The organism is Acidovorax sp. DMC1, from assembly GCF_056314325.1.
Genome location: NZ_JBQUYO010000002.1, coordinates 543,571 through 630,174, shown reverse-complemented (window position 1 = coordinate 630,174; position 86,604 = coordinate 543,571). Strand labels below are relative to the sequence as shown.

Genomic DNA, 86,604 nt, shown 5'->3' with positions numbered 1-86,604 from the left:
TCGGCTATCTCAGTCCCGTACAGTTCGAGAAAGCTCAAGAAGCTTAGGTCGGTGTCAACGGAACCGGCAGCAGCCCATACAGACAGAGCCTGCCGGAGCGCACAGCGACGAGGCCTGCTGCTACGGCGGCCAGATCCACATCGGCATGGATGAAGCGTGGGTCGTAAACCTCGGGCAGTCTGTTTGGATCGTGCGAGAGCAGCGGACCGTGTCCCTGGGCTTCCATGGTGCTGGAGATCAAGCGCTCCAAGGCAGCTGCCGTCTTTTGAGGGCCAAGGTCGGCCTGGATCAAGCGAACGACTGAACTCGCCTTTGCGACCACCGCAGGAGCAAGGGCTTCAGCCTCTGCGATGCGGGAAATTTGGTTGGCATCAAGCAACTCGCCGCAGCTACTTTGCAGAATACGTTCGCGCTGGGTCTTGGGTGGGATGGGCAATTCAAACACCATGTCAAAGCGGCGAATGAAGGCGGGATCAAGACCTCGCATGGAGTTGGACATCCACAGCGTGGGCACCGGGTTCTCCTCCAGCATCCGGTTGATCCACGCCTTGCGCAGCTGGGCGGTGCTCTTGCCCCCAAAGAAGCTGTTGCCGTCGTTGAAAACGTCTTCCACCTCGTCAAAAGCAATCAGTGACTGCTGTTGGGAGAAGAAGCTCTGGGCTGCACGAAAGGCTCGTAGGCGGTGTTCTCCATTGATCGGGTCACCGTCTGCATCTTCGCTGGCGACTTCGAACAGCTCGTACCCCATCTCCTTGGCCAAGGCCCGCGCCAGCTGGCTCTTGCCCGTTCCCGGTGCGCCGTGCAGGAAGATGTTCACTCCACGCCGACCAGTGGCCATGGCATTGCGCAGATAGGGACACAGAATCTCCAGCGAGGGCTGAATATGGCTGTAGTCGGCCAAGCTCAGTTGAGCGGGGCCGGCCGCAGACACGGTGCCCCGCAGCAGACTGATAGGGTCGGCTTTGGAGGCGGCCATCAGATCAGCAAACCCTTCAGAGAGCAGATCCAGCTTGTAGCGCAATGCACCACGGCCCCGCCGGTCCATCATGACCAGCCCCGACCTGGCAAGAATGCCTGTGGCACTCAGCGAGGCACGAATGTCTGCCTCGGGCAGATCAAGAATGATGGATAGCGCATGAATGATCTTGACGGAAGACAGATCACCCAGCCATTCAGATGCGTCATCGAGGAGACGCTCGTTATGAATGGACACCGTGAACTCCAACACCTTGCAATCGATCATGCTCAACCCCACCAGGTTGGACAACTGATCGATGTTTTGGCTCAGAAAGGTTGACTGGCGCTCCCCGTACCACTGCCCCTCAGCCTTCTGGTGCAACTGGCGCAGTTCGGATTGCACTTCTTTCTGATCAAACTCGCGTGTTTCGGGATCGATCCAGTGACCGAGCCCGATCACATCTGCCAAGGTATCGTTGTTGAACCCGTGTGGGTGCACAAACTGGCGGTACCCCCCCAGTGGAACCAGAACGCGAAGCAGCCAGAGGCGAATGATCGGTTCAATGCTGCCTGGGCTGTATGAGATTGCCGCTCTACGTTTTGCCATGATGGTGGTCTCTCCTTATCGATGAGATCCATCATCCGGGTGGCTGCGACGTAATGTGTCGCATGCGGTGTGGGTGGAGTGGCTAAGGGGTGCTTGAACAGACAGCCACCATACGAGCATGAGCCCACGTGGCAGTCAGCGCGCTGCTGGAGCCGTCAGCGCATTCCATAGCTCCGCCTCACTTGGATGGCGGGTTTCCACAGCCTCCATGAAATGAGGCGTGCACCTCAGCCAATCGCTGAGTTCACGTCCTCTGTTTGCGGGAAGCCGGGGGGGCTCCAAAATTCCCAGGACTTGCAGCCGATGAGGGGATTTGTGGCCCTGGACTTCGTTGGGAGATACGGCCAAGAGTTCAGCCAGGAACGACCAGGCGTGGTCTTCGGAGCGCAAGGGGATAGTTGGTGGGGTAAACCGGGTGAAGCAGTAGGACCAGAGCAGCCATTTGCTTTCAGCGGGCGTGAGGTTCAAGAGGCGCGCCGACGTCTGCAAATTGGACTCCAAGAGCGAGAGCCTTGGTGGCGCGGAAGGCGGCAACGCAGCAAGGCGTGCCGCTAACGCTGTGGGTGACATGGGGTCCCGAAGAGGCTCACCAGTGGGACGGCCGTTGTCATCATGAAGTAGGAATGGGGGGACATCGTCTGGAAACAGCGGGGCCTTCCCGTATCCGAGTTCACGCCAGCACATACGCTGGATATCCTTGGCCGCGAGGGCCAGTTCAGGGCCATCGAGCCACTGGGGCAGCATGCTCCCGATGCGGCCCAAGAGGCTCCCCATGTGATGATGGCGGAAGGCCTTGTTGTAGGAACTGTCAACAGTCACTGGGTTTCGTATAGATCAAGGGTGAAGCGCGTCAGTGAGCACAGATATTGCCAGAGCCGAAGGCGCAGGGTGGCCATCTGTACCTGAGCTTCAGGTCATTATTTTGGTCGCAGAGGCATGGGCTGCATTTCTGCAACAGTTGCCATCAGCTTGAGGTGCGGTGCACTTGATCTGAGCAGTTCAGATTTGTCTGGTGCATTGATGCTTTGCATGCTGAGGCGTTTTTTGAAGGTCCATACGAACGGTTACGATTGCATTGTGACTTGTCTTCTCCACCGCGCGCGGTACCCAACTGCGGAGGACACCGTAACGGGGACATTCCTCTTATTCGCTGGATCACATCCAAAAAAATGGCATCACCGAAACTTGATCTTGAGTTCCTGAGCGAGCTCGCAACGCAGTTCTTTAGGTCCAAGCACCTTCGTCAGACGCTCATGGCGATTCAGGAGGACTCCATAACCGGATGGGAGAAATGGTTGCAAATTGAGTTCGCAGCCTTTCTGCGGCAACATGATTCAGTTAAGGCATGGGGTCGAGAGTCTCAGTACAAATTAGATGGTCGTTTAGCAAAAGTTCGCCAAACCTGCGCCGTAGATTTCATCATTCACCAGAAGGCCAAACATTCGCACTTGGCACTTGAAATCAAGCAGATACGATCACCGGCGTCTTGTATCAATGGCATGCTCAAGGACATCAAAAAGTTAGCCAAGATTAGAAAGTCTGATTACGATATTCGTGGAGTTTGGTGTCTGGGGGTGCATAATGCTATACCCCCTGAAGATGCTTTGCGCGAAGTCGATTACTATGCTAAAAAACTCCATATAGATATCAAGCAGGCACACGTTTTTTCCGAACGAATAGGAAATACGGGCTTCTCTTACACACTACTTTAATAGAGTTGCTCATTTAGAGCGGTAAAATTCAAATCGATCACTCCTATGGCTTCCATTTCGCAGCCGGATGAATTTTGGTGATGCGAGGCCGTTCCTGGAAAGAGATGATTTTGCAATACGTTAAGGCTAATAGCACCCACGAGCTGTGGCTGCGTGCAACGCAACATGTTCTAGCCTCACGCGCTGGAATGCGCGTCCTCGTAGGTAAGACTATTGACAGGGGGCATGGGAGGCTCAGGTGAGGAGTTGCATTTAAATCCCCTTCAGTTCCACATATACCCATTGCCAACTAGGTAACTCCACCCTGACCAGCCCCCGTTGGTCTGATTTCATCTCCTCTATGCCCGGTGCACGTTCGCGTGCCCCGGGCTTTTTTGCGTTCATTGCAAGGAACTTTCTATGAGTGTTTGTCCTATCTGCGAATCTACTCCCGTGACCACCCGCAAAGTCGGCCGCGATGCCGGAAGTGAATCGCCCTGGGACGATTCAGGTTATGTGGCTTGCACAGCCTGAGTTAAACATCTTGAAAGCCGGTCGAAGTGCAACATGGCTTCCTGCGTCAGCTGAACCTGTTTCCGCCGGCTGTCCTCGGTGTCGGTCAGCACGATCCAGCCTTTCCCACGCATTGACTTCAGTCTCGTATGAATGGTCGCAGGTGCACCGAGCTCGGACTTTGCCATCAAGTCACGTACACACAGCCGTTCTCGCTTTTGGAACGCTGCCCCAACGACAGTCAAAATCCGCTCTTCCAGCGGGTCAAGCTGAGGAAGTGATGGCAAACCACGAATAGCCTCGGCGAGTTGCACGAAACGTAGATACACATCAGCGGGTCGTGTTGGAGTCTTCATCGGTCGAGTACTGTCAAAAGCTTCTATTTAAGGCTATCCTCAACTACGCAACAACATTTTACTCACCATATGAACTTGACTACGCTGTGGCTTCAAGGGGCGATGGTGCTGGCGACGATGGCACTTTTCACAGTGGGACTTGTCATCAACGAGCTTACATTGACCCATTTCGAGTTTGCTCGCGGAATCAATTGGATCTACTTGCCAGCTGGCGTGAGGTTGCTCGCAACGCTGCTTTTTGCGGAGGCCGGAGCGTTCGGGCTGCTTCTGATCTCATGGTTGGTGTGCTTTTTCTATTTCTTTCCAGATGACCATGCACGGTCGCTTGCAGGCGGAGTGTTGGCGTCTCTAGCACCGTACTTGGTCTATCGAATCGCAAAGCAGAAGTTTGGGTTGTGCGCGTCACTTGCGAACCTCAGTCCAAAGAGACTGCTGTTGTTGATCGTCGCTTATGCCTTCGCAAGTCCTCTTCTTCATCACGTTTGGTTTGCGTTGCAAGGCGAAAGGGACATCTTGCGCGGCTTTTTCGCGATGTTTGTGGGTGATTTGACCGGAACTTTGCTTGTTGTATACGGCGTAAAGGCTGGCTTGAATCTGCTCAACACGTCTCATCGAAGTATGCGCTAGCTGATTTAGGCCACGCTAGGCGCTGATGGCTGGTTGACAGGCGCGTGGAGGCAGCTTTACCATTCGTAACGCTCTAAAAATTAGAGCGATCTGATTGCTAACGATAGGCGAACTGTACACACGTTGTAAACAAAAGAACTTAAGAACGGATGGGCAGATGCGGCCAAGCTGGTGATGAGTCATACATCGTGCATTGTTCTAGAGCCATAAATCGAAATAGAAACGGAGGTAGATGCCAGGCGGACTGCCGTCCCTATTTTAACTGACAACCAAAAGACATCCGCTCATTAAAAGTATCGCGTTACCAATACAAGCTGGTAACGAAATATATAATTTTTTTACTGCAGTTGAAATGCCAATGCGGTAATTTACTCTTATCTATTGGAAAAATATGTCCACTCAAGACTTGCGCGATAGAAACGGGAACTTGCTTGGAAAAATCAACACGCTGTCAAATGGTAAATTTGAATTGCGAGACAGGGTCGGCAATTTGAAAGGTACATATGACCCCAAGCAAAATGAAACGAGAGATAAGGTGGGAAATTTGGTGGCAAAAGGGAACATGCTCACTACTTTATTATAAGCGGGTATTTTAAAAGGGGCATTTGCCCCTTTTTTGTTTTCGAGTCGAGATAGCTAATTGCAGAGCCAAAAATGGACGAAAAAGACCAATTATTTCTTGCTACGCTTAATACAAGCTCACTTGTAAGTTCACTTGCAGTATCAAGAATGCGCAAGTTAGAAAAAGATCTTGAGGAGCAAGGTCTGAAGTTGGAGGCTGTTGAAGAATCAAGAAGCGATCTTGAGAAAACAACTAATGAATGGATAGGTTTTGTTCCAAAAACGCCTTTGCCGGAAACTAAAGAAAATAATGCTATAAATTTAACCAGAAAGGCTATTTTTCTGCTCGGTATAATTAGCGAGTATGCGAGTGGTCCTGAAGATCTAATGAGGGATGCATTTAATGAACATGCAGTTGATTGGGAGATCTCATTGATTTGGATTCAAGACGAACTACCCCGGGAATGGGAGCGGATCGCGACTGGGGGTGAGATTTCTGTAAGAGATTTTCATCTTCTTGCCGCTCGAAGCAATACATTGATTTCAGAGCTCAAATTTCTATCAAAGATCGATGGAAAGACGTTCAGAAACTGGTTCGGTCACAATTTTAGCTACACCGCAAATAAATTGGAGAAATCCATGGGTCCAGTCTACCAAGATGCGAAAAATTATGAAGCCCCTGATGATGACTTGTATATCGATGAAATCACTGCGCCTCTGCTGAGGTACAAGCTACGTGACATGCTTCAACAGCAAGATGTTGCGAATCGATCAATCAAGGCACTTTGTGGCAATATTTTAAAAAACCCAATTATTGAATTTGAAAATGATATTATTGTCCAGTCTGGAAAAAACATCAGTTTCATGATGTTTTTGCAAAATTACTATCTAAATCTGACTGAGGAATCCATTGCCGCGAGGTCTAACTACAAATTGGAGTTGAGCTTGGTTCTTTTTTGGATTGAGCATAAGCTAATACCTGCGCTGCAGTCTCCAGAAGCTATAAATTTGAATTCTAAAAAATTAGACCTTCTTAAGCAACGAAGTAGACTGCTTCTATCGGAGTTGCAAGAGCTAGAATTTTCAGAAAATGCGAATCCAAAAAATCTGGACCTCCAGGCACTTGGCGATGCTCGACTAAGACTTCGAAGTGCTCTTTTGGATTGAAATATAATTTTGGTTATCAGTCATTACAAAACGACATTGAGTTGCTTCGATCAAGTTGGCGTATGGCTTAACTCAAATATACCCGCCCATTTGTAAGTCAAGGGCATGGCTTGTTAATAAGCAGCCTCGTTCACCATAGTGACCCGGGGCGTTAGCTCACCAGTGTACCGTCCAGTTGGGGAGTCCGTAGCAACGGACCAAGTACCGGCGGGTTCATTGCGATGACGGGCATAGGGCTCTAGTTGTTTTAGGAGCTCAAGACAATGGTATGTCGATTTGTCAACAGCAAGCCCATTAAAAGGACTGCTTTCATTTTCGGAGTAACCTAGGACAGTCTTGAATGAACACATTTCTTTCATGCATAAATAGAATGCTTTACGTCGGGATGTTGATGTGCTATTTTTCATTGCTATAAGCCCGTTGTCAACGTAATACGCAAGCATTTCAAGCTGTGCGAAACCGATGCGCGAGTAGGCTTCTAGCGCTTCTAATAATATTCTTAAATAAAAGCTGTCAACAAGAAGTTGTTGCGAATCCTCAAGAATTTCTCCCGTTCCCACGCCAAGCGGAAAAACTGATGGTATGGATAATCTCGGCTCCCGAGATTTCAGATGGTGAATAATGGCCTCGCTCCTCAAGACGCGATTTAAATCGTAACTAACTTCTTCTTTTTCGTCCCCTTGCAGCCTCTCAAGAGTATCTTTACTGGAATGGCCGAGCGCTTCCATGCAGTATGCCAAGGAATCTCGAAACCGAAGCACATGGACATCGGGCCAAGGAGTCATACGTTCATTGCGAGCATTACGTGTCGTATTTTTTGCTGGAATAATTGCCGCAGCTCCCATGCTGTGGAGTTCATCCAAATTGCCCAAAGCAAGTGAACGATAGAGCTTCAATGAGGATAGCAATGCACTTCGGTAAGAATTAGTCATATCAATAATGACAGTGAAATTTTTCTTGATAATCATATTTATTTTTCCTGTGATCGTTGGCACTCTATCGGAACCAAAGGCGTGAAGTTGCCAACCTGTCTCTACAAGCTGGTGTATGACGCCACCACGCAGAAGGACTGGGCACATCGGCAACAAAACCAGGAAGGTGAGACTGTGAGTCGGCCGATAAGCTATCAGGAGCTCGTGAACCGCACAGGCGTGGAGTTTCTGCCAAGAAACGCTTTCCAGCACTGATTGGCAGCACCGCAACGCAGCCCGCAAAGCATCAGACCGCATTTGAATCCCTTTCAGTTCCACATATACCCATTGCCATCCAGGTAACCCCACCCTGACCAGCCTCCCGTTGGTCTGACTTCACCCACAAGCCCGGTGCACGTTCGCGTGCCCCGGGCTTTTTTGCGTCCATCGCAAGGAGCTTTCCATGACTGTTTGTCCCATCTGCAAATCCAACCACGTGACCACCCGCCAAGTCGGCCGTGATACCGGAAGAACCCTCGGCGGTGTCGCCGGAGCGGCGAGCGGTGCTGCGAGTACCTGGTCCGGCGCACAGGTCGGCGCCTCTTTCGGTGCTGTTGGTGGCCCCATTGGTATCGCACTGGGCGGCATCGCCGGTGCCCTGCTGGGCGGCCTGCTCGGCGCCACTGCGGGCTCCGCCGCTGGCAGCCGCTTGGGCGATGTGGTTGACGAGCACTACCTCGGCAACTGCGAATGCCAAGACTGCGGGGCCGTGTTCACCAACCCCTCCCGTTCTTGACCCTGCGGCCGCTGCACTTTCCCAATCTCTCTCATCTTCACTTCGAAAGCCTTTCATGTCCCACCTCATCGAAACCATGGCCCATGTCGGCCAGACCCCTTGGCATCAACTGGGCAATGCCCTGCCCAAGAAGCAGCCCATCGACGTCTGGGCACAGGCCGCCGGAATGCAATGGCACATCCGGGAGACCCCCGTCCGCTACCTGGCCACCGACGACAGCTCCAACCTCTACGGCGAAGCCATGGAGTTTCCCGACCAGAAGGTGCTGTACCGCAGCGATACCAAAGCCCCTTTGTCCGTGGTGTCGGGTCGCTACCAGGTGGTCCAACCCAAGGAAGTGCTGGAGTTCTACCGGGATCTCACGGAGGTCTCGGGCTACGAATTGGAAACCGCCGGTGTCCTCAAGGCCGGACGCAAGTTCTGGGCACTGGCCCGTACCGGCAAGACCTCGGCCCTCAAGGGCAACGATGTGGTCAACGGTTACCTGTTGCTGGCTACTTCATGCGACGGTAGCCTGGCTACCACCGCCACACCCACCACGATCCGGGTGGTCTGCAACAACACCTTGTCCATTGCCCTCAGTGGTGCCACCAGTGCCATCAAGGTGCCCCACAGCACGACCTTCGATGCCCAGGCGGTGAAGAAGCAGTTGGGCATTGCAGTCTCCCAATGGGACAGCTTCATGTACCGCATGAAGACGCTCTCGGAACGCAAGGTCAAGAGCCACGAGTCCATGAACTACTTCCTCAAGGTGCTGTGCCAGACGGATGCCCATGCTGACCAGGCCATGGGGCTCACCAACGAGCGTGCCCTCAAGAAGGTGCAGGCGATGTACGAAGGCCAGGGCCGGGGTGCTGAACTGCAGGCAGCCAAAGGCACGGCCTGGGGCCTGCTGTGCGCCGTCACCGAGTTCGTGGACCACGAGCGGCGCGCTCGTAGCCAGGAATACCGCCTCGACAGCGCCTGGTTCGGCCAGGGCGCCGCCCTCAAGCAGCGGGCGCTGGAGCATGCGCTGCAGTTGGCATCGTGAATGCCAGGTTCAACGCTCCAAAGCGCCGAAGCCAGAGAGCCTTCCTTCCATTCTTTCCACCCCTTCCGCAGCAAAGCCCCGGCCCTTGAATGGGACCGGGGCTTTTTGTTGTGCGGGGTTTCCATACCTCCAGGAGTCACCATGTCTCAACCTTCTGTTCATACGGATTCCGTTTCTGCTTCGTCTTCCTCGGCAACCCCCAAGGCCCGACCTGCTTTGAAGCTGGTCAAGACCCACACCCTCAAGCGTGACGATTGGCTGGAAGTCCGCAAGGGCGGTATCGGCAGTTCCGATGCCGCCGCCGCTGTGGGCCTGCATCCCTACAAGTCCCAGCTCCAACTGTGGATGGAGAAGACCGGGCGAGATTCCGGTCTGCCGGTCGTCGATCCCAATGACGATCAGAGCCCCATGTACTGGGGCACGCTGCTCGAACCCATCGTGGCAGCGCACTACACCCGGCGCACGGGCAATCGGGTGCGGCGGGTCAATGCGGTGCTGCAACACCCTGAACGTCCCTGGATGCTGGCGAACCTGGATCGGGAGGTCATGGGGGCTGCTGATGTCCAAATTCTGGAATGCAAGACGGCGGGCATTAACGGAGCCAGACTCTGGCGCGATGGCGTGCCCGAGTATGTGCAACTGCAGGTAATGCACCAACTGGCCGTGACCGGCAAACAGGCTGCCGATGTGGCCGTGCTCATGGGCGGGCAGGAACTGCAGGTGTTCCGGATCGAACGGGACGCCGAGATGATCGCCCAGCTGATCCAGTTGGAGCAGCAATTCTGGGGTTATGTGGAGCGTGACCAGGAGCCCCCGGCCGATGGCTCCGACTCTGCCGACCTGGCCCTGCGTTGCCTCTATCCCCGTGACAGCGGCACCACGCTGGACCTCTCGACTGACCTGGAGATGTCGGGGGTGTTTTCTGACCTGCTGGCGGTGCGGGAGGTCATCACCACCCAGACAGCACTGGAAGCCCAGCTCAAGCAACGCATCCAGCAGCGCATGGGTGAGGCCACACGGGCGGTCTTTGAGACCGGGGAAGTGTCCTGGAAGCGCAGCAAGGACGGAACTGCCCTGGACACCTTGCAGTTGCTCAAGGACCGGCCCGAACTGGCGCAGGCCTACGCCCTGATCAAGCCAGGCAGTCGGCGGTTTCTGGTGCAGCAGTAGCTGGAGCTAAACAGACCGCAGAGCACCACATCGCATACCCATCAACCACTCACAGCGGACCTCCACCACATCGGTGCGGGTCCGCTTCTTTTTGTCTCGAAAGGAACCACCATGCTCAAAGGTTTGGCATTGACACCCCCGGTCATTGGCCGGATATCGATTGGCAAAGTCGTGGAGAAGAACGGCAAGCGCTTGCCGGAGAAGGATGACGAATTCACCATCACCAGCCAGGTGCAGAACCGCGAGGGCTGGGTGAACCACCCGCTCGATGAACAGTTGCGCAAGGACAAGAACACCAAGCTGCGCAGTATTCCCGTGCGTCTGCTGTTTGACGATCCTCATCTCAGCCTGCGGGCGAACTACACAATGTTCGACCGGTCCACCGGGCGCCCCCTGTGTGTGGGCAATGGGGAAACCTGCAAGCGGGCAACGCTGTCCGGGATGCAGAGCTTTGCATGCCCGTCACCACAGGCCTGCCCCTTGGCCGAAGGCGGCAACTGCAAGCCCTATGGACGCCTGAATGTACGCATCGACGTGGAGGGAGCGGGGAGTGATGAACTGGGCAGCTTTGTGCTGCGCACCACCGGGTTCAACAGCATCCGCACGCTCTCGGCACGGTTGCGCTACTTCCATGCGCTGTCGGGGGGCTTGCTGTCTACCTTGCCACTGGAGCTGCGCCTGCGCGGGAAGTCCACCACGCTGTCTCACCGCACGCCGATCTACTACGTGGACCTCACACTGAGGGCGGAGACCATGCTAGCGCAGGCCATCGCGAGTGCCAGGACCGAATGGGAAGCTCGCAAGGCGGCGGGGATGGACCAGGCGGCGCTGGATGAAGCGGCCAGGGCCGGGTTTGCGCTTGGGGAGTTTGAGGAGTCCGAGGAGGAGGGGGCTGCTGTTGTCGAGGAGTTTTACCCGATAGAACGGGAATATTTGGATGATCCCAGCGGTGAGCGGATTCCTCGGAGCAAGCTGGAGTTGGCGGACAAGCTTAGGCAGAAGGCTGATAAGAGTCCGTTGCCTGTCTCTGGAAACAAGGCATGAAGACGCACTACACCGGCCCAGCGATGGGCGGTGTAGGGTTGGTTGGGCTGGATTTTTTCTTCGGTGCTGATATGCCGGCATGAGGCTTAGCTCCCTTGACCGCAGAGGCGACAAGCTGCTTGAGGCAACATCGGTCTTTCGAGGAAGCAGGTTCGCATCAAATTGCCATCGATGTGACAAGGGTACGGGGAAAAGCTAGGTCACCTGCATGGCTCTGCAAGTCTGATCTCGCAAAGGAGTCCAAAAATCGAGAGTGACGAAAGGACGCACCGTGTCCAACGAATTTCGGAAGGTCCTGTGAGATTACGAAAACAATTTGGACCAGCGCGAAGTTTTCGCCGGTGCAATCTCGGCGTTAGACGACGCCGTAGGTGCGATTGCCTTGGTGCTCGGAGTGGTGTCGACTACGATGTCAGGCACGCGCTCCCAGGCAGCGTGATGATTTCCGCCATGAGTATTGATCTCCCGAAACTCGGCGTCGATTGCGGTGCCGTCTTCGTACCACTTCTTGAACTTCACTAGGCGTTCGTGTAGCGTGACCATCTCACCGTCAATGGAGCTGAGTTGCTGCTTGAGGGTCACGAAAGTTGGGAAGAACTGGTCGGCAAAGTCGGGTGCGTCGATCAGCTGTGCCACCTCCTTGGACTGGAGCTTGAATTCGGAAATCATGCTCTCGATCCCTTTAGCAAACTGTGTCTGACGCTCCTGCTCCTTGTAGCTGTCCCACACTTCCAGCGCGACACCCATGATGGCCACCGCACTGCCGAGGCTGCTCGCAAGCTTGGTGGCACCCCATGGTTTGAACTTGAGGTACTTGCTGATGTCCAATCCCACCATTTTCGTTGCGGCATTCAGTCCATCGCGTGCCAGCAGAACACTGTCTTTGGTGATGAAACCCGGTTGTGAAAGGAACTTGACTCCCTTTTTGCTCATGGCGTTCAACACATCGTCGTAGTGCTTCAACTCATTGTTGACATTCATCTGTATGCGGTACAGATCCGTGTTGATGCTGCCGATTTCTTCACTGAATATTTCCTGGATACGCTGCTGCACCAAGCAACCTTCATTTCCAATCTCTCGATGCATGAAGTCATTGAAGGTGGGTAGCCCGACTCTCCGGGTCTGCAGTTGCAGGTCCTCAAAGTAGCGCAACAGGCGACCACGAAGTCGAGTCTGAGCCTGAGCGATGTTGCTTCGGATTTTTGCCAGTTCTTGGGCCTGACTTTCCTTTATCTCTGTGATCCGCCGCGCTTCGTCCGCCAACAGGGCGTATGCCTCCTTGGCGGCCGGTAGTTGATGGGTAATGACGTCCGAGATAATGGATTTATGGACTTCGTTCGCCAGCGAGATCAGTCCGCCGCTTCGCTCGATCTTCTGCTGAGTCGCGCTCTGCAGCACGCCGATGCGCGAGAGGTCGCGGAACTCAGACAGGTTGCGCAACCAGTGGTCAACGCCCATATCGAAGGGATTGGCCGATACGGCGACGATGGATAGATCGCTCTGCTCCGCCGGAGTAAGCTCCAGCACATCGTTCAGTCGCTTTGTCACCGAATTTTTCTTCACAAGGAATTTGTCCTCAAAATCCGAATCCTCCGCGACGTCGGCAACTTCATCGAAACGGCTGAGTACGAAAACGGTGCGCGGCAGCAGGTTAAGGGTGCGGAAAAGCCATTTCAGGTCTTCCGTGTGACTTTCCTTGATCGGGTTGGCGGAATTCATCACATACAGCACGAGGTGGGCTTCGCTCACGTAGTGCTTGGTGATGTCTTTGTACTTCTCAATTTCCTGGCTCGTGGCGTTGATCTTTTCCTTGAAACCGAACAGCCCGGGTGTGTCGATGATCTGCAGTTGGTCCTTGTATTCATAGATCTGGACTTCGCTGGACGATTCCGCCTGGCTGATGTTCATGCTCTTGCGATCCAGCTCCTCCAGCCAGGCGGCGGCGATCGATGTCTTGCCTTCAGAGAAGCCACCGATCAAAGCGACTTTGAGCTTCTGTTCGGTCGCGTTCTGCACGGAATTCTGCAGCTTTGTTATCAGATCCTGATGGACTTGAATGCCCAGACTGCTTCCCTCGTGCACGAACGCGCTGAGGTTGGACAGGATAGCGAGGGCTTGTTGCTTCTGCTTTTCGAATGATTGAATTGCGCTGGTCATAGGGCGTTGCTCCGGCGTTTAGGCAGTGGCGGTTTCTACAGCCGACGTGGGCGCGGGGGCTGTGGAGACGGGTTTGGGGATGAGCTTGTCCTTCAGCGCGGCCATCTTGACAGCGATTTCCTCAAGTGCCTCCTTGGTGTGGAGGCACTGCTCGTAGGGAAGCCTCATCTGGTCCTTGGTGGAGATCAGCGCCTCCTTGATCTTGGCGCTCGCCGATTCCAGGTTGCCGTCCAGCATCTCCGTGAGCTTGTCGAATACGTTCTCGAGATTTTCGTCAGCGGACTTGCGCTGCTGCTCCTTCTTGTAGTCGCTGCTAAAGAAGCTGCGTACGGCCTTGTAGAAGCTGAATACGAGACCGACCGCGCCGATAACAGTCGCCGTAGTCCAACCCACTGGATTGGACGCCAGGAATGCAGCCCAGATCAGAGCTGTGGCACCGCCCAGAGTCGAGATAAGGCCAACGACGTTGATGCCATTGCTCATCTTGAAATCGGTGTTGAAGCGCAGTTGGAGCGATGAAAACGGATCATCGATCGTGTATTGCAGGATCTCGCTGACGTTCTTCTGATTCTTCTGAATGATGGCTTTGGCCTCATCGGTGAATGACTTGAACACTGTGGCGAAGCGTTCCTCCAGATCCCGGCCGACGCTGGTCTTGAGTGCGTCAATCTCGACGGTCAGGTATTCCTTGAAATTGTCGTTGCTTTGGTCGCTATCGATATAGTCATAAATGGCCGTGCGCATAGCCGACTTCTTACTGCTCAGCTCATCATGGCATTCGCTCCTGAGCTTCAGCGATGTCCCGGACAGCAGTTCATCAATTTGAAAGGAGGCTGCTCTCTGTTGCACATCCAGCTTCAATGCGGCATTGGCGAAGTTGTCTCGCGCCTGATTCAGGAGACTGATGCCGTCCTGCAGGCAACTGCGGATCTTCTTGAGATTGGCGTCGTGGATCTTGGCTTGAAAGTTCTGGCACAGATCCGAACGCAGGAACTGGATAAAGGCTTGCATGCCGCTGCGCTGCAAAATTTCATCTCGCCCCATGGACGAGACAAATTTTTCGCGGCTTCTGAGATGGGGATTATTGGGAACCAGGCAGGTGGCAGCCGCCAAAAATGCAGGCATGCCGCTGACGCAGATATGTCCTTTGTAGGTTTCGGGGCCCAGCGAAGCGGTCAGGGATTTGTCCATGTCAGCAAGACCAACCGCATCGTTCTGGTTAATCAAGGTCTGACCCTTCAGAACCTGAGGGTTGGTGGCGCTCTTGTTGAAGATCGCCCAGACTTCCGTCTGCTTGCCAAGTTGGCGTTTGATTTTGTCGATGGTGCCTTCCTGCCCTTCGCTGCCAGAGCCTGGCGGGGTGGCGCTGCGCGTAACGTAGAACACCGCGTGGGCTTTCTTGACTGATGATTCAATGGCGCTCATCACTTGCTTCTCGTCGCCCTCGATCCCGGGAACGTCGATCAACTGGAACTGCTGCTCTCCCGCCGCGAAACTGTAGGAATGCGACTGGAGCGTGAAGTCTGAGCGCCCATTGCCGATGATGTTTCCGTCCTGCAAAGGCACCAATCGCGCGAACGCACTTTCTACGTTGGCTTTTTCGTCTGTCGTGACAGCCAGCTCGGCCTGGATCTTGCGGGGCTCGGTGGAGATGGCCTCCAGTCTGGCCTGGTTTTGGGCCTTGAGCTGCACAAGTGCCAGTTCGCGCTTCGGCAGAGTCTTCTCCTCGTCCAGCTTCCTGAATATGTGCATCAGCTTTTGCCAAAAGTTCAGGTGCTTGCGCTTTTGCTCGATAGTGGCCTTCAGCATCTCGAGTTCGGTCGCTTGCTGCTGTTCCTCACCTGCTAACTGCCGTGTGAGTAAGTCCACTTCTTGCTGGCTGTCCGCCAATTGAGCCTGCAGCTTCTGAATCCTCCGCTCGATCGACGCGAGGCTTCCAGGATCCACGTCTAGGTCCTTGGCCAGATCCCTGAATTGCTGCTGTGTGGCAAGCTTTTCGCTGTCGCCCAGCAGAATGCGAAGTGTTTCGATCAGGGTGGATTTGCCTGCGTTCGTCTCACCGTAAAACGCGATGGTGAACGTGTCCCATTCGGACAGCTCGCGTAGCTCTCGGATGTCTTCGTTGGTTCGGTCGCGCATCTTTTCCAGTAAGGTCCTGGAGTTGACGATGGCACTTTCGAAATCCTGATTGCCGTTGGTGGTTGAGCCTTTCTTGAGCACCGCCGCAAGCGACTGGTCGACCAACGCAGTCAATTGGTCATAGATCTGATGGGTCTTGTCTGTGTTGAACATGCCTACCCGTTGTAAGTTGCTGATTGGTTGTTCGAGGTGGGCACTGGTCCGTTCCGAGAGCAGGCCGTCGGTGTGTCCCTGCATTCGATCTGCGATAGCGTCATGCGGTGACGTCACAAGTGAGCGGAATAGCAAAGGCGTATGTTGAAGGGGCAATGCACGGGGTACCTACGGCTTCGGTCGGGTAGTAGTAGATGCCGATCGGTCGGCACCACCGCGAGCGAGCGGTATTCCTTTGGGAGGCATGCGTTTGTTGTTGGGGCGGGGGAATTTTTTTGACTCGCCAAAGGTGTCTCCAATTTGCACGGCCACTATGTATCTTAATGTTCCGAATGTATTGTGGCTGCGAACACCCATTGAGCTGATGTCGCTGAGATCTGGGGTTCAAATTTTCGACAAACTCATTCGAAATTTCTCGAAATCGGACATGGTTTGTCCAAACGCTTGCTTACGATTCGTATCAGCAAACCGAAATCGAGCCAACGCCACCGACTGATGTCCACTTCCTCTTTCGACACCATTGCCTATCGCCTCAGCGAACTTCTTTTGCGTCTCAATGCGGGTGAGGCACTTGAGATAAAAAAACTTGCCGGTGAGTTTGACGTGAATGAGCGCACGATTCGGCGTGATCTGAACGAGCGATTCAGCTTTCTGGGGTTGGAGAAGAAAGGCAGCCGCTACACCCTGCCGCGCTACAAGCTCGGGACCTATAGCCAGCAGGATGTGCAGCGCATCGCCAATTTGGCCGGGCTACAGGGCATGTCCCCCCGACTGTCAAATGAGTTCCTCGGTGATCTACTGAACGATAGTCTCAGCGGTGCGCTGTTGGTGCATGGCGCGCGAACAGAGAACATCAAAGTCAAAGAGCATGAGGTCGCCCAACTGCGGGCGGCGATTAAGGATGCTTGCGTCGTGCAGTTTGAGTATTGCAAGCCGGACGAGTCGCGCAAGATGGTCAGTGTGCACCCCTACAAGCTGGCGGTCAACGACGGCACCTGGTATCTGCAGGCGACAGATCAGGGCAAGGTCAAGTCATACGCGGTCTCTCGCATCGACCGTCTGCTGGTGATGTCAGACCGTTTTGCTCCTGATACGTCGATCCATGAGTATCTCAAGCAGGAAGACACGATCTGGCTGAATCAGGAGAAGACCAAGGTGGTGCTCAAAGTGGCGCCGCCCGCAGCATCGTATTTTCTTCGGCGCCAGCTGATTGGCGGCCAGAACAAGGAGATGGATCTTGAGAATGGCGAGATTCTGGTCTCCGGAATGATCGCCCATCCCAATCAGATCCTACCCATCGTGCGCTATTGGATTCCTTACGTGCGAGTCATCAGCCCGGAAGGCTTACAGGCCGATCTGGATAGCCAGCTCAAGGGGTATTTGGGTTTGTCGGATTGATCCCTCTTTTTTCAAAATTCTAGATTTTGAATTGACTACCGGTGGTCGCAGATAGCGACTCACCTCGACCGCTGCTTCCAATGAACTGCCCATCGGGCGGGGGGGCGGAGCTTTGTCCGGATTCGGGCAACACAGACAACAGGGAGAGAAAACATGTCGTTTTGTAGAGGCTGTGGCCATCAGATTCATGAAACAGCGGAGAGCTGTCCGCAATGCGGAGCAGTGAGTGCGTCGCAGGCTACACGCAAGGCAATCAGTGCGGAAAAAGAGGGCACTTTGTGGTTGCCTATCCCGTCGCTGGTTTGCGGCTTGATTGTCGTGGTGGCGCTGTTCGATCCGGACGACTGGGAAATGGACCAAGTGATCGGCGGTATCGGCTTTGCCGTCACGTCCATCGTGCTGGGCGGAATCAGCCTCACCAAGCAGAAGCGCGGTTTGGGCATGGCCGTCGCCGGGTTGACTCTGGGAATCCTGGGTCTGCTGGGCGCGTTGGGTTCGCAGCTTTGAGTCTTCAAATTTTCAGTCAGTTAGTCGATCAGTCAACAACGGAGAGAACGATCGTGGAATATCAACCTACCGAGCGCCAAACCATGATGTTCTGTCATGGCTGTGCCAAGCAGCTACACGTTTCCGCCGTGGCATGCCCTAGCTGTGGCGCCACCCAGCGCAAGAGCGCCGCTGTCCTCAACGGCGAGTCCGAAAAAAGCAAGGTGACTGCCGGAGTTCTAGCGCTGCTGCTGGGCGGGCTTGGCATCCACAAGTTCTACACCGGCGCCTGGGGCTGGGGCATCGTCTACATCCTGTTTTGTTGGACCTACGTCCCCTCGATAGTGGCGCTGGTGGAGGGAGTCCGGTATCTGGTGCTTTCCAAGGACGAGTTCGCACGCAGGGCTGTCGACATGAGGGGCCCGTTCGCTTGGCTATGGTGATTGGAACAGAAGGAGAGAATGGACATGAAACCAGAACGTTTTTTGCCCTTGGCCCTGCTGCCCGGCACCGCCCACGCGGGTGGTGGTGGCGGTGCGATTCTCGGGGTGATCATTTTTCTACCGTTGATAGTCTGGATGTTTATCAAGATCTGGAGCTTCTGGTTCCGTCTGATCTTCGGTGGTCGCAAAGACCTCAATACGCATCAGGCACCGTCGCCTTATCCAGGTCGTACGGTCATGCAAGCTGACGTGGGATCGGAGTTGAAGATCTGTCCGTATTGCGCGGAGCCTATCCAGTCCAGGGCGATCAAATGCAAGCACTGCGGGAGTGACCTCAAGGACCAATGAGGAGAAGCAACTTGATGAATGCGAGAAATGAAATTTTTTGCGGCGAGTGGAAATTGACACTCTAGGACGTTGCAGCAGCCCTCTAGAGTAGTCGTCTGAGCCTTCGGGCTGTGAGCGACATATTCCGAGGATGTAGCGACCACTCGGTACGTCGGGTACTCGATGACAGGTGTTGGTGATGGCAGTCGTTCATGCCCCGGACTGTGGGTAACCCATATGAGCCTTGAGTCACCGATGACACGCGAGCAGTCCAAGACCAACTCAAGGGAACTCAGGTGCCACATTCAGAGTTCTGTGGGCTAGTTCCAAGACATCCTGTGTGCTTAGCCAGGCTGGGCGTGGGTGGCCCTTTGCAGTGTCACAACGGAGCAATGCATCGATCATCTGTCCGGGAATACCAGTGACGCCAACTCGTGCACCTACAAGTCCCCCGACTATGCAGGCATTCGTATCTGTGTCCCCTCCATACCCTAAGACACTTTGCAGTGCGTCGATATACGGAGTGCCGAGCAGCATGTGATGAAAAGCGTGGATAAAGGCGATACGCGCAAACCCCATGCTGGGTTGTCCGTCTGGCAATTTGCCAATGGCCGCATCTTCAAGCCATCCATGCACTTCCTCCGAGTCGTCTCTTGGGGCAAGTGCAAGCGCCCATCGCGCCTGCTCAAACGCACCCTCAGTGTCGTTGAGATGGAGTAGCAAATGCCGAATGGCAACAACGTAGGCAGCGCAGGCCCACAAACAGCTAGGATTTGGATGAGTGAGGCGTGCATCGTCGCAGGCGGCTTTCACCGCATCTTCCTGTGACACTCCTGTAGACCAGATGCCCAGCGCACTGGCTCTCATGAGGGCTCCATTCGCCTTGGAGCCCATGTTGTACATCGCCGCTCTTCTGCAAACGGCGTCGGCTACGGCCTCTCCGACCTCGATCGGTCCTCCGAGTGCTGCTGAGGTAGCTTGACCCATGTCGAAGGGCTTGCTAGCGACCCATGCACGATAGTTGGCCGCGACCTTCTCGCGTGGAAATTGCAAAGAACCTACGAGAGAACGGGCGAGCGCGAGAGTCATTTCTCCATCGTCTGTGATTTGGCCTGGAGCCAGCCCGAAGACTCCCCCGCCTTTCATCGCCAGCGCTTCTGCCACATCGGCCTGCGTCGGTTTTCTTCCGAGGAACTCCAAGCGAGATCCCGCTGCGTCGCCGACCAAAGCGCCGAGTAAGCATCCTTGAGCCAAGTTGTGAATGGAACTCATACTTTCCAGCCTAAGGAAAACTGCCCCAGCTGCGTACGGGCATCGACATCAAAAGGTGGCGTGTCTGGTGCATCTTCAGCCATCCACCGACGTAGTTCTTGAGTGACGAAGTCCGCAAACACTGCCATCGAGTCCCGATCGTTAGGAATGGATTCGCCTGTCAGCCCCAGAGCCCGAAAACTCCACACACAGCCCATCCAAGTGACTCGCAGCCACACCGCTCCATCCTTTCCACGCCAGAAGTCTGCGAGGGAAGAACTGGACCCAGATAAGCCGCCTGGAATCGTGAAGCCCACTCCAGGCACCGCGCAGCGTCTCATACCCTTTGCGGAAAACGCAGGCAGGCCTGTCACCCTGAAGGCGCTAGTTGGACTCAAGGCTAGTCCATTTCTTGCCAAAGAGTTCCTTGCTGTCCGTTACCAATGGGCCGAACTCGTGGGTCTCACGATTGAGAATGCGGTAGCCTGTCTCTGCCTTTTTCTTTGTATTCCATTGGTACAGCAGCACCTTGCCAATCTGATAGCGATCAGCCACTCGTTCCATGCGTGCGATGTCCTCAGCTGACGGTGTCTTTGCAGCGCCACCCTTGACCTGAATGAGCATGATGTCCAAGAGATCGAGATGCTTGAGATCGGCGTCCTCAGGTTCTTCTGAAAGATCCCAACGCTTTCTGATGGCCAGAATGTCCACGATGCCTGCTGATTCACGACCATTCGGCCCTGGAAAGTCGATCCATTGCCACCGGCCGCCATGCTTGCGTGATTCACGGATCAAGTGGGCTTTGGCCAATGCTGTAGCCTTCTTTGCCGTGTCGATGGCACCTGTTGCTGCTTCCTGCCATTTCTTGGCCGAATCAGTTCCATCGATTGAATTACCCTTTGGTAGCGCATCGACGTGAGGGGCAACCTCCGTTGGCATATTGATCTTTTTACTCATCTTGGCCTTCCGCAACGAAGAAATTCTTGGTGCTCAGTTCAGACTCTCCATCCCAACGGTAAGCGACTAGTGGACCACCTTTACCCGCGCTGTAATCCACACACGCGATCTTGCTGCCCTGAAGCACAGGCTTGCCCTGCAGCCAGTAGTGGCCAATGAAAACCGGTTTGTGCTGGTCATAGATGGGTCTGCTCTGCGGGGGTACGGTTACATCTGGTAGTGCCATGCGCGCCTCGTCCGGCATGAGCGCCAAATCCCGATAACTGTGGCGACTCTCGTCCCACCAGCGAATGCGAACATTGCGCCGTTCGTGTCCGTCCTTGTCCAGAAACGCGTGTCCGTTAGGGAGCGCGACTTCCAAACCCTTGGTCAAACCCTCAACTGCTTCAAATACCGCGTCGCCCTGACGGCTCGCCCGGACCATCAATTCCGTGGTCAGTGTTTGCGAGGGCCCCAGTAGGGGTTTGAGTTCCGAGATGTAGCCGTCGTGCCAACAAGCATGAATCACTCGCAATTCGGGCAGGTCCAGCCAGAGCGGCAAGGTGAGGAACCATTCGATGATTTCATCGTGTAGCCGCGTCCCTTCAACCTCCGCCAGGAAATGCTGGTGCTGTTGACGGTTCTTGGCCCCGGTTTCACCGTGGCGAGGACGCAGAAAGTACCCTTGTGCAGCACTTGCTGGGTCTGCGGTGTGCCACGCAATCGCATTGAACTCGTGATTCCCGAGGATCGCCAGAGCATTTTGAGACTCCACCATGGAGCGCACGATCCTGTAGGTGTCCACCTGCCGAGGACCTCTGTCGATGTAGTCGCCCACAAAGATGGCTTTGCGATGGGGGTGCTGAAATGCACCGGCTTTAAGCCGATACCCCATCCCCTCCAAGAGGGCCTCTAATTTGCTCGCCTGGCCATGTACGTCACCGATGATGTCGTAGCCCATAAGACCCCCTCTTAGTTGCATAATGCCACTATTTTGCATGTGTTAGTGGTGATTTGCAACTATGGTCAAGAATCGCGAACTGTTCCCACTCGTCAGCGTTGATATCGCGTTGTTTAGCGTGGTCGATGAGCGCCTCAAAGTGTTGCTGGTGAAACGGGCCCAAGAGCCCGAAGTAGGGCAGTGGGCGTTGCCTGGTGGCGTCCTCAAACCTCATCTGGACAACTCGCTGGAAGCGACAGCTCGCAGAGTGCTTGCTGACAAGGTCGCCATCGACTTGCAGCACCTGCAGGAGGTAAAGACCTACAGCGGTCCGGACCGAGACCCTCGAGGGTGGTCTATCGCCGTCTTGTTCTATGCCTTACTGCCATTGGACAAGACAGATGCCGTTGTCCGCAATAAAGTAGAAGCCGTGGATTGGGTGGATGTGGTGTCTCCCAGGCGCCGCCTGGCCTTTGACCATGCGGAACAACTGGAGGTAGCGGTTCAGAAGCTACGTGCCAAAGTGGCCGCCGATGTACTACCCCTGCACCTGCTGCCCGAACACTTCACGTTGTCGCAGTTGCAGAAGGTGGTCGAGATCATTGTGGGTCATCCCCTGGACAAGAGTTCCTTCCGACGACGCCTGAAGTCATCGGAGGACATCATTGAGACCGACGAGTTTGTGCGTGGCGCACAACGTCCTGCGCAAGCCTTCAGGGCCAGGCAGGATTTCTCTTTCGAATAAGGAGGGGTTGCTGCGCTGGTTCAATGGTCATACCTACGACAGCGTAAGCATTCGCCCAGAGCTGAGGCAAACACATTTGCGATTTTTTCTGCTTCTACATGACCCGTTCTTCATCAGCGGTAGGGCAGGGACTACGCACCACGCTCCCTCAACGCTTCATACAACCCCGCAGGCCCCAGCAAAACATCCCTGAGCCCCGTTCGCACACGGTCTGACCCCAGTGCCTGTTTGCTCATGCTTCCGTGGGCTGCCAGTGCATCCATGATGGCGTTCATGATCTCGCTGGCCAGGTCGGGTGAGTTCGCAAACTGTTCCTTGGTGTTGTTCATGGCCTGCTGGTGCAGCAGGTCAGATTCGAGCAACTTGCCCTTGAGGACGTTGTTCACATAGACGAGCTTGTCGTCGTCCGTGAGTTCACCCTCGAACAGATCATTCACCTTGGACAGGATTTCAGAGAGCTTCACCTTCAGGGGCTCCTGCACCTCCCCACCGCCTGTGTCCGTCAGCGGCTTGAGCTTCGTATCGGTATCGCTTTCCTCATCCAGCGGGAGATCGCGCTTGCCAAGCTCTTTGAGCTTGTGGTGGGTGAGGAGGACTTTGGAAAGGTCAACTCCTTCGCGCTCGCGGCCGAAGTCCAGCAGGGGCAGCAGGCGTTTGAAGAAGATGGCCCGCTTCTCTATGGCGGTGTTGCCATAGTCAAACATTTGGCTGAGGAACGCGTATACGCGCACGAAGGTTCCGAGGTCACGCTTGAACAGCGTCAGGGCGTTGAGCTCATCTTTGGCTGCCTTGGCCTCTACACTGCCGGGTTTCTTGGACTCTTCAGTGACGAAAGTCTGGTGTGCTGCCTTGTACCGCTTGAGCAGTCTGTCCGCCACAGGCTCGATGGCTGCGACCAACATCGATTGCGACGCGTTAGGGTTGAGCTCCACGACAGCCACGCGGTCCACCTCATATTCATCGTAGTGCCCACTGCCATCCAGTTTGGCGCGCAGGTCGTAGATCAAATGGGGGTCCGTGACGCCCGCCAATTCGGCTGTTTCGTAGTACGTCTGAAAAGCGGCAAGGACTTCATCGGGGTCGTTGACGAAGTCGAGGATGTAGGTCGTATCTTTGAGCCCATGGGGGCCGTTGTAGGCGCGATTCAACCTGCTCAACGTTTGTACGGCTTGGATACCCGCCAAACGCTTGTCCACGTACATGCCGCACAGCAGCGGCTGGTCGAACCCTGTCTGGAATTTGTTCGCGACAAGCAAGATCTGGTATTCGTCTGTGGCGAAGGCATCGCGGATATCCCGCCCCTTGAGATTGGGGTTGAGTTTGGCACTGATTTCGGTGACAGGATCGGGCGAGCACTCCGGGTCGTTGACCTCTCCAGAGAAGGCAACCAACGAGTCGAGTTTGTAGCCGTAGTCGTTGATGTACTTGTCTATCGCCAGCTTCCAGCGGACAGCTTCAACGCGGCTGCCTACCACCACCATCGCTTTGGCATTTCCATTCAGGAGTGGATGGACGTTTTCACGAAAATGCTCCACCACAACCGCCACCTTCTGGCTGACGTTGTAGGGGTGAAGCCGCACCCAGCGCATGAGGCCTTTCATGGCCTCATTGCGCTCTACGGATTTTTCATCCCACTCTTGACCATTGTGGGCAAGCTTGAAAGCCAGCTTGTAGGGGGTGTAGTTCTTGAGGACATCCAGGATGAAACCCTCTTCGATGGCCTGGCGCATCGAATAGACGTGAAACGCAGCAGGTAGATTCCCTGGGCCAGCGGGTTGGTCCGGATTCGGTCTGCGTCCAAACAACTCCAGGGTCTTCGCCTTGGGTGTTGCGGTGAAGGCCACATAGGTGATGCCTGCATCCTGCCCAGCTCGCGCCGCCATCTGGATCGCCAGCAGGTCTTCCGTACTGACTTCGCCACCATCAGCCAGCTCCTTGAGCTCCTCAGAGCTCAGGAGCTGTTTGAGCTTGGACGCCGCCTCGCCAGTCTGGCTGCTGTGCGCTTCATCGGCTATGACGGCAAAGCGCTTGCCCTGGGTCGCGGCCAGTTCCTGCACCGCCTTGAGGGCAAACGGGAAGGTCTGGATGGTGCAGACCACAATCTTCTTGCCACCAGACAGGGCGGCAGCCAGTTCGCCGCTTTTGCTGGCGCTCTCTCCCTTGATGGTGGCGACCACACCAGCCGTCCGCTCAAAATCAAAGATGGCCTCTTGCAACTGGGCGTCGAGTACGTTGCGGTCACTCACTACCAGTACCGTGCTGAACACCTTGTTGTTCTGGGCGTCGTGCAGATCCGCCAGGAAATGGGCTGTCCATGCGATGGAATTGGTCTTGCCCGAGCCCGCGCTATGCTGGATCAGGTACTTCTGGCCAGAACCTTCCGCGATCACGGCCCGAACCAATGCCCGTGTCGCATCGAGTTGGTGGAAGCGTGGGAACAGAATGGCTTTGATCTTTTTCTTGGTATCCCGTTGGGTCACAAGGTAGCGCCCCAGAATCTCCAGCCAACTGTCTCGCTGCCACACCTGCTCCCATAAGTACGCCGTGCGGTGACCCTGGGGGTTAGCCGGATTGCCCGCACCACCTCGGTCTCCCAGGTTGAAGGGCAGGAAATAGGTGGCAGGCCCTTGCAGCTTGGTTGTCATCATCACCGTGCGGTTGCTCACCGCAAAGTGCACCAATGCGCCACGAGGGAAGTCCAGCAAAGGTTCTGTGGTGTTCTTGCCTTTGGGCTTGGGAAGGCGGTCAAAGCGGTACTGATCTACTGCCGCATTGATGTCCTGCGTGAAATCGGTTTTAAGCTCCGCTGTGGCGACAGGAATACCGTTCAGGAACAGCACCAGGTCAATGATGTCGTCGTGGTTGGTGCGGCACTGCCGCACCACGCGAAGACGGTTGGCTGCGTAGCGGGACTGCAAATCAGGGTTCATCGCCAGCGCGGGCCTGAACTGGGCGAGCTTCAAGGGAACCTTGAGACCCAGCATATCGATACCCACCCGCAGCACTTCCAGGGTGCCGCGCTCGTCCAACGCCTTGCGCAGGCGGTCAAGCAGCATGGCCTCAGCAGAGCCGCCATGGGCGTTGAAAAGAGCATCCCAAGCAGCGGGCTGTGTGGCTTGAGTCCAAGACAGCAAGTCGGCTGGGAAGAGGGCGCGAGGGGTGTCGTAGCCATTGGCATCGCCTTCGCTGCCTGGTGCTCCATACAACCAGCCATTGGCGGCCAAGTGATTGCAAATGTCGAGCTCGAACTGAATTTCGTTGTGCAGTGCCATCCCTTACCCTCTGCCGCTTTCGTTGTTATCAGGTGCCTATTGCTTGGCGCTTCAGGGCGTCCAAGGTTTTTCCGTCTTTGTCCTTCCAGACGTTCCAGCCATTGGCCGTCGTACCGAGTAGGGCCACCGCCGCCATGCTGGGAGATCGAAACAGGTGGTTCTTCGTGAAGACCACCGCATCGCCGTTCACACTGAGCGTGCCGTTGGCCACCAGCTTGTCCCTAAAGCTCGCGTTGCTCGTGCCTGCGATGGACTGCATGTTCTCCTTGCGTCCCACCGATCCTGCCAAGACTACGAATCCCTCTTGCGTGTACAGGCCACGGCCATCCACTCCACTGACCGTACAAAAGAGATAGTCTTGCGGTGGCGTATCTTGAGGCGCCCCTGCGACAGGGTCAAACATTGGATGACCCAGGGTTGCCAACAGGGTCCGGGCCGTCTCAAAGACTTCAAGGCAATCGGCTTCCATGGGAGCGGGGGTGTGCGGGCGCGATCCCCCGTTTCCATTGAGATCCGTGTACCGCTTCACTTTCCGAATGGCCTGCAGGCTGCACCATTCCAGAAACAGGCCGTGTGTTTGGGTGAGGGATTTGGTGCGTGAGATGAGTACCAAAGCGCGTTCCCAGAACGGTTTGTCCAGATCGTGCTTGGCAAGGCGCTTGCGCAGATCGCCTGTCTGGCCCACGTACACATTCAACTCGGTCCCGTCGTCCGACTCGCCCACGAGGAAATAGACCGCGACTTCATCGCTCTCTGGCATCTCCAAGAAGTCCGAGAGCAGCTTTCGAGGTACGTCGATAACCTGGACGATGCGTGTGGTGATTTCTGCAACTCGGATGCCTGTGGGGCTGCCGCCTGGGAGGAAGATCTGGATGGTCTTGGGTGTGGTGCTCATGCGGCTTCTGGGGAGGTAATACCACGCACGTCGATCTGGCCGGTGACGGCCGCGGAGATCAGGGCGGTGCGGCGTTCCTGAAGAAGAGTGATAGCGGTGCGGGCTTCGGACAGCAACGAATCGAGTTTTTTCGATTCCATCTGGATATAGAAGCCTATGCTTGCCCGTTCCTCCTCGGTTGGCGGAGCTGCGATCACGAGATTCATCAACGCTTCGATGGTCAGTTTGGGCTGCGCCGAGCCAGTTATAACGGGGGCCAACTCGAGCGCTTCAATGCGCTCTGCCCAGAATCGCACGTTCGTATCAATGGGCTTCAGAACGTGCGCGTGGTTATTGACCCAGTACCTACCAGTCGCTATGAAGGCAATCGGGGTCGCACGACTCAGCAAATTTGCGCCGTCCTCAGAAACAAGTACGAGGTCTTCCTCGAATATGTAGGCGTCAATGCTGTCGATCACACCCGAAGCGCCATAGTACGGGAAGTCTCCTTGCCGAACGCTTCGTTCTTCAGCACTCAGCGGCACCCGCCGACCGTCAAGGCTGGAAAAAAACCGCTTTATTGCACCAACCTCCCAATGCTCCGGCACCTCCCTCAACCACTCCACGCCCGAGTCCTTCATCGGCACGTTCGGGTCCAGCCCCTTGGTCACGGCGTGGGAGATGACGGCCTGGCGCTTTTCCTGCAGCAGGGCGATCAGCTTTTCCTGCTCGGCCACCAGCGCGTCGATTTTGGAGGTTTCACGATCGAGGAAGGTGGCGATGGCGGTTTGTTCGCTATATGACGGTCGCGGAATGACGAAGCAGCGAAATTGATCCTGACCGAGGTTCTGCATGCTGGAGCTTGTCCCCGCACAAGCCATCTCCACTTGCGCACGATATGCCGGAGTGTGAGTCCAGTGATGCACGAAGTTGGGATCCGCGCCATCGAAGTGGACTTGCCAAAGTCGGTCCGGCAGGAAGAGATTTTCATGACTGACGTGGACAACCCCCGCAGCACCAACAAGGTCTGGAGTGTTCATCCGACTCACGACGAGTGTGCCCGCCGTGACGGGACACGCAACGCGGTCATATTCATCAGGAATGACAGCCTTGTTTTCGTCGGCGTCAAAGTGCCCGTGATAGACGCAACTGGTTTTGAGAACGCCAAGCTCGCCGTCACCTGCTGGCGTATCGATCGCGTTCACGCTGGTTCCTGATTCGATACGCGTGATCACCTGCTTCAAGGGAACCAAGTCCCAATGCACTGGCACCGTCCCCAGCCACTCCACCCCACTGTCCTTGTACTCCGGGTATCGAGGAAAGCTCATGCCGACAGCCCCTTGATCATGTCCAGGATGCGGTCGGTGGTCTGCTTCAGTTCTGCATCAATCTCGACCAGCGGGCGCGGCGGCTTGAAGACGTAGAAGTGCCGGTTGAACGGGATTTCGTAGCCCACCTTGGTCTTGTCGGGGTCGATCCAGGCGTCGGGCGCGTGGGGCAGCACCTCGCGCTTGAAGTATTCGCCCACGTCTTCGGTGTAGGGCACGTTTTCGGTGTCGCGCAGGCTGGCGTCGGGCTGGGGCTTGCCCTTTTGCTTGCCCTTCTGGCCCAGCACGATCTGGCCGTTTTCATCGCGCAGAGGGCGTTCGACGGTGATGCTGTGGTAGCCAAAGGCTTCGTTGTCGAAGATGCGGCTGATGGGGGTGCCGTCGTCGTCCTGCGCCTCGGCAAAGCCGCCAAACAGGCGGGTGATGCGCTCGATGTGGGCGTCGCTCAGTTCCTTGCGCTTGGAGCCCAGGCTTTTGCGCATCTTCTGCCACATGCCGCTGGCGTCAATCAGCTGCACCTTGCCCTTGCGCGCCTCGGGCTTGCGGTTGCTGATGATCCAGACATAGGTGCTGATGCCGGTGTTGTAGAACATGTCGGTGGGCAGGCCGACGATAGCCTCGCACAGGTCGTTTTCCAGCACGTAGCGGCGGATTTCGGATTCTCCCGAGCCCGCACCACCGGTGAAAAGCGGCGAGCCGTTGAGCACGATGCCAAAGCGGCTGCCGCCTTCTGCAGCCGGACGCATCTTGCTGAGTAGGTGCAGCAAAAACAGCATGGAGCCATCAGACACGCGGGGCAGGCCGGGGCCGAAGCGGCCGTTGTAGCCCTGTTGCTCGTGCTCTTTGCGCACTTCTTTTTCGACCTTCTTCCACTCCACGCCAAATGGCGGGTTGGAGAGCATGTAGTCGAACTTCTTGTGCGCGTGGCCGTCGTCGCTGAGGGTGTTGCCAAAGGCGATGTTGGCCACGTCCTGGCCCTTGATCAGCATGTCGGCCTTGCAGATGGCGTAGGACTCAGGGTTGAGCTCCTGGCCAAACACTGTCAGGCGTGCCTGCGGGTTGTGCTCGGCCAGGTATTCGCCCGCCACGCTGAGCATGCCGCCGGTACCAGCAGTAGGGTCGTAGATTGTGCGCACCACGCCGGGTTTGCTCAGGATGTCGTCGTCCTCTATGAAGATGAGGTTGACCATAAGCCGGATGACCTCGCGCGGGGTGAAGTGCTCCCCGGCGGTCTCGTTGCTGATTTCCGCAAACTTGCGGATCAGCTCTTCGAACACCAGGCCCATCTGCATGTTGCTGACGGCCTCGGGGTGTAGGTCGATCTGGGTGAACTTCTCGGTGACCTGGTAGAGCAGCCCGGCCTTGGCCAACCGCTCAACCTGAGCCTGAAATTCGAAGCGCTCGAACACATCACGCACAGCGGGCGAAAAGCCTTGCACGTACGTGAACAGGTTGTGGGCAATGTTGTCGGGATCCCCCAACAACTTGGGTAGGTCCAGCGGGCTCTGGTTATAGAAGCTCTGCTTTGACTTGCGCAACAGGAAGGGCTCGGGATTGAGGCCCTGTGCCTCCTTTTCTGCCAGCTCCGACAAGACGGCTGCCTTGGTGGGCTCCAGCACGCAGTCGAGGCGCCTCAAAACGGTGAACGGAAGGATGACTTTCCCGTAGTCGGACTGTTTGTAGTCTCCACGGAGGAGGTCGGCGACCGACCAGATGAAGGCGGAGAGGGATTGTTGGTTCATGCGCTCAGGAAACTGACATTTGCTTACTGGGTGCAGTATGCCAGCCACCGATGGGTTCCCTTGAGTGTGCAGACCTGATCAGGAGCAAAGGCGCTGGATTTTTAACTTCTATTTTTGCATAACTTCGTATATGTGAATAAATATAAATACGGATTTTCGCCTGTGTTGATTTGCGATGTGTTCTGATTTTACCCACTGCTGCGCCAGTGGTTGATATAGGTTATTAATACAATGGGATAATTAATTGATGATTGGTCTCTTTATGTGCGTGGTTATGATTTGTTTTATTTGGGGGTGGTATGCTGCGTGAGTCGGAATTGAATGGAAGAATCATGGGGAGTTTGATAAATTACTGCTACGGGCTCCATAAGGTTTATTCAAAGTTGTTGGTTGTCAGGGTGGATCTTGGCTATAGCAAGGAGTATGCTAGAACGTGTCCTTTAGCGGAAATAAAAAAAGATATTAAGCACATGCTGGATAACCGTAGAGGCAATCGTTCATTGTTCGAACATATGGTTGGTTACTTTATTAAATATGAGTTCGCCGAAGAGAAGGGGTCGCACGTTCATGCTCTGTTTTTTTATGATGGTCAAAAAGTGCGCAAAGATGAACATTATGGTGATCAAATTGGCCGTTACTGGAGGGAAAAAATAACTGCTGGAAATGGTGTTTTTCACAATTGCAACTATGACAAGGATCGCTATAAACAATGCGGAATTGGAATGATTGACCATTCCGACATTGCTAAGCGAAAAATCCTAATTGACAGAGTTATTTCATACATGCTCAAAGAAGAGCAAAGCATTGACAGTATCAAGCAATCGAGTCGAGATCGGGCGGTTACTAAAGCCGTTCTCCCTCGCCACAAGAGCAGTGCTGGGCGACCACGGAACTAGCCGTCTGAGTTTGAGCGCTTCGATGCGCTCCAAGAGCGTTTGGCATTCGCGTGGGCTCCAAGGTCACAAGGCGACTGAGTCCTGTAGGGAACGCCTGGAAGTTGCTTTTTTCGCTAGTTTCAGCGGAAATTAGCGGTGATAGCGAAGTTGAAGAGCGTAGTTTTGCGATGTCTCCGGTCTGGTCTACAAGCGTACGGGGAGACTGGAGATCATGAATCGGCTCTATTGAAAAGAGCAAACTGGGGCAACGGTCTGTTCCTTAACTACAAACCGTTGGAGCGGAGAGTGCTTTCAATGTGGTTGGAAGTCTTTTTTCCAAGAAGAAAAGGCAACCCCAGATGCTCTGAGGCTACCTCTTCAATTTCTAAAAAATCGCTTTAGTACCGGTTTGAATCGTAGTATTGTGGTACCGCAATGGTTGTATTTGCATAGACTACGGTCTTCTTGTTCATCTTCAAGATTGTGATTCGAAGGGATGAGGCTAAAATATCAAGTAGTAAGTCCAGCTTTGCCTTGTCGCGAAAGCGATTTGGTCCATATTGCAAGATATAAGCTTTCGGTATGCAACTCCATTGTTTGTTATTTTGAGTTGTTTGTATCCAATCTTCAAGATCGGTCAGATCTCGCTGCTGCTCTGTAACGGGATTGTATTTTCCGAAGATGTTTACATACTGCTCGCCATAGAAGCTGATTAAGTTGATGGCGCATTGTAAAGTTTCACTACAAATCTCGTCGCTATCCTCGATGAGAAACGCGTGAAAGATGGCCGCGATCCTTGCGATGTTTTCCGCAGCTTTGGATGCAAAATCTCTTGCTGCAAAGTACACACCGCCAGGTTGCATGCTGGCTTCATAGGAGTTCGCAATCCCATTCCAGTTGGCTTGGGCCTGTGGTGAAAACCTCAACAACCGCGACTCACTTCTCTCCAGCAGTGTTTTGCATCGGTCATAGAACCAATTGAGTTTGGTGTAATCGCCCTGGGATCCACTCTCGAATCTTTGGCCCTGAGTTGAGTATGGCCAGCACACCAGCACACGCGCAAAGAAACCGTTGCCGAGAGCTTGCTCGCCCTGTTTGGCTAGAAATCTCTGAAACACAACAGGCTGCGCTTGCAGTAGGCAGGTCAGGCTGGAGTCGTGTAGCACAAAGCTCCCGCTCGTCTTGCGATCTACCGACCAATCTGAGCCGCTCCACAGTGCATTCAAGGCCCCCAATTGCCTTGACATAGGGCCGTCGCAAAACTGAGCAAACTCGTCGTGCACCATTACTGCACTGTTTCCTCGCTCATGCAGCCCTTCCAGCAGTGCTTCGATAGTGGTGTCCGAGTAGATCAGTTTGAGCGCCAAACTAGGCTGAGGCTCAGCTTCGAGGGCCACCCGAAGCTGCTTTTCGATCTCATCGATCGACTCCTCTTTACGAACAGCCCGCTTCATGGCGTCACGCAGCGCGTCCACCTTTTCGCGCCAGAGCGCATGCTCAACCCTGTGTGCCGCGACGCTGTGCGTGGCCTCTTCACTCCAGAGGCGCTGGATCTCCGTGAGAGCTTTGAAAAGCAGCTTCTGTACCGCGCTTTTTCGCTCACCTGAGTCACAGATGGCAATCAGGTACACGCCCACAGGTCCATCCAGTCCTGACTTGCGTTGAACCCGACATCTGCGCTGAACAGTGGCGGCCAATGCGCATATCAATATGCTGATGATCAGCTCACGCGGAGCCTGTGTGATTCTTGCGATCTCATCGACAAGTTGCTCAAGTTCTGGCGGCAGAACATTCGGCCATGGTTGTGCTGGGACGTTCATTGTTCAGCCCTCCCGGTTGGTTGTGGACCGGCTTGACGGCTCTCCAGCCAAGCTTCAATTTCGTGCAAAAAATGTCCGACAGCTCTGCTAGAAAGCTGCACTTTTTTGGGGAATGTCGGATCGAAGCGGCGTGATCGCGGGTTCTGCAAATCTGACAGCGTTGCATTCCCGAGACCTGTGACCATCCTCAAATGTGGTCGGCGGATAATTTCCTTCTTGGACTGCATTTGGCAATCTCCCATTTGTTTCAGCGAAAAAAACCCTCACGCAATGTGTGGCGCATTACAGTGCGTAAACGAGGGGCTTTAGACCTACCAGCGTTGTGCGCAGTGACATCGTGCAGAGCGATGCCAAGGGAATTTCTTACGTTGATCAGGTGGGAGTACGCCGCCTGAAGAAGCCTGAAGGCTTTGAGGTACGCCGCCGAAGCGGGTTTGTAGATGTTGGCGGAACTAGGTCACGCCTGAGATGCTGACGACACGGACTTAAGACGTCTCGTGTGCTCCAGTGTAGCGCGGATTGACTCGGATGCGCAAATCAAAATTTTAGGCAGTCCATCGTGTTCGCCGTGCGGTGAGGGGCTGAAGGTCCCACGGACCGGGCCAAGCACCTCGTAGAAATTTGATGGATCGCGGCATTTGGAATGCCAAGGATGGCCGAAAGGTGCCTGTAGCATCCAAGACAAAAAGGTCTACCAAATGGCATACAAAACAAAAAAGCGCCCCGAGAGGCGCTTGTTTGCTTGCTTACTGGCGGAGAGGGCGGGATTCGAACCCGCGGTGGGGATTAGCCCACACACGCTTTCCAGGCGTGCGACTTAAACCGCTCATCCACCTCTCCGAAGCCCTCGATTATAGCCACAGGATTGAGGGCATTCCGGTCAGAGGTCGGTATCGCCTGAAAATTTCCGCTGACCGATGCGCCGTCAGCCTGCCTTTTGGGATGTCTGCACCATCTTCATGGCCGAGCCGATCAGCGCTGACACCTCGGTCATGTTGCTGGGTACGATGAGGGTGGTGGTGGCTTCCGACGCGACCTGGCTGTAGGCATCCACGGCTCTTTCGGCCACCTTGAGTTGCACGGCCTGTTCGCCGCCGGGCTGGCGGATGGCGGCTGCCACGCGTTCGATGGCCTGGGCGTTGGCTTCGGCCACGGCCTTGATGGATTCGGCCTCGCCCTGGGCCTTGTTGATGACCGCCTGTTTTTCGCCCTCGGAGCGGGCAATGAAGGCCTCACGCTCGCCCGTGGCGATGTTGATCTGCTCCTGGCGGCGGCCTTCAGATGCGGCGATCAGTGCGCGCTTTTCACGCTCCGCTGTGATCTGGGCCTGCATGGCGTGCAGGATTTCCTTGGGTGGGGTGAGGTCCTTGATCTCGTAGCGCAGCACCTTCACGCCCCAGTTCAGGGCAGCTTCGTCGATGGCCTGCACCACCTGCGCGTTGATGATGTCGCGCTCCTCAAAGGTTTTGTCCAGCTCCAGCTTGCCGATGACCGAGCGCAGCGAGGTCTGCGCCAGCTGGGTCACAGCCATGATGTAGTTGCTCGACCCGTAGCTGGCGCGCATCGGGTCGGTGACCTGAAAGTACAGGATGCCGTCCACCTGCAGCTGCGTGTTGTCGCGCGTGATGCAGACCTGGCTGGGCACATCGAGCGGGATTTCCTTCAGGCTGTGCTTGTAGGCGACCTTGTCCACGAAGGGGATCAGAAAGTTCAGGCCCGGGGTCAGTGTGCCCGCGTATTTGCCCAGGCGTTCCTTGACCCAGGCGTTTTGTTGGGGCACGACCTTGACCGAGCGGGCGATGAAGATCACGGCAATGATCAGGAGGACGATGGCAATTTCCATGAGAAGCCTTTCTTGGGGGTTCGGTGAAGGATCTGCGGTGCTTACAGCGGGTCCACCAGCAGGCGGTTGCCCACCAGTTCGGCGACCCGGTGCATGCCGGTCGAGGGTGTGACCCCGGGGCGGTGGATGGCCGTCCATTGGGCGCCCCGGTACTTCACGGTGGTGGTGCCGTCGGGGCTCCAGCTCTCGATGAGGATGGTTTCACCCACATCCATGTTCACACTGCGGTCCGCGCGTGCCGACGGGGCGCCAGGTCGCTTTTTGCGCACCAGGTAGCAGGCCACGACAGCCCCGCCGCCCACAATAGCGGCCGACACTATCTGCAGCGCGGATGCCAGGCCCAGATGGGCGGCCAGGGCGGCGGCGACCAGCCCCAGGGCCACCATCAGCAAATAGAACGTGCCGGTCAGCAGCTCTGCCACGACCACGGCCCCCGCTGCCAGCCACCAGATGGTGGATGCCTCCATGTCGAACCTCCTCGTGTGGTTGTGTTTGTTGCACCACATTCTGGGTCAAAAGAATGGCAGTTCAAAGGCACGTCAACGTTATTCCTTACACTTCGCGCCTATTTCGTTTTTTGGCCGGGCAGGCCACGGCTCCCTGGAGGCTGCGCATGAAGTTTCGCTTTCCTATCATCATCATCGATGAAGACTACCGTTCCGAGAACACTTCGGGGCTTGGCATTCGTGCGCTCGCGCAGGCCATCGAGGCCGAGGGCTTCGAAGTAGTTGGTGTCACCAGCTATGGCGATCTGTCGCAGTTTGCCCAGCAGCAAAGCCGGGCCAGCGCTTTCATTCTGTCCATCGACGATGAAGAGTTCACGGTGGGCGAGGGGCTGGACCCCATCGTGCTGAGCCTGCGCAACTTCATTGGGGAAGTGCGCCGCAAGAACGCCGATGTGCCTATTTACGTGCATGGTGAGACCAAGACCAGCCGCCACCTGCCCAATGACATCCTGCGCGAGCTGCATGGCTTCATTCACATGTTCGAGGACACCCCCGAATTTGTGGCGCGCCACATCATTCGCGAAGCCAAGAGCTACCTCGAAAGCGTGCAGCCGCCGTTCTTCAAGGCGCTGCTGGACTACGCCGAGGACGGCTCGTACAGCTGGCACTGCCCCGGCCACTCGGGCGGCGTAGCTTTCTTGAAAAGCCCTGTGGGTCAGATGTACCACCAGTTCTATGGCGAAAACATGCTGCGCGCCGACGTGTGCAACGCGGTGGAAGAACTGGGCCAGCTGCTGGACCACAACGGCGCGATTGGGGAATCGGAGCGCAATGCCGCGCGCATCTTCAATGCCGACCACTGCTTCTTCGTGACCAACGGCACGTCCACGTCCAACAAGATGGTGTGGCACCACACCGTGGCCCCCGGCGATGTGGTGGTGGTGGACCGCAACTGCCACAAGTCCATCCTGCACAGCATCATCATGACCGGCGCCATCCCGGTGTTCATGAAGCCCACGCGCAACCATTTCGGCATCATCGGGCCCATCCCCCAAAGCGAGTTCGAGCCCAAGGCCATTGAGGCCAAGATCAAGGCCAACCCCTTGCTCAAGGGCGTGGACGCCAAGAAGGTCAAGCCACGCGTGCTGACCCTCACGCAATCGACCTATGACGGTGTTCTGTACAACACCGAGACCATCAAGGGCATGCTCGACGGCTATGTGGACAACCTGCACTTCGACGAGGCCTGGCTGCCGCACGCGGCGTTCCACCCGTTCTATGGCAGCTACCACGCCATGGGCAAGAAGCGCACGCGGCCCAAGCATTCGGTGACGTACGCCACGCAGTCCATCCACAAGCTGCTGGCCGGCATCAGCCAGGCATCGCATGTGCTGGTGCAGGACTCGCAGACCACCAAGCTCGACCGCCACCTGTTCAACGAGGCGTACCTGATGCACACCAGCACCAGCCCTCAGTACAGCATCATCGCCAGCTGCGATGTGGCCGCCGCCATGATGGAGCCGCCCGGTGGCACCGCGCTGGTAGAAGAAAGCATCCTGGAGGCGCTGGACTTCCGCCGCGCCATGCGCCAGGTGGAGGAGGAGTTCGGCAAGAACGACTGGTGGTTCAAGGTCTGGGGTCCTGAAAAGCTCACCGACGAGGGCATCGGCCGTGCAGAAGACTGGATCATCCGCAGCGACAGCAAGAGCAAGAAGGGCAGCAAGTGGCACGGATTCGGCCAGCTCGCCGACGGCTTCAACATGCTGGACCCGATCAAGTCCACCATCGTCACGCCTGGCCTGAGTCTGGACGGCAAGTTCGACAAGACCGGTATCCCTGCGTCCATCGTGACCAAGTACCTCGCCGAGCACGGCGTGGTGGTGGAGAAGACGGGCCTGTACAGCTTCTTCATCATGTTCACCATCGGCATCACCAAGGGCCGCTGGAACACGCTGCTGACGGCGCTGCAGCAGTTCAAGGACGACTACGAGAAGAACCAGCCCATGTGGCGCATCCTTCCCGAGTTCTGCCAGCAGCACAAGCGCTACGAGCGCATGGGCCTCAAGGACCTGTGCCAGCACGTACATGAGATGTACGCCAAGTACGACATTGCACGCCTGACCACCGAGATGTACCTGTCGGACCTCACGCCCGCCATGAAGCCCTCGGATGCCTACGCGCACATCGCACACCGCACGACCGAGCGCGTGGAGATCGACCACCTGGAAGGCCGCATCACTGTGGGCCTGGTCACGCCGTACCCGCCGGGCATTCCGCTGCTGATTCCGGGCGAAGTGTTCAACAAGAAGATCGTGGATTACCTCAAGTTTGCGCGGGAATTCGCCAAGCTGTGCCCCGGCTTTGAGACCGACATCCACGGTCTGGTGGAAGTGGAAGACGAGAACGGCCAGGTGCGCTATTACGCCGACTGCGTGGCAGAACAAGGCAAGCCCGGCAAGAACCCCAAGCCTCTGGCAACTGCCAAGAACCTGGTGCAGGCGGGCGACGACGGCCCGTACGGACGCAACGTGTAAGCGCTCGTCTTCGCGCTGGTGCTTGGGTGCGCCAGCCCCTCAAAAATCGCTCCCCCGGCTTGGCTGGTGGAGCGATTTTTTTATGCGCTTGAATCCGTTGTGGTGTTGAGGTCGTATTGACTATCAGCCGCGTGATTCTCATGCGGTGACTGTCTTCACAAACCACTCAGGAGATCTTCATGACCCTTCGATTCAACGCCCGCCTTGCCACAATCGCTCTGACGGCTGCCATGGCAGCTGCCGCTGTGCCTGCCATGGCGCAGGTCATGGTGGGCGGCGCGCCCATGCTGGCCAGCAAGGACATCATCGACAACGCCGTGAACTCCAAGGACCACACCACCCTGGTGGCTGCGGTCAAGGCGGCTGGCCTGGTGGAGACGCTCAAGGGCCCTGGCCCGTTCACGGTGTTTGCGCCCACCAATGCGGCATTTGCCGCGCTGCCCGCCGGCACGGTGGACACGCTGCTCAAGCCCGAGAGCAAGCCCACATTGACCAAGGTGCTCACCTACCACGTGGTTGCAGGCAAGTACGACGCTGCAGCGCTATCGAAGATGATTGCCGATGGCAAAGGCATGGCCAGCCTCAAGACGGTGGCGGGCGGAACACTCACCGCCAAGGCCAGCGGCAATGCCGTCATGGTGACGGACGAAAAGGGCGGTACGGCGACGGTGACGATTGCCGACGTGTACCAGTCCAACGGTGTGATCCACGTGGTGGACAAGGTGTTGTTGCCCAACTGATTGCGCAACGGATGGGGGCGAGGCGGCATGCGCTGCCGCGCTAAGCTCGCGTATCGCCATCTCGTCGAAATCAGCTCGGGTTTGCGGTGGCCCCGTCAGCGGGTGGGCGGCATGTCGTCTCGCACCCGCACAAAACTCGCGAAGCGTGGCACGCCGCTGTCGTGGGTGCCTCTGAAGCGGTAGGTCACCCAGCTGCCCACGGGCGGCGGGTGGTCGCGCTCCGCGTCGGTCAACCCTGCGCCCAGCCGAAACCGCTGGCCCGAAGGCATCTCCACCACCAGGGCGCCCAGCCGCCCGGCGTGGCGGCCCTGGCCGGGCAGATGGGCGACCACTTTGGCCTCGGTGTCTTCGTGGGTCTTGACCTTGATGAGGTCGTCACTGCGCCCTGCGCGGTACATCGATGCGCCCCGGTGCAGCATCAGCCCCTCGCCACCCGCGCGCACGGTGCGCAGCAGCAGCTTTTGCAGTGCGGCGTCACTCGCCACACGCTGCTGGAGCACCGCCTGCACCCATGGCTGGTCCAGCGACTCTACGAGCTGGTTCAGCGCGGGCAGGCGCTGGTCAAACGTGCCGCCGTGCGCGGGCAGGTCAAACACCATGAAGCGCATCTCGCGCCAGGCGGCATCGTCCGGCTGCTGCTGGCGCACGGTGGACTGGGCGTGGCTGAACCGGCCGCGTCCTGCCCACAGCTCGCCGTCCATGGGCGTGTCGGGCCAGCCGGCGGTGAACCAAGATGGGACCGCCACGGTTTCACCACCCCGCGTGCGCAGCGTATGGCCGTCCCAGTAGCCACGCACGCCGTCGTATTTTTCGCTCACCCAGTAGTCCGCAAGGCGCATGCCGGGGCGGTACACATTGGCCAGCAACAGGGCGGGTGCTTCGGCGGCCCAGGCCTGGGGGGTGGTCAGTGCGGCCAAGGGTGCAAGGCCCAGCCAGGCCAGGCAATGTCTGCGGAGCATTTTGTAGGGTGCTATCAAAAAAATAGCTTCTAGCGCATGTTTTACTAGCGCTAGAAGCCTGTTTCGTGCAAAAAAGGCTGTTAGCCCGCTGCGTGGATTACACCTGGTCGGCGCTCAGGCCTGCGGTCTGGCTGAAGCCGCCGTCTACATAGGTGATCTCGGCCGTCATGCCCGATGCCAGGTCCGACAGCAGGAAGGCTGCCACATTGCCCACGTCTTCAATCGTCACGTTGCGGCGCAGGGGCGAGGCGTCGGCCACGCGGCTGAGCAGCTTGCCAAAGTCCTTGATGCCGCTGGCGGCCAGGGTCTTGATAGGGCCCGCGCTGATGCCGTTGGCACGGATGCTGCGGCCGTCTTCGGTGCGGCCCACGGCCTCTGCCAGGTAGCGCACGCTGGCCTCCAGGCTGGCCTTGGCCAGACCCATGGTGTTGTAGTTGGGGATGGAGCGCAGCGCGCCCAGGTAGCTCAGGGTCAGCAGCGACGACTTGTCGTTCAGGTAGGGCAGGGCCGCCTTGGCCATGGCCGGGAAGCTGTAGGCGCTGATGTCGTGCGCAATGCGGAAGCCTTCGCGGCTCAGGCCGTCCAGAAAGTTGCCCGCAATGGCCTCGCGCGGTGCAAAGCCGATGCTGTGCACAAAGCCGTCAAACTTCGGCCAGGTCTGCGACAGGTCCGCAAACATGCGCGCGATCTGCTCGTCGCTGGCCACGTCGCAGTCAAACACCAGCTGGGAGTTGAACTCTGCCGCAAAGTCGGTGATGCGGTCCTTGAAGCGCTCGCCCACGTAGCTGAACGCCAGCTCGGCGCCTTGTTCGTGGCATGCCTTGGCAATGCCGTAGGCAATGGAGCGGTTGGACAGCACGCCCGTGATGAGCAGCTTCTTGCCGGTCAGAAAACCCATGTGAAATCTCCTTGTGGAATAGCGGAATGCAGGCTTGGCGCCCGGTGCATGTGGATATGCGGCTTTGGCTGCAAGCCCCTGCGAACGTAGTGCAGAATTGTCGCATGCGGTTTTGGCTGGCTTTGTTGCTGATGGGGAGTGCTGTTCCAGCGTGGGCAGCGCATGCGTATGCCTTGTGGGGCGCGCCGCGCTATCCGGCGGGCTTTGCGCATTTCGACTATGTGAATCCCGAGGCCCCCAAGGGCGGTGAGTTGCGGCTGGTGAGCAACCTGCGCACGTCCACCTTTGACAAGTACAACCCGTTCACCATCAAGGGCAACGCACCGGCCTACCTGTCGTCGCTGATGTTCGACTCGCTGCTGGTGGGCTCCATGGACGAGACCGCGACCGGCTATGGCCTGTTGGCCGAGGATGTGGAAGTCGCCCCCGATGGACTGTCGGCCACCTTCCGGTTGCGGCCCGAGGCGCGCTTTCACAACGGTAAACCGGTGCTGGCCCAGGACGTGAAGCACAGCTACGAAACGCTGGTGGGCCCCTTCACCTCACCCTCTTACAAGACCTTGCTGATCGAAGTGGCGGGCGTGGATGTGATCAACGACCGCACCGTGCGCTACCGCTTCAAGCAACCCAACCGCGAGCTTCCCATCACCGTGGGTGGCTTGCCGGTGTTCAGCCGCGACTGGGGCGTGGAAAACGGCAAGGCCAAGCCCTTTGACCAGGTGGTGATGGACATCCCCATCGGCAGCGGCCCCTACAAGATCGGGCCCGTGCGCTTCGGCAAGGACATCACCTACGTGCGCGACCCCCAGTACTGGGCGCGCGACCTCAACGTGCGCAAGGGCACGGCCAACTTCGACCGCATCCTGGTCAAGATCTACAAGGACAACACCGCGCGGCTGGAGGCGCTGAAAGCGGGCGAGTTCGACCTGATGCGGTTCTTCAGCGCGGGCGACTGGGCCCGTCGCGTGACGGGCAAGAAGTTCGACACCGGCGAGCTGGTCAAGGGCGAGTTCAAGCACAAGCTGCCGTCGGGCTTTCAGAGCTACGTGCTCAACACCCGCCGCCCGCTGCTGCAGGACGCGCGGGTGCGGGAGGCCCTGGGCCTGGCGATGGACTACGAGTGGATGAACCGCCAGATGTTCTACGGCGCCTACCAGCGCGTGAGCGGCCTGTTTGGCAACACGGCCTGCGAAACCAAAGGCAGCCCGTCGCCCGAAGAGCTTGCGCTGATGGAGCCCTACCGCAAAGACATTCCTGCGGCCGCCTTCGGTCCCATGACCGTGCCCCCGCGCACCGACGGCGATTCGTCACTGCGGGCCAACCTGCGGCGCGCGCAGGCACTGCTCAAAGAGGCGGGCTGGGAGGTGCGCGATGGCGCTCTGCGCAATGCGAAGGGCGAGGCCATGGTGCTGGAGTACATGGACAGCAACGAAGGTGGCGTGCGCACCATCACTCCCTGGATCCGCAACCTGGAAAAGATCGGCGTCACGCTGCGCTTCCGCTCGGTGGACTTTGCGCTGTACCAGCAGCGCCTGCAGAAGTTCGACTTTGACATCACCACGATTGCCTTCCAAGGCACCAACAACCCCGGCCAGGAGTTTGCCGATATGTTCGGCAGCCAGGCCGCCGACACGGAAGACTCCGGCAACTTCGCGGGTGTCAAGAACCCGGCGGTGGACGCGATGATCAAGGCCATGACCTCTGCCAAAACCGAGGCGCAACTGCTGCCTGCCTGCCATGCGCTGGAGCGCATCATTGCGCACAGCCACTACCTGATTCCGCAGTGGACGGCCGGTACACATCGCATGGCGTACAACGCCTGGCGCCTGGCCAAGCCCGTCACGGTGCCACCGTACTCCAGCGGTGAAAGCTGGGTCATCGACACCTGGTGGGCACGCATTCCACCGCAGACCGCGCCCGACAAGAAATAACCACCCGCCAGCCCACCCATGTTTGCCTACATCCTCAAACGCGTGTTGCTGATGCTGCCCACCCTGCTGGGCGTGTTGCTGCTGACCTTTGTGGTGATTCAGTTCGTGCCGGGCGGCCCCGTGGAGCAGTACATGGCCGAGGCCAAAGCCGGCGTGGGCGGCGGCGGTGCCGAAGGCGGTGGCCTGAGCTACCGGGGCGCTCAGGGCGTGGACCCCAAGCGGCTGGAGCAGATCAAGGCCCTGTACGGCTTTGACAAACCAGCGCATGAACGCTTCATCCAGATGCTGGGCCAGTTCGCGCGTTTTGATCTGGGCAAGAGCTTTTTTCAGAACAAGGACGTGTGGCAACTGGTGGCAGAGAAGCTTCCGGTTTCCATCAGCCTGGGCCTCTGGACCTTCTTCATCAGCTACCTCGTCGCCGTGCCGCTGGGTGTGGCCAAGGCGGTGCGGGCCGGGTCGCGGTTTGACCTGGTGACCACGCTGCTCATCCTGCTGGGTTATGCCATCCCGGGCTTTGTGCTGGGCGTGGCGCTCTTGGTGATCTTTGGCGGGCAGCTGCAGTGGTTTCCGCTGCGGGGGCTCACGTCGGCCAACTGGGACGAACTGGGCTGGGGCGCGCGCATCGTGGACTATCTGTGGCACATCACGCTGCCCGTCACGGCCATGGTGCTGGGCAGTTTTGCCGTCACCGCGATGCTGACCAAGAACGCCTTCCTCGAAGAGATCCGCAAGCAGTACGTGCTCACGGCCCGTGCCAAGGGACTGAGCGAGCGGCAGGTGCTGTGGAAGCATGTGTTCCGCAATGCGCTCATCCCCATCATCACGGGGTTTCCCGCCGCCTTCATCGGCGCGTTCTTTGCGGGCTCGCTGCTCATCGAGACCCTGTTCTCGCTCGACGGCCTGGGCCTGCTCAGCTACGAGAGCGTGATCCGCCGCGACTACCCCGTGGTGCTGGGCACGCTGTATTTGTTCACGCTGATCGGGCTGGTCACCAAGCTCATCAGCGACCTTTGTTATGTGTGGGTGGACCCGCGCGTGAAGTTTGACTAGCCCGAACGCACCGATGGCCCCGATGAGTCCTGCTGCTACCCCGATTTCACTCTCCCCGTCCCGCCGTGCCTGGCTGCGCTTCAAGCGCAACCGCCTGGGGTACTGGAGCCTGCTGATCTTCAGCGCCCTGGTGCTGGTGAGCCTGTGCGCCGAGCTGGTCAGCAATGACAAGCCACTCATCGTGCGCTACGAGGGGCAGACCTACTTCCCCCTGTTCAAGGACTACCCCGAGAAGACTTTCGGGGGCGACTTCGAGACCCCCACCGACTACCTGGACCCCTTCATCCAGCAGCGGCTGAGCACGGGCAGCAACTGGGCGCTTTACACCCTCAACCGCTACGGCCCCAACACGCTCAACTACTTTGCCAAGGCTCCCAACCCCTCGGCCCCCACGGGCGACAACTGGCTGGGTACGGACGATCGGGGGCGCGATCTGCTGGCACAGCTGCTGTACGGCTTTCGGGTGAGCGTGCTGTTTGGCCTGGCGCTCACCACCACGGGTGTGTTGCTGGGCGTGATCACAGGGGCCATCCAGGGCTTCTTTGGCGGCAAGACCGACCTGGCGTTCCAGCGCTTCATTGAGATCTGGGGCTCCATGCCCGAGCTGTACCTGCTCATCATCTTCAGCGCGGTGTTTGCGCCCAGCATTGCGCTGCTGCTCATCTTGCTGAGTCTGTTTGGCTGGATGGGCCTGTCGGACTATGTGCGCGCCGAGTTCCTGCGCAACCGCCAGCTCGATTACGTGAAGGCTGCCCGTGCGCTGGGGGTGAGCAACAGCCAGATCATCTGGCGCCACATCCTGCCCAACAGCCTTACGCCGGTGGTGACGTTCCTGCCGTTCCGCATGAGCGGGGCCATCCTGGCGCTGACATCGCTAGATTTTCTGGGCCTGGGGGTACCGCCGGGAACGCCCTCGCTGGGCGAGCTGCTGAGCCAGGGCAAGAACAGCATTGATGCGTGGTGGATCTCGCTGTCCACTTTTGGCGTGCTGGTGGTCACCCTGTTGCTGCTGACCTTCATGGGGGATGCGCTGCGCGATGCGCTGGACCCGAGAAAGGCAGACTTGTGACCATGACTGCATCGGCCATGAAACCCGCGCTGCTCGAAGTCCACGACCTGCACGTGCGTTTTGGCGCCAAAGAGGTGGTGCGTGGCGTCAACTTCACGTTGGCCGCGGGCGAAAAGCTCGCGCTGGTGGGCGAGTCCGGGTCGGGCAAGACCATCACCGCGCTGAGCCTGCTGCGGTTGGCGGGCAATGCCGCCATCACCGGCCGGGCCCTGCTGCAGGGTCGGGGCGACCTGTTGGCGATGACTGAGCGCGAGATGCGCGGCGTGCGCGGGGGCGACATCGCCATGGTGTTCCAGGAGCCCATGACCGCGCTCAACCCGCTGATGACAATTGGCCAGCAGATCGCCGAGATCCTGCTGCTCAAGAAGGGCCTCACCGGTGCCCAGTGCGCGCAGGCCGCCATCGATCTGCTGGCGCAAACCGGTATCCCCGAGCCTGCGCGTCGCGCCAACAGCTTTCCGCACCAGCTCAGCGGCGGCCAGCGCCAGCGCGCCATGATCGCCATGGCCCTGGCCAGCAGTCCCAAGCTGCTGCTGGCCGACGAGCCCACCACCGCGCTCGACGTCACCTTGCGCGGCCAGATCCTGGACCTGCTGAGCGACCTGCAGCGCCAGACCGGCATGGCGGTGCTGCTGATCACGCACGACCTGAACCTGGTGCGCCGCTTTGCCGACCGCGTGGCGGTGATGGAGCAGGGTGTGCTGGTGGAGCAGGGGCCTGTGGCCGAGGTCTTCAGCGCGCCCCAGCATGCCTACACCCGCCGTCTGATCGCCAGCCAGCCACGCCGCGATGTGATCGAGGCCGACCCGCCCGCAGGCACCGCGCCCGTGGTGCGGGCGCAAGACCTGCGCGTGGTCTACCCCACGCCGCTGCCGGGCATCAAGGGCTGGTTCAAAAAAGGCGAGTTTGTGGCGGTGCAGGGTGCCACCTTGCAATTGCTGCCCGGTCAGACGCTGGGCGTGGTGGGCGAATCCGGCTCGGGCAAGTCCACGCTGGCCCAGGCCATCCTGGGGCTGTTGCCCTCGACGGGACAACTGCAGGTGGGTGGGCAGGCGTGGCAGCAGCCCGCCATGCGCAACACACCCACCAACCAGCAATTGCGCCGCCGGGTGCAGGTGGTGTTTCAGGACCCGTTCTCGTCCCTGTCCCCCCGCCTCACGGTCGAAGAAATCGTGGGCGAGGGCCTGAAGGTGCATGAGCCCGCACTCAGCGTGGCCGAACGCCGCGCGCGTGTGGAGGCGGTGTTGGCCGAAGTAGGCCTGGCCGAGGCCCAGTACCCGCGCCTGCTGGAGCGCTACCCGCATGAATTTTCGGGCGGCCAGCGCCAGCGCCTGGCCGTGGCGCGCGCCCTCATCGTGCAGCCGCAGGTGCTGGTGCTCGACGAGCCCACCAGCGCGCTCGATGTGACTATCCAGCAGCAGGTGCTGGGCCTGCTGCAGCGCCTGCAAAAAGAAAAGGGCCTGAGCTACCTGCTCATCACCCACGACGTGGACGTGATCCGCGCCATGGCGCACGATGTACTGGTGATGAAGGACGGCGCGGTGCTCGAAAGCGGCAGCGTGACAGAAGTGCTGGATGCACCCCAGCATCCCTACACCCAACGTCTGGTGGCCGCCGCCACAGTACCTGGCGGATAGTTTTTAGGGTTTTTGGGCTGCAGGCGCTAGTGGAATATGCGCGGCCTGCTATCAACTTTGAATGTTTTGCGTCCGCGTCCCGTGGCGCAGTTTGGTGGGTGAACCATGCTTGGGGCCATGCCCCTTATGCTGCGTACGGTGATCAGGTTCTGACCGCTGGGCGCCGCGCATGTTGCTCCACGCCGGGCTGGGCCCAAACGAGCTTGCGCACATCCACGCCCAGGGCCTGCGCCCGCTCCATCAGGTGCTCGCGCACATGCCAGGGCAGGGTGGGGGCGCGGGACAGCACCCACACATACTCGGTGCTGGAGCCCACCACCAGGGCCCACTGGTAGTTCTCATCCAGCGCCACCACGTTGTAGCCGCCGTAAAACGGCCCGAAGAACGACACTTTGAGCGCGGCACGGTCGGGGCTGTCCACAAACTCTGCACGGCCCTCTGCTTCCTTCCACTGCTTGCGCACCGGGTCATAGCCCCGGTTCACCACCTTGATGGTGTTGTCTGCATTGCGGCTGTAGGTGGCGGTGGCCTGCGTCAGGCCGCGTTCAAACGAGTTTTCGATGCGGGCCACCTCATGCCATTGCCCTGTATAACGGTTCACGTCAAAGCCCGTGACGGGCTGCACGCCTTCGGGTGTGCGCGGTGTGGAGCAGGCTGACAACATCATCACCCCCATCAACGCGGCTGCACCCACGATCCAGGGCCAGGGGGAACGGCGGGGCGTGATGCAGATGGCTGGCATGGCGGTTTCTCCTGAGGGCTGTTGTTGTGGGGAGGTGCGCTGGCTGTAGCGCTTGCCTGGCAACCGACTGTAGGTACGGCGCCTGATGCCCGGTGTAGGAAGGCGCTGGCGCGTGGTGTCGGCGGCGCGGTGAACCTCGCCCGGCAGGCACGTCCCTCTGTACCCTTTGAGCGGTCACGCGTGCTGTCTGAACCTTGCGGGGTTAGAGTGCAGCAGGGCAATTGCGGGGTGCCTCTGCACCCTGGCGCGTTTGGCTGTTCAGCCGTCAAGGAGTCCCGTGAACCATTCCAGCTCTCCACCCCCTTCTGCACCGGCCTCGGCCTCGGTGCAGGCGTCGCGACAAGACCTGCCCGGGGATGACCCGGCAACGCGCAGCTACCTGCAGGCGCGGCGCCAGGCAGCGCCCGGCGCATGGAGCAGCGGCTTGCATCTGGGGGCGCAACAGGTGCTCTGGGCGGCGGGTGCCGATGCGCCCGAACCTTCCGTGAAGCTGAGCCTGCCCTTGGGCGGCGCGCGCACAGCACGCCAGTTCTTCCGCCATGCCGTGCCCACCCCCCTGGAGCTGGAAAACGCCATTGCGGTCGTGGAGGATGAGGTCTACGTGGCCCATCGGCAGCTACAAGGCTTGTTGCCCGGCGGGCAGGGGTGGGCCCCATGGTCTGCAGATGCAGCCCTGCATGAGCTGGCCACCTTGGCGGGCGTGCCGCGCGGGGCTCAACGCGTGCTGACGCTGGAGGCCATGGAGCGCCTGTTCAATCGGCTCGCCGCTGTGGCCGAGGGTCGCCCCGCGGCGCACGAGGGTCTGCCGGAAGACCCCGTCTTTGCCGGCACGCTGCTGGTGCTGCGCGAGCTGATGCACCACCTGCCGTTCGCCACCATGACATTGGTGGAGACGCCGTAGTTGCCATTCTGAAATTCCCTTGATGTGCGAGGCGCTTGTGCATGGGCTTGCACGGTGCCAGGGCATACAGCGAAGGTATCGTCGGCTCCTTGCAGCTCGGGCTGGCACCGTGACTTGTCCACGCGATGATCGGCAAAGGCAGCCGGGCCTGCCGTCGGTCATGTGCGCGGCAGTGCGGCGAACCAGTCCCGCAGAAAGTCAGCCAGCGCCCGCGTCTTGGCCGACAGGTCGCTGCGCGTGGGGTAGACCAGCGTCACATCGGCGGCGGGCAGCGACCAAGCCGGCAGCACGCGCACCAGGCGGCCCGCAACCAGGTGGGCCGCCACGTCCCATTCGGAGCGCATCAGCACTCCGTGGCCTTCCAGCGCCCAGGTGGTGGCGGCCGCGCCGTCGTTGGTGCTGAGCATGCCGCGCACCTTCACGGTCTCCTGCCGCTCGCCCTGGTGCAGGTGCCAGGTGCCATAGGTTTCGTCGCTCTCGCGGATCACGATGCACTGGTGGGCCAGCAGGTCGGCCGGCTGCTCGGGCTCGCCGGCCTGGGCCAGGTAGGCGGGCGATGCGCACAGCACGCGCCGGTTGGCCAGCAGCCGCCGGGCAGTGAGGCGCGAGTCCGGCAGGTCGCCAAAGCGCACGGCGGCGTCAAAGCCTTGCTCCACCAGGTTCACGGGGCGGTCCGTCAGGTGCAGCTGCACTTCCACCTCGGGGTATGCGCGGGCAAAGGCCGACAGCGCGGGCGCGATGTGCACGCGGCCAAAGCCCAGCGTGGAGGCCAGCTTGATCAGCCCTCGGGGCAAGCTGCGTGCACCGGCCACCGTGCGTTCCAGCGCCTCCAGGTCGCCGAGGATGCGGGCTCCGTCCAGCAGATAGGTCTCTCCCTCGGGCGTGAGGCTGATGCGCCGGGTCGTGCGGTGCAGCAGGCGCACGCCCAGCCGGTGCTCCAGCTGCGCCAGGCGCCGGCTGACCGCGGGCGGGGTGATGCCCATCTGCTGCGCGGCTGCGGCCAGGCTGCCCTCCTTCATGAGCAGGGCGAAAAAGCGCAGGTCAGAAAAGCCGTCCATGAAGATGCCTGATTCGTGCTTTGAATTTATGAATGAAGTAATTTTGACGGTATTTATGGCGTTGAACATCACTCCTAAGATCGCATCCACAACAAATATCTGCCGGAGACAAACCCATGACCGCTACTTTCACCACCACCCACCCGGCCCATTCAAACCGCCCGTTCCGTCGCATGGCGGCTGCCGCCGCAGCACTGGCTGCTCTGGCCCTGCTGTCGCCGGCTGCAGCCCTGGCGCAACCGGCCGGTTATCCCAACAAGGCCATCAAGCTCGTGGTTCCATACGCGCCGGGCGGCAGCGCCGACATCGCGGCGCGCCTGGTGACGGACGAATGGGGCAAGGCCCTGGGTGGTTCGCTGTTCATCGAGAACAAGGGCGGCGCGGGCGGCAACATCGGCGTGGACATGGTCGCCAAGGCGCAGCCCGACGGCTACACCATCGGCCTGCAGACGGTGTCGCTGGCCATCAACCCGGCCCTCACCGCCAAGATGCCATATGACACCTTGAAGGACCTGGCGCCCATCGGCATGGTGGCCAGCTCGCAGCATGTGCTGGTGGTCAACAACGCGGTGCCGGCCAAGAACCTCAAGGAGCTGCTCGCACTGCTCAAGGCCAAGCCAGGGCAATACTCTTACGGCTCGGCGGGCCCGGGCAGCACCTTCCACATGTCGGCCGAGCTGTTCAAAGCTGTGGCTGGAACACCCATCGTGCACATCCCCTACCGTGGCGGCGGCCCGGCCATGATCGACACCATGTCGGGCCAGGTGGCCATGAGCTTCCCGGTGCTGTCGGCCGCGCAGCCGCACGTGCAGGCCGGTAAGCTGCGCGCCCTGGGCGTGACCGGCACGAAGCGCTCGGCGCTGATGCCCGATGTGCCCACCATTGCCGAGGCAGGCCTGCCGGGCTATGCGTTTGAAACCTGGTTCATCGTGTTCGCGCCGGCTGGCACGCCCAAGCCCATCATCGACAAGCTCAACGCCACGCTGAACCAGGCCCTCAATACTGCGGCGCTCAAGGAGCGCATGGCCAAGGACGGGTTCGACCCCATCCCCTCCACCCCCGAGCAGGCCCGTACACGGCTGGAGCAGGAAATGCCCCAGTGGGCCAAACTGATCAAAGAGCGCGGCATCACTGCAGAGTGAGCGGGCTCGCCTTCCACATCGCCCCACGGCCATGACCACCTCGCCCATGACCACTTCACTTTTTCCCGGCTTCACTCCTCACCGCGTGCCCACGCCCGACGGCCAGCACATCCACACGCTGGTCGGCGGCACAGGCACTGCCCTGTTGCTGCTGCATGGGCACCCGCAGACCTCGGCCATCTGGCACAAGGTGGCGCCCGTGCTGGCGCAGCACTTCACGCTGGTGCTGGCGGATCTGCGGGGCTACGGCGACTCGGCCAAGCCCGACGGCGATGCCGAACACCTGCGCTACAGCAAGCGCACCATGGCCGCCGACATGCTGGCCGTGATGGCGCACCTGGGCCATGCGCGCTTTGCCGTGCTGGCCCATGATCGGGGCGCCCGCGTGGCGCATCGCCTGGCGGCCGACCAACCCGAGGCGGTCTCGCGCATGGTGCTGCTGGACATCGCGCCCACCCTGGCCATGTACGAGCAGACCAGCAACGCGTTCGCCCGCGCCTACTGGCACTGGTTCTTCCTGATCCAGCCCGCGCCGCTGCCCGAGCGCCTGATCGAGGCCGACCCCGCTGCTTATGTGCGCGACGTGATGGGCCGGCGCAGTGCAGGCCTGGCCCCGTTCGACCCGCGTGCCCTGGCCGAGTACGTGCGCTGCCTGGCCCTGCCGGGCACGGCCCACGGCATCTGCGAGGACTACCGCGCCGCCGCTGGTATTGACCTGGTGCACGACCGCGCCGACCGCGATGCGGGTCGCCAACTCGCCATGCCTCTGCTGGCCCTGTGGGGTGAGCGGGGTGTGGTGCACCAGTGCTTTGAGCCGATCAAAGAGTGGCAACGCGTGGTGACTGACGTGCGCGGCCATGCGCTGCCCTGCGGCCACTACATCGCGGAAGAAGCGCCCGACGCGCTGCTGGAAGCTGCCCTGCCTTTCCTGTTGGCAGGCCAATAGGCCATTCCCCTCACCCCCCCCCACGATGACCACGACACGACCATGACCACGCCCGCAACGCTCTACCAGAAGCTGGTGGCATCGCACACCGTGGCCGTTCTGGACGAACAGAACGTGCTGCTGTTTTGCGACCTGCACCTGATGAACGAATACACCAGCCCCCAGGCCTTCGCCGGCTTGCACGAGGCCGGGCGCGGCGTGCCCGTGCCGGGGCAGAACGTGGCGGTGGTGAGCCACATCATCCCCACCCACCCCGTGCGCTGGCGCACCATCCAGGACCCGCCCTCGGCCCTGCAGGCCAGCAACCTCAAGGCCAATTGCGACCGCCATGGCATCCCGCTGTTCGATACCAACGACCCGCTGCAGGGCATCGAACACGTGATCGCGCCCGAGCACGGCATGGTGCGCCCGGGCATGGTCATCATCTGCGGCGACAGCCACACCACCACCTATGGCGCCCTGGGCGCGCTGGGCTTCGGCATCGGCACGTCCGAGGTGGAACATGTGCTGGCCACGCAGACCCTGGTCTACCGCCGTGCCCTGGACATGCGCATCCGAGTGGACGGCACGCTGCCCACCGGCACTACGGCCAAGGACCTGATCCTTCTCATCATCAGCCGCATCGGCGCACAGGGCGCGCGCGGCTATGTGGTCGAGTTCTGCGGCGGCGCCATCGAAGCCCTGTCGGTGGAGGCGCGCTTCACCCTGTGCAACATGGCGGTGGAGGCTGGCGCCCGGGGTGCGCTGATTGCTCCCGACGCCACGGCCATCGCCTATGTGCTGGACAAGGCGCCCGACATCGCAGGAGACGTACGCGCGCAGGCCCTGGCCCACTGGGCCACGCTGCGCAGCGACGAAGGCGCCGCGTTCGATGTGGAGCACGTGTTCGACGCGGCGGATGTGGCCCCCTTCGTCACCTGGGGCACCAGCCCCGACCAGGCCATGGCCATCAACGCCGCCGTGCCCCGGCCTGGGGACATCACCGACGCCGTGCAGCGCAGCAGCGCCGAACAGGCCCTGCGCTACACGGCCCTGTCCGCCGGCCAGCCGCTGGCGGGCGTGCCGGTGCAGCACGTGTTCATCGGCTCGTGCACCAACGCCCGCATTGAAGACCTTCGCGAGGTGGACCGCGTCGTCGGCAGCCGCCGCGTGGCCCCGGGCGTGCGCGCGATGGTCGTGCCCGGCTCGGGCGCGGTGAAGGCCCAGGCCGAGGCCGAAGGCATCGCCGCGCGACTTGTGGCCGCGGGCTTCGAATGGCGCCAGCCCGGCTGCTCCATGTGCCTGGCCATGAACGACGACGTGCTGGCCCCGGGCCAGCGCTGCGCATCCACCACCAACCGCAATTTCGAAGGCCGCCAGGGCAGGGGGGCGATCACGCACCTGATGAGCCCGGCCATGGCCGCCGCCGCGGCCGTCACGGGTTGCATCACTGACGTCAGAACCCTGGAGGGGACCGCATGAGTGCCGACAACAACACCACCGTGCGGGGCCACGCCGCACTCCTCGACATTGCCAACCTGGACACCGACCAGATCATGCCCAAGCAGTTCCTGCGCGGCATTGACAAGTCGGGCCTGGCGCCGGGCCTGCTGTACGACCTGCGCTTTGACGGCGCCGGACAGCCGCGCGAAGACTTCGTGCTCAACCAGCCAGCTTTTGCCGGCACCGATGTGCTGCTGGCTGGCAGCAACTATGGCTGCGGCTCCAGCCGTGAGCATGCGGTGTGGGGCATGCAGCAGTACGGTTTCAAGGCGGTGGTGGCGTCGAGCTTTGGTGAGATCTTCTACTCCAACGCCATGAACAACCGCCTGTTGCTGGCGATGGTGAGCGAGGACGATGCCCAGGCCTTCATGCGCGAGGCCCGTGCCCACCAAGGGCCGATGGCGATAGAGATCGATGTGGAGCAGCGCCAGGTGCGCACGGCAGGGCACAGCGCGCCCTTCACCGTCTCCGAGCGCCACAGGCGCATGTTCATCGACGGCCTGGATGTGATCGGTGCCTCGTTGACTTACCGGGACCAGATCACGGCGTTCGCCCAGCGCCACTGGGAGGCCCAGCCGTGGGTGAAGGATGTCGCGCGGCGCACGCGCGATCGGCTCAGCGCCGCATCCTCGCAGCCTTGACCGGTCGGCGCCTCGGCGCAGTGGGGGCGCCTACTTGGCGGCAGCCTTGGCCGCCTGCGCAGCCTTCTGCGTCTTGTTGTAGACCTCCATCACCGTCGCAAAGTCGCGCTCAAAGTTGATGGGCAAAAAGGTGTCGTTGCCCGGCAGCAGCTGCCGCAGCTTGGGCGAAAAGCTGTAGCTAAAGGAGCACTTCTTCACACGCGCCTGCAGCTCGGGCGAGACATCCTTGCCCATTGTCCAGGTCTCGGTCATGAAGGGTGGGCTCTCCCACAGCGTGCGGATGCTGGAGCCTTTCACGTCGCCCTTCACCACCATGCGCTGGTACAGGTCGCTGGCCACGGCCGCCGCGGGGTAGAAGCCATGCATCACGCCCGTGACCGAGCGCTCATGGCCGTTGGAGAACACCACTTCGTAGTTCTGGTCTGGCACCAGCCCGATGGCCGGGAAGAGTGCGCGCGGCGCCAGGTTGCCCGAGTTGGACGTGGGCGTGGTGTGCGCAATCTTCTTGCCCACCAGGTCCTGCGGCTTGGTGAAAGGGCTGTCCACGCGTGCGATGAGGATCAGCTTGTACGAATTGCGTTGCCCGCTGGCCTTGTTGCCCGGCACGCCGAACGGCGCGGGCTGGCCTGCAGCCACCAGTTGCGGCACCAGGCCGGGGTTGACCTGGGCCAGCTGGGCCTTGCCAGACACCAGGCTGTCGATGAGTTCCTTTTCGGCCAGCACGTCGATGTTGGTGCTTTTGTCCAGCGACTCGCCCTGCTGGTTCTGCAAGTCGATGTTGCCGCAGCGCGCCAGGTGGTTGAAGTAGTCGCCCCACAGCAGCATGGTCTCGGCCTTGGCATAGGTCTTGGGCATGGCCACCACCAGCTTTTCGCGCGGGCTGTTGGTGAACTGGTTGGCGGCTTGCGCAGCGGCAGCAGGCTTGGCGGCGGCGGCACGCTCCGTCTGTGCAGCCACTGGGCCCAGGGTCAGGGCAGCGCCAGACAGCAGTGCATACAAGCGGGTATCGAATCGCATGGTTAAGGTCCCTCCGGTGTGTTGCTTTGGATCGGGCCAAGCCCGAGGGCGGAGAGTATGCAGGCGCTTTGGGTGATGATCGGGCACCCATGCGACTGCGTGCGGGCTCTCGGCGCAGCCGCCAAGGCACTGGACGGTTTGTCAACCGACCGTCTGGTGCGCTGGACAAGGCCGCGAGGGACAGGCGTGGCAACGCCCGACACAATGCCTGCACGCCATCACGCAATACCCTTCATACGTTCACCACCGTTCCAGTCCCATGTCGCAAAACACCCTCACGCTGCAGCTGTTCTTTGAAGACCCGATCAAGCTCAAGACCTGCCAGCTGGTCTACCAGTACCTGTGCGCAGACAACACCGAGCAGGCCCAGCGCTGGGCCGGCAAGCTGGGCGCACCTAGCCTGGAGGCCTTGTGGGATGGGGAATGGTTCAACCAGTCGGTCACTGCAGCGCCATCGCACCTGGTGCTGCAATTTGATACCGGCACCAGTGGCGACCTGCCTTTGCTGCAGATCGAAACCCTGTTCCGCCACGGCCTGCGGGCGGCGGTGATGGAGGTCTTCTACGACCAGGTGGGCGAAACCGAACGCATGCACTTCGACCAGGGCCGCTGGGTGTCGCGCCAGGCATTCATGGACGCCAACCCGCAGTGGCGCGCGGTGGTCGAGCCTGTGCCACAGGTCGGTGAGGGCGGCGAAGACGGCGATGCCGATGACCGCTACGCCTGCTCCAAAGACCCGGCCAAGCCGCTGGCCGTGGCCAAGCTGCGCCAGCAGGAAGAAAAGCGCAAGCGTGAGGCCCGTGAGGCGGCCGAGGCGTTTGTCGAAATGGCGCGGGCCATGGGCAAAAGCGGCAAGTCATCCGTGCAGGGGCTGATGGCTGTGCTGCTGTTGCGGTCCGGGTTCAAAGGGCTGGTGCATGCGGTGGTCTTCACGATAGTCACCGTGCTGCTGTTCAAGGGCTTCTGGCTGTGGATGGGCCTGGGGCTGGTGCTGGCCGTGGCGCTGCCGCTGTACTACATGGCCACTGAACACAAAGCGCTGCGCGGGGAAGACGGCAGCGATGATGGAGACGGTGACGCCGACCAGCCTGGCGACGATGGCCCCGTCACGGTGATGGCAGTGCAGTAAAAGCATCTCAGGAGAAGAACAACATGCTGACGCAAATCGAATGGTGGGGCGGGGTGATTTTTGTGCTGGGGGCGCTGACTTACCGCATGGTCATGGGGGCGCTGGAGAGGCCGGTGGATGGCTTCCCCTGGTACCGGCTCATGATGCACGTGTTCTTTCTGGCCCCGGCCGCGCTGCTGGTGGGCTATTTCTATCCGCTCACGCAGCCCGCGCTGCAATACGGCTACCTGGCGCTATTGGCCGTGTCGCTGCTGGTGGTGGCCGTGATGCTGATGCAGGAGATGACTGGCGATTCGGGTGAGAGCGAAGAAATGCGCCGCAGCAAAGAGCCCTTGAAGGAGGACGCAAAAGCCGAGGCCGAAGACCACGAAGAGCCCGGCTGGCTGATGTCGGTGGTCGGCGCCGTCGTGTTGTACAGCCCGGTGCTCACGGCCTGTGGCCTGGCCTGCACCAAGGCCTGGCCCATGGTGCAGCCGTTGCTCTGACGCATCGGCAATGCCGACCCCTTGCGGCCGGATGGCTTGGCAGCAATGACAATGCCCGCCAGCCACCTGCCGTTTATTGGCAGCAGGGGCCCTCTTTAAGTTTCAGCGCGTTATCCCGCCACCGCCGCACCACACATGTCTGCCGATTCTTTTGCCGACCTCTTGTCGATCTACATGCGCCGCATTCGCGCCAGCGCCTCGGGCGTGGCCACCGAGATCGGCCTGAGCCGCGAGGCCGTCAACAACTGGCGCAACGGCATCTCGGTGCCCAACCCGCGCTCGCGCGACAAGCTGGTGGCCTGCACGCGCTATCTGCGCCTGACCGAGAGCGAGGCCAACCGGCTGCTCAGCGCCGCAGGGTTCGCGCCCGAGTTTCCGTTGCAAGCCGAGTCCACCGGCGCGCAGCCGTTTGCCGCGTTCCAGGACAAGGTGTTTGCGCAACTGGCCCAGGCGGTGCCATACCCCATCTCGCTGCTGCTGTCGCCCGCGCACTGGGGCCAGCCGCCGTTCCGGCACGAGCTGCTGCAGCGCGCCCGCGCGCAATACGGCGAAGGCTCGGTGCTGCACATCCAGCCGCCCTACAGCGTGAGCACCGTGCCCGCCGAATACTTCGCCGCCATCGGCCGCCAATGTGGCCTGGGCGATGTGGCGTCGGACTACGAGTTTGAATCCGCGCTGGAGCGCCGCCTGATGGCGGGTGAGCGCATCTTCTGCCTGGTCAGCCGCTTTGAGCAGGGAACACCCGCACTGCGCGAAACCCTGGCGGGCATCTTGCGCAGCCTGAGCGAGATGCACAGCGGCCGCCTGCACCTGCTGCTGTGCGGAGGGCAGGCGCTGGCCGACCTCAAGTACCGCAGTGGCGACCTGTCGCTGCTCAACATCGCCCAGGTCCACCACTGGCCCGACCCGTCGCTTGCCGACCTGCTGCAACTGGCCCGCCACCGCTGGCCCGAGCAGCCCTGGTCCGAGCCGGTGGTGGCTGCACTGCAGGCCCTGAGCGGCGGCCATCCCGCGCTGTTTGAAGAAGGCCTGCAATGGCTGGTGGACCACCCCGGCGCGGGTGCCAGCCTGCACGAAGGCCAGCCCGCCTTCAGCGCCCTGCGCACCCACCTGGCCAGCAGCCCGCGCCTGTGGCAAACGTTTCTGCCGCTGGCGCAGGTGCCAGCCAGCCGGGCGCGCCTGCAGCAGTTGCTGGGCGCGGACGACCTCGGCCGCGCACGACCCTACCTGCAGGACGACGACCTGCGCAGCCTCTTCTGGGGCAACCTCATCCTTGCGCGCGGCGTGGGGGACGCGGCGCGGCTGCACTGGCGCAGCCCCACGGTGCGCGAGGCCGGCTGGATGGTGCTGGATTCATGCTCGGCCGACTGACGCCCTGGCTGTCCCGGCCCGTGGTGCGCGCCGTGGTCATTGCGCTGGTCACGCTGTTTGTGGCCAGCGCCGTGTTCACGCCCCAGCACAACCCGGCCACGCGGGGCAGGTTCATGGCGGCAATGAACGTCGGGCCGCTGTGGGGAGAGCTGGTGCAGTGGCGTGTGGCGATGGTCAACGCCCGCAACGAGCTGGATGCCTGGCCCACGGACATTCAGAAGTACGCGCCGCCCATTGCCAACCCGCAGCTGCGCGTTACCTCCCCGCGCCCCAATGTGCTGCAGGCCGACATTGCCCACAACCCTGAATTTGGCAAGCTGGCGGGCACGCAGGTGGTGGTGGAGCTGCAGCCCGGCACCCACACCTGGACCTGCCGCCCCGGCAACCCGCCCATCCCGCAGGGCTACCTGCCCATCAACTGCCAGCAAGGCAGCACCGACGATTTCGAGCCCGCCAAGCCCGCGCCAGACGCCGACCCCTTTGGCTGGATGCGCTCGCTCATCACGTGGTGCGGGGTCATTTTTGGCGTGGGTGCAGTGCTGTGGGTGGTGCGCCACCCGCTCATCGGTGCGGGCCAGCTGCGCCCTGCGCGCCTGCGCCGCACACCGCTGGCCCGCCTGCCGCACATCGACCGGCTGCTGCGCTGGCTGCGGCGGCTGGAGCCCACGCTGCAGGCCGCCGACATTCGCCTGGTGGACTGGCGCCGCGCCGTGGCCTGCGCCCAGGCCACGGGCAGCGAGCGCGCCCCGGCCCTGGCCCGCGCGCTGGCCGAACGCGTGTCCGCCCGCTGCCAGCCCAGCACCGACTGGGCGCTGCCCGGTGCGGTGTTTGAATGGTCGTTCCCGCCCGACTTGCCTGTCTCGCTGGACCGCTGCCTCGTCTTTGTGCCCACGCACGGCATCGACGAAGCCACCGTGCTGCGCCAGCTGCGCGCCGTGCAGACCGGCAGCGATGTGCTGCTGATCCTGAGCGAGCACAGCGTGGACACCCCCTGGCCGCTGCTGCACGCCCACGCACAAGACCGCGCCAACCTGCATGTGATGGCCGACAGCGCCAGCCAGACCGAATGGCTGATTGGCGGTGACGCCCTGCAAGTGCTGCTGCGCCTGCTGGCTGCGCAGCTGCGCATCACCCGCATCTCGCCCTACCAGACGCGCGGCGGTGTCACGCGCGAAGGCGCCTTCTTCGGCCGCGCGCAACTGCTGGCCCGCGTCATCAACCGCGAGCCCGCCAACTACCTGGTGGTGGGTGGGCGCCAGTTGGGCAAAAGCAGCTTGCTCAAGGCCGTGCAGCGCCGCATGGCGGGCCATCCGCACACTGTGTGCCACTACGTCTCGCTGCGCGACCACCGCCTGGCGCCACGCATGGCGTTGCAGTTTGGCCTGCCCGCCGACACACCGCTCGAAGCCATCGTGGACCACCTGCAGGCGCAGTACCAGGGCAAGCGCCTGGTGCTGCTCATCGACGAGGCCGACCTGTTCTTCCGTGACGAATCGGCCAATGGCTACGTGCAGCTGTCCACCCTGCGCGCACTCAGCGAAGAGGGCCGCTGCTGGTTCATGCTCGCGGGCTTCTGGGACCTGTACGCCACCGCCGTGCTGGACTACCAAAGCCCGCTGCGCAACTTTGGCGAGGTGCTGACCATCGGCGGCCTGGAGCGCGATGCCTGCCGCGAACTGGCCACCGAGCCACTGCGCAAGCTGCGGCTGGGTTTTGACAACGAGCACCTGGTGAACCGCCTGGTAGATGCCAGCGGCCAGCGCGCCAACCTGGTCGCCATCCTGTGCCAGGAATGCCTGGAGGCCCTGTTGCCCGGCGAACGCGTGATCGAAAAGCGCCATCTCGACCAGGCCCTGGCATCGCAGGCCGTGCAAGACGCCTTGGCCGGCTGGGGCCGCCTGAGCCACGACGAAGCCGCCTGCCGCCTCGACCGCATCGTGGTCTACCACACGGCCCAGGCGGGCCAGTCCAGCCTGGCCACCCTGGCCCAGCTGCTGCAAAGCCACGGCATCGCAGGCGACGCGCAGGCCCTGCGCCAGTCACTGGCACGCCTGCAGCTGGCCTATGTGCTGCGCAAACACGAGGGCGGCGAATACCGCTTTGCCATCCCGCTGCTGCAGGACCAGTTTGAACCGGCGGAGGTGGAACTGCTGCTGCACCAGGAGCTGGCGGTGCTGGCGCGCGCTTAGTCCGTGCGGCCCGGCTCATGTCGTGAGCCGGCTGTGTTTACGGTAACTTGCGAGGTGGACTGCCCGCCAATCGCCTCAGCGCTTCAAGCTCCGTGGGCATGTGTAATACGCGGATGCCTGTCATGGCTTCGATGGCCTCTCGCTTTGACCAAATATCTGTTTTGTCACTGGTGATGAAGATGGAGCACCCGGCTTTGAGAGCGGAGTCGAGATGTTGCGCATCAACGCGTTTACCGATGAGTTTTCTCAGTGGCTCAAAGTTAGTTGTTGGTGCATCGTCATCCCAACTGCCCGTATCTTCAGCCCAGCTCAAATGGGCTTGTTCCCAAGTGGAAGCCGATCCTGGGACGAAATTTGTCACCTTCCGGCTGCGTTGTTCAAAAGGGAAGTAGTGAGTTGTGATCAGTCCGGAAGCCTCAAGCTCCGCGACCTCTTTCAACATGCCACCTGTATCAACATAAACTTTCATCGTCCCATCCTGGGTGTAATTGAACAAGTGGCGTTTGTTATGGGAGCTTGATGTTGGACGTCTTCCATTTACGCTCCGCCGTGGCTTGGTCCAACAACGAACTGTCTCTCTGAATACTTGCTCTCAGTCTCAGCTAACAGTGGCATTTTTCAGACTCAGTGCGGAGGTTACTCCCATGAATCCCACCCTGTACACCATTGCTTATCCCACCTGCGCGCCGCAAGACATGCAGGCCATCGAAACCTGGCGCGCCGCCAACGACCCCACCGGCCACGCGCTGGTGCGCCCGCATTTCACCCTGGTGTTTGCTAGCAACGCGGTGGACGAAGCCACCTACCTTGCCCATGTGGCGGCGGTGGCGACGCGAACGGCGCCCATCGCATTCCACTGCCGCTACGCCATGCTGGGGGCCGACGCCCACAGCCCGCGCGCCCATGCCTATCTGGTGCCGGAAGAAGGCTATGCCGCGTTGTCTCTGCTGCACGACGTGCTCTACACCGGCGCGCTGGCCGAAGCGCTGCGTCTGGACCTGCCTTACACCCCGCACATCACCGTAGGCACTTTCGAGTCAGCACCCATGGCGCGCGCGTGGTGCGCTGAGCGCAACCAGGCGGGCGTGTCTGTGCCCGGCCAGGTGGCTGCGCTGTGGGTGGGGCAAGTGGTGGATGGGCGGTTTGAACACCGGGGCCGGTTCGATCTGATGGGCTAGTTTTTTTTGACGCAAAAACGGCCTTCACCTCGCGTCTATTGAGCGCTTCAAGCTATCAAATATGTAGCTTTATCGCTACGCCCCTCAAGGCCGCTGCGCCATCACCAGCGCATACAGCGCCTGCGCCGCCACCGACAAGCTCTCGTCCCGCCGCCGTACCAGGTAGATCTGCCGCGTCAGCCCCGGCAGTGACAGCGGCCGTGTGACCAGCCCCGGCTGGTCAAAGTGGAACAGCGTGAGTGCCGGCACCACGCTGATGCCCAGCCCCGCGCGCACCATGCCCATCACGGTGGCGAGCTGCTCCACCTCCATCAGCGTGTGCATGGCCTGCGGGTGCAGGGCGGCCTCCAGGTACTGGCGCACGCTGCTGGTGCGCGCCAGGTGGATGAAGGGCCAGGCGGCCAGGTCCTGCGCGGTGATGGCCTTGCGCCTGCGCTCCAGCGGGTGGTCGGCTGGGCACACCAGATAGAAGTTGTCGCTGCAAAACGGCTCGGCTTGCAGCGCGGGCGTGTCGACGCGGATGGCGGCCAGTGCAAAGTCGGCATGGCCGCTGGCCACGCGGTCGATGCAGGGCTCGGACAGCACATCGGCAATGTCGATCTCGATGCCCGGGTGCGCCGTGCGGTACTGCGCCAGCACACCGGGCAGCCAGCCCGCCGCCAGTGACGGCAGCAGCGCCACGGCCACACGCCCGCGCTGCAGCGTGGCCGTGTCGCGCACTGCGGCCAGGGCGCTGGTGATTTCGGCGCGGATGCGGCGGGCCGACTCCATAAAGTTCTGTCCCTCGGGCGTGAGGTCCACATGCCGCGTGCTGCGGTCGAACAGGCGCAGGCCCAGGTCGTCCTCCAGCGCGCGGATGAGGGCGCTGAACGCGGGCTGCGACAAATGGCACAACGTGGCTGCGCGTGTGAAGCTGCGCTGCTCGGCCAGTGCGAGGAAGGCGTCGAGCTGGCGGCTGGACAGGTGGGGGGCGCTCATGCGGGGTGGGTGTGATTCATCTGCATTTCAGATGGATTGATCGTAACAATCGATTTCACAGAATGCAGCCATGTTCCTACAGTCACGCTCAGGAGACAACGGATTCATGCCGAACGACCAAAAAACAAAACTGCTGGTGGGCTGCGCCGCCGGCTTCTCGGGCGACCGCACCGATGCGGCCCTGCCTGTGGTGCAGGCGCTCATCGCCAGCGGCCAGCCTGCGGTGCTCATCTTCGAAACGCTGGCCGAGCGCACGCTGGCCCTGGCCCAGCTCGCCCGCCGCACCGACCCCGACGCTGGATATGAACCCTTGCTGGTAGACCTGCTGCGCCCCGTGCTGGCGCAGTGCCTGGCCCACGGCGTGCGCATCGTCAGCAACTTTGGCGCGGCCAACCCGCACGGTGCCGCGCGCCGCATCCACGCGCTGGCGGCCGAGCTGGGCCTGGACCGCCCGCGCATCGCCGTGCTGCAGGGCGATGACCTGAGCGGCCCCGAACACCGCGCGCTGCTGCAGGGTGCGCTGGGCAGCGCCATGCCCACCGAGCCCATCGTCAGCGCCAACGCCTACATCGGCGCGCAGGCCATTGCCGATGCGTTGCGCGCGGGCGCCGACATCGTGGTCTGCGGCCGCGTGGCCGACCCATCGCTGGTGCTGGGCCCCGCGCTGGCGCACTACGGGTGGGCGCTGGACGACTGGGACCGGCTGGCCCGCGCCACCATGGCTGGGCATCTGCTGGAATGCGGCGCACAGGTCACCGGCGGCTACTTTGCTGACCCTGGCTACAAGGACGTGGCGGGATTGGCGCAACTGGGCTACCCCATTGCCGAGATCGACGCCGACGGCCACTGCACCATCACCAAGCCCCCGGGCACGGGCGGCTGTATCACCGAACGCACGGTGAAGGAACAGCTGCTGTACGAGCTGCACGACCCGACGGCGTACCTCACGCCCGATGTGGTGGCCGACATCACCACCGCCCGCGTGACCACGGTGGGCGCCGACGCCGTGCGGCTGGAGGGCGTGCAGGGCCATGCACGGCCTGCCACGCTCAAGGTCAACGTGTGTTTTGAATCGGGCTGGTTTGCCGAGGGTGAAATCTCCTACGCCGGCCCGCGCGCCAAAGCCCGTGCGCGCCTGGCGGGCGAGGTGCTGCGCGAGCGCTTGCAAGGCCTGGGCCCGCTGCGCATCGACCTGATTGGCGTGACCAGCATCTTTGGCGACGACACCAGCCGCTGGCTGGATGCCTCCCACAACGATGGCAATGACGCTCGAGATGTGCGCCTGCGCGTGGCCCTGCAGCACCGCGACCACGCCAGCGCCCAGCGACTGGTGCGCGAGGTGACCGCGCTCTACACCTGTGGCCCCGCAGGCGGTGGCGGCGTGCGCACCGCCATGCGCCCACGCCTGGGCACTGTGTCGTGCCTGGTGCCGCGCGAGGCGGTGTCGGTGCATTTCGAGATGGTGGATTGAGGAGGACACACACCATGACAACCACCATCACCGTGCCCCTGTACCGCCTGGCCCACAGCCGCACCGGCGACAAAGGCAACCGCTCCAACATCAGCGTCATCGCCTGGCACCCCGCGCTGTGGGATGTGCTGGTCGAACAGGTCACCGAGGCCGCTGTGGCGCAGCAGTTTTCCCAGCGCCGCCCGCGCCAGGTCACGCGCTACCTGCTCCCCCAGCTGCAGGCCATGAACATCGTGCTGGACGACGTGCTCGACGGCGGCGTGAACGACTCGCTCAACCTCGACAGCCACGGCAAGGCACTCAGCTACCTGCTGCTCGATATGCCCGTCACCGTGCCCGCGCACCTGGCTCCGCACTTTGGCGGTCCCACGGCCTAGACCTCCCGTTTCGCTCTTTCATCCATACCAACACCAGGAGACAACATGACCCATTCATCCCCCCGCCGCGCTCTGCTCGCCACTGCCGCCGTGATGGCGCTCGGTGCACTGCACGCCCCCGCTGCACTTGCCCAGGCGGCCGGTAGCTACCCCGCCAAGGCCATCACCTTCGTCGTGCCCTTTGCCGCAGGCAGCGCCACCGACCAGCTGGCGCGCGCGCTGGGCCAGTCCATCACCAACGACACCAAGCAGCCCGTGGTCATCGACAACAAGGCGGGTGCAAGCGGCATGATCGCCGCGTCGGCCGTGGCCAAGTCGGCGGCCGATGGCTACAGCGTGCTCATCACCACCAACACCACCCACGCCGCCAACGAGCACCTGTACAAAAAGCTCTCGTACGACCCGGTGAAGGACTTTGCCCCCGTCACCGGCCTGGGCAAGGGAGGCCAGGTGCTGGTGGTCAATGCCAGCGCGCCGTACAAGAACGTGGGCGAGTTGCTGGCCTTCGCCAAGAAGAACCCCGGCAAGCTCAGCTTTGGCAGCGGCAGCTCTTCGAGCCGCATGGCGGGTGAAATGCTCAAGCAACTGGCGGCCGTGGATATCCTGCATGTGCCCTACAAGAGCAACCCGCTGGCCATCACCGACCTGCTGGGCGGGCAGATCGATTTGATGATCACCGACACCTCCACGGGCGTGCCGCAGGTCAAGGCGGGCAAGCTGCGTGCGCTGGGCTACTCCACGCAAAAGCGCAGCGCGCAATTGCCCGATGTGCCCACGCTGGATGAAGCGGGCGTGAAGGGCTACGACATGGGCTACTGGTTTGCGGCCTACGTGCCCGCCAACACACCCGCGCCCGTGGTGGCGCGCCTCAACGAGCTGCTGACGGCTGCTACCAAGAGCGCCGCAGCCAAGAGCTTCTACGACAACGCGGGCTCCGAAGCCTGGACCACCACGCCCGACGAACTCGCCAAGTTCCAGGCCGCCGAGACCCAGAAGTGGGGCAAGGTGATCAAGGCCGCTGGTATCGAGGCGGAGTGAGCTGCGGGCCCAGCATCAGTGGGGGCAACCCCTGTTGAACCGGGTCGTGTTCATCCTTTTGCCTGGGGTGGGGAAGATTTCTAGCCAAAGTGTCCGGATGCGCAAGAGGAACATGCCTGAGTAGCTATCAAAAGCGTAGTGACTGTGTGTGGCATGGCCAGCCACCCTCACCACGGCACCCCCGCAAACCGCGCCACCAAAAAATCCAGCAAGGCCCGCACCGCAGGCGACAAGTGCCTGCGCGACGGGTACAGCGCATAGATCGTCATCACCGGCAAGTCCCACTGTGGCAGCACGGCCTGCAGCTCGCCGCTGTTCAGGTAGGGGTTGACCAGATAGGTTGGCTGCATCGCAATGCCGCCGCCTGCCAGCGCTGCGCGCATCAGCGTGGTGGCCTCGTTGGCGCTGAAATGGCCGCTCACGCCCACGCGTTCCACCACCTCGCCCTGCGTCAGCTGCCACACGCTTTTGCCAAAGTTGGCATAGCTCAGGCACCGGTGCTGCGCCAGGTCGGCGGGTTGCTGCGGCACGCCGTGCGTGGCCAGGTAGGCGGGTGATGCCACCAGCGCCGAATCACACCGCGCCAGCGGCCGGCCAATCAGCAGCGGGTCGGGCTCGGCGCTGATGCGGATAGCCAGGTCGATGCGCTTTTCCACCAGGTTCAGCGACCCCTCGCTCGCGTCCAGGTCGATCTTGAGCTGCGGGTGCTGCGCCAGAAAGTCCGCAATCGCTGCGCCCATCTGCGCAAACGCAAACGACACGCTGCAGGTCAGCCGCAGCTGCCCGCGCAACGCGCCCTCGGTGGTGGTAGCGGTTTCTTCCTCCAGGTCTTGCGACAGAGCCAGCATCTGCTGGCAGCGGCGCAGCGCGTGCTCGCCCGCATCGGTCAGCGTCACGCTGCGGGTGGTGCGCTGCAGCAGGCGGGCCTGCAGCCACTGCTCCATCTCGCCCACGTAGCGCGTGACCATGGCCCGCGACATCTCCAGTTTGTCGGCCGTGGCGCTGAAGCTGCCGCTGGTGGCAACTTCGGCAAACACATGCATGGCGGTCAGGCGGTCCATAACGTGGAAGTTTTGGGGTTATTTGATCGATTGGCGAAACAAATATGCGCGAATTATCGGGTTTATTGGATCGATTGGCGCAAATAAACTTCATTCCGTCATCTGCACCACCGCTCAACACACCGGAGAAACCACCATGTTCCGCACCACCCTCATCGCCGCCACCCTCGCCGTTGCCTTCACCGGCGCCCAGGCCGCCCAGCCGCTGCAGGTCAAGGTCTACAACGCCGACGGCAACAGCTTCAACGTCAACTCCACGCTGGTCTATGGCGAGAAGGAAGCCATGGTCATCGACGCCGGCTTTACCCGTGCCGACGCGCTGCGCATTGCCGCCAACGTGCTCGACACCGGCAAAGAGCTGAAGACCATCTACGTGAGCCAGGCCGACCCCGACTACTACTTTGGCGTGGAGACGCTGAAAGAAATCTTCCCCCAAGCCGACGTGGTGACCACGCCCGCCGTGCTGGAGAAGATCAACGCCAAGCTGGCCGGCAAGATCGCCTTCTGGGGCCCCAAGATGGGCGCCAACGCACCGCGCACGCCCGTGCTGCCCAAGGCCCTCAGCGGCAACACGTTGAGCGTGGACGGCCAGGCGGTCGAGATCCGTGGCACCACCGGCCTGCTGGCGCACCGCCCGTATGCATGGATCCCGTCCATCAAGGCCATCGTGGGCAACATTGGCGTGGTGGGCACCAACACCCATGTGTGGACGGCCGACACCCAAACCGTGGCCGAGCGCAGCGCCTGGGTGGCCCAGCTCGACGAGATGGCAGCCCTGCAGCCCACCGTGGTGGTGCCCGGCCACATGCCCGCCGGCGGCGCGCTGGATGCCGCCAACATCAGCTACACCAAGGGCTACCTGCAAGCGTTTGAGAAGAACGCCGCCGCCACCAAGACCAGCGCCGAACTCATCGAGGCGATGAAAAAGGCCTACCCCGCAGCGCCCATGGGCCTGTCGCTGGACATCGGCGCCAAGGTCAACAAGGGCGAGATGAAGTGGTGAGATGACGTGCTGAAAGCTGTCAAAGCAAGTTGTTGAAAGGAACCAGATCGTGACCACGCACCCGCTCCAACAAGTCCTGCAGCACCTGCACGCCGGGCGATGGAACGCGGCGCACGATCTGGTGCAGCACGACGGCTCCATGCTCGCCGCCTGGCTGCACGGCATCCTGCACCTGCAAGAGGGCGACCTGGAAGACGCCGAGAACTGGTACGACCGCGCCGCCCGCCACTTCCGCAGCCGGGGCACGCTGGCCGAAGAAATTGCAGCGTTTGAAGCCGCGCTGGCCGCAGCACACCTTACCCAGCTTGCCCAGGCTGCACCCGCAGCGGCACCGGCCGCATCCACACCGCCTGATCCTGAAGATTCTGAAGAGAGACCCTGATCCATGCCCTCCACGCCCACCGTCACCGTGACGTACCTGTTCGACCCCCTGTGCGGCTGGTGCTACGCCGCCGCACCCGTGCTGGCCCGCTTGCAAGCCACGCCCGGCGTGCAGGTGGTGCTGGCACCCACGGGCTTGTTTGCAGGCGCAGGCGCCCGGCCCATGGACGCGCAATTTGCCGCCTACGCCTGGTCCAACGACCAGCGCATCGCGCAGCTCACCGGCCAGCCGTTCAGCCAGGCCTATCGCGAGCAGGTGCTGGGCCAGCCGGCCGGGCGTTTTGACTCGGGCCCTGCCACGCTGGCCCTCACCGCCGTGGCCCAGACCGAGCCCGCGCGTGAGCTGGAGGCACTGCACGCCTTGCAGCACGCACGGTATGTGGACGGGTGCGACACCACGGCGCCCACCGTGCTGGCCGATGTGCTGAGCGCCCTGGGCCTGCATGCCGCTGCAGCCCTGGTGCGCGAGCCTACCGATCCCCTGCGCGCCGCCATGCTGCAGCGCGTGGCCGCCGCCCGTGCCGACATGCAGGCCCTGAGTGCGCAAGGCGTGCCACAACTGGCAGTGGGCGACCCCGCCACCGGCCGCCGCCGTGTGCTGGGCAGCCAGGCCCTGCACGGCAACTTTGACGCATTGCTGCAGCAGGTGGCCCAGGCCTGAGCGGCGCGGTTGGCACGGCGCGGTTGGCACGGCGCGGCTCGGGCTGCACCGTTGCCCGCACTGCAAATTGCAGCCAGGCCCGCGCCGTGTCTTCAAGCCCCGTGGTCCGCCACGGGCACCCACACCACGGTGTGGTTCGCGCACTCCACTTCGTCCGGCGGCTGCCACAGGTCGCTGGCCAGCTCAAATATGTGCGGTGGCACCACCATCGAAAACGTGGCGCCCTGTTCAGCGTTGCGCCGCAACACACGCGCGCGCCGCACCTCGCGCGGGGCGTCCAGCACATACACCACCATGGCATCGGCCCATGGCCCCATGCGGGCGTAAAACGCATCGCGCTGGTGCTGCTGGATCAGGCCCACCTCCAGCACCACATCGCCACCCGCGTTCAGCACGGCCTCGGCCGTCTTCCAGATCTGCGCCAAGCAACGCAGCGTGCGTGGCACATACCAGGCCATGACGTCCGCCGCATCGGGCCGGTCGGCCGAAAACAGTGTGGCCATCCAATCGTCCAGGTTCAGCGGCACGGCGCGGTGCTGGTGCACCAATTGGCGGGCAAAGGTGGACTTGCCCGCACCCACGGGCCCGATGACCAGATGGATGCGCGGGGAGGGGGCGGCGGCGCCCGCGAGGGCCGTGTGTGTGGAAGTGGCGTGCATCAAAAAGTGCTCCAGAAATGCAAAAAGCCCTCTCTGCAAGCAGGGAGAGCCTTCAATGCGATGGACCAAAAAGAAAAGCCCTCAACGGTGGTGGAGGGCTTTGCGGTTCGCTCAGGCCCAAAGGGCCGGACGCGATAGGGCAGTGTAGGTGCCCGCTGCGGGCTGCGTCAACCGTTGGTCCGTGTGCCGTGTGTTGAGTCCCCCAGTCACACCCTGCGCGCACCCGGCAAGCTGGGTCACGCCCCAAACACCAGCGCCTGGTGCGCACCCACACCCGCCAGCACGCCTTCTGCAGACGCCAGCGTGGCGTTGTGCCGCATCAGCGTCAGGTCGCCCGCGGCATACACGCCGGGCACGGTGGTCATCTTGTTGGCATCGGTACGGATGTACGGGCCCATGGGCCCATCGTCGAACGCGCAGCCTAGTTGCTCGGCCAGCGGGCTGGCAGGGCGGGTGGTGGCGGCCACATACAGCGCATCCAGCGGCACCACGCGCGCATCACCGCCACCGATGGCATGCAGCCGCACGGCCTGCAGCGCCTGGCCCAGGCCCTCCAGCGCGGCGATGGTCGCGGGCTCGATGGCAATGCCCAGCGCCAGCAGCCGCTCGCGCTCGGCGCTCTCCAGCGTGGTGTCGCCGTTCAGGAAGAGGGTGGTCGGCCCCCAGTCGGCAATCAGCTGCGCGTGCATGGCCGAGCCTGCCGAGTGGTACAGCACGCCCAGCCTCTGGCCTGCAAACTCGTAGCCATGGCAATACGGGCAGTGCAAAACCGATGCGCCCCAGCGCTCGCGCAGGCCTGCAATGTCCGGCAAACCGTCTTGCACGCCAAACGCCAGAACCAGCTTGTGGGCCTCCAGGGTTGCGCCATCGTCCAGCACCACTTCAAACCCGTTCTCTGGTGACCCGGCGCGTTGCTGCGCCGTGGCCGACACAACCTTGCCCTGCACAAAAACCACCGTGGGGTAGGCCGCCAGCTTGCGCCGCGCCTGCTCGATCATCGCCAGCGGCGGCTCGCCGTCTTGCCCGAAGAAGCCGTGCGACGCGGCCGCAAACCGGTTGCGCGGCTGGCCTGCATCCACCACACACACCCGCCGCCGTGCACGCGCCAGCTGCATGGCGGCCGACAGGCCCGCAAAGCTGCCGCCTATCACGATCACCTCATACGCCTGGGTGGTTGCCATTGCTGCCGTCGCCATGTTCAATCTCCTTGTGACCGTGGCACCCGGCCACCATGCGTTCATGAAACTCGGCCGACAGCTGCGCCAGCGTTACCTCGCCCAGCCGCGCCAGCAGCGCTTCTTCGGCCGCTTGGTAGGCGTCGGTCAGCGCGCGGTTCACTGCCTGCTCCACGATGCAGCCGGGGCTCTCCACGCGGTTGCCCACCGCCAGCAGCGTGGGCGCGCCCAGCGCCTCGTAGATGTCGCGCAGCGTGATGTCGGTGAGCGGGCACGACAGCACCCACCCCCCGCCATGCCCCTTGGCCGACGAAACAAACCCCGCATACCGCAGCCCCGCCATCAGGCGGCGCACGACGACTGGGTTGGTCTGCATGGCCTGCGCCATCGCCTCAGACGTGGCGGGCCCCTCCATCTCTGCCATGTGCAGCAGCGCGTGGAGGACGTTGGAAAGTCGGCTATCTCGTTTCATGCAACATTAAAAGTTGCGTGATGCTAGCATGCAACCAGAAACAATGCTGGCGCACGAACAGACGACTACTGAATTGATAGCTGCTGGCGCTTGATAGATAAGCGCTAGAGGTCAATTTGGCTTGATTTTTTCAGACGTTGCCCACCCCTGACCGTTCGGGTTGAGCCTGCCGAAACCCTACGCTGACCTGGCAATGCCGTTGGACAAGCTCAACGCAAAAGCGCGTATCCACCACACGCAACACACCATGACCCAACCCACCACGTCCCCCTTCACCGACCCCGCCGCCGCCGCCCGCTACGCCGAAGGCCCCCGCCGCAACGTGCCCGGCTACGACAGCCTGCTGCGCATGTCCCGCATCCTGCTGGCCGAGCGCGTGCCCGCCCACGGCCGCGTGCTGGTGGTGGGTGCAGGCGGCGGGCTGGAGCTGGAAGACATGGCGCTGGCGCACCCCGGCTGGCGCTTCGACGGCGTGGACCCCAGCCAGCCCATGCTGGACCTGGCGGCGCAGCGGCTGCAGAGCGCGGGCGTGCCCGACGACCGCGTTGCGCTGCACCACGGCTATGTGCAAAGCGCACCAGCCGGGCCGTTCGACGGCGCTACGTGCCTGCTGACTTTTCACTTTGTGCCACGCGAGGAGCGTGCGGCCATGGCGGCGGAGATCCGGCGGCGGCTGAAGCCCGGGGCGCCGCTGGTGGCGGCGCATCTGAGCGTGGCGGGTGGCGCTGGCCCTGGAGGCGAGGGCGGGGCAGGGGAGCGCGATCTGTGGCTGTCACGCTACGCCGCGTTTCAGGTGGCGTCCGGTGTGCCGCCGGAGCACGCGGCCAGGGCGCGGGACAGGGTGGCGGCAGAGCTGGCGGTACTGACGCCGCAGGAAGACGAGGCGATTCTGCGCGAGGCCGGGTTCACCGATGTGCAGATGTTTTACATGGGCTTTGCGTTCCGGGGCTGGGTGGCATCGGCTTGATAGCAAGCAATGAAAGCGGGCCAACTCACTGACCCACATGCCCGCACCTTGCTCCTCCCAGGCTGTCTTGCAGCTGGGGTCAGCGGCCTCCGGCCAGCCAGCCGGTGGTGCATAAAAAATCTTCAACGCACAGGCGCTAGCGCCCACCGGTCCTTCGACGCCTTCACCAGAAAATCAATCACCGCCTTCACCCTGGCCGCGTTGCGCCGGCCCGGTGACGACACCGCGTACAGCGTGTGCACGGTGCGGGACGCAAAAGGCGCAAGCACCTCCACCAACCGGCCTTGCGCCACATCGGCCGCTGCGAGCGGGCTGGAAAGCATGCCGATCCCTGCGCCGCCCACCAGCGTGTGGTGTACCAGGGCCGAAGTGCTGGCGGCCAGGCGCGAGCGCACGGTTTCCTCCAGCGGCTTGCCTTGTGCATTGCGAAACGCCCAGGTCACCGTCGGCCCCTGCGCGGTGTGTGTGACGGTGTGGTGCTGCTGCAGATCGCTGGGGTCGGCGGGCGTGCCGTGCAGGCGCAAATACTCCGGGGCCGCGTACAGGCGCCGCTCAAACCGGCCCAGCGCGCGCGCCACCACCAGGTCGCTGTGGCCCACGGTGGTGCGCAGCGCCACGTCTATGCCTTCCGTCACCAAGTCGGCCACGCGGTCATCGGCCAGCAGTTCCACCCGCAGCGCTGGGTAGCGCGCCTGCAGGTCCGCCAGGTGGGGCAACACCAGCGCTTCGCAGATCTCCTGGCTTGAGGCCAGGCGCAAGGTGCCCGCCACGCGGCTGCGCTGGTCCGACAGCGAAGCCCCAATGTCCTCCAGCTGCGCCAGCAAGGCACGCGCTTCCTGCGCCAGTTCTGCGCCCTCGGGCGTGGCCGACAGGCCGTGCGTGGACCGGCGCAGCAAACGCACGCCGTAGCCGGCCTCCAGTCGGTCCACACCGCGCGCCACCACCGACACCGCCACATCCATCTCGCGCGCCGCTGCAGAAAACGAACGCAGGTCGAGCGACCGCACCAGCCACCGCAGGTCGGCCGGATCGGGGAGGAAGGAGCGGGGTTCTTTTTTCATCGAGCGCGCCTTTGCGTGCGGAGCAAAAGCCATTATCGCCACGGGCGGTTTCCGTGGCGGGGCGCAATTTCTACAGTGAAGGCTCGTTCAACCCCATGAGTTTTTACAGGAGCCCTCCATGCCCATCCTCAACGTCAGAGTGTCCGCCCAACGCACGCCCGAGCTGTCTGCCCGCATTGCAGAAACCCTGCTCGACCTGACCACCCGCGTGCTCGGCAAGCGGCGCGACCTCACCGCCGTGGTCATCACCTTTGTCGACCCGGCCGACTGGTACGTCGCCGGCCGGTCGCTGGCCGACCTGAAACAGTCGAGCTTCTACTTCGACGTCAAGGTGGTGGACGAGACCAACACCAAGGCCGAGAAGGCGCGCTACATCGCCGAGGCGTTCGCAGCCTTTGAAGGCCTGCTGGGCGCGCTGCACCCCGAAAGCTACGTCTACGTGCAGGACGTGCGCGCCACCGCGTACGGCTTTGGCGGCCGCACGCAGGAGTACCGCCACCAGCACCCCGAGCAATAAGCAATCAATCAAGCAAGCCATCAACCAATAGCTAACCAGGAGCACCGACATGACGACGATGACGACAACGAACAACCACCTTACCGACGTGATCGTGGCCCAGACGCTGGAGCGCGCGGGCCTGGTGGACTGGATACCCGAAGGCGAAGGCAAGTGGTCCCTGCCCATCCAGTTCCTGCCCGACGATGCCGGCTGGGTGGAACTGATGCGCCTGTCGCCCGGAACGCGGCTGGGCCTGCACCGGCACACGGGCGAAGTGCACGCCCTGACGCTGGCGGGCGAGCGCCGCCTGAACGATGGCCGCGTGGTGCGGCCGGGCGACTACATCCACGAGCCCGCCGGCAATGTGGACTGGTGGGAGGCGACGGGTACCGAAGAGCTGCTGGTGCATGTGGTGGTCAAGGGCAGCGTGGAATACCTGGGGCCGCACCACACGGTGTTGCAGCGGATTACCACAGCGGATCGGCGGGTGGACTACCGCCGGCGGTGCGAGGCGGCGGGAGTGGTGCCGCGTGGTCTTTGCTGAGAGTGTGCGGGAGCCTTGCCGGGCGGGTCACTCTAGATAGCGCAGACAAGCACATGCCCTCAAGAAATATGATTGAAAACAGGCTCTAGCGCCTATTGATAAAGCGCTGTTAGCTATTGAATGGATAGCGAGTCTTCCGCCCATGGTCGCTTGCTTGTGGGGGCTGGGCCGTGACCTCTGCCTATGGCGCTATTTGGCAGATGGTTCCTGGCCCGCCATCCGCGTCGGATGTGCCCAAAACAGGTCAACTCATGCCTTCTTGCCCTTCGGTTGAGCGGCCAAGACATGCGCGGGGATCTCATATGCCTCGCCATTCCTGACCTTCTTCAGTAGAGCTACGGCTGCGTCGGAGTACTTTCGAACCTTTGAACCTGCGGCTTGCCCGGTTTTGATCGCGACATGGTAGATATTGTCAAAAGATTGCATGTCGAAACCGCAGTCTTGCTTTATTTTTTTGATCAATTCGTTTGTGTGGTACCAGTGCGGAACGCCTACCTGCTCTGCGAAAGCCGTTGAGGTGTAGGGATGGTTCGCATTTGCCGCTCCCGGATCGCCAAGCCCGGTAACACCAAATAAATTGGCAAAAGTCCCCTGATTCGAAATAGCATGCTCCAGCGCTTCGTAGTTCACTTGTACGTTCTTGGAAGGAATGTCCGTTCTGATCAACGTGTGCATCCGATTGGCAAGTGATCTCAGTGCCTTCAGATCGACTTTTTCCATCACACCGTTAGCACCAAACGCTTCGTATACCCAGCCAAAATCATTGGCCGAGATGCTCTTTATCCGGACGTTGATGTCGTCTCCAACTTCTAATACGCGCTCGCGAGCAGGTTCACTGGCATCATTAATTTCCTTGTCCCACTGGAGGATGTAAATGTTGGGAATCAAGGCGGTTGTCGGTGTGAACATCCGGCTCATGTCATACAGAACGTTCTTGATGTTCTCGTCATTCGCGCCGTAGCCAATAAATAAAAGTGGGTGCTCGGCAAAGTAGGTGAGTAACTTTGCGCTTAGATATCTCTTAGTGCGGTCGAAAACCTCGTAGTCCTCTGCTGTGAGCAGTAATGACCGGGGATCTTTAATAGACCCGTGTATTTTGAAAATTTCGCCGACGACAAGTGCTGATTGCCGAAAGACGTTTTGACCTACAACGACTTCGTACTGCGGAAACAATGGTTCAAGCAACGTGTCGTAATTAGTCGTAATCACGGCATGTGGGCCAAGCTTCTTTAGTGCGGCAAGCTCCGCTTGAAGAGTCTTTTCACCGGCCTTTACCGATAGGTTGTTTAAGAGCGTTGCGACAGTGTGCTTTAGGTATGAGTCACGGGGTGTTTCGGCTGTAAATAGTTCGGGTGGAAAGTTTTTCTTCCCCTCTTTCGTTCAAGCCCATTCGAAGTACAAGTCCGCGAATACTGATCCGACCTTTGAAAGGTCGTTATTATATTTCTGCTTGTAATACGTGAAGTCTTTGTCAATTGCTGGACACGCCTCTGCTGCCTGAGTCAACAGCATTTCCCAATTTGGGCCATTAGCATATCTAAGCGAGAACCCGCTTCCTATGAAAAGAATTGGCTGACACTGAAAAAGTTTGAGTGTTTCCACTACGTCCGCTTTGATCTCTTCTTGATACTGCGCGTAACCAGCCATCAGGTTCTCCTTCTGAATTGCTTACTTCTCCGTCCCAGCCCATGGTATCGCGTTAGAAGCACATGCAAACCAGCACGAACGCGAAGATCGGTTCGCAAGCCGTTTGTCGCCTGCTCGTCAGAACGCTTTTGCCGTCGAGTGCTCCCTGGCAAATGGTCATCATTCACACTCACCAGGGACTTAGTTTGGCTAGATTTAGTCCAAAGTTCAGTCTTGCCCGGCCAAAGTAGACCGCATAGCATCCCTGTTAAGCACCACCCCATGAGGTGCTGCACAAAAACATGACAGGAGACAAGCCTTGCCATCCACCCGCTGGAGTCACTGCGGCACTGAAGACCTGAGCGTCTTGCAGACCATCTTCTGGTCCGCTGGCGCGTCGCGCAATGCGCTGGCGCAGCGCCTGGCCTATTCCAAGAGCAAGGCCAACGCCATGGTGGCGGCGCTGCTCGATGAAGGTCTGCTCGACGAGGTGGGCCTGCAGGAATCCTCTGGCGGCCGGCGGGCCGAAACCCTGCGTTTGAGCGAAACCCTGGGTGTGGTGATTGGTGCCGACCTGGGCGCCACCAGCATGCAAGTGGCGGTGATGCGGCCCGACATGACGGTGCTGGCGCGGCACCGCGAGCCCATGGATGTGCGCCAGGGGCCGGGCGTGATCCTGGCGCGGGTGCGGGGGCTGATGCGCGAGTTGCTGGCACGCTGCGGGCCACATCTGCGCGGACCCACATGGTCTGCACGACCACTGGGGCAAGCAAGGCTGCCCTAGGAAAACAGTCAGGGGTAGCCGTCGGCCAACTGAAACCGCTGGTCAAAATTCATCTTGCCCAGCACGCGCAGCGCCGCGTTACGGGTGGCGTTGTCCACCTTGCTGATGTCCAGGCTGTAGCGTTTGGCGGTGGACACCACGTCCACACATTTGTGGCCCCATTGCACCGCCACGAGCAAGGCGGGGCGCTGGCCTGCCTCGGCGCCGACGGATACGCCGCGTTGCTCGGGCCGCAGCATGAATTCGAGGTGGGGGGTGCGCACCAGGGTGAGGCGGTCGGCGCCCTGGGGGCCCAGTGCGAAGGAGACCACCCAGTCGTCTTCGTCTTCCACCATCACAAACGGTACATGCTGGGGTGCGGCCATGGTGCTGGGCGTTGGGGTTGTAAGGCGGGGCGGGTGGACCGCCGTGGTGCATCGCCCGGTGTGCGGGCGGGCGCCAGTATGCCGCTGCAAGTGCTGTGCCTGCTGCGGGAGAACCCGAGGTTGGGCCTTTCCAACGTGGTGGGTGAGGTGTCAGCGTGGTGCAAGGCTGGCGCGGTGTGGGCTGGCGGGGGTAACGCGGTCAAGTGGCGCCAGGGCCGCGCGCCGTGTGCGGATGCCAGGGTTTTGATGGAAATGGGCCTAAGCGCTACATCCGTATGCCTTGCATGCTATCGTTTTTGATAGTTATTTTGTCTTTGCTGCGCTCTACGGAACGGCTGTCGCCAAATCCGTGGCCAGTTGGCCCACGGTGGCCAGCGCGGCCTCCAGCCGCCCCTGCGCCGGATGCCCGTAGTTGATGCGCACGCAGTGCGCAAATCGCTGGTCGGCCGAGAAGATCTGCCCTGGCGCCAGGCTGATGCCCTGCTGCAGTGCCAGGCGGTGCAGCTCCAGCGCGTTCACCTGGGGTGGCAGTTCCACCCATAAAAAGTACCCGCCCTCGGGCCGTGACACGCGCGTGCCGGGCGGGAAGTGCTGGGCCACGGCCGCCAGCGCAATCGCCTGTTGTTGTTCCAGGCTGCGGCGCAGGGCGCGCAGGTGCCGGTCGTAGCCGCCCTGGGCCAGATATTCGGACAGCGCCTGCTGCGACGGCGTGGCGGCCGAGAGCGTGGTCATCAGCTTGAGCCGCTGCACCGCTGTGGCTTGGCGGCCAGCCGCCACCCAGCCCACGCGGTAGCCGGGTGCCAGGCTTTTGCTGAACGAGCTGCAGTGCATCACCAGCCCCTCGGTATCAAACGCCTTGGCCGGGGGCGGGCGCTGGGGGCCAAAGTGCAGTTCGCCATACACATCGTCTTCGATCAGCGGCACGCCATGACGGGCCAGCAGGGCGACCAGTTCGCGCTTTTTGCCCTCGGGCATCAGGCTGCCCAGCGGGTTCTGAAAGCTGGGCATGAGCCAGCAGGCCTTGATGGGCTGGTGGGGCTTGTGCGAAGACTGGCGCTCCAGCGCCTCGGCCAGCGCGGTCAGGTCAATGCCATCGCGCGGGTGGGTGGCGATTTCCAGCGCCTGCAGGTTCAGCCGCTCCAGTGCCTGCAGCGCGGCGTAGAAGGTGGGCGATTCGACCACCACCACGTCGCCGGGCTGGGTGACGGCCTCCAGGCAGAGGTTGAGGGCCTCCATGGCGCCGTTGGTGATGATGATTTCTTCCACGTCCACCGCCATGCCGTGTACGCCGTAGCGCAGCGCGATCTGCTGGCGCAGGCGTTCGTCGCCGGGTGGCAGGCTTTGCACGATGTTCCACGGGTCGAGCTTGCGCATGCCGCTGGCAAGGCACCGCGCCAGGCGCTCCAGCGGAAACAGCTCCAGCCCCGGGAATGCCGAGCCCAGGGGCACCAGGTCGCGGTCGCGCGCCAGACCCAGCACCTCGAACACCAGGTCGCTGATGGCCACCTCGGTGGAGGTGACTGCGGGCTGGGAGGGCTGGGGCTCGGCCGGGCGGGCCTCGGCGGCGCCGGGCAGCCGGGTGCTGACGTAGTAGCCCGAGCGCGGGCGGGCGTGGATCAGGCCCTGGGCCTCCAGCAGGTAGTACGCCTCGAACACGGTGGACGGGCTGATGCCCCGTGTGCGGCTGGCCTCGCGCACCGAGGGCACGCGGTCGCCGGGGCGCAGCGCGCCGCTGTGGATGAGCTGGGCGATGGCGTCAGCGTGGCGTTCGTAGCGCTTCATGGGCGGGGCGAGGTTGATACAGGGCAAACTGATACAGGGCAAACTGATCTGTATTTTTAACTCGAAACTGAATCTGTACTGTTTTTATGGTCGGGCGTAGAGTGACGGACTGTGTGGGCGCACGCCCACTGACAGTTTCTCCAGAGATAAAAAGCCATGATCGATTGCCTGCGCAGCCTGTTGCGCCCCGTTGTCTGCCTGCCTTCTGCCGCTGCCGTGCTGGCGCTGGCCTTGAGCGCTGGTGCTGTGGCCCAGACGGCGCCCGCCAGCACCACCCCTGTAGCGCCCGTGGCCACCGCATCCGCCGCGGCCACGGTGCCTGCGTCGTCCATGACATCGCGCGTGCTGGCCTGCACCGCCTGCCATGGCAAAGAGGGCCGCGCCACGCCCGATGGCTACTTTCCGCGCATAGCAGGCAAGCCAGCGGGCTACTTAACCAACCAGTTGCTCAACTTTCGCGATGGGCGGCGCAGCTACCCGCAGATGGGGTACCTGATCGAGCACCTGACAGACGACTACCTGCGCGAGATGGCCGAGTACTTTGCCGCGCAGGACCTGCCGTACCCGCCGCCGCTTGCGCCGCAAGTGCCACCCGCCGTGCTGGAGCGCGGGCGCGTGCTGGTGCAGCGGGGTGACGTTGCGCGCAACATCCCGGCCTGCGTGGCCTGCCACGGTGCGGCCATGACGGGTGTGGTGCCGTCCATCCCCGGCCTGCTGGGCCTGCCGCGTGACTACCTCAACAGCCAGCTGGGTGCCTGGAAGACCGGCCAGCGCCGCGCGCATCTGCCCGACTGCATGGCCGACATTGCGCGCCAGCTCACGCCTGACGATGTGAGCGCGGTCTCGGCCTGGCTGGCCGCGCAGCCGGTGGCGGCGGGGGGCAAGCCGGCCCGCACTTTGCCTGCCGCGATGCCCGCCCGTTGCGGTGGTGTGGCCGAAGTGCCCGTGGCCGCTGCGGCTGCACGTTGAGAAGGGATGTACCGATGAAACGCATCCTTTGGACGATTTCTTCCGTTCTGGCCGGCTTGGGCATTGCTGCTGCAGCGCTGATCTCCCTGAACCTGCGCGGCGAAGAGCCGCTGCCCGCCACCGAGACGCTGCAATCCACCCCCGCGCTGGTGCAGCGTGGCGAATACCTGGCCCGCGTGGGCAACTGCATGGCCTGCCACACCACGCAAGGCGGCGCGCCGTTTGCGGGCGGGCGCGGCATCGAGACGCCGTTTGGCGTGGTGCACAGCTCCAACCTCACGCCCGATAGGGCGCAAGGTATTGGCAGCTGGACCTCGGCCGAGTTCTGGCGCGCCATGCACCATGGCCGCAGCAAGGACGGGCGGCTGCTCTACCCGGCGTTTCCGTACCCCAACTACACCCAGGTGACGCGCGAGGATTCGGATGCCATCTTTGCCTATCTGCAAAGCGTGCCGGCTGCGCCCGACGCCAACCGCGCCCACGCGCTGCGTTTTCCGTACAACACGCAGGCGGCATTGGCGGTGTGGCGTGCGCTGTTTTTTGCACCCGGGGCGCCCGCCGCCGAACCCACGCAGACGGCCGAATACAACCGGGGCGCCTATCTGGTCAACGGCCTGGGCCACTGCACCGCCTGCCACACGCCGCGCAACGCACTGGGTGCTACGTCGGACGCCAAGGCTTTCACCGGCGGGTTGATCCCGGTGCAGAACTGGTATGCCCCCGCGCTCAACGCGGCGCATGAGGCGGGCGTGAAGGAGTGGCGCACCGACGACGTGGTGGCACTGCTCAAGACCGGCGTGGCCCCGCAGGGCTCCGTGCTGGGCCCCATGGCCGAGGTGGTGTTCCGCAGCACGCAGTACCTGAGCGACGCCGACGCGCGCGCCATGGCTGTGTACCTGCAAGGCCTGCCGCAGCAGGATCACAAGGCGCCCGCCACCGTGGCAGCCCCCACGGCCAGCGCGATGGCCCGGGGCGACAAGGTGTACGAGCAGCAATGCGCCCAGTGCCACGGCGACCGGGGGCAGGGCGAGCCCGGCGCGTTCCCGGCGCTGGCGGGCAACCGCGCCGTCACCTTGGCTGACCCGACTAACCTGGTGCGCGTGGTGCTGCAGGGCGGCTACCTGCCCGCCACCGCAGGCAACCCGCGTCCGCACGGCATGCCGCCGTTTCAGCAGACCTTGTCGGACGAGGAGGTGGCGGCGGTCACCACGTTTGTGCGCAACAGCTGGGGCAACCAGGCGCCAGGTGTGGGTACCATCGAGGTCTATCGCGCGCGTGAGCGCCGCGGCATGTAGCGCCAGGCCCGGGGCCAGCGCCCGCCGCCCCGCAGCGCGGCCCTCCAGGAGCCTTTTTGATGTCCAGTCCCGCCGCACTGCCCGAACCCACCCCCACGAGCCAGGGGGCTGCCACGCCCAGCGGCTGGTGGGCCGTGTGCCTGTGCGCAGCGTGGTGTGGCACCTGTGGCATTTACCGCCCCTTGTTCGACGAATTGGCCCGTGCCCACCCGGACGTGCGGTTTGAATGGGTAGACATTGAAGACGAGTCCGATCTGGTGGGGGACCTGGACGTGGAAACCTTTCCCACCCTGCTGATTGCCGACGGCGAGCGGGCCCTGTTCCTGGGGCCGCTGTTGCCGCAGGCGCCGGTGCTGACACGGTTGTTGACCAGCCTGCAGGGGGCGGCGCCCGGTGGTGCTGGCGTTGGGGGCGATGCCCAGGGCGTTTTTGACAGGGTGCGTACTGCACGCGGCGGCTAGTGGGCAGTCTTGCGGCCTGGTAGCGGTCGTTGCCGTAACTCCGCTCATTGCTTGGATGCTCTTTATTTGATAGCTGATAGCGCATGATCCACTAGCGCTACAGCCACTTTTTGCTCGAAATCCGTGTCCACACCCCGCCCACCCTGGTTCCCGCTCAACTCGCTGCAGGCCCAGTGCGACAAGGGCGCTTGGGAGCGGGGCATGGAGCTGTACCGCCAAGCAGATGTGGTGCGCGTGGGGCTCCAGCAACAGGCCGAGGGCCGCTGGGCCTTGGCGGGTGAAGTGCAGGGCAGCTCGCCCGATCCGTACGAAGTGTCCGTGCAACTGGTGCTTGCGCCCAATGGCCAGGTCAAGCAATGGTCGGGCGATTGCAGTTGCCCCGTGGGGGCAGATTGCAAACACGCCGTGGCCCTGACCCTGGAGGCCGCGCACCGCGACCTGGCGCAGGGCCCGTCGTCCACGCGGGCTGCCGATGCGCTCAAGGCCATGCAGGAGCGCAAAGAGGCCCTGGCGCGCGCCGAGGCCGAGGCCCGCTTGCTGCACTGGCTGCAAGAGTGGGACCGTGCCCTGGGCGTTGCGGTGCCGCAGGAGCCGGTTGCACGGCCAGGGCGGCCCGAGTGTTATCTCTATCTGGTCTCCACCGTAGGGCGGGCGCGCACCACAGTGCCGCAGTTGCAGCTGGAGGCCGTGGTGTCGTACCCCAAACTCACGGGCGGCTGGGCCAAGCCGCAGCAGATCCGCACCCAGCCGGCACCTGGCCAGGCCGTGTACGACCGCGCCAGCGACGCCGACCGCCAGGTGCTGCAGCTGCTGCGTGCCATGCCCCGCAGCGTGGGGTACTACTCGGCCTACAGCGTCGCGCCCATTGGGGTGCTGGAGGGCGCGGTGGGCCTGCTGGCGCTGGAGCAGGCAGCGGCCACGGGCCGCCTGTTTGTGGATGCGGGTGGGTCCACTGTGGGCGCGCCTTTGCGATGGGGCGACCCGTTGCCGATCACGTGGGCATGGCAGGCGCCCACGCCTGCGCAAGGCGGCGAGGCCGTCTGGGGGCTACAGGCACGGCTGCCGGGCGACACCGCCATGCTGTGCGACAACCACCCGCCGCTGTATCTGGACGCCGTCCAGGGCGTTTGTGGACCGGTGCACGCAGAGGGCCTGAGCCCTGCGCAGGTGGCCATGCTGCTCAAGGCGCCCGCGCTCAGTGCAGCGGCCCTGCAAAAGCACCATGCCGAGGTGGTGCGCCGCATTGGCGGCGTGTTGCCGTTGCCTCCTGCGCTGGGGCCGCTCACGCAGGTGCGGGGGGTAAAGCCCGTGGCGCGCTTGCATTTGGCACCGTCGCCTGCCGACAGGGTGGCCGAAATGGGGCTCATCACCGCGCAATTGCGGTTTGACTACCAGGGCCATGTGGGCTGGTGGGCAGGGCAGGATCTGGCGGTGCTGGTGCCCGGTGCCGACGGCAGTCAGGTGCTGCTGCAGCGCGATGCCGTGGCTGAACGCCACGTCGTCGAGCGCCTGGAGGGGCTGGGCCTCTTGGCCACCGACGACGGCCTGTTCGGCATCCCCGGCGAGCGCTCGCAGGACGACTGGATGCACTGGGCGGACGACGGCTTTGCAGCGCTGCGCGGCGCGGGGTTGGATGTCACGCTGGAACCTGCGCTGCAGGGCTGGGTGCAGCACGCCGACCGGCTGGATGTGGTGCTGCAGCCTGCGGGTGACGATGCGGCCACATCGCCCTGGTTTGCGCTGTCGCTGGGCATGGAGATCAATGGTGTGCGCCACAACATCCTGCGCTGGCTGCCCGATTTGATTGCCGCGGCGGCGGCCCGGCCGCTGGACCCTGCCACGGGCCTGCCCCAGCTGCCTGCGCATGTCTACATGGCCTCGTTGACCGGCCCTGGTTTTGTGCGCCTGCCCACCGACTCGCTGCGGCCCTGGATGGCCGCGCTGCTGGATCTGGCGGGCGACCGCGCGCGCGACTTCAACGCCGACAGCCTGAAGCTCTCGCGCCTGGACGCTCTGCGCACCAGTGCTGCGCTGGGCGAGGGCGCGGTCTGGCAGGGCGCCGCCGCCTTGCACGACATGGTGGCCCAGCTGCGCGGCGCCAGCGCCTTGCCCGAGGTGCCGCTGCCCACCAGCGTGCGGGCCACGCTGCGCCCGTACCAGCAGCAGGGCCTGAACTGGCTGCAGTTTTTGCGGGCCCACGGCCTGGCCGGTGTGCTGGCCGACGACATGGGCCTGGGCAAGACGCTGCAGACCCTGGCGCACATCCAGGTCGAAAAAGATGCCGGACGGCTGACTGCCCCCGCACTGGTCATCGCCCCCGTGAGCCTGATGGGCAACTGGCAGCGCGAGGCCGCGCGCTTTTGCCCGGGCCTGCGGTGCCTGGTGCTGCATGGCGCGGGTCGGCACGAAGTGGCCGACGAAGTCACCGCGCACGACCTGGTCATCGCGCCGTATTCGCTGCTGCATCGCGACCGAGACCGCTGGCTGGCGCACCCATGGCACCTGGTGGTGCTGGACGAAGCCCAGAACATCAAGAACGCCAGCAGCCAGGCCGCGCAGGTGGTGAGCGAGCTGCAGGCGCGCCACCGGCTGTGCCTGTCGGGCACGCCCATGGAAAACCACCTGGGTGAGATCTGGAGCCTGTTCCACTTCTTGATGCCGGGTTTTTTGGGCGGCGCGACGCGCTTCAAGGAAGTATTTCGCACACCCATCGAAAAGCAGGGCGACAGCGCGCGCATGGCGCAACTGCGGGCGCGCATCACGCCCTTCATGCTGCGGCGGACCAAGGCCCTGGTGGCGGGTGAGCTGCCGCCCAAGGTGGAATCGGTCATGCCCGTGGAGCTGACGGGCGCGCAGGCCGATCTGTACGAAACCATCCGCCTGGGCATGGAAAGGACCGTGCGCGAGGCGCTGCAGTCCAAGGGGCTGGCGCAATCGCAGATCGCGATCCTGGACGCACTGCTCAAGCTGCGGCAGGTGTGCTGCCACCCGCAGCTTGTGCCGCTAGAGGCTGCTGCCAAGGTCAAGACGTCGGCCAAGCTCGACCACTTGATGGCACTGCTGCCTGAAATGTTGGCCGAGGGGCGGCGCGTTTTGCTGTTCTCACAGTTCACCAGCATGCTCACCCTGATCGAGGCCGAGCTGAAGGCGCGCAACCTGCCTTGGGTCAAGCTCACGGGGCAGAGTGTCAAGCGCGACGCGATCATCGAACAGTTCACCAGCGGGCAGGTGCCCCTGTTTCTCATCAGCCTCAAGGCGGGCGGGGTGGGGCTGAACCTGCCGCAGGCCGACACCGTAATCCATTTCGATCCCTGGTGGAATCCGGCAGTAGAGGACCAGGCCACCGATCGCGCCCACCGCATCGGCCAGACGCAAAGCCTGTGGGTGATCAAGCTGGTGGCGCAGGGCACGATTGAAGAGAAAATCCTGGCGCTGCAGGAGCGCAAGGCCGAGCTGGCAGACAGCCTGTACAGCGGCGCGGCCGCCCGCAAGGAGCCGCTCTTCACCGAAACCGATCTGGCAGAGTTGTTGCAGCCGCTATCAGTGTCATAGCTGGTAGCGCATGTGGGACAAGCGCAAGACGCTGATTTGGTGCGCTGCGGCCCCGCAGGCCGCATGAACACTGGCTGGGGCCGGTTGACAACAGTTTTCCGAACCCGTGCCTTTGCAAATCAACAGTTTGCACGCTACAATACGACTCTCACGACCAAACGGGCGGGTACCAACCGCCCGTTTTTTTTGGTCGAACGCTTTTGGAGCTCGAAGCTGTCGGGGAAGAGTCTCCGGGGGTTATCGGGTTTTTTGTTTTTCCGGGATTGAACTGAGCACGTGGCACTACAGCAAGTCGTTGAACAAATTGTGACGGGACTGGGATATGACCTGGTGGAGATCGAGCGCTCTGCCGGCGGCCTGTTGCGCGTCACCATCGACTTGCCCTGGGAGCAGCCAGCCGCTGATGCCCCCCAGCCCGTGATCGAGCAGTTCGTGACGGTCGAGGATTGCGAGAAGGTCACCCGCCAGCTGCAGTTTGCGCTGGAGGTCGATGGCGTCGAGTACAAGCGCCTCGAAGTGTCATCCCCCGGTATCGACCGGCCCCTGCGCCACGAGCAAGACTTCGTGCGCTTCGAAGGTTCGGTCATCGACATCACTCTGAAGGCGCCCATTGGCGCCGCAGCAGCGGGAGGGCAAGTCAATGCCACCCGCAAGAAATTTCGCGGCACGCTGGAGCGGGCCGAGGCTGGTGGCTGGCAGATCGTCTGGAGCGACGAGCCGCCGGTCAAGCCAGGTCAAAGAGTCAGCAAGAAACGCGTGCCCGCCCCTTTGCAGGCCATGGGCTTCACCTTGGACGAGTGCCGGGATGTGCGTCTGGCGCCCATCGTGGACTTCAAGGGGCGTGCAGGCAAGGCCGGGGCAGCACCTGCCTGATTTGCTGCAGAAAATTGTGGGGTGGGTGGTCGCAGCGCGCAGCCCCCGCCCTCGGGTGATTGAAATAGGAGAGTCGTCGCATGAATCGCGAATTGTTGATGTTGGTTGAGGCCATTTCGCGCGAGAAGAACGTGGAGCGTGATGTGGTCTTGGGCGCCGTGGAGTCGGCCCTGGCCCAGGCTACCAAGAAGCTGTACCAGGGCGAGGTGGACATTCGCGTGTCGATTGATCGCGACAGCGGCAATTACGAGACTTTCCGCCGCTGGCTGGTGGTGCCCGACGACGCCGGTCTGCAGAACCCCGAAGCCGAAGAGCTGCTGATGGATGCCAAAGAGCGCATCCCGGACATCGAGGTGGGTGAATACATCGAAGAGGGCGTCGAGTCCGTGCCCATCGGCCGCATCGGTGCCATGGCTGCCAAGCAGGTCATCCTGCAGAAGATCCGCGACGCAGAGCGCGAGATGCTGCTGAACGACTTCATGTCGCGCGGCGAAAAGATCTTCACCGGCACCGTCAAGCGCATGGACAAGGGCGACATCATTGTCGAATCCGGCCGTGTGGAAGGCCGCCTGCGCCGCAGCGAAATGATCCCCAAGGAAAACCTGCGCAGTGGCGACCGCGTGCGGGCCATGATCATGGAAGTGGACCTGACCCTGCGTGGCGCGCCCATCATCCTGTCGCGCTCGGCACCTGAGTTCATGATCGAACTCTTCCGCAACGAAGTGCCCGAGATCGAGCAAGGTCTGCTGGAGATCAAGTCCTGCGCCCGTGACCCCGGCTCGCGCGCCAAGATCGCCGTTCTGAGCCACGACAAGCGTGTGGACCCCATCGGCACCTGCGTCGGCGTACGCGGCACCCGCGTGAACGCGGTGACCAACGAACTCGCTGGCGAGCGCGTGGACATCGTGCTGTGGTCTGAAGACCCGGCCCAGTTCGTGATTGGCGCACTGGCCCCGGCCAATGTGTCCTCCATCGTGGTCGATGAAGAAAAGCATGCCATGGACGTGGTCGTGGACGAGGAAAACCTCGCCATCGCCATCGGCCGTGGTGGTCAGAACGTGCGCTTGGCGTCCGACCTGACCGGCTGGAAGATCAACATCATGGACGCCGCCGAAAGCGCGCAAAAGCAGGCCAACGAGACCGATACGGCCCGCAAGCTGTTCATGGAAAAGCTGGATGTGGACGAGGAAATCGCCGACATCCTGATCTCCGAAGGCTTCAACAGCCTGGAAGAAGTGGCCTATGTGCCGCTGCAGGAAATGCTGGAGATCGAAAGCTTCGACGAAGACACCGTGACCGAGCTGCGCGCCCGCGCCAAGGATGCGCTGCTCACCATGGAAATCGCCCGTGAGGAAAGCGTGGAAGAGGTCTCCCAGGACCTGCGCGATCTCGAAGGCCTCACCCCCGAGCTGATTGCCAAGTTGGCTGAGGGCGGTGTGCACACACGTGACGACCTGGCCGACCTGGCCATTGATGAACTGACCGACCTGACCGGACAGTCTGCAGAAGAAGCCAAAGCCTTGATCATGAAGGCGCGCGAACACTGGTTCGCGGGGCAAGAGTAAAGGTCAGGGAGGCACGAACCACATATGTCCAGTAACACTGTCGCCGAGTTCGCCACCGAACTCAAAAAATCGCCTGAAACCCTGCTCGATCAGCTCAAGGCTGCGGGCGTGGGGAAGGCTGCCCCCTCCGACGCGTTGACCGAGTCGGACAAGCAAAAGCTGCTGGCTTACCTGCAGGCCAGCCACGGCACGGCTTCGGCCGACCGCAAGAAGATCACGCTGGTCAAGAAGTCCACCAGCGAGATCAAGCAGGCCGATGCAACGGGCAAGGCCCGCACCATCCAGGTGGAAGTGCGCAAGAAGCGCACGTTCATCCAGCGCGACGAAGGCGCAGAGGCCACGGCCGAGTCCCAAGCAGCGGCTGCGGTGGAAGAGCCCGCCGTGTCGAGTGAGGACCTCGAACTCTCCCGCCGTGAGGAAGAAGCCCGCCGCCAGGCCGAGCTGATCCGTCGCCAGGAAGCGGAGCTGGCCGAGAAACGCGCAGAGCGCGAAGCCCGCGAAAAGCGCGAGCGCGAAGCCGAAGAGCGCGCTGCCGCCTACGCCGCCCAAGAAGCCGAAAAGAAGGCCCAGGCCTCGGCTGTGAAGCAGGAAGCCACGCGCGAGCAGGCGGCCGAAGCTGCTGCACGCGCCGCCGCCCAGACGGAAGCCCGCGAAAAGGCCCAGGCAGAAGCCAAGGCCCGCGCGGACGAAGAGTCTGCCCGTGCCCGCGATCTGGAAGAGCGCCGCCGCAAGGCCCTGGCCGAGGCAGAAGCCATTCGCGCCATGATGGCCACGCCCAAGAAGGCGGTCATGGTGGCCAAGAAGCCCGAGGAACCCAAGCCAGCAGCTAAGCCTGCTGCCGTGGGCGACGCCAAGAAGGGCACGCTGCACAAGCCCGCCGTTGGTACCGGTGGTGCGCGTACGGCAGCGGCTGCCCCCGCAGCGGCAGGCGCTCCCGGCGCTGGCAAGGAAGTCAAGTCGGCCAAGCTGTCGTCCAGCTGGGCCAACGACACGGCCAAGAAGAAAGAAATCAAGACCCGCGGCGACAGCAGCGGTGGTGTGGGTCGTAACAACTGGCGTGGTGGCCCCCGAGGCCGCCGTGGTGACAACCGCGACCAACGCGATGACCACCAGAACGCAGCCCCGGCAGAAGCCCGCATCATTGAAGTGCATGTGCCTGAAACCATCACGGTGGCAGAGCTGGCACACAAGATGTCGATCAAGGCCTCTGAAGTCATCAAGGCCCTGATGAAGATGGGCCAGATGGTCACCATCAACCAGCCGCTGGACCAGGACACCGCC

The 86,604-nt window shown here is 61.5% G+C and carries 79 protein-coding genes, 1 tRNA gene and 1 pseudogene (1 of these 81 only partly in view); 48 read left to right on the top strand and 33 right to left on the bottom strand.

Going from position 1 to position 86,604, the window contains the following annotated elements; genetic code table 11:
* Nucleotides 1-43: 43 nt before the first annotated feature.
* A complete protein-coding gene (locus ACT531_RS07365) occupies nucleotides 44-1,564 on the bottom strand; it encodes an AAA family ATPase (RefSeq protein ID WP_476016986.1) in 1,521 nt (506 codons plus the stop codon).
* 1,169 nt (nucleotides 1,565-2,733) lie between these two features.
* Here ACT531_RS07365 and ACT531_RS07360 point away from each other — a divergent pair.
* Entirely contained in the window at nucleotides 2,734-3,276 is a 543-nt protein-coding gene (locus ACT531_RS07360; protein WP_476016985.1) for a hypothetical protein, read from the top strand.
* 491 nt (nucleotides 3,277-3,767) lie between these two features.
* Here ACT531_RS07360 and ACT531_RS07355 read toward each other — a convergent pair whose 3' ends face one another.
* The gene (locus tag ACT531_RS07355) at nucleotides 3,768-4,124 is read right to left on the bottom strand and encodes a winged helix-turn-helix domain-containing protein (RefSeq protein ID WP_476016984.1); all 357 of its coding nucleotides are present in this window, start codon (nucleotides 4,122-4,124) and stop codon (nucleotides 3,768-3,770) included.
* A 69-nt stretch (nucleotides 4,125-4,193) separates the two neighbouring features.
* Between ACT531_RS07355 and ACT531_RS07350 the strand changes: the two genes are divergently transcribed.
* The 3 genes from ACT531_RS07350 to ACT531_RS07340 all read left to right on the top strand — a co-directional run bounded on the left by ACT531_RS07350 (nucleotide 4,194) and on the right by ACT531_RS07340 (nucleotide 6,479).
* On the top strand, nucleotides 4,194-4,751 hold the full coding sequence (locus ACT531_RS07350) for a hypothetical protein (protein WP_476016983.1): 558 nt from the start codon (nucleotides 4,194-4,196) through the stop codon (nucleotides 4,749-4,751).
* Between the two features lie 391 nt (nucleotides 4,752-5,142).
* Nucleotides 5,143-5,334 (top strand): hypothetical protein, encoded by a 192-nt coding sequence (locus ACT531_RS07345; RefSeq protein WP_476016982.1) that lies wholly within the window; start codon nucleotides 5,143-5,145, stop codon nucleotides 5,332-5,334.
* Between the two features lie 71 nt (nucleotides 5,335-5,405).
* A complete protein-coding gene (locus ACT531_RS07340; RefSeq protein ID WP_476016981.1) occupies nucleotides 5,406-6,479 on the top strand; it encodes a hypothetical protein in 1,074 nt (357 codons plus the stop codon).
* A 113-nt stretch (nucleotides 6,480-6,592) separates the two neighbouring features.
* Here the strand turns inward: ACT531_RS07340 and ACT531_RS07335 are convergent, their stop codons facing one another.
* Entirely contained in the window at nucleotides 6,593-7,447 is an 855-nt protein-coding gene (locus tag ACT531_RS07335; protein WP_476016980.1) for a hypothetical protein, read from the bottom strand.
* Nucleotides 7,448-7,474: 27 nt separating this feature from the next.
* On the opposite strand from ACT531_RS07335, the pseudogene ACT531_RS07330 reads away from it, so the two are divergent.
* The 5 genes and pseudogenes from ACT531_RS07330 to ACT531_RS07310 form a co-directional block, all read left to right on the top strand.
* A pseudogene (locus tag ACT531_RS07330) lies at nucleotides 7,475-7,666 on the top strand (DNA/RNA non-specific endonuclease); the annotation flags it as partial.
* Between the two features lie 187 nt (nucleotides 7,667-7,853).
* A complete protein-coding gene (locus tag ACT531_RS07325) occupies nucleotides 7,854-8,186 on the top strand; it encodes a hypothetical protein (protein ID WP_476016979.1) in 333 nt (110 codons plus the stop codon).
* Nucleotides 8,187-8,241: 55 nt separating this feature from the next.
* Entirely contained in the window at nucleotides 8,242-9,216 is a 975-nt protein-coding gene (locus ACT531_RS07320) for a DUF932 domain-containing protein (RefSeq protein ID WP_476016978.1), read from the top strand.
* A gap of 141 nt (nucleotides 9,217-9,357) precedes the next feature.
* Nucleotides 9,358-10,386, top strand: a complete 1,029-nt coding sequence (locus ACT531_RS07315; RefSeq protein WP_476016977.1) for a YqaJ viral recombinase family nuclease — start codon at nucleotides 9,358-9,360, stop codon at nucleotides 10,384-10,386.
* A gap of 111 nt (nucleotides 10,387-10,497) precedes the next feature.
* Nucleotides 10,498-11,430, top strand: coding sequence for a recombination directionality factor (locus ACT531_RS07310; protein WP_476016976.1), 933 nt, complete (start codon nucleotides 10,498-10,500; stop codon nucleotides 11,428-11,430).
* Nucleotides 11,431-11,733: 303 nt separating this feature from the next.
* On the opposite strand, the gene ACT531_RS07305 is transcribed toward ACT531_RS07310, so the two are convergent.
* On the bottom strand, nucleotides 11,734-13,587 hold the full coding sequence (locus ACT531_RS07305; RefSeq protein WP_476016975.1) for a LeoA/HP0731 family dynamin-like GTPase: 1,854 nt from the start codon (nucleotides 13,585-13,587) through the stop codon (nucleotides 11,734-11,736).
* Between the two features lie 18 nt (nucleotides 13,588-13,605).
* Nucleotides 13,606-15,963: a hypothetical protein gene (locus ACT531_RS07300; RefSeq protein WP_476016974.1), complete on the bottom strand. Its 2,358-nt coding sequence runs from the start codon at nucleotides 15,961-15,963 to the stop codon at nucleotides 13,606-13,608.
* Between the two features lie 411 nt (nucleotides 15,964-16,374).
* Between ACT531_RS07300 and ACT531_RS07295 the strand changes: the two genes are divergently transcribed.
* The 4 genes from ACT531_RS07295 (at nucleotide 16,375) to ACT531_RS07280 (ending at nucleotide 18,554) form a co-directional block, all read left to right on the top strand.
* Entirely contained in the window at nucleotides 16,375-17,277 is a 903-nt protein-coding gene (locus ACT531_RS07295; RefSeq protein ID WP_476016973.1) for a helix-turn-helix transcriptional regulator, read from the top strand.
* Between the two features lie 153 nt (nucleotides 17,278-17,430).
* On the top strand, nucleotides 17,431-17,784 hold the full coding sequence (locus ACT531_RS07290) for a hypothetical protein (protein WP_476016972.1): 354 nt from the start codon (nucleotides 17,431-17,433) through the stop codon (nucleotides 17,782-17,784).
* A gap of 53 nt (nucleotides 17,785-17,837) precedes the next feature.
* On the top strand, nucleotides 17,838-18,206 hold the full coding sequence (locus tag ACT531_RS07285; protein ID WP_476016971.1) for a TM2 domain-containing protein: 369 nt from the start codon (nucleotides 17,838-17,840) through the stop codon (nucleotides 18,204-18,206).
* Nucleotides 18,207-18,230: 24 nt separating this feature from the next.
* The gene (locus tag ACT531_RS07280) at nucleotides 18,231-18,554 is read left to right on the top strand and encodes a zinc ribbon domain-containing protein (RefSeq protein WP_476016970.1); all 324 of its coding nucleotides are present in this window, start codon (nucleotides 18,231-18,233) and stop codon (nucleotides 18,552-18,554) included.
* Between the two features lie 261 nt (nucleotides 18,555-18,815).
* Here the strand turns inward: ACT531_RS07280 and ACT531_RS07275 are convergent, their stop codons facing one another.
* The 3 genes from ACT531_RS07275 to ACT531_RS07265 all read right to left on the bottom strand — a co-directional run bounded on the left by ACT531_RS07275 (nucleotide 18,816) and on the right by ACT531_RS07265 (nucleotide 21,681).
* Nucleotides 18,816-19,805, bottom strand: a complete 990-nt coding sequence (locus ACT531_RS07275; RefSeq protein ID WP_476016969.1) for an ADP-ribosylglycohydrolase family protein — start codon at nucleotides 19,803-19,805, stop codon at nucleotides 18,816-18,818.
* 363 nt (nucleotides 19,806-20,168) lie between these two features.
* Complete coding sequence (locus tag ACT531_RS07270; protein WP_476016968.1) at nucleotides 20,169-20,741, bottom strand: hypothetical protein; 573 nt, start codon at nucleotides 20,739-20,741, stop codon at nucleotides 20,169-20,171.
* Nucleotides 20,734-21,681 carry a metallophosphoesterase gene (locus ACT531_RS07265; protein ID WP_476016967.1) on the bottom strand — a complete coding sequence of 316 codons (948 nt, stop codon included), beginning with the start codon at nucleotides 21,679-21,681 and terminating at the stop codon, nucleotides 20,734-20,736. Before ACT531_RS07265 ends, ACT531_RS07270 begins: the two co-directional genes overlap by 8 nt.
* A 61-nt stretch (nucleotides 21,682-21,742) precedes the next feature.
* On the opposite strand from ACT531_RS07265, the gene ACT531_RS07260 reads away from it, so the two are divergent.
* A complete protein-coding gene (locus tag ACT531_RS07260; protein WP_476016966.1) occupies nucleotides 21,743-22,405 on the top strand; it encodes an NUDIX hydrolase in 663 nt (220 codons plus the stop codon).
* Nucleotides 22,406-22,536: 131 nt separating this feature from the next.
* On the opposite strand, the gene ACT531_RS07255 is transcribed toward ACT531_RS07260, so the two are convergent.
* The 4 genes from ACT531_RS07255 to ACT531_RS07240 are packed head-to-tail and all read right to left on the bottom strand — an operon-like array spanning nucleotide 22,537 to nucleotide 29,621.
* On the bottom strand, nucleotides 22,537-25,677 hold the full coding sequence (locus ACT531_RS07255) for a type I restriction endonuclease subunit R (protein ID WP_476016965.1): 3,141 nt from the start codon (nucleotides 25,675-25,677) through the stop codon (nucleotides 22,537-22,539).
* Nucleotides 25,678-25,705: 28 nt separating this feature from the next.
* Complete coding sequence (locus tag ACT531_RS07250; protein WP_476016964.1) at nucleotides 25,706-26,572, bottom strand: GIY-YIG nuclease family protein; 867 nt, start codon at nucleotides 26,570-26,572, stop codon at nucleotides 25,706-25,708.
* Nucleotides 26,569-27,879, bottom strand: a complete 1,311-nt coding sequence (locus ACT531_RS07245) for a restriction endonuclease subunit S (protein WP_476016963.1) — start codon at nucleotides 27,877-27,879, stop codon at nucleotides 26,569-26,571. Before ACT531_RS07245 ends, ACT531_RS07250 begins: the two co-directional genes overlap by 4 nt.
* On the bottom strand, nucleotides 27,876-29,621 hold the full coding sequence (locus ACT531_RS07240; RefSeq protein ID WP_476016962.1) for a type I restriction-modification system subunit M: 1,746 nt from the start codon (nucleotides 29,619-29,621) through the stop codon (nucleotides 27,876-27,878). The genes ACT531_RS07245 and ACT531_RS07240 overlap by 4 nt, the downstream gene beginning before the upstream one ends.
* A gap of 299 nt (nucleotides 29,622-29,920) precedes the next feature.
* Between ACT531_RS07240 and ACT531_RS07235 the strand changes: the two genes are divergently transcribed.
* Nucleotides 29,921-30,517, top strand: coding sequence for a YagK/YfjJ domain-containing protein (locus tag ACT531_RS07235; RefSeq protein ID WP_476016961.1), 597 nt, complete (start codon nucleotides 29,921-29,923; stop codon nucleotides 30,515-30,517).
* A gap of 377 nt (nucleotides 30,518-30,894) precedes the next feature.
* Here ACT531_RS07235 and ACT531_RS07230 read toward each other — a convergent pair whose 3' ends face one another.
* The 5 genes from ACT531_RS07230 to ACT531_RS07210 form a co-directional block, all read right to left on the bottom strand.
* On the bottom strand, nucleotides 30,895-32,316 hold the full coding sequence (locus ACT531_RS07230) for a YfjI family protein (protein ID WP_024001668.1): 1,422 nt from the start codon (nucleotides 32,314-32,316) through the stop codon (nucleotides 30,895-30,897).
* On the bottom strand, nucleotides 32,313-32,543 hold the full coding sequence (locus tag ACT531_RS07225; protein WP_476016960.1) for a helix-turn-helix transcriptional regulator: 231 nt from the start codon (nucleotides 32,541-32,543) through the stop codon (nucleotides 32,313-32,315). Before ACT531_RS07225 ends, ACT531_RS07230 begins: the two co-directional genes overlap by 4 nt.
* Before the next feature lie 523 nt (nucleotides 32,544-33,066).
* Nucleotides 33,067-33,156 (bottom strand) — tRNA-Ser (locus ACT531_RS07220).
* Between the two features lie 85 nt (nucleotides 33,157-33,241).
* Nucleotides 33,242-34,159, bottom strand: a complete 918-nt coding sequence (locus ACT531_RS07215) for an SPFH domain-containing protein (RefSeq protein WP_309824820.1) — start codon at nucleotides 34,157-34,159, stop codon at nucleotides 33,242-33,244.
* Nucleotides 34,160-34,200: 41 nt separating this feature from the next.
* The gene (locus ACT531_RS07210; protein WP_209820281.1) at nucleotides 34,201-34,626 is read right to left on the bottom strand and encodes an NfeD family protein; all 426 of its coding nucleotides are present in this window, start codon (nucleotides 34,624-34,626) and stop codon (nucleotides 34,201-34,203) included.
* A gap of 146 nt (nucleotides 34,627-34,772) precedes the next feature.
* On the opposite strand from ACT531_RS07210, the gene ACT531_RS07205 reads away from it, so the two are divergent.
* Nucleotides 34,773-37,139, top strand: coding sequence for an Orn/Lys/Arg family decarboxylase (locus tag ACT531_RS07205; protein ID WP_476016959.1), 2,367 nt, complete (start codon nucleotides 34,773-34,775; stop codon nucleotides 37,137-37,139).
* Between the two features lie 179 nt (nucleotides 37,140-37,318).
* A complete protein-coding gene (locus tag ACT531_RS07200; RefSeq protein ID WP_291447279.1) occupies nucleotides 37,319-37,879 on the top strand; it encodes a fasciclin domain-containing protein in 561 nt (186 codons plus the stop codon).
* 95 nt (nucleotides 37,880-37,974) lie between these two features.
* Here the strand turns inward: ACT531_RS07200 and ACT531_RS07195 are convergent, their stop codons facing one another.
* Entirely contained in the window at nucleotides 37,975-38,838 is an 864-nt protein-coding gene (locus tag ACT531_RS07195) for a DNA ligase (protein ID WP_476016958.1), read from the bottom strand.
* Between the two features lie 97 nt (nucleotides 38,839-38,935).
* Nucleotides 38,936-39,736, bottom strand: coding sequence for an enoyl-ACP reductase FabI (gene fabI, locus ACT531_RS07190; RefSeq protein ID WP_056064037.1), 801 nt, complete (start codon nucleotides 39,734-39,736; stop codon nucleotides 38,936-38,938).
* Between the two features lie 104 nt (nucleotides 39,737-39,840).
* Between fabI and ACT531_RS07185 the strand changes: the two genes are divergently transcribed.
* The 4 genes from ACT531_RS07185 to ACT531_RS07170 are packed head-to-tail and all read left to right on the top strand — an operon-like array spanning nucleotide 39,841 to nucleotide 45,423.
* Complete coding sequence (locus tag ACT531_RS07185) at nucleotides 39,841-41,667, top strand: extracellular solute-binding protein (protein ID WP_476016957.1); 1,827 nt, start codon at nucleotides 39,841-39,843, stop codon at nucleotides 41,665-41,667.
* A gap of 18 nt (nucleotides 41,668-41,685) precedes the next feature.
* A complete protein-coding gene (locus tag ACT531_RS07180) occupies nucleotides 41,686-42,717 on the top strand; it encodes a microcin C ABC transporter permease YejB (RefSeq protein ID WP_476016956.1) in 1,032 nt (343 codons plus the stop codon).
* A 13-nt stretch (nucleotides 42,718-42,730) separates the two neighbouring features.
* A complete protein-coding gene (locus tag ACT531_RS07175; protein WP_476016955.1) occupies nucleotides 42,731-43,786 on the top strand; it encodes an ABC transporter permease in 1,056 nt (351 codons plus the stop codon).
* A 2-nt stretch (nucleotides 43,787-43,788) separates the two neighbouring features.
* Nucleotides 43,789-45,423, top strand: coding sequence for an ABC transporter ATP-binding protein (locus ACT531_RS07170; protein WP_476016954.1), 1,635 nt, complete (start codon nucleotides 43,789-43,791; stop codon nucleotides 45,421-45,423).
* Between the two features lie 142 nt (nucleotides 45,424-45,565).
* Here ACT531_RS07170 and ACT531_RS07165 read toward each other — a convergent pair whose 3' ends face one another.
* The gene (locus ACT531_RS07165) at nucleotides 45,566-46,165 is read right to left on the bottom strand and encodes a lipocalin family protein (protein ID WP_476016953.1); all 600 of its coding nucleotides are present in this window, start codon (nucleotides 46,163-46,165) and stop codon (nucleotides 45,566-45,568) included.
* A gap of 277 nt (nucleotides 46,166-46,442) precedes the next feature.
* Between ACT531_RS07165 and ACT531_RS07160 the strand changes: the two genes are divergently transcribed.
* Nucleotides 46,443-47,066, top strand: a complete 624-nt coding sequence (locus tag ACT531_RS07160; RefSeq protein ID WP_476016952.1) for a hypothetical protein — start codon at nucleotides 46,443-46,445, stop codon at nucleotides 47,064-47,066.
* A gap of 158 nt (nucleotides 47,067-47,224) precedes the next feature.
* Here the strand turns inward: ACT531_RS07160 and ACT531_RS07155 are convergent, their stop codons facing one another.
* Complete coding sequence (locus tag ACT531_RS07155; RefSeq protein WP_476016951.1) at nucleotides 47,225-48,124, bottom strand: LysR family transcriptional regulator; 900 nt, start codon at nucleotides 48,122-48,124, stop codon at nucleotides 47,225-47,227.
* 173 nt (nucleotides 48,125-48,297) lie between these two features.
* Between ACT531_RS07155 and ACT531_RS07150 the strand changes: the two genes are divergently transcribed.
* Genes ACT531_RS07150 through leuD form a run of 4 tightly spaced genes read left to right on the top strand, consistent with a single transcriptional unit; the run spans nucleotide 48,298 to nucleotide 52,335 of the window.
* Entirely contained in the window at nucleotides 48,298-49,266 is a 969-nt protein-coding gene (locus ACT531_RS07150) for a tripartite tricarboxylate transporter substrate binding protein (protein WP_476017002.1), read from the top strand.
* A 46-nt stretch (nucleotides 49,267-49,312) separates the two neighbouring features.
* Entirely contained in the window at nucleotides 49,313-50,212 is a 900-nt protein-coding gene (locus ACT531_RS07145; RefSeq protein ID WP_476016950.1) for an alpha/beta fold hydrolase, read from the top strand.
* Between the two features lie 42 nt (nucleotides 50,213-50,254).
* A complete protein-coding gene (leuC, locus tag ACT531_RS07140; RefSeq protein ID WP_476016949.1) occupies nucleotides 50,255-51,673 on the top strand; it encodes a 3-isopropylmalate dehydratase large subunit in 1,419 nt (472 codons plus the stop codon).
* Nucleotides 51,670-52,335: a 3-isopropylmalate dehydratase small subunit gene (gene leuD, locus ACT531_RS07135; protein WP_476016948.1), complete on the top strand. Its 666-nt coding sequence runs from the start codon at nucleotides 51,670-51,672 to the stop codon at nucleotides 52,333-52,335. The genes leuC and leuD overlap by 4 nt, the downstream gene beginning before the upstream one ends.
* 30 nt (nucleotides 52,336-52,365) lie before the next feature.
* Here leuD and ACT531_RS07130 read toward each other — a convergent pair whose 3' ends face one another.
* On the bottom strand, nucleotides 52,366-53,352 hold the full coding sequence (locus tag ACT531_RS07130) for a PhnD/SsuA/transferrin family substrate-binding protein (RefSeq protein ID WP_476016947.1): 987 nt from the start codon (nucleotides 53,350-53,352) through the stop codon (nucleotides 52,366-52,368).
* A 259-nt stretch (nucleotides 53,353-53,611) separates the two neighbouring features.
* Between ACT531_RS07130 and ACT531_RS07125 the strand changes: the two genes are divergently transcribed.
* The 4 genes from ACT531_RS07125 to ACT531_RS07110 all read left to right on the top strand — a co-directional run bounded on the left by ACT531_RS07125 (nucleotide 53,612) and on the right by ACT531_RS07110 (nucleotide 58,526).
* On the top strand, nucleotides 53,612-54,481 hold the full coding sequence (locus tag ACT531_RS07125; RefSeq protein ID WP_476016946.1) for a hypothetical protein: 870 nt from the start codon (nucleotides 53,612-53,614) through the stop codon (nucleotides 54,479-54,481).
* 23 nt (nucleotides 54,482-54,504) lie between these two features.
* Complete coding sequence (locus ACT531_RS07120) at nucleotides 54,505-54,966, top strand: hypothetical protein (protein WP_309824789.1); 462 nt, start codon at nucleotides 54,505-54,507, stop codon at nucleotides 54,964-54,966.
* A 135-nt stretch (nucleotides 54,967-55,101) separates the two neighbouring features.
* The gene (locus ACT531_RS07115; protein ID WP_476016945.1) at nucleotides 55,102-56,337 is read left to right on the top strand and encodes a hypothetical protein; all 1,236 of its coding nucleotides are present in this window, start codon (nucleotides 55,102-55,104) and stop codon (nucleotides 56,335-56,337) included.
* Nucleotides 56,322-58,526: an ATP-binding protein gene (locus ACT531_RS07110; protein ID WP_476016944.1), complete on the top strand. Its 2,205-nt coding sequence runs from the start codon at nucleotides 56,322-56,324 to the stop codon at nucleotides 58,524-58,526. The genes ACT531_RS07115 and ACT531_RS07110 overlap by 16 nt, the downstream gene beginning before the upstream one ends.
* A gap of 37 nt (nucleotides 58,527-58,563) precedes the next feature.
* Here ACT531_RS07110 and ACT531_RS07105 read toward each other — a convergent pair whose 3' ends face one another.
* On the bottom strand, nucleotides 58,564-59,022 hold the full coding sequence (locus ACT531_RS07105) for a PIN domain-containing protein (protein WP_209820263.1): 459 nt from the start codon (nucleotides 59,020-59,022) through the stop codon (nucleotides 58,564-58,566).
* 148 nt (nucleotides 59,023-59,170) lie between these two features.
* Here ACT531_RS07105 and ACT531_RS07100 point away from each other — a divergent pair, with 148 nt between their 5' ends.
* Complete coding sequence (locus ACT531_RS07100; RefSeq protein WP_209820262.1) at nucleotides 59,171-59,704, top strand: 2'-5' RNA ligase family protein; 534 nt, start codon at nucleotides 59,171-59,173, stop codon at nucleotides 59,702-59,704.
* 84 nt (nucleotides 59,705-59,788) lie between these two features.
* On the opposite strand, the gene ACT531_RS07095 is transcribed toward ACT531_RS07100, so the two are convergent.
* Complete coding sequence (locus ACT531_RS07095; protein ID WP_476016943.1) at nucleotides 59,789-60,682, bottom strand: LysR family transcriptional regulator; 894 nt, start codon at nucleotides 60,680-60,682, stop codon at nucleotides 59,789-59,791.
* A 106-nt stretch (nucleotides 60,683-60,788) separates the two neighbouring features.
* Here ACT531_RS07095 and ACT531_RS07090 point away from each other — a divergent pair, with 106 nt between their 5' ends.
* Genes ACT531_RS07090 through ACT531_RS07080 form a run of 3 tightly spaced genes read left to right on the top strand, consistent with a single transcriptional unit; the run spans nucleotide 60,789 to nucleotide 63,568 of the window.
* The gene (locus ACT531_RS07090) at nucleotides 60,789-62,153 is read left to right on the top strand and encodes an acyclic terpene utilization AtuA family protein (RefSeq protein WP_444824357.1); all 1,365 of its coding nucleotides are present in this window, start codon (nucleotides 60,789-60,791) and stop codon (nucleotides 62,151-62,153) included.
* 14 nt (nucleotides 62,154-62,167) lie between these two features.
* Nucleotides 62,168-62,530, top strand: coding sequence for an AtuA-related protein (locus tag ACT531_RS07085; RefSeq protein WP_476016942.1), 363 nt, complete (start codon nucleotides 62,168-62,170; stop codon nucleotides 62,528-62,530).
* A 45-nt stretch (nucleotides 62,531-62,575) separates the two neighbouring features.
* Complete coding sequence (locus ACT531_RS07080) at nucleotides 62,576-63,568, top strand: Bug family tripartite tricarboxylate transporter substrate binding protein (protein ID WP_444824359.1); 993 nt, start codon at nucleotides 62,576-62,578, stop codon at nucleotides 63,566-63,568.
* A 167-nt stretch (nucleotides 63,569-63,735) separates the two neighbouring features.
* On the opposite strand, the gene ACT531_RS07075 is transcribed toward ACT531_RS07080, so the two are convergent.
* Nucleotides 63,736-64,629: a LysR family transcriptional regulator gene (locus ACT531_RS07075; protein WP_110961215.1), complete on the bottom strand. Its 894-nt coding sequence runs from the start codon at nucleotides 64,627-64,629 to the stop codon at nucleotides 63,736-63,738.
* 136 nt (nucleotides 64,630-64,765) lie between these two features.
* Between ACT531_RS07075 and ACT531_RS07070 the strand changes: the two genes are divergently transcribed.
* Genes ACT531_RS07070 through ACT531_RS07060 form a run of 3 tightly spaced genes read left to right on the top strand, consistent with a single transcriptional unit; the run spans nucleotide 64,766 to nucleotide 66,674 of the window.
* On the top strand, nucleotides 64,766-65,632 hold the full coding sequence (locus ACT531_RS07070) for an MBL fold metallo-hydrolase (RefSeq protein ID WP_476016941.1): 867 nt from the start codon (nucleotides 64,766-64,768) through the stop codon (nucleotides 65,630-65,632).
* A gap of 46 nt (nucleotides 65,633-65,678) precedes the next feature.
* Entirely contained in the window at nucleotides 65,679-66,014 is a 336-nt protein-coding gene (locus ACT531_RS07065; protein WP_476017001.1) for a hypothetical protein, read from the top strand.
* A gap of 3 nt (nucleotides 66,015-66,017) precedes the next feature.
* Complete coding sequence (locus tag ACT531_RS07060; protein ID WP_476016940.1) at nucleotides 66,018-66,674, top strand: DsbA family protein; 657 nt, start codon at nucleotides 66,018-66,020, stop codon at nucleotides 66,672-66,674.
* 92 nt (nucleotides 66,675-66,766) lie between these two features.
* On the opposite strand, the gene ACT531_RS07055 is transcribed toward ACT531_RS07060, so the two are convergent.
* The 3 genes from ACT531_RS07055 to ACT531_RS07045 form a co-directional block, all read right to left on the bottom strand.
* A complete protein-coding gene (locus tag ACT531_RS07055; protein WP_476016939.1) occupies nucleotides 66,767-67,333 on the bottom strand; it encodes a P-loop nucleotide/nucleoside kinase family protein in 567 nt (188 codons plus the stop codon).
* A 236-nt stretch (nucleotides 67,334-67,569) separates the two neighbouring features.
* Entirely contained in the window at nucleotides 67,570-68,529 is a 960-nt protein-coding gene (locus tag ACT531_RS07050) for an NAD(P)/FAD-dependent oxidoreductase (protein WP_476016938.1), read from the bottom strand.
* Nucleotides 68,492-68,980 (bottom strand): Rrf2 family transcriptional regulator, encoded by a 489-nt coding sequence (locus ACT531_RS07045; protein ID WP_476016937.1) that lies wholly within the window; start codon nucleotides 68,978-68,980, stop codon nucleotides 68,492-68,494. The genes ACT531_RS07050 and ACT531_RS07045 overlap by 38 nt, the downstream gene beginning before the upstream one ends.
* Before the next feature lie 247 nt (nucleotides 68,981-69,227).
* On the opposite strand from ACT531_RS07045, the gene ACT531_RS07040 reads away from it, so the two are divergent.
* Nucleotides 69,228-69,947, top strand: a complete 720-nt coding sequence (locus tag ACT531_RS07040) for a class I SAM-dependent methyltransferase (RefSeq protein WP_476016936.1) — start codon at nucleotides 69,228-69,230, stop codon at nucleotides 69,945-69,947.
* A 122-nt stretch (nucleotides 69,948-70,069) separates the two neighbouring features.
* Here ACT531_RS07040 and ACT531_RS07035 read toward each other — a convergent pair whose 3' ends face one another.
* Nucleotides 70,070-71,008, bottom strand: a complete 939-nt coding sequence (locus ACT531_RS07035; RefSeq protein WP_476016935.1) for a LysR family transcriptional regulator — start codon at nucleotides 71,006-71,008, stop codon at nucleotides 70,070-70,072.
* A gap of 118 nt (nucleotides 71,009-71,126) precedes the next feature.
* On the opposite strand from ACT531_RS07035, the gene ACT531_RS07030 reads away from it, so the two are divergent.
* Both ACT531_RS07030 and ACT531_RS07025 read left to right on the top strand, forming a co-directional pair.
* Nucleotides 71,127-71,525 (top strand): tautomerase family protein, encoded by a 399-nt coding sequence (locus ACT531_RS07030; RefSeq protein ID WP_476016934.1) that lies wholly within the window; start codon nucleotides 71,127-71,129, stop codon nucleotides 71,523-71,525.
* Between the two features lie 49 nt (nucleotides 71,526-71,574).
* A complete protein-coding gene (locus ACT531_RS07025) occupies nucleotides 71,575-72,051 on the top strand; it encodes a cupin domain-containing protein (protein ID WP_476016933.1) in 477 nt (158 codons plus the stop codon).
* A gap of 249 nt (nucleotides 72,052-72,300) precedes the next feature.
* Here the strand turns inward: ACT531_RS07025 and ACT531_RS07020 are convergent, their stop codons facing one another.
* The gene (locus ACT531_RS07020) at nucleotides 72,301-73,260 is read right to left on the bottom strand and encodes an SIR2 family NAD-dependent protein deacylase (protein WP_476016932.1); all 960 of its coding nucleotides are present in this window, start codon (nucleotides 73,258-73,260) and stop codon (nucleotides 72,301-72,303) included.
* A gap of 171 nt (nucleotides 73,261-73,431) precedes the next feature.
* Nucleotides 73,432-73,698: a hypothetical protein gene (locus ACT531_RS07015; protein ID WP_476016931.1), complete on the bottom strand. Its 267-nt coding sequence runs from the start codon at nucleotides 73,696-73,698 to the stop codon at nucleotides 73,432-73,434.
* Nucleotides 73,699-73,996: 298 nt separating this feature from the next.
* On the opposite strand from ACT531_RS07015, the gene ACT531_RS07010 reads away from it, so the two are divergent.
* The gene (locus tag ACT531_RS07010; RefSeq protein WP_476016930.1) at nucleotides 73,997-74,461 is read left to right on the top strand and encodes a winged helix-turn-helix domain-containing protein; all 465 of its coding nucleotides are present in this window, start codon (nucleotides 73,997-73,999) and stop codon (nucleotides 74,459-74,461) included.
* Between the two features lie 8 nt (nucleotides 74,462-74,469).
* On the opposite strand, the gene ACT531_RS07005 is transcribed toward ACT531_RS07010, so the two are convergent.
* Both ACT531_RS07005 and ACT531_RS07000 read right to left on the bottom strand, forming a co-directional pair.
* Complete coding sequence (locus tag ACT531_RS07005; protein WP_060987766.1) at nucleotides 74,470-74,826, bottom strand: hypothetical protein; 357 nt, start codon at nucleotides 74,824-74,826, stop codon at nucleotides 74,470-74,472.
* A gap of 324 nt (nucleotides 74,827-75,150) precedes the next feature.
* Nucleotides 75,151-76,608 (bottom strand): aminotransferase-like domain-containing protein, encoded by a 1,458-nt coding sequence (locus tag ACT531_RS07000; RefSeq protein ID WP_476016929.1) that lies wholly within the window; start codon nucleotides 76,606-76,608, stop codon nucleotides 75,151-75,153.
* Between the two features lie 156 nt (nucleotides 76,609-76,764).
* Here ACT531_RS07000 and ACT531_RS06995 point away from each other — a divergent pair, with 156 nt between their 5' ends.
* The 7 genes from ACT531_RS06995 to infB all read left to right on the top strand — a co-directional run.
* The gene (locus ACT531_RS06995) at nucleotides 76,765-77,577 is read left to right on the top strand and encodes a c-type cytochrome (protein WP_476016928.1); all 813 of its coding nucleotides are present in this window, start codon (nucleotides 76,765-76,767) and stop codon (nucleotides 77,575-77,577) included.
* Between the two features lie 14 nt (nucleotides 77,578-77,591).
* The gene (locus tag ACT531_RS06990) at nucleotides 77,592-78,872 is read left to right on the top strand and encodes a c-type cytochrome (RefSeq protein ID WP_476016927.1); all 1,281 of its coding nucleotides are present in this window, start codon (nucleotides 77,592-77,594) and stop codon (nucleotides 78,870-78,872) included.
* Between the two features lie 59 nt (nucleotides 78,873-78,931).
* On the top strand, nucleotides 78,932-79,333 hold the full coding sequence (locus ACT531_RS06985) for a thioredoxin family protein (RefSeq protein WP_476016926.1): 402 nt from the start codon (nucleotides 78,932-78,934) through the stop codon (nucleotides 79,331-79,333).
* Nucleotides 79,334-79,534: 201 nt separating this feature from the next.
* A complete protein-coding gene (locus ACT531_RS06980; RefSeq protein ID WP_476017000.1) occupies nucleotides 79,535-82,885 on the top strand; it encodes an SNF2-related protein in 3,351 nt (1,116 codons plus the stop codon).
* A gap of 276 nt (nucleotides 82,886-83,161) precedes the next feature.
* A complete protein-coding gene (gene rimP, locus ACT531_RS06975) occupies nucleotides 83,162-83,758 on the top strand; it encodes a ribosome maturation factor RimP (protein ID WP_422847041.1) in 597 nt (198 codons plus the stop codon).
* Between the two features lie 80 nt (nucleotides 83,759-83,838).
* On the top strand, nucleotides 83,839-85,323 hold the full coding sequence (gene nusA, locus ACT531_RS06970; RefSeq protein WP_476016925.1) for a transcription termination factor NusA: 1,485 nt from the start codon (nucleotides 83,839-83,841) through the stop codon (nucleotides 85,321-85,323).
* A 24-nt stretch (nucleotides 85,324-85,347) separates the two neighbouring features.
* A protein-coding gene (gene infB, locus ACT531_RS06965) for a translation initiation factor IF-2 (protein ID WP_110961249.1) crosses the window boundary here: on the top strand, nucleotides 85,348-86,604 show its 5' portion. Its footprint extends 1,611 nt past the window's final position; 1,257 of the gene's 2,868 nt are visible here — the first part of the coding sequence; the start codon lies at nucleotides 85,348-85,350; the stop codon falls past the right edge of the window.

What these genes read in the sequence shown, in the direction of transcription:
- ACT531_RS07320 (WP_476016978.1), top strand. Translation starts at nt 8,242, where the DNA reads ATGTCCCACCTCATCGAAACCATGGCCCATGTCGGCCAGACCCCTTGG.
- ACT531_RS07195 (WP_476016958.1), bottom strand. Translation starts at nt 38,838, where the DNA reads ATGCTCCGCAGACATTGCCTGGCCTGGCTGGGCCTTGCACCCTTGGCC.
- ACT531_RS07355 (WP_476016984.1), bottom strand. Translation starts at nt 4,124, where the DNA reads ATGAAGACTCCAACACGACCCGCTGATGTGTATCTACGTTTCGTGCAA.
- ACT531_RS07175 (WP_476016955.1), top strand. Translation starts at nt 42,731, where the DNA reads ATGGCCCCGATGAGTCCTGCTGCTACCCCGATTTCACTCTCCCCGTCC.
- ACT531_RS07325 (WP_476016979.1), top strand. Translation starts at nt 7,854, where the DNA reads ATGACTGTTTGTCCCATCTGCAAATCCAACCACGTGACCACCCGCCAA.
- ACT531_RS07295 (WP_476016973.1), top strand. Translation starts at nt 16,375, where the DNA reads ATGTCCACTTCCTCTTTCGACACCATTGCCTATCGCCTCAGCGAACTT.
- ACT531_RS07210 (WP_209820281.1), bottom strand. Translation starts at nt 34,626, where the DNA reads ATGGAGGCATCCACCATCTGGTGGCTGGCAGCGGGGGCCGTGGTCGTG.
- ACT531_RS07120 (WP_309824789.1), top strand. Translation starts at nt 54,505, where the DNA reads ATGCTGACGCAAATCGAATGGTGGGGCGGGGTGATTTTTGTGCTGGGG.
- ACT531_RS06995 (WP_476016928.1), top strand. Translation starts at nt 76,765, where the DNA reads ATGATCGATTGCCTGCGCAGCCTGTTGCGCCCCGTTGTCTGCCTGCCT.
- ACT531_RS07075 (WP_110961215.1), bottom strand. Translation starts at nt 64,629, where the DNA reads ATGGACCGCCTGACCGCCATGCATGTGTTTGCCGAAGTTGCCACCAGC.
- ACT531_RS07345 (WP_476016982.1), top strand. Translation starts at nt 5,143, where the DNA reads ATGTCCACTCAAGACTTGCGCGATAGAAACGGGAACTTGCTTGGAAAA.
- ACT531_RS07250 (WP_476016964.1), bottom strand. Translation starts at nt 26,572, where the DNA reads ATGAGCACCACACCCAAGACCATCCAGATCTTCCTCCCAGGCGGCAGC.
- ACT531_RS07155 (WP_476016951.1), bottom strand. Translation starts at nt 48,124, where the DNA reads ATGGACGGCTTTTCTGACCTGCGCTTTTTCGCCCTGCTCATGAAGGAG.
- ACT531_RS07260 (WP_476016966.1), top strand. Translation starts at nt 21,743, where the DNA reads ATGGTCAAGAATCGCGAACTGTTCCCACTCGTCAGCGTTGATATCGCG.
- ACT531_RS07235 (WP_476016961.1), top strand. Translation starts at nt 29,921, where the DNA reads ATGCTGCGTGAGTCGGAATTGAATGGAAGAATCATGGGGAGTTTGATA.
- ACT531_RS07310 (WP_476016976.1), top strand. Translation starts at nt 10,498, where the DNA reads ATGCTCAAAGGTTTGGCATTGACACCCCCGGTCATTGGCCGGATATCG.
- ACT531_RS07045 (WP_476016937.1), bottom strand. Translation starts at nt 68,980, where the DNA reads ATGAAACGAGATAGCCGACTTTCCAACGTCCTCCACGCGCTGCTGCAC.
- ACT531_RS07040 (WP_476016936.1), top strand. Translation starts at nt 69,228, where the DNA reads ATGACCCAACCCACCACGTCCCCCTTCACCGACCCCGCCGCCGCCGCC.
- ACT531_RS07025 (WP_476016933.1), top strand. Translation starts at nt 71,575, where the DNA reads ATGACGACGATGACGACAACGAACAACCACCTTACCGACGTGATCGTG.
- leuC (WP_476016949.1), top strand. Translation starts at nt 50,255, where the DNA reads ATGACCACGCCCGCAACGCTCTACCAGAAGCTGGTGGCATCGCACACC.
- ACT531_RS07080 (WP_444824359.1), top strand. Translation starts at nt 62,576, where the DNA reads ATGACCCATTCATCCCCCCGCCGCGCTCTGCTCGCCACTGCCGCCGTG.
- ACT531_RS07315 (WP_476016977.1), top strand. Translation starts at nt 9,358, where the DNA reads ATGTCTCAACCTTCTGTTCATACGGATTCCGTTTCTGCTTCGTCTTCC.
- ACT531_RS07015 (WP_476016931.1), bottom strand. Translation starts at nt 73,698, where the DNA reads ATGGCTGGTTACGCGCAGTATCAAGAAGAGATCAAAGCGGACGTAGTG.
- ACT531_RS07060 (WP_476016940.1), top strand. Translation starts at nt 66,018, where the DNA reads ATGCCCTCCACGCCCACCGTCACCGTGACGTACCTGTTCGACCCCCTG.
- ACT531_RS07200 (WP_291447279.1), top strand. Translation starts at nt 37,319, where the DNA reads ATGACCCTTCGATTCAACGCCCGCCTTGCCACAATCGCTCTGACGGCT.
- ACT531_RS07270 (WP_476016968.1), bottom strand. Translation starts at nt 20,741, where the DNA reads ATGAGTAAAAAGATCAATATGCCAACGGAGGTTGCCCCTCACGTCGAT.
- ACT531_RS07095 (WP_476016943.1), bottom strand. Translation starts at nt 60,682, where the DNA reads ATGAGCGCCCCCCACCTGTCCAGCCGCCAGCTCGACGCCTTCCTCGCA.
- ACT531_RS07280 (WP_476016970.1), top strand. Translation starts at nt 18,231, where the DNA reads ATGAAACCAGAACGTTTTTTGCCCTTGGCCCTGCTGCCCGGCACCGCC.
- ACT531_RS07185 (WP_476016957.1), top strand. Translation starts at nt 39,841, where the DNA reads ATGCGGTTTTGGCTGGCTTTGTTGCTGATGGGGAGTGCTGTTCCAGCG.
- ACT531_RS07215 (WP_309824820.1), bottom strand. Translation starts at nt 34,159, where the DNA reads ATGGAAATTGCCATCGTCCTCCTGATCATTGCCGTGATCTTCATCGCC.
- ACT531_RS07300 (WP_476016974.1), bottom strand. Translation starts at nt 15,963, where the DNA reads ATGCAGGGACACACCGACGGCCTGCTCTCGGAACGGACCAGTGCCCAC.
- ACT531_RS07055 (WP_476016939.1), bottom strand. Translation starts at nt 67,333, where the DNA reads ATGCACGCCACTTCCACACACACGGCCCTCGCGGGCGCCGCCGCCCCC.
- ACT531_RS07225 (WP_476016960.1), bottom strand. Translation starts at nt 32,543, where the DNA reads ATGCAGTCCAAGAAGGAAATTATCCGCCGACCACATTTGAGGATGGTC.
- ACT531_RS07170 (WP_476016954.1), top strand. Translation starts at nt 43,789, where the DNA reads ATGACTGCATCGGCCATGAAACCCGCGCTGCTCGAAGTCCACGACCTG.
- ACT531_RS07165 (WP_476016953.1), bottom strand. Translation starts at nt 46,165, where the DNA reads ATGCCAGCCATCTGCATCACGCCCCGCCGTTCCCCCTGGCCCTGGATC.
- ACT531_RS07275 (WP_476016969.1), bottom strand. Translation starts at nt 19,805, where the DNA reads ATGAGTTCCATTCACAACTTGGCTCAAGGATGCTTACTCGGCGCTTTG.
- ACT531_RS07365 (WP_476016986.1), bottom strand. Translation starts at nt 1,564, where the DNA reads ATGGCAAAACGTAGAGCGGCAATCTCATACAGCCCAGGCAGCATTGAA.
- ACT531_RS07265 (WP_476016967.1), bottom strand. Translation starts at nt 21,681, where the DNA reads ATGGGCTACGACATCATCGGTGACGTACATGGCCAGGCGAGCAAATTA.
- ACT531_RS06985 (WP_476016926.1), top strand. Translation starts at nt 78,932, where the DNA reads ATGTCCAGTCCCGCCGCACTGCCCGAACCCACCCCCACGAGCCAGGGG.
- ACT531_RS07110 (WP_476016944.1), top strand. Translation starts at nt 56,322, where the DNA reads ATGCTCGGCCGACTGACGCCCTGGCTGTCCCGGCCCGTGGTGCGCGCC.
- ACT531_RS07240 (WP_476016962.1), bottom strand. Translation starts at nt 29,621, where the DNA reads ATGAACCAACAATCCCTCTCCGCCTTCATCTGGTCGGTCGCCGACCTC.
- ACT531_RS06990 (WP_476016927.1), top strand. Translation starts at nt 77,592, where the DNA reads ATGAAACGCATCCTTTGGACGATTTCTTCCGTTCTGGCCGGCTTGGGC.
- ACT531_RS07145 (WP_476016950.1), top strand. Translation starts at nt 49,313, where the DNA reads ATGACCACTTCACTTTTTCCCGGCTTCACTCCTCACCGCGTGCCCACG.
- leuD (WP_476016948.1), top strand. Translation starts at nt 51,670, where the DNA reads ATGAGTGCCGACAACAACACCACCGTGCGGGGCCACGCCGCACTCCTC.
- ACT531_RS07205 (WP_476016959.1), top strand. Translation starts at nt 34,773, where the DNA reads ATGAAGTTTCGCTTTCCTATCATCATCATCGATGAAGACTACCGTTCC.
- ACT531_RS07180 (WP_476016956.1), top strand. Translation starts at nt 41,686, where the DNA reads ATGTTTGCCTACATCCTCAAACGCGTGTTGCTGATGCTGCCCACCCTG.
- ACT531_RS07090 (WP_444824357.1), top strand. Translation starts at nt 60,789, where the DNA reads ATGCCGAACGACCAAAAAACAAAACTGCTGGTGGGCTGCGCCGCCGGC.
- ACT531_RS07070 (WP_476016941.1), top strand. Translation starts at nt 64,766, where the DNA reads ATGTTCCGCACCACCCTCATCGCCGCCACCCTCGCCGTTGCCTTCACC.
- ACT531_RS07130 (WP_476016947.1), bottom strand. Translation starts at nt 53,352, where the DNA reads ATGCGATTCGATACCCGCTTGTATGCACTGCTGTCTGGCGCTGCCCTG.
- ACT531_RS07085 (WP_476016942.1), top strand. Translation starts at nt 62,168, where the DNA reads ATGACAACCACCATCACCGTGCCCCTGTACCGCCTGGCCCACAGCCGC.
- ACT531_RS07360 (WP_476016985.1), top strand. Translation starts at nt 2,734, where the DNA reads ATGGCATCACCGAAACTTGATCTTGAGTTCCTGAGCGAGCTCGCAACG.
- ACT531_RS07000 (WP_476016929.1), bottom strand. Translation starts at nt 76,608, where the DNA reads ATGAAGCGCTACGAACGCCACGCTGACGCCATCGCCCAGCTCATCCAC.
- ACT531_RS07150 (WP_476017002.1), top strand. Translation starts at nt 48,298, where the DNA reads ATGGCGGCTGCCGCCGCAGCACTGGCTGCTCTGGCCCTGCTGTCGCCG.
- ACT531_RS07350 (WP_476016983.1), top strand. Translation starts at nt 4,194, where the DNA reads ATGAACTTGACTACGCTGTGGCTTCAAGGGGCGATGGTGCTGGCGACG.
- fabI (WP_056064037.1), bottom strand. Translation starts at nt 39,736, where the DNA reads ATGGGTTTTCTGACCGGCAAGAAGCTGCTCATCACGGGCGTGCTGTCC.
- ACT531_RS07030 (WP_476016934.1), top strand. Translation starts at nt 71,127, where the DNA reads ATGCCCATCCTCAACGTCAGAGTGTCCGCCCAACGCACGCCCGAGCTG.
- ACT531_RS07340 (WP_476016981.1), top strand. Translation starts at nt 5,406, where the DNA reads ATGGACGAAAAAGACCAATTATTTCTTGCTACGCTTAATACAAGCTCA.
- ACT531_RS06980 (WP_476017000.1), top strand. Translation starts at nt 79,535, where the DNA reads ATGGAGCTGTACCGCCAAGCAGATGTGGTGCGCGTGGGGCTCCAGCAA.
- nusA (WP_476016925.1), top strand. Translation starts at nt 83,839, where the DNA reads ATGAATCGCGAATTGTTGATGTTGGTTGAGGCCATTTCGCGCGAGAAG.
- ACT531_RS07035 (WP_476016935.1), bottom strand. Translation starts at nt 71,008, where the DNA reads ATGAAAAAAGAACCCCGCTCCTTCCTCCCCGATCCGGCCGACCTGCGG.
- ACT531_RS07100 (WP_209820262.1), top strand. Translation starts at nt 59,171, where the DNA reads ATGAATCCCACCCTGTACACCATTGCTTATCCCACCTGCGCGCCGCAA.
- ACT531_RS07245 (WP_476016963.1), bottom strand. Translation starts at nt 27,879, where the DNA reads ATGAGCTTTCCTCGATACCCGGAGTACAAGGACAGTGGGGTGGAGTGG.
- ACT531_RS07305 (WP_476016975.1), bottom strand. Translation starts at nt 13,587, where the DNA reads ATGACCAGCGCAATTCAATCATTCGAAAAGCAGAAGCAACAAGCCCTC.
- ACT531_RS07125 (WP_476016946.1), top strand. Translation starts at nt 53,612, where the DNA reads ATGTCGCAAAACACCCTCACGCTGCAGCTGTTCTTTGAAGACCCGATC.
- ACT531_RS07255 (WP_476016965.1), bottom strand. Translation starts at nt 25,677, where the DNA reads ATGGCACTGCACAACGAAATTCAGTTCGAGCTCGACATTTGCAATCAC.
- ACT531_RS07230 (WP_024001668.1), bottom strand. Translation starts at nt 32,316, where the DNA reads ATGAACGTCCCAGCACAACCATGGCCGAATGTTCTGCCGCCAGAACTT.
- ACT531_RS07050 (WP_476016938.1), bottom strand. Translation starts at nt 68,529, where the DNA reads ATGGCGACGGCAGCAATGGCAACCACCCAGGCGTATGAGGTGATCGTG.
- ACT531_RS07290 (WP_476016972.1), top strand. Translation starts at nt 17,431, where the DNA reads ATGTCGTTTTGTAGAGGCTGTGGCCATCAGATTCATGAAACAGCGGAG.
- ACT531_RS07335 (WP_476016980.1), bottom strand. Translation starts at nt 7,447, where the DNA reads ATGATTATCAAGAAAAATTTCACTGTCATTATTGATATGACTAATTCT.
- ACT531_RS07005 (WP_060987766.1), bottom strand. Translation starts at nt 74,826, where the DNA reads ATGGCCGCACCCCAGCATGTACCGTTTGTGATGGTGGAAGACGAAGAC.
- ACT531_RS07115 (WP_476016945.1), top strand. Translation starts at nt 55,102, where the DNA reads ATGTCTGCCGATTCTTTTGCCGACCTCTTGTCGATCTACATGCGCCGC.